96 protein-coding genes and 5 pseudogenes (1 of these 101 running past the window's edge) are annotated in these 97,390 nt (G+C 59.7%); 30 read left to right on the plus strand and 71 right to left on the minus strand.

Going from position 1 to position 97,390, the window contains the following annotated elements; translation table 11 throughout:
* The 3 genes from M2427_RS07155 to M2427_RS07165 all read left to right on the plus strand — a co-directional run.
* On the plus strand, positions 1-428 hold the final stretch of the coding sequence (locus tag M2427_RS07155; RefSeq protein ID WP_280705507.1) for a DUF6671 family protein. Its footprint begins 454 nt before the window's first position; the window shows 428 of its 882 coding nt (coding positions 455-882); its start codon lies off the left edge, out of view; its stop codon occupies positions 426-428.
* A 66-nt stretch (positions 429-494) separates the two neighbouring features.
* Positions 495-701: a hypothetical protein gene (locus tag M2427_RS07160; RefSeq protein WP_280705508.1), complete on the plus strand. Its 207-nt coding sequence runs from the start codon at positions 495-497 to the stop codon at positions 699-701.
* 54 nt (positions 702-755) lie between these two features.
* Complete coding sequence (locus tag M2427_RS07165; RefSeq protein WP_280705509.1) at positions 756-1,592, plus strand: TIGR01459 family HAD-type hydrolase; 837 nt, start codon at positions 756-758, stop codon at positions 1,590-1,592.
* Positions 1,593-2,782: 1,190 nt separating this feature from the next.
* Here M2427_RS07165 and M2427_RS07170 read toward each other — a convergent pair.
* The 4 genes from M2427_RS07170 to M2427_RS07185 form a co-directional block, all read right to left on the minus strand.
* Positions 2,783-4,933: a methyl-accepting chemotaxis protein gene (locus M2427_RS07170; RefSeq protein WP_280705510.1), complete on the minus strand. Its 2,151-nt coding sequence runs from the start codon at positions 4,931-4,933 to the stop codon at positions 2,783-2,785.
* Between the two features lie 65 nt (positions 4,934-4,998).
* Positions 4,999-5,283 (minus strand): hypothetical protein, encoded by a 285-nt coding sequence (locus tag M2427_RS07175; RefSeq protein ID WP_280705511.1) that lies wholly within the window; start codon positions 5,281-5,283, stop codon positions 4,999-5,001.
* 824 nt (positions 5,284-6,107) lie between these two features.
* A complete protein-coding gene (locus M2427_RS07180; RefSeq protein ID WP_280705512.1) occupies positions 6,108-8,168 on the minus strand; it encodes a methyl-accepting chemotaxis protein in 2,061 nt (686 codons plus the stop codon).
* 32 nt (positions 8,169-8,200) lie between these two features.
* On the minus strand, positions 8,201-8,872 hold the full coding sequence (locus tag M2427_RS07185; protein WP_280705513.1) for a carbonic anhydrase family protein: 672 nt from the start codon (positions 8,870-8,872) through the stop codon (positions 8,201-8,203).
* Between the two features lie 207 nt (positions 8,873-9,079).
* On the opposite strand from M2427_RS07185, the gene istA reads away from it, so the two are divergent.
* From istA to M2427_RS07210, 5 genes are all read left to right on the plus strand, one after another.
* Positions 9,080-10,630 (plus strand): IS21 family transposase, encoded by a 1,551-nt coding sequence (istA, locus tag M2427_RS07190; RefSeq protein WP_280705613.1) that lies wholly within the window; start codon positions 9,080-9,082, stop codon positions 10,628-10,630.
* 17 nt (positions 10,631-10,647) lie between these two features.
* Positions 10,648-11,424, plus strand: a complete 777-nt coding sequence (gene istB, locus M2427_RS07195) for an IS21-like element helper ATPase IstB (RefSeq protein ID WP_280705614.1) — start codon at positions 10,648-10,650, stop codon at positions 11,422-11,424.
* Positions 11,425-11,560: 136 nt separating this feature from the next.
* Positions 11,561-11,962, plus strand: coding sequence for a transposase (locus M2427_RS07200; RefSeq protein ID WP_280705514.1), 402 nt, complete (start codon positions 11,561-11,563; stop codon positions 11,960-11,962).
* A complete protein-coding gene (gene tnpB / locus M2427_RS07205; protein WP_280705516.1) occupies positions 11,959-12,306 on the plus strand; it encodes an IS66 family insertion sequence element accessory protein TnpB in 348 nt (115 codons plus the stop codon). The genes M2427_RS07200 and tnpB overlap by 4 nt, the downstream gene beginning before the upstream one ends.
* Before the next feature lie 45 nt (positions 12,307-12,351).
* Positions 12,352-14,004 carry an IS66 family transposase gene (locus M2427_RS07210; protein WP_280705517.1) on the plus strand — a complete coding sequence of 551 codons (1,653 nt, stop codon included), beginning with the start codon at positions 12,352-12,354 and terminating at the stop codon, positions 14,002-14,004.
* Between the two features lie 561 nt (positions 14,005-14,565).
* On the opposite strand, the gene M2427_RS07215 is transcribed toward M2427_RS07210, so the two are convergent.
* From M2427_RS07215 to M2427_RS07225, 3 genes and pseudogenes are all read right to left on the minus strand, one after another.
* On the minus strand, positions 14,566-14,949 hold the full coding sequence (locus tag M2427_RS07215) for a response regulator (protein WP_280705518.1): 384 nt from the start codon (positions 14,947-14,949) through the stop codon (positions 14,566-14,568).
* Between the two features lie 318 nt (positions 14,950-15,267).
* Positions 15,268-15,489: pseudogene (locus tag M2427_RS07220) on the minus strand (P-type conjugative transfer ATPase TrbB); the annotation flags it as partial.
* Positions 15,490-15,856: 367 nt separating this feature from the next.
* On the minus strand, positions 15,857-16,768 hold the full coding sequence (locus M2427_RS07225; RefSeq protein ID WP_280705519.1) for a dienelactone hydrolase family protein: 912 nt from the start codon (positions 16,766-16,768) through the stop codon (positions 15,857-15,859).
* A 56-nt stretch (positions 16,769-16,824) separates the two neighbouring features.
* On the opposite strand from M2427_RS07225, the pseudogene M2427_RS07230 reads away from it, so the two are divergent.
* Both M2427_RS07230 and M2427_RS07235 read left to right on the plus strand, forming a co-directional pair.
* A pseudogene (locus M2427_RS07230) lies at positions 16,825-17,007 on the plus strand (oleate hydratase); the annotation flags it as partial.
* 129 nt (positions 17,008-17,136) lie between these two features.
* Complete coding sequence (locus M2427_RS07235; protein WP_280705520.1) at positions 17,137-18,102, plus strand: CPBP family intramembrane metalloprotease; 966 nt, start codon at positions 17,137-17,139, stop codon at positions 18,100-18,102.
* 394 nt (positions 18,103-18,496) lie between these two features.
* Here the strand turns inward: M2427_RS07235 and eno are convergent, their stop codons facing one another.
* The 15 genes from eno to M2427_RS07310 all read right to left on the minus strand — a co-directional run bounded on the left by eno (position 18,497) and on the right by M2427_RS07310 (position 39,598).
* Complete coding sequence (gene eno, locus M2427_RS07240) at positions 18,497-19,807, minus strand: phosphopyruvate hydratase (RefSeq protein ID WP_280705521.1); 1,311 nt, start codon at positions 19,805-19,807, stop codon at positions 18,497-18,499.
* Between the two features lie 9 nt (positions 19,808-19,816).
* Positions 19,817-21,193, minus strand: a complete 1,377-nt coding sequence (glcF, locus tag M2427_RS07245) for a glycolate oxidase subunit GlcF (protein WP_280705522.1) — start codon at positions 21,191-21,193, stop codon at positions 19,817-19,819.
* A 21-nt stretch (positions 21,194-21,214) separates the two neighbouring features.
* Positions 21,215-22,402, minus strand: a complete 1,188-nt coding sequence (glcE, locus tag M2427_RS07250; protein ID WP_280705523.1) for a glycolate oxidase subunit GlcE — start codon at positions 22,400-22,402, stop codon at positions 21,215-21,217.
* Between the two features lie 18 nt (positions 22,403-22,420).
* A complete protein-coding gene (locus M2427_RS07255; RefSeq protein ID WP_280705524.1) occupies positions 22,421-23,857 on the minus strand; it encodes an FAD-linked oxidase C-terminal domain-containing protein in 1,437 nt (478 codons plus the stop codon).
* Positions 23,858-23,921: 64 nt separating this feature from the next.
* Entirely contained in the window at positions 23,922-25,358 is a 1,437-nt protein-coding gene (gene pyk / locus M2427_RS07260; RefSeq protein ID WP_280705615.1) for a pyruvate kinase, read from the minus strand.
* Between the two features lies 1 nt (position 25,359).
* The gene (locus tag M2427_RS07265) at positions 25,360-26,631 is read right to left on the minus strand and encodes a glycerate kinase (protein ID WP_280705525.1); all 1,272 of its coding nucleotides are present in this window, start codon (positions 26,629-26,631) and stop codon (positions 25,360-25,362) included.
* Between the two features lie 51 nt (positions 26,632-26,682).
* Positions 26,683-27,579, minus strand: coding sequence for a 2-hydroxy-3-oxopropionate reductase (locus M2427_RS07270; RefSeq protein ID WP_280705526.1), 897 nt, complete (start codon positions 27,577-27,579; stop codon positions 26,683-26,685).
* 32 nt (positions 27,580-27,611) lie between these two features.
* The gene (gene hyi, locus M2427_RS07275) at positions 27,612-28,397 is read right to left on the minus strand and encodes a hydroxypyruvate isomerase (protein ID WP_280705527.1); all 786 of its coding nucleotides are present in this window, start codon (positions 28,395-28,397) and stop codon (positions 27,612-27,614) included.
* Between the two features lie 52 nt (positions 28,398-28,449).
* Complete coding sequence (gene gcl, locus M2427_RS07280) at positions 28,450-30,264, minus strand: glyoxylate carboligase (RefSeq protein WP_280705528.1); 1,815 nt, start codon at positions 30,262-30,264, stop codon at positions 28,450-28,452.
* Between the two features lie 230 nt (positions 30,265-30,494).
* Positions 30,495-31,310, minus strand: a complete 816-nt coding sequence (locus tag M2427_RS07285) for an IclR family transcriptional regulator C-terminal domain-containing protein (protein ID WP_280705529.1) — start codon at positions 31,308-31,310, stop codon at positions 30,495-30,497.
* A gap of 41 nt (positions 31,311-31,351) precedes the next feature.
* A complete protein-coding gene (lpdA, locus tag M2427_RS07290; protein ID WP_280705530.1) occupies positions 31,352-33,097 on the minus strand; it encodes a dihydrolipoyl dehydrogenase in 1,746 nt (581 codons plus the stop codon).
* Positions 33,098-33,118: 21 nt separating this feature from the next.
* A complete protein-coding gene (locus M2427_RS07295; RefSeq protein WP_280705531.1) occupies positions 33,119-34,372 on the minus strand; it encodes a 2-oxo acid dehydrogenase subunit E2 in 1,254 nt (417 codons plus the stop codon).
* A gap of 11 nt (positions 34,373-34,383) precedes the next feature.
* A complete protein-coding gene (aceE, locus tag M2427_RS07300; protein WP_280705616.1) occupies positions 34,384-37,059 on the minus strand; it encodes a pyruvate dehydrogenase (acetyl-transferring), homodimeric type in 2,676 nt (891 codons plus the stop codon).
* A gap of 148 nt (positions 37,060-37,207) precedes the next feature.
* Positions 37,208-38,866 (minus strand): L-lactate permease, encoded by a 1,659-nt coding sequence (locus M2427_RS07305; RefSeq protein ID WP_280705532.1) that lies wholly within the window; start codon positions 38,864-38,866, stop codon positions 37,208-37,210.
* A gap of 483 nt (positions 38,867-39,349) precedes the next feature.
* Positions 39,350-39,598, minus strand: a complete 249-nt coding sequence (locus tag M2427_RS07310; RefSeq protein WP_280705617.1) for a DUF3363 domain-containing protein — start codon at positions 39,596-39,598, stop codon at positions 39,350-39,352.
* Between M2427_RS07310 and M2427_RS07315 the strand changes: the two are divergent.
* Positions 39,545-39,769 (plus strand): annotated as a pseudogene (locus tag M2427_RS07315) (alpha/beta hydrolase); the annotation flags it as partial. The gene M2427_RS07310 and the pseudogene M2427_RS07315 overlap by 54 nt on opposite strands.
* A 200-nt stretch (positions 39,770-39,969) precedes the next feature.
* Here M2427_RS07315 and M2427_RS07320 read toward each other — a convergent pair.
* From M2427_RS07320 to M2427_RS07360, 9 genes are all read right to left on the minus strand, one after another.
* Positions 39,970-40,128 carry a hypothetical protein gene (locus M2427_RS07320; RefSeq protein ID WP_280705533.1) on the minus strand — a complete coding sequence of 53 codons (159 nt, stop codon included), beginning with the start codon at positions 40,126-40,128 and terminating at the stop codon, positions 39,970-39,972.
* 159 nt (positions 40,129-40,287) lie between these two features.
* The gene (ccoS, locus tag M2427_RS07325) at positions 40,288-40,440 is read right to left on the minus strand and encodes a cbb3-type cytochrome oxidase assembly protein CcoS (RefSeq protein WP_280705619.1); all 153 of its coding nucleotides are present in this window, start codon (positions 40,438-40,440) and stop codon (positions 40,288-40,290) included.
* A 46-nt stretch (positions 40,441-40,486) separates the two neighbouring features.
* Positions 40,487-41,272: a DUF2189 domain-containing protein gene (locus M2427_RS07330; protein ID WP_280705534.1), complete on the minus strand. Its 786-nt coding sequence runs from the start codon at positions 41,270-41,272 to the stop codon at positions 40,487-40,489.
* 244 nt (positions 41,273-41,516) lie between these two features.
* A complete protein-coding gene (gene ccoP, locus M2427_RS07335) occupies positions 41,517-42,395 on the minus strand; it encodes a cytochrome-c oxidase, cbb3-type subunit III (protein ID WP_280705535.1) in 879 nt (292 codons plus the stop codon).
* Positions 42,386-42,553 (minus strand): cbb3-type cytochrome c oxidase subunit 3, encoded by a 168-nt coding sequence (locus tag M2427_RS07340; protein WP_280705537.1) that lies wholly within the window; start codon positions 42,551-42,553, stop codon positions 42,386-42,388. The genes ccoP and M2427_RS07340 overlap by 10 nt, the downstream gene beginning before the upstream one ends.
* A gap of 5 nt (positions 42,554-42,558) precedes the next feature.
* Positions 42,559-43,287 (minus strand): cytochrome-c oxidase, cbb3-type subunit II, encoded by a 729-nt coding sequence (gene ccoO / locus M2427_RS07345; protein ID WP_280705539.1) that lies wholly within the window; start codon positions 43,285-43,287, stop codon positions 42,559-42,561.
* A gap of 6 nt (positions 43,288-43,293) precedes the next feature.
* On the minus strand, positions 43,294-44,952 hold the full coding sequence (ccoN, locus tag M2427_RS07350; protein ID WP_280705540.1) for a cytochrome-c oxidase, cbb3-type subunit I: 1,659 nt from the start codon (positions 44,950-44,952) through the stop codon (positions 43,294-43,296).
* 182 nt (positions 44,953-45,134) lie between these two features.
* Positions 45,135-45,953: a class I SAM-dependent methyltransferase gene (locus tag M2427_RS07355; RefSeq protein ID WP_280705541.1), complete on the minus strand. Its 819-nt coding sequence runs from the start codon at positions 45,951-45,953 to the stop codon at positions 45,135-45,137.
* A gap of 35 nt (positions 45,954-45,988) precedes the next feature.
* The gene (locus tag M2427_RS07360) at positions 45,989-46,321 is read right to left on the minus strand and encodes a DUF6522 family protein (RefSeq protein ID WP_280705542.1); all 333 of its coding nucleotides are present in this window, start codon (positions 46,319-46,321) and stop codon (positions 45,989-45,991) included.
* A gap of 73 nt (positions 46,322-46,394) precedes the next feature.
* Here M2427_RS07360 and M2427_RS07365 point away from each other — a divergent pair, with 73 nt between their 5' ends.
* The 3 genes from M2427_RS07365 to M2427_RS07375 are packed head-to-tail and all read left to right on the plus strand — an operon-like array spanning position 46,395 to position 47,338.
* Positions 46,395-46,910, plus strand: a complete 516-nt coding sequence (locus M2427_RS07365) for a hypothetical protein (protein ID WP_280705543.1) — start codon at positions 46,395-46,397, stop codon at positions 46,908-46,910.
* Complete coding sequence (locus M2427_RS07370) at positions 46,888-47,124, plus strand: DUF2249 domain-containing protein (RefSeq protein ID WP_280705544.1); 237 nt, start codon at positions 46,888-46,890, stop codon at positions 47,122-47,124. Before M2427_RS07365 ends, M2427_RS07370 begins: the two co-directional genes overlap by 23 nt.
* On the plus strand, positions 47,117-47,338 hold the full coding sequence (locus tag M2427_RS07375; protein WP_280705545.1) for a hypothetical protein: 222 nt from the start codon (positions 47,117-47,119) through the stop codon (positions 47,336-47,338). Before M2427_RS07370 ends, M2427_RS07375 begins: the two co-directional genes overlap by 8 nt.
* Positions 47,339-47,568: 230 nt before the next feature.
* Here the strand turns inward: M2427_RS07375 and M2427_RS07380 are convergent, their stop codons facing one another.
* From M2427_RS07380 to M2427_RS07395, 4 genes are all read right to left on the minus strand, one after another.
* Positions 47,569-48,015, minus strand: coding sequence for a cytochrome c (locus tag M2427_RS07380; RefSeq protein WP_280705546.1), 447 nt, complete (start codon positions 48,013-48,015; stop codon positions 47,569-47,571).
* A gap of 40 nt (positions 48,016-48,055) precedes the next feature.
* Entirely contained in the window at positions 48,056-48,841 is a 786-nt protein-coding gene (locus tag M2427_RS07385) for a succinate dehydrogenase iron-sulfur subunit (protein WP_280705620.1), read from the minus strand.
* Positions 48,842-48,924: 83 nt separating this feature from the next.
* Positions 48,925-49,509 carry a DUF6448 family protein gene (locus M2427_RS07390; protein ID WP_280705547.1) on the minus strand — a complete coding sequence of 195 codons (585 nt, stop codon included), beginning with the start codon at positions 49,507-49,509 and terminating at the stop codon, positions 48,925-48,927.
* A 251-nt stretch (positions 49,510-49,760) separates the two neighbouring features.
* A complete protein-coding gene (locus tag M2427_RS07395) occupies positions 49,761-50,093 on the minus strand; it encodes a DUF6522 family protein (protein WP_280705548.1) in 333 nt (110 codons plus the stop codon).
* An 87-nt stretch (positions 50,094-50,180) separates the two neighbouring features.
* On the opposite strand from M2427_RS07395, the gene M2427_RS07400 reads away from it, so the two are divergent.
* The 3 genes from M2427_RS07400 to M2427_RS07410 are packed head-to-tail and all read left to right on the plus strand — an operon-like array spanning position 50,181 to position 51,193.
* Positions 50,181-50,690, plus strand: a complete 510-nt coding sequence (locus M2427_RS07400) for a hypothetical protein (protein WP_280705549.1) — start codon at positions 50,181-50,183, stop codon at positions 50,688-50,690.
* Positions 50,668-50,964 (plus strand): DUF2249 domain-containing protein, encoded by a 297-nt coding sequence (locus M2427_RS07405; RefSeq protein ID WP_280705550.1) that lies wholly within the window; start codon positions 50,668-50,670, stop codon positions 50,962-50,964. Before M2427_RS07400 ends, M2427_RS07405 begins: the two co-directional genes overlap by 23 nt.
* Complete coding sequence (locus tag M2427_RS07410; protein WP_280705551.1) at positions 50,954-51,193, plus strand: hypothetical protein; 240 nt, start codon at positions 50,954-50,956, stop codon at positions 51,191-51,193. Before M2427_RS07405 ends, M2427_RS07410 begins: the two co-directional genes overlap by 11 nt.
* 306 nt (positions 51,194-51,499) lie before the next feature.
* Here M2427_RS07410 and M2427_RS07415 read toward each other — a convergent pair whose 3' ends face one another.
* The 8 genes from M2427_RS07415 to M2427_RS07450 all read right to left on the minus strand — a co-directional run bounded on the left by M2427_RS07415 (position 51,500) and on the right by M2427_RS07450 (position 60,872).
* Positions 51,500-51,883 (minus strand): cytochrome c family protein, encoded by a 384-nt coding sequence (locus M2427_RS07415; protein ID WP_280705552.1) that lies wholly within the window; start codon positions 51,881-51,883, stop codon positions 51,500-51,502.
* A 96-nt stretch (positions 51,884-51,979) separates the two neighbouring features.
* A complete protein-coding gene (locus tag M2427_RS07420; RefSeq protein WP_280705553.1) occupies positions 51,980-52,978 on the minus strand; it encodes an FAD:protein FMN transferase in 999 nt (332 codons plus the stop codon).
* An 11-nt stretch (positions 52,979-52,989) separates the two neighbouring features.
* Complete coding sequence (locus tag M2427_RS07425; protein ID WP_280705554.1) at positions 52,990-53,526, minus strand: nitrous oxide reductase accessory protein NosL; 537 nt, start codon at positions 53,524-53,526, stop codon at positions 52,990-52,992.
* A complete protein-coding gene (locus M2427_RS07430) occupies positions 53,523-54,350 on the minus strand; it encodes an ABC transporter permease subunit (RefSeq protein WP_280705555.1) in 828 nt (275 codons plus the stop codon). The genes M2427_RS07425 and M2427_RS07430 overlap by 4 nt, the downstream gene beginning before the upstream one ends.
* Entirely contained in the window at positions 54,347-55,255 is a 909-nt protein-coding gene (locus tag M2427_RS07435) for an ABC transporter ATP-binding protein (protein ID WP_280705556.1), read from the minus strand. The genes M2427_RS07430 and M2427_RS07435 overlap by 4 nt, the downstream gene beginning before the upstream one ends.
* Complete coding sequence (locus M2427_RS07440; protein WP_280705621.1) at positions 55,252-56,595, minus strand: nitrous oxide reductase family maturation protein NosD; 1,344 nt, start codon at positions 56,593-56,595, stop codon at positions 55,252-55,254. Before M2427_RS07440 ends, M2427_RS07435 begins: the two co-directional genes overlap by 4 nt.
* Before the next feature lie 32 nt (positions 56,596-56,627).
* Entirely contained in the window at positions 56,628-58,577 is a 1,950-nt protein-coding gene (gene nosZ / locus M2427_RS07445) for a TAT-dependent nitrous-oxide reductase (protein WP_280705557.1), read from the minus strand.
* Positions 58,578-58,601: 24 nt separating this feature from the next.
* Entirely contained in the window at positions 58,602-60,872 is a 2,271-nt protein-coding gene (locus M2427_RS07450) for a NosR/NirI family protein (protein ID WP_280705558.1), read from the minus strand.
* 174 nt (positions 60,873-61,046) lie between these two features.
* On the opposite strand from M2427_RS07450, the gene M2427_RS07455 reads away from it, so the two are divergent.
* Complete coding sequence (locus tag M2427_RS07455; protein ID WP_280705559.1) at positions 61,047-61,952, plus strand: ferritin family protein; 906 nt, start codon at positions 61,047-61,049, stop codon at positions 61,950-61,952.
* A gap of 35 nt (positions 61,953-61,987) precedes the next feature.
* Here the strand turns inward: M2427_RS07455 and M2427_RS07460 are convergent, their stop codons facing one another.
* A complete protein-coding gene (locus M2427_RS07460) occupies positions 61,988-62,374 on the minus strand; it encodes a DUF2249 domain-containing protein (RefSeq protein ID WP_280705560.1) in 387 nt (128 codons plus the stop codon).
* Positions 62,375-62,565: 191 nt separating this feature from the next.
* Here M2427_RS07460 and fdxA point away from each other — a divergent pair, with 191 nt between their 5' ends.
* The 6 genes from fdxA to M2427_RS07490 all read left to right on the plus strand — a co-directional run bounded on the left by fdxA (position 62,566) and on the right by M2427_RS07490 (position 66,427).
* Entirely contained in the window at positions 62,566-62,904 is a 339-nt protein-coding gene (gene fdxA / locus M2427_RS07465) for a ferredoxin FdxA (RefSeq protein ID WP_280705561.1), read from the plus strand.
* Positions 62,905-63,007: 103 nt separating this feature from the next.
* Entirely contained in the window at positions 63,008-63,262 is a 255-nt protein-coding gene (locus M2427_RS07470; protein WP_280705562.1) for a DUF2249 domain-containing protein, read from the plus strand.
* Between the two features lie 334 nt (positions 63,263-63,596).
* A complete protein-coding gene (locus tag M2427_RS07475; protein WP_280705563.1) occupies positions 63,597-64,697 on the plus strand; it encodes a hypothetical protein in 1,101 nt (366 codons plus the stop codon).
* Between the two features lie 11 nt (positions 64,698-64,708).
* Positions 64,709-65,254 (plus strand): DUF2249 domain-containing protein, encoded by a 546-nt coding sequence (locus M2427_RS07480; RefSeq protein WP_280705564.1) that lies wholly within the window; start codon positions 64,709-64,711, stop codon positions 65,252-65,254.
* Positions 65,251-65,568 carry a metal-sulfur cluster assembly factor gene (locus M2427_RS07485; RefSeq protein WP_280705565.1) on the plus strand — a complete coding sequence of 106 codons (318 nt, stop codon included), beginning with the start codon at positions 65,251-65,253 and terminating at the stop codon, positions 65,566-65,568. Before M2427_RS07480 ends, M2427_RS07485 begins: the two co-directional genes overlap by 4 nt.
* 430 nt (positions 65,569-65,998) lie before the next feature.
* A complete protein-coding gene (locus M2427_RS07490) occupies positions 65,999-66,427 on the plus strand; it encodes an Rrf2 family transcriptional regulator (protein WP_280705566.1) in 429 nt (142 codons plus the stop codon).
* A 186-nt stretch (positions 66,428-66,613) separates the two neighbouring features.
* Here the strand turns inward: M2427_RS07490 and M2427_RS07495 are convergent, their stop codons facing one another.
* Complete coding sequence (locus tag M2427_RS07495; protein WP_280705567.1) at positions 66,614-67,072, minus strand: hypothetical protein; 459 nt, start codon at positions 67,070-67,072, stop codon at positions 66,614-66,616.
* On the opposite strand from M2427_RS07495, the gene M2427_RS42110 reads away from it, so the two are divergent.
* From M2427_RS42110 to M2427_RS07515, 4 genes and pseudogenes are all read left to right on the plus strand, one after another.
* Positions 67,049-67,291 (plus strand): hypothetical protein, encoded by a 243-nt coding sequence (locus tag M2427_RS42110; RefSeq protein WP_348521912.1) that lies wholly within the window; start codon positions 67,049-67,051, stop codon positions 67,289-67,291. The genes M2427_RS07495 and M2427_RS42110 overlap by 24 nt on opposite strands.
* Positions 67,292-67,334: 43 nt before the next feature.
* Positions 67,335-67,594 (plus strand): annotated as a pseudogene (locus tag M2427_RS07505) (helix-turn-helix domain-containing protein); the annotation flags it as partial.
* 7 nt (positions 67,595-67,601) lie between these two features.
* A pseudogene (locus M2427_RS07510) lies at positions 67,602-68,654 on the plus strand (IS3 family transposase).
* A 439-nt stretch (positions 68,655-69,093) separates the two neighbouring features.
* A complete protein-coding gene (locus M2427_RS07515) occupies positions 69,094-70,977 on the plus strand; it encodes a cytochrome c/FTR1 family iron permease (RefSeq protein WP_280705570.1) in 1,884 nt (627 codons plus the stop codon).
* 1,390 nt (positions 70,978-72,367) lie between these two features.
* Here the strand turns inward: M2427_RS07515 and M2427_RS07520 are convergent.
* The 21 genes from M2427_RS07520 to M2427_RS07620 form a co-directional block, all read right to left on the minus strand.
* A complete protein-coding gene (locus M2427_RS07520) occupies positions 72,368-72,616 on the minus strand; it encodes a DUF2274 domain-containing protein (RefSeq protein ID WP_280705622.1) in 249 nt (82 codons plus the stop codon).
* Positions 72,617-72,658: 42 nt separating this feature from the next.
* On the minus strand, positions 72,659-72,805 hold the full coding sequence (locus tag M2427_RS07525; RefSeq protein ID WP_280705571.1) for a DUF2274 domain-containing protein: 147 nt from the start codon (positions 72,803-72,805) through the stop codon (positions 72,659-72,661).
* Positions 72,806-72,809: 4 nt separating this feature from the next.
* A complete protein-coding gene (locus tag M2427_RS07530) occupies positions 72,810-74,009 on the minus strand; it encodes a TrbI/VirB10 family protein (RefSeq protein ID WP_280705572.1) in 1,200 nt (399 codons plus the stop codon).
* Positions 74,006-74,989, minus strand: coding sequence for a P-type conjugative transfer protein TrbG (gene trbG, locus M2427_RS07535; RefSeq protein WP_280705573.1), 984 nt, complete (start codon positions 74,987-74,989; stop codon positions 74,006-74,008). The genes M2427_RS07530 and trbG overlap by 4 nt, the downstream gene beginning before the upstream one ends.
* The gene (trbF, locus tag M2427_RS07540; RefSeq protein ID WP_280705574.1) at positions 74,989-75,669 is read right to left on the minus strand and encodes a conjugal transfer protein TrbF; all 681 of its coding nucleotides are present in this window, start codon (positions 75,667-75,669) and stop codon (positions 74,989-74,991) included. The genes trbG and trbF overlap by 1 nt, the downstream gene beginning before the upstream one ends.
* Complete coding sequence (gene trbL, locus M2427_RS07545; protein WP_280705575.1) at positions 75,669-76,874, minus strand: P-type conjugative transfer protein TrbL; 1,206 nt, start codon at positions 76,872-76,874, stop codon at positions 75,669-75,671. The genes trbF and trbL overlap by 1 nt, the downstream gene beginning before the upstream one ends.
* A 3-nt stretch (positions 76,875-76,877) precedes the next feature.
* Complete coding sequence (gene trbK-alt, locus M2427_RS07550) at positions 76,878-77,255, minus strand: putative entry exclusion protein TrbK-alt (RefSeq protein WP_280705576.1); 378 nt, start codon at positions 77,253-77,255, stop codon at positions 76,878-76,880.
* Entirely contained in the window at positions 77,255-77,989 is a 735-nt protein-coding gene (gene trbJ / locus M2427_RS07555; RefSeq protein ID WP_280705577.1) for a P-type conjugative transfer protein TrbJ, read from the minus strand. The genes trbK-alt and trbJ overlap by 1 nt, the downstream gene beginning before the upstream one ends.
* Entirely contained in the window at positions 77,986-80,427 is a 2,442-nt protein-coding gene (gene trbE, locus M2427_RS07560) for a conjugal transfer protein TrbE (RefSeq protein WP_280705578.1), read from the minus strand. Before trbE ends, trbJ begins: the two co-directional genes overlap by 4 nt.
* 8 nt (positions 80,428-80,435) lie before the next feature.
* A complete protein-coding gene (locus M2427_RS07565; RefSeq protein ID WP_280705579.1) occupies positions 80,436-80,699 on the minus strand; it encodes a VirB3 family type IV secretion system protein in 264 nt (87 codons plus the stop codon).
* Complete coding sequence (locus tag M2427_RS07570) at positions 80,699-81,025, minus strand: TrbC/VirB2 family protein (RefSeq protein ID WP_280705580.1); 327 nt, start codon at positions 81,023-81,025, stop codon at positions 80,699-80,701. The genes M2427_RS07565 and M2427_RS07570 overlap by 1 nt, the downstream gene beginning before the upstream one ends.
* Positions 81,022-81,990 (minus strand): P-type conjugative transfer ATPase TrbB, encoded by a 969-nt coding sequence (trbB, locus tag M2427_RS07575; protein WP_280705623.1) that lies wholly within the window; start codon positions 81,988-81,990, stop codon positions 81,022-81,024. The genes M2427_RS07570 and trbB overlap by 4 nt, the downstream gene beginning before the upstream one ends.
* A gap of 402 nt (positions 81,991-82,392) precedes the next feature.
* Complete coding sequence (locus M2427_RS07580; RefSeq protein ID WP_348521913.1) at positions 82,393-83,715, minus strand: MFS transporter; 1,323 nt, start codon at positions 83,713-83,715, stop codon at positions 82,393-82,395.
* 103 nt (positions 83,716-83,818) lie between these two features.
* Positions 83,819-84,466, minus strand: coding sequence for a hypothetical protein (locus M2427_RS07585; protein WP_280705582.1), 648 nt, complete (start codon positions 84,464-84,466; stop codon positions 83,819-83,821).
* Between the two features lie 176 nt (positions 84,467-84,642).
* Positions 84,643-85,080, minus strand: coding sequence for a CopG family transcriptional regulator (locus tag M2427_RS07590; protein WP_280705583.1), 438 nt, complete (start codon positions 85,078-85,080; stop codon positions 84,643-84,645).
* A 9-nt stretch (positions 85,081-85,089) separates the two neighbouring features.
* Positions 85,090-87,096 carry a conjugal transfer protein TraG gene (locus tag M2427_RS07595; RefSeq protein WP_280705584.1) on the minus strand — a complete coding sequence of 669 codons (2,007 nt, stop codon included), beginning with the start codon at positions 87,094-87,096 and terminating at the stop codon, positions 85,090-85,092.
* A gap of 134 nt (positions 87,097-87,230) precedes the next feature.
* A complete protein-coding gene (locus tag M2427_RS07600) occupies positions 87,231-89,003 on the minus strand; it encodes a DUF3363 domain-containing protein (protein ID WP_280705586.1) in 1,773 nt (590 codons plus the stop codon).
* A gap of 1,208 nt (positions 89,004-90,211) precedes the next feature.
* Entirely contained in the window at positions 90,212-90,721 is a 510-nt protein-coding gene (locus M2427_RS07605; RefSeq protein ID WP_280705587.1) for a S26 family signal peptidase, read from the minus strand.
* Positions 90,718-91,182, minus strand: coding sequence for a DUF2840 domain-containing protein (locus tag M2427_RS07610; RefSeq protein ID WP_280705588.1), 465 nt, complete (start codon positions 91,180-91,182; stop codon positions 90,718-90,720). Before M2427_RS07610 ends, M2427_RS07605 begins: the two co-directional genes overlap by 4 nt.
* A gap of 150 nt (positions 91,183-91,332) precedes the next feature.
* The gene (locus M2427_RS07615) at positions 91,333-91,611 is read right to left on the minus strand and encodes a helix-turn-helix domain-containing protein (protein WP_280705589.1); all 279 of its coding nucleotides are present in this window, start codon (positions 91,609-91,611) and stop codon (positions 91,333-91,335) included.
* Between the two features lie 132 nt (positions 91,612-91,743).
* Entirely contained in the window at positions 91,744-92,109 is a 366-nt protein-coding gene (locus M2427_RS07620) for a DUF2285 domain-containing protein (protein WP_280705590.1), read from the minus strand.
* A gap of 66 nt (positions 92,110-92,175) precedes the next feature.
* Here M2427_RS07620 and M2427_RS07625 point away from each other — a divergent pair, with 66 nt between their 5' ends.
* Positions 92,176-92,406 carry a hypothetical protein gene (locus tag M2427_RS07625; protein ID WP_280705591.1) on the plus strand — a complete coding sequence of 77 codons (231 nt, stop codon included), beginning with the start codon at positions 92,176-92,178 and terminating at the stop codon, positions 92,404-92,406.
* A 263-nt stretch (positions 92,407-92,669) separates the two neighbouring features.
* On the opposite strand, the gene M2427_RS07630 is transcribed toward M2427_RS07625, so the two are convergent.
* Positions 92,670-92,951 carry a DUF2285 domain-containing protein gene (locus tag M2427_RS07630; RefSeq protein ID WP_280705592.1) on the minus strand — a complete coding sequence of 94 codons (282 nt, stop codon included), beginning with the start codon at positions 92,949-92,951 and terminating at the stop codon, positions 92,670-92,672.
* A 215-nt stretch (positions 92,952-93,166) separates the two neighbouring features.
* On the opposite strand from M2427_RS07630, the gene M2427_RS07635 reads away from it, so the two are divergent.
* A complete protein-coding gene (locus M2427_RS07635; protein WP_280705593.1) occupies positions 93,167-93,424 on the plus strand; it encodes a helix-turn-helix transcriptional regulator in 258 nt (85 codons plus the stop codon).
* 248 nt (positions 93,425-93,672) lie between these two features.
* On the opposite strand, the gene M2427_RS07640 is transcribed toward M2427_RS07635, so the two are convergent.
* From M2427_RS07640 to M2427_RS07655, 4 genes are all read right to left on the minus strand, one after another.
* Positions 93,673-93,996 carry a DUF736 domain-containing protein gene (locus M2427_RS07640; RefSeq protein ID WP_280705594.1) on the minus strand — a complete coding sequence of 108 codons (324 nt, stop codon included), beginning with the start codon at positions 93,994-93,996 and terminating at the stop codon, positions 93,673-93,675.
* 532 nt (positions 93,997-94,528) lie between these two features.
* The gene (locus M2427_RS07645) at positions 94,529-95,011 is read right to left on the minus strand and encodes a hypothetical protein (protein ID WP_280705595.1); all 483 of its coding nucleotides are present in this window, start codon (positions 95,009-95,011) and stop codon (positions 94,529-94,531) included.
* A gap of 144 nt (positions 95,012-95,155) precedes the next feature.
* On the minus strand, positions 95,156-96,082 hold the full coding sequence (locus tag M2427_RS07650) for a DUF2493 domain-containing protein (RefSeq protein ID WP_280705596.1): 927 nt from the start codon (positions 96,080-96,082) through the stop codon (positions 95,156-95,158).
* Positions 96,083-96,395: 313 nt separating this feature from the next.
* Entirely contained in the window at positions 96,396-97,331 is a 936-nt protein-coding gene (locus tag M2427_RS07655; RefSeq protein WP_280705625.1) for a toprim domain-containing protein, read from the minus strand.
* Between the last annotated feature and the right edge of the window lie 59 nt (positions 97,332-97,390).

Consider the following 97,390-nt stretch of genomic DNA (forward strand, 5'->3'; position numbering starts at 1 on the left):
TTCCATCTCACGCCTTGATTGTACGTCCAAACGAAGGGAGCCCATCGCAAGGTCTCGTCAAAGGAATACTTGACGCCTCCGATCTGGGTCGAGCGATCGCAGTCGCCGCATCGCTCTCTAGCGACGGCAAGGCCCAGCTGGAAACCGACATGCGGGCGCATCTCAATCCGACCCGCATGCAAAGCCTTGCGCTATTGGCTGAAAAGTTAGCCAAGCGATTGGCAACCGCCTGTCCCGAATGCGACGCGCCCGGTTTTGGTCGTACCGAAACGCGAGAGGGATTGCTATGCGAGGCTTGCGGTGCGCCAACCCAGATGATCGCTACTGAAGTTTTCTCCTGCGCGAGCTGCAGCTACAGGGAAGATCGACCGCGCTTCGACGGCTTGAGAAAAGCGCCCCCGGGAAGTTGCCCAGAGTGTAATCCTTGAGGAAAGGTCCTCATCAAACCGTCCAAAAGATCCGGCATTAATCGATGCGTTAATCGCGAGTACGAGATGCAGACACCACAGAGCCCAGCTCTGAAGCGCGCGATGGAAGATATCGCATGGATTCTGAACAATCCCGCGACCAGCCCTTGGCTGAGAAGAGCCATTGTTGGCGCAACCCAGAACGACCCGATATCGGTGCTGAACGATCTCGAAATCTTGAAAGACGTTCTCGTTAGGTGGGCGAATGCCAACATCGAAACGACAACCGAGTAAGACGGGCCCGATCAAAAGCTAGGTTTTCCTGATCGCCATTGGAGTAAACATCCTATGACGCACTACCGTTCGGTTTCAGGAGTGTCCGCTATTGTCGATCGCTTCGATACTTTTTTGATCGATCAATTTGGGGTTATTCATGATGGAGACCGGCCCTACCCGGGCGCGCTTGACTGTCTCAGAAAGCTAAAGGCCCTTAACAAAGAGGTCGTCCTCCTCTCCAACTCCGGCAAGCGGTCTGGAGCAAATGTTGAGAGGCTACTGAGGCTCGGCTTCGCTCGTGAATGCTTCGATCACGTCGTTACTTCCGGTGATGTCGCGTGGCATTGCATTCTCAATCGAACGCTAGGTGGCCCCTTTTCACCAAGCAGCAAAATCTTTCTCGTTGGGCACGATGATTACGACTATGGCTTCGAAGCGCTCGACTTGACCAGGATTGAAGACCCTACCAACGCGGATTTCATAATAATTGCGGCAAGCCAAGCGCCACGAACATCCCTCGCAGAATATGGCGAGAGACTGCTAGCCGCCGCGGCAGCGAATATTCCGGCACTTTGCTGCAATCCAGACAGGATGATGTTAACGCAATCAGGTTTGCAACCGAGCGCCGGCGAGATTGCCCTGCTCTATGAAAGATTTGGCGGGAAAGTCGCTTATATTGGCAAGCCGTATTTGGAAATGTACCGCTACGCGAGCAAGACGGTCGCTCGGAAGACGTTGGCACGTGGTCTTGCGATCGGCGACAGCATTGAGCACGATATTGGCGGTGGTCACAAAGCAGGCCTTACTACCCTTTTAGTCCGAACCGGAATTTCGGGCAATTTGAGCAACCAAAGATTGAACGAAGAAATGCACCGACATGGTGCTTTTCCTGTGTTGCCCCAACTCTAAACTGGTAAAGTCTTCAATCAGCAGCAGAGTTTTGTCTGGCGCCCGTTCGTTTTCGCATGGCTAGACGGTCACGCCCGCGCTATACAAAAGGGCACGCTATTAGACAGGGTTTTCCTCAGCTATACGATTTCATTGCCTGCCAAGCGCAGAAATCCATTGCGATCGGGCTCTGAAACAGCAAGCTTCCACTGCAATGCAGCGGGAAACCGCTCTTCGCGGGCTCGTCGCCGGTTTCTAGTGAGAGATTTGTAGAGAGCGACAAGCTACCGCTCTTCACGCCAGCAGGTCTATGAATCTTAGGGCGACGCTAGTTTCGCATGGAGCGTTTGCGTACAAACTACGCGGCCGGTGCCGTCCTACGTCCGTGCAAAGGTTGATGTCGGTGGGAGCTCAGTTGCGGCTCCCTCGAGAAAGACCTCATTCCCGAGTGCAGCGATGGGCAGCCGCAAATTCGGCATTCAGAAACAGTTGTGACGGGTCGCCGAAATGGCAGCGCATCCGGTCAGCTCCTCCCGTAGGAATAATGTTTGGTACTGCTTCGCCCCACGCAAACGCCCGTAAATATACGGTAGTGAAAACCGTTGGCTAACCCGCATATTCTGCTGGTAGCTGAGGTGAGGATCAAGATTAGACTATTCAAGAAAGCGAGAGTCTACTCCCGCTGCGGGCGTCCGTGGAGTTGCTCTTATCACCTGTCTTCGGCAATGGTGAGCTCGTCTGAGGTTGGAAACGCGATGCTGAGAAGCTGAAAGAAATGATAAGCTTGCAGGAACGCAATTGGGAGGCCGCACTGAGGCTTTCCGTAGCATCGAGCGGGATGTAGCTCTACGCGAATTAGGTGCGTTTCAGACCACCCTGCTAACCTTGATCCGCAGGCTCGATTTAAGCATCGAGCGAGCTATTGATTGAACATCCGAATCCCAACCTAAAAGCAACGCCTAGCGTAACGGCATAGAGCGGCCAAGTCGACTCTCAGCTCAAAGCGTAGCGCCCTTGGCTTCCGCCGCCGCGATCTGCATGCGCTACTGTGGCAGCTAGACCTTGGCCGGCAAAAGGCGTCGGCTTGTAGACCAACTCCTAGCCACTCTATGCCAGTCATTGGATACGATCGACTGGCAGAACTTGCGATGACCAGCTCGCTACGGCCAAGGACGCTTTGATCGATAGGCTACGTGATGGGATTCCGCGCCTCACGCCACTCTTACTGATGCAAGAAACTTGCTTACTTCAAGTTTCAGGCGATTACTATCCCCCGATAGTGACTGGGCTGCAGAGAGGACTTGTGAAGATGCTGATCCTGTTTCGCCTGCGCCGCGCTGGACGTCAGTGATGTTGGACGAAACCTGCTGGGTACCCTGGGCTGCTTGCTGCACATTGCGGGAAATTTCTTGAGTTGCGGCGCCTTGTTCTTCCACAGCAGCAGCGATAGTTGACGAAATTTCGGAAAGGCGCTCGATCGTCGTCCCAATCTCCTTGATCGCGCCAACTGATTCCTCAGTTGCTTTCTGAATCCCCTCGATTTGGTGACCAATTTCGCCGGTAGCCTTTGCCGTCTGTTCGGCGAGCGCCTTGACCTCCGAAGCGACTACCGCGAAGCCTCGACCGGCCTCTCCGGCACGAGCAGCTTCGATTGTCGCATTTAACGCTAACAAATTGGTCTGACCGGCAATGCTGCTGATCAAGTCGACCACGTCGCCGATCCGGTTGGCGGCTTGCGATAGCGCGCTGACGCGTTCGTTGGTCTTGTTGGCCTGCACAACAGCTTCTTGAGCAACTCGAGCCGACTCCTGCACTTGGCGGCTGATTTCGGTGATTGACGAAGAAAGCTCTTCCGTTGCAGAAGCGACCGATTGAACGTTGGTCGAGGCTTCTTCTGAGGCCGACGCGACAGCGACGGAAAGCTGTTGAGTTGAATCTGCTGTATGCGTCAGCGTTCCTGCCGCCGCCTCTAGCTCAGTGGACGCGGACGCGACCGTCTCGATGATGTCTCCAACCGCTGCCTCAAAATCACCGGCGAGCTTGTGCATATCGGCTTTACGCTGCACCGCCGCGCGGGCTTCCATATCCTTCTTTGATTCGACATCAAATCCCAATTTTGCCTGAAGAGCCTGGATATTGCGGAGCGCGGTTCCGATCTCATCATCTCGTTCTACGACCACCCGACTGTCAAACCGGCCTTGGGCGATCGCTGCCAGCACCTCGTTTGCATGGGCAAGCGGCCGGTTGATCGCGCGAATAGTTAGAAGGGCGAGGAAGCCGCCTAATAGCACGGCAACGCAGATGGAGATTGCAATCGCGACGTTTGCCCAAAAATTTGCACGTTCGGTTGCCTCATATTCGCTTTTTCCACCACTCACCTGAAGCGCCACGAGTTTCTCGAGATTGACCTTGGCATCCACGAAAAGGGGAGCCATTTTCTGGGCAACATGAGAGTTCAATTGGTCGTAATTCTTTTCGGCAAGCAGGGAAAGACCCGGCTTTAGTCCCTTTTCGACGTATGCCGAGCGGGCGGCAATGAACGCATCGGCTGCCGCCTTCTCTTCGTGCGAATGAAACGCCTTCGTGTAAGACGACCACACGCGCGAAATCTGCTCGATATTTGCTGCAATCTTTGCGGCTGCGTCGGCGGGAACCTTACCTGACTTAGAGTCAGCGACTGCGCCGTATAGCGTAAGGGCGTTTTCCTTCAGCCGGTCGTTGATTTCGAAAAGCTGAGCCATGGGGACAGCGCGGTCTTCGTAGATTGTCTTCGCGTGCTGATCGATCTGCTGCATCGCGCCGTAACCGACCGCGCCCACAGCTAGAATAAATGCGACCATGACCCCGGTCATTGTCAAAAGGCGCGCTTTGAGCGTTGCCGTAAACGGGGAGAACACATCTGCAAACGAGCGCTTGCGAATCATACCAGCGTCAATCCGATATCCCTTGCCGCCGCCTCCATTGATCTCGGCGTAAACGCCTTCGGCTTCCTCGCGCTGGTCCTGGGGAAGCTTGGAACGGATCGACATATACCCAGAGATCTGACCAGCTTCATAGATTGGCGTTGCGCTGGCAAGCACCCAATAGAAATCGCCGTTCTTGCGGCGGTTCTTCACAGCGCCAGCCCATGGCTTGCCGGCCTTGATCGTGTCCCACAAATTCTCAAAAGCGGCTGGAGGCATATCCGGATGACGGACAATGTTGTGCGGCTGCCCCATCAGCTCTGCATCGTCAAAGCCCGCCGCGTCGACAAAAGCTTTATTGAAGTAAGTAAGCTTGCCCTTCAGATCGGTCTTTGAGACGATCAGCGTATCCTCACCAAGATGATATTCGTTGTGGGTGACAGGAAGATTTTTGCGCATCTCGATTCTCCGTTAGCTGGATTTGAACTTTTGAGAGATCGTGGGCCGTCCCGGTGCCGCGAAATTTACAACGCGGCGGCTTTCGACTTGGCGACCTCGAGCATTTTGTTGATGCGATCGAAGTGGCCTAACAGCTGAGTTCTGCGGTCTTCGTCTAAGATTAAATCAATGAACTGGCGCGTTCGTGCACAAGAGATATCAAGCAATTCGATTGCGCGCTGCAGCTCTTGCTTGGTTTCAAACGATGTCTCAGCCAATTGGCCGACGGCATTTGCCAGTTGTTGCAAGACAATTGATGCTTCACTCGGGCGCGGCCGACGTTGAGGCCTAAAAGAGACAATATTGGTCATTTTGGCTCTGCTCCTATCAGCAGGCAGATTTGATCCCAAGAGCAAAAGATTTTTGGAAGGGTCTACGGACGGGATTGACGGCTAAGCGAGACAAAAACCGTGTCACAGGTCCGCGCCTGTTGACTGCGAATCTAGTAATCTTCAGCTAACGACGCCTTAATCGCAGCAATTCCAACGTTCGGTAATACTACGGAGCGAGTGTTCGTGTTTGTACGACAAAACTCGATCTCAGTGGGTTCGCTTGGCACTCGACTTTCATGCTTTCGTTTACGGTGACGCAGGCCTCCTCACAACATCAGTCACACTGGCAAACCAAGTTGATTTAACGCAAATCTCGAATGACGCTTCTGCGATCAGAACTTCAATTTGCGCACCCGAACTTGAGCATCAACTGGAGATTGGCCATACTAAGACTCTAATCCGTGACCACTCACGGGTGTGCACGAAGCGCGTGTTCGCCGGCTCGCTCCACGGCCAGCTTTGCGTTGATAGGCGTCAAGATCGACGTCAACAATTTCAAGTCTGCGGATTGCAACTTGATTTTTCAGTTCCTCACGCGCTTCTTCATATTCAATCATTTCTACGACGCATGTGAGATGATTAGGCTTGCGCAAAAGACCGTGCTATCGTTTGAGGCCTCGCAAGTGCGCGTCGCCACGGCAATCGGACTTAGTTCCGCTTTGAGCAAACCTTGGAGGGTATCCATAACGTTGGATTGACCTGAAGTACTCGCTCTTCTGGGCAATCTGATCATAGTGCTCACAATTCTGCCTTTCATCTGCTACGTGAACAGGGCTGTTCTCTGGAGGCAGCCCTGTGCAATTTCAGCCTGCTCGCACGGTCGTTAGGAACTTCGTCACTTCCATTTTCAGCCGGTTGCTATCGCCCGACAGCATTTGCGCTGCAGATAGCACTTGAGACGATGCTGACCCGGTCTCGCTCGCACCGCGTTGCACATCTGTGATGCTGGAAGAGACCTGCATGGTCCCCTGTGCGGCTTGTTGCACGTTGCGGGAGATTTCCTGAGTCGCTGCTCCCTGCTCCTCCACTGCGGCCGCAATGGTCGAGGAAATTTCCGATAGCTTTTCGATGGTCCCGTGGATATCCTTAATCGAAATCACCGATTCTTGCGTAGCTGCTTGGATGCTCGAAATCTGCTGGCCAATTTCGCCAGTTGCCTTCGCCGTCTGTTCCGCCAACGCCTTCACTTCGGAGGCAACCACGGCGAATCCGCGACCAGCTTCACCCGCACGGGCCGCTTCAATGGTCGCGTTCAACGCCAGCAGATTGGTCTGACCGGCGATCGTGTTGATTAGCTCGACGACGTCACCGATACGGGTAGCGGCTTTGGACAACTCGCTGACCCGCTCAGTGGTAGAGCGAGCCTGGTCGACAGCTTCGTTCGCCATCCGTGCCGATTCCTGCACTTGCCGGCTGATCTCGGTAACAGACGACGACAATTCTTCCGTGGCTGACGCAACCGACTGCACATTAGTCGATGCTTCTTCGGACGCCGCCGCGACAGTGGTGGTGAGTTCCTGGGACCGTTCCGCTGTAGTGGTAAGCGTCTTGGCAGAGGCTTCCAGTTCTGTGGAGGCCGAAGAAACAGTCTCGACAATCTCGCCGACTGCGGCCTCGAACTGGTCGGCAAGCTTGATCATTTCGGCCTTGCGCTGCTGCGCCGCAATCTCGTCCTGACCGCGCTTTGCTTCAGCCTCCTCCCGGGCTTTTTGCTCGGCCTTGACTTTGAATGTTTCGACGGCCTGCGCCATGTCGCCGATTTCATCACCGCGGCCGAGGCCAGGCAGCACCACCGAGAAATTGCCTTCGGCGAGTTCGCGCATTCCGGCGCACAGACCGACTACTGGCTTGGAGATTGCGCGTCCTATCAGCCAAGCAAGCGCGATGCCCAAGACCAAGCTACCAATTGCGAGCATCATTACGAAGTGTTCGGTGGAGACCATTGCCTCGGTGGTCTCGTGTTCGATCTTTGCTTCGTCGGCGATTCCGGATTGCTTGATTTCCTCAGCATCAGCGCCGATCGCCTTCGCGAAAACCGCCATCTCGCCATTCACAAGAGTTTCAATCTCATGAGTGTTGTGAGCCGCCTTGCGATAGGCCTCGGCATACTTGTCGATGTTGGTATTGGCATCGGCAAAGTTCTTTCGCACGTCATCGTTGGCGATTCCTGCGCCAAGCGAGGTCATGGCGGTCTTTAATGCTGACAGGGCCTTATCGGCGCCGTCGGCCGCACTCTGCTCATGGCGGCCAAGCAGCTTGTTAACATTCAGGCGCGCCAGGAGCACTTGTTTGAGAGCCTCTCCCGCCAGTATCATGCTGTTGGAGCTCCCGGCTTTGGCGACCGCGACATTTTGCAATTCTTGGATCTCTGTCGTCGATTTGAGGCCAAGGGGATCGAGAACTTCCTTAGTCAGCTTGTTCTGCTCCTGCTTCAGTACGACAAGCTTGTCGAAGTCCTTGGCATATTGCTCAAACTGGTCCCTGATGTGCTCCAGTTTCTTGATCCGCTCGGCCACCTTGAAAGCGGCAAGGCCTCGCTTAATATGGTCGGCAACAATTTGTTGTCGCTTACGCGCCTCGGGAACCAGATTTTCGTCGCCGGAGACAGCAAACTCTCGGACAAATCGTCGAAAAGCGACGAAGTCCCGGTCGACATCTCTGGCGATGCCGACGACTGTCACGCGTAGCTTGAAGGTTTCAAACCCGTCGCCGACCTTGCCAAACCCCCGATACGATGAGACGGCTAGACCGGCCATCAGCGCCAGGATGACGGCAAAGCCGATGATAATTTTGGTGCCGATCTTGCGGTTATTAAAGATGGCAAAGATATTGGTCGATTTGGCGCTGGCAACAGATGAAGCCATGATGTAAGTCCTTTTTTGAAAACGGTAAGCGATTAGTGAGATTCAATAAGCAAGCGACGGTTGCGTTGCTGAACCGGGCGCGCATTGTTGCTGAACAGCGCGGCGAACTTCTGGATTTGCGCAGCCGAAGCTTCCATTGGTTCCTTATAGACAGTCCATGTCAGGCCTTCTGAGCAGGGTGGGGTTGTCAACGAACCCATATAGCGGAAGTAGCCGCCGGTCTTCGGCAGCATCGCCGCGATGTCTATCGTGCTCGCAGCTCGGAGCTCCGGACCGGGTTTTGCGGGCATTGAATCAAAGAAGGCTTTCATTGCCACGTTCTCGGCACCAGGTCGGATAAAGACTCCGGACACGGCGAGCGCGCCAGAATTTGAGCGGTGGACGAAGTGGCATTCCAGGTCGAAGCCCTTGCCAGCCAGAAGATGCTCGCTTGGATGGTGGAGGTGTAGTTGCATTAACTCGTAACGCGTAGCGCCGATCACGCAGGCGCTTCCGGGATCCGCGTTGACTTGCACAGTGTGGCCGTTGTTGATGATACGTAACTGCAGAGGCAGATAATGGTACTCTGCTGACGCGGCATCGCCCTTGATGCCATCTCTAAGGTCAATTGGCGTTTGCTCCAGACCGAGCTGACACACCTTGAAATCGGCTTGCAGCTCACCCCATTTCTCCGGACTACCGGCTCCTTCGTATCCCTCCGCCAAAGGCCGTCTTGCTTGAGGGACGCGAGGGTTGCAGGTCCTAGGGTGCGTGTTTCGGTAATTCCCGGACACTGATTTCGGTAATTCGCGGACAGTGATTTCAGTAATTCCGGGACAGGGATTCCGCTAAATCGCGGACAGTTACGGAGCTGGTTTTTCGGGAGCGCCGTTCAGGCAATGTTCTCTCTCAAGCTGAGTTTGAGAGGGGCGATGCCGAGACGGAAGCAAGCGAAACGAACCACCGTGAAGGACCTACGATCGATCCTGAGGCTGACATACGAGCAAGGCCTGTCCGTTCGGGCGATCTCGGAACGGCTGCAGATCAGCAAGACTTCGGTTGCCACCTACCTGCTGCGGGCGCGTGAAGCGGGCTTAAGCTGGCCGCTGCCGGCGATTTACGAGAGCGAGGCGGCGTTACAGCGGGCTTTGTTCCGGCGGGTCGGGCGCCCGCCTCAGGACTTGAGCGAACCTGAGTGGCCCCGGGTGGCGCAGGAACTCAAGCGCAAGGGCGTGACGCTGACGCTGCTGTGGCAGGAATACCGGACGGCGCATCCGGACGGCTATGGTTACACGTGGTTCTGTGAGAGGTTTGCCGCCTATCAGCGCCGGGCGAACCCGATCTTCCGCCACCGCCACGCGGCGGGTGCGGTGATGCAGACCGACTATGCCGGCCCGACGGTGGAGGTGATCGATCCGCAAAGCGGCGAGATCCGTCAGGCGCAGATATTTGTCGCGGTGCTCGGGGCCTCGTCGCTGACCTTCGCTATGGGGAGCTTCGGTCAGCGACTACCAGATTGGATTGAAGGCCAGACCCGGGCCTTGTCGTACTTCGGCGGCGTTCCCAAGGCGATCGTCTGTGACAATCTGAAGGCCGGAGTCGTCAAGGCGTTGTGGTTCGAGCCAACGCTCAACCAAACCTTTGCCGCGATGGCCGAGCACTACGACACGACGATTTTGCCGACCCGCAGCCGCAAGCCGCGCGACAAGGGCAAGGTTGAAGGCGCGGTGCTGATTGTCGAGCGCTGGATCCTGGCCCGGCTGCGCCACCGGCGGTTCTTCAACTTGGCCGATCTCAATGCCGCGATCGGCGGTTTGCTCGAGGAGTTGAACAATCGGCCGATGCGCCATATCGGCAAATCCCGCCGCCAGCTGTTCGAGGAGATCGAACGCACCGCGCTGGCACCGCTGCCGAGCGAGCCATTCGAATACGCCGAGTGGAAAACGGCCAAGGTACATCCCGATTATCACGTCGAAGTTGACAAGACTTTTTACTCGGTGCCGCACCGGCTGATTGGCCGTCGAGTGGACGTCCGGCTCACCTATCGGGCGGTCGAGATCTTCCAGGATCACACGCGTGTCGCCAGCCATGTGCGCCGCTCTCAGCGTGGTGGCCATGTCACCGTGAACGAGCACATGCCCAAGGCCCATCAGCGTTACGCCAATATGACGCCGGCGAGCTTGATCAAGATGGCGGGGCGGATCGGCGTCAACGCCGCCACCCTGGTCGAGCGGATGATGCGTGAGCGCCCGCATCCCGAGCAGGGTTATCGCTCCGCGATGGGGATCATCGCCCTGGCGAGGCGCTACGAGCGCAATCGGCTCGAAACAGCCTGCGAGAGGGCGCTCGCCATCAACGCGATCAGCTACTCGTCCGTGAGCGCCATCCTCAAATCCGGCCTCGACCGCGCGAGCCCCGCCGCCGAACCCGTCAAAGCCGCGCCCTCACACGCCAACATTCGTGGCGGAGCCTATTATCAATGAAGGAAAGGACCATCATGATGCTGACCCATCCGACCCTCGACCAGATGCAGGCACTCGGCCTTGCCGGAATGGCGGCGGCCTACCGACAATTAGCCGAACAGGACAATGCCGCCGATCTCAGCCGCGATGAGTGGCTCGGCCTGATGCTGGATCGCGAAGCCGCCATACGTGCTGACCGGCGCCTGACCAATCGCCTCGCCGCAGCCAAGCTGCGCTTCGTCGACGCATGTATCGAAGACATCGACTTCGCGTCCCGCCGCGGCCTTGACCGGCGCAACACCCTGCAGCTGGCGCAAGGCGCCTGGCTGAAAGCCCACGAGAACCTGATCCTCACTGGTCAAACCGGTACAGGCAAAACCTGGTTGGCCTGTGCCTTCGGACGCCAGGCGGCCAGGCTCGATCATTCCGTCCTCTATCTGCGTGTGCCGCGCCTGTTCGAGGACCTCGCCATGGCCCGTCTCGATGGTCGCTTCCCGCGCCTCATCGACAAGCTGGCACGTGTTCAGTTGCTCATTCTCGACGACTGGGGAACCCACACCCTCAACGATCAGCAGCGCCTCGATCTCCTGGAAATCTTCGAAGAGCGCTACAGGCGCAAATCCACCCTCATCACCGCCCAGCTGCCCGTCGCCCAATGGCATGACATGATCGGAGAACCAACCATCGCCGACGCCATCCTCGACCGGATCATCCACAACGCCCACCGTGTCGCCCTTGAAGGCGACAGCATGCGAAGGAAAAAAGTCCCGCGCCCCTTGACCGACGCCGAAAACAGCGAAACGAATACCAATTGACTTCAACAACCAGGCAACCAAAAGCCAGCGCCGCCTCGCTGTCCGCGAATTAGCGAAACTGCTGTCCCTCAGTTAGCGAAACCGCTGTCCCGTTTTTGCGAAATACGCACCTAGGGGTAATCCTAGGAGAAGCGCTATGACGATTTCGCGGGCAGAGGTTATCGCATCGGTCGAGCGGCGGCGCCGGTGGTCGCAGGGTGAGAAGGAACGGCTTGTTGCAGCATCGCTTGAGCCCGGAGCCAGTGTTTCCGAGGTGGCTCGCATGGCCGGCCTTCATGTGAGCCAGCTGTTCAGGTGGCGCAAAGAGCTTTGCAAGCATGGTGAAGCGAGTACAGCGCCGTTCGTGCCGGTCGAGATTGGGCCGTCTGCTCCGCCGCGGGAGGTGGCCGAAGTGCCATTGACGACGACGGTGGCGCGTCGGCGGAAGAGCCAGGGCATCATCGAGATTGATCTTGGTAGCGGGCACCGCATCCGGGTCGATGGCGACGTTGATGGAGACGCGCTACGTCGCGTTCTCGATGCTCTGGTACGCCGATGATCCCGGTTCCGATGGGCGCGCGAGTGTGGCTCGCGACAGGCTACACGGACATGCGCCGGGGTTTTCCGTCGTTGGCACTCCAAGTGCAGGAGGTGCTGCGCAAGGACCCGCTCAGCGGTCATCTGTTCGTGTTCCGCGGTCGCCGAAGCGATCTTGTGAAGGTGATCTGGCACGATGGCCAGGGGGCATGCCTGTTCACCAAAAGACTCGAGAGGGGAAGGTTCATCTGGCCATCGGTTGCGGGCGAAGCCGTGACGATCTCACCGGCGCAGATGAGCTATCTGTTGTCCGGAATCGATTGGCGCAACCCTCAAGAAGCGCTGCGACCAACGCGGGTCGGATAGCCGTTTTACTGTTTGAATCTGCAACGTGATCTGATTCAATGGCTCATGATATCGAAGCCGGACGACCTTCCATCGGACCTCGTGAGTGCCCTGGCGGCGCTGCAGGCCGAGCGTGAGGCGCGGCTGCAAGCCGAGGCGGTAGCTGCCAGTGCGCGGGCGGAGCTGTCGGCCAACGAGGCGCTGATCGCGCACCTCGAGCTGCGGATCGAGAAGCTCAAGCGCGAACTGTACGGGCAGCGTTCCGAGCGCACGGCGCGGCTGATCGAGCAATTGGAATTGGAGCTCGAAGAACTCGTCACCACGGCGAGCGAGGATGAGCTTGCCGCACGTACCGCCGCGGCGAAAACCCAGGCCGTGCGCGCCTTCACACGCAAGCGGCCGGTGCGCAAGCCGTGGCCGGACGACATCGAACGCGAGCGCGTCGTCATCGAGGCCCCGACGAGCTGTGCATGCTGCGGCGGATCGCGCCTGGCGAAGCTGGGCGAGGATGTGACCGAGACGCTGGAGGAGATCCCGCGCCGGTTCAAGCTGATCGAGACGGTGCGGGAGAAGTTCACCTGCCGCGATTGCGAGAAGATCAGCCAGCCGCCGGCACCGTTCCATGCCACGCCGCGCGGCTTCATCGGTCCGCAATTGCTGGCGACGATCCTGTTCGACAAGTTCGGCATGCATATCCCGCTCAACCGCCAGAGCGTGCGCTTCAAGGCTGAGATGATCGATTTGCCGCTATCGACGCTGGCCGACCAGGTCGGCCACGGGACCTTCGCCGTCATGCCGCTGTTCCAACTGATCGAGCGGCATGTGCTGTCGGCCGAGCGCCTTCATGGCGACGACACCACCATCCGCATCTTGGCCAAGGGCAAGTGCACGACCGGGCGAATCTGGACCTATGTGCGGGATGACCGGCCCTACGGTGGGCCTGCGCCGGCGGCGGCGGTCTATTACGCCTCGAGCGACCGACGAGGTGAGCATCCGCAGAAGCATCTGGCCGCCTTCACCGGCATCCTGCAAGCCGACTGCTACAATGGCTTCGAGCCGCTGTTCGACCCGCAGAAGAAGGCGAAGCCGATCACGCCGGCATTTTGCTTCGCCCATGCGCGGCGGGGCTTCTTCGAGCTGGCCGATATCGAGAAAACCGCCCGGGCCGGACAGAAAGGCAAACCGGTCTCCCCGATCGCGCTGGAGGCGGTCAGGCGTCTGGACGCCCTGTTCGAGATCGAGCGCGCCATCAATGGCCGCAGTGCCGACGAGCGGCGTGCCGTGCGCCAGGAGAGAAGCAAGCCGCTGCTCGACGACATGCATGCCTGGCTGCTCCGCGAGCGAGAAACCCTGTCGCGCTCCTCCGAGGTCCTGAAGCCCATGAATTACATGCTCAGGCGCTGGGCTGACTTTGCCCGCTTCCTCGACGATGGCAGGATCTGCCTCAGCAACAACGCCGCCGAAAGAGCGTTGCGCGGCATCGCCTTGGGAAGGCGCAACTGGACCTTCGCCGGCAGTCTGCGTGGCGCTGACCGCGCCGCCATCATGCTGACGATGATCACGACCTGTCGCCTGAACGACGTCGATCCCAAAGCCTGGCTCGCCGACGTCCTCGCCCGTATCGCCGATCTTCCAGCTTCGCGTCTGCACGAGCTGCTGCCCTGGGAATGGAAGCTCCTGCGCCAAGCCGACAAGCCCGACGATCAGCAAGCCGCCTGACCTTCACCCAACGCTGTCATACAGCTCGCCACACCCGCGCGCATGCGCCAATCAGGCGGCCTTTGTCGTATGCGTACGCTCCTTCATAGCTCCAATGCGGTGCGGCTTGGCCCTGCGCGGTTGCGTCTGAAGCGAGCGCATGTCTGGCCGCAACGCAGCAGGCGCATGCAAAGGCATTCAAAATCCATTTACGACGATCAATTGGCATGCAATCGCTCCATGACGTGCGCATACAGTTCGCAGCGGCGGGACACCGCGCGATGGTGAAGTATCAAATCGCTGGAATTTGTCGTTCGGCTCCGCCAACTGAGCGAGATGCCGTGCCTGAAATGCCGGGCCAGAGCCTGGACGAACCGCTTCGCTGGAGCGAAGGGCACCTGCGGCCAAGGCCGCAGAGCGACATTTCTATCCGCTAGGGTTCCATAGCAGAGTTAATTTTTGGCTAACACCTTATTTCGCCTTGCGTTTTCGCGTTCTGATCAGCGCCGTAACGGCTTGCTACTTCAAAATGAGCTGGCTGCCTTATCGAAAGTGTTGCAGTTTGTTCGGTAGTTCTCGCGATTAATTGTATTTGGCCCCATGTAAGAGGCGAGAGACGGCTGTCACGAGTTGAACAGGCGCAAAAGGCTTTTTGATCGTGATGCTGTTGGGTACGCAACCGATTGGTTGATCGTTTGCAGCGGTGTCCGCTATATAAATTATTGGGAAGTCTGGATCGATCTCGCGAGCGGCCTTGGCGATGTCCCAACCACTCAAACTTCCTTTTGGATTGGTTTCGGTAACGAGCGCCCAGCACTTTCCGAGCTTAACTCGCAGCAGGGTCACGGCTTCTTCGGCGGACGCCACAATTGCGGCTTCAAACCCGGCATCGCTCAACGCGTGCTCTACAATTGATTGTAGGTAAGCGTCGTCCTCAATTACGAGAACCATAGGTCTTTCGCTCACGGACGCCTCCGCATAAGGTTCATTGACAAACTAAGCTTACTCACCTTCGGTCTTTCGTTCTATCCCCAAATAAGCGAACAGGTGCCAGCTAAATACCAGAAGCAAGCGCTCATTTGGCAACCTTTGGATTCGGATTCGCTGAATTATTGATTCCGATGATCTAGGTTAGCCCATGCTACGCAGATCTAGTTAGCGTGCGCTTGCCCGTCGCCATCCTCTCGCCGATAATCAATTTTGGTTGCCATCGCGCTGCCTCTAGGCGAGAGCAACCTTCTCCAACAATTGCATGATGAAAATGTCCTGTTGGAAGCCGATCAGGACCAATCGGACGATTCGTTCCCCGTCCGACGCGGATACCATTGCACCGATATCCGCCAAGCCGCTCGACAGCCTGTTGATCCACAGCCGGCCATCCGAGTTGAGCATCACCTCAACGACATCAGGACCGTCCGGAAAGCGCGCGATCGCAGACCCCAAAGCTGTGCGCAGCATGCCAGCTCCGCGCGAGATCGTCTCCGATCGAATGGAATGGATTTCCACCGCTGCCCCAAATATCTGAGGTCGCCTGCTCGCCCTCAGCTGAGGATGAATAGAAGAAGCTGGAAACGGCTTAGTGCAACAAGCGAGGTATTTAGTTCGTGGCCTGGCGTAGGAAAAGAAAGATCAAGAAATTTCCTTGGTCCAGACAGGGCAGCGCTGCCGCACGAAAAATGGCTTGAGAGATCAGCCGAACACAGGCGAGGTCACCATTCAGTCGCCTTCTGCTGCTCTGCTCCGGCAGAAATGCGGTCGATCGGGCGCGCCGGGACGGCCTCACCGTCGATCACCGGCTGCCAAGGCATCAGGCTGATCGCCACCTCCGCTCACCAGCGCCCGCCGACTCGCAGACAACGGTGACCTTGCCGGATCACCACCGAACGCAGCGATACTGTCCCGGACCAAGACCACTCCGGTCACGCGCCGACCTCCATTCGCGCGGGTGCTGCGGTAGCGCGCCCAGATGGGTGCGGAAGAAAGCCAGGATACGGGTGCGGGCGTCGCGCGCGGAGGTTTCGTGATAGCCGGCGCCCGCGACCAGTTTCGCAATCATCTTGTCGACAGCCGACAGGTCGTTCGGGTCGTGGTTGTTGAGAAACCCTTGGCCGGCGTCCGGATACACCTTGATATCGTGGTCGATGCCGGCCGCTGTCAGCTCGCGCTCGAGGATCGCGGGCACTCTGCTCACTGCCGGCCAGCGATCATTCGCGCCGTAGCTGGCGACGATGGGGCAGGCGCGTGGCAGCGCTCGCTCGGATTTTGGCGTGAGGCCGCCGTAGTTGACGCTCGCCACGGAAAACTCATGGTCGGCGGCCAGCATCAGGGCGAGCCCGCCGCCCATGCAGAAGCCGATGACGCCGGTCTTGCCGGTGCAGTCGCCGCGCGCGGCGAGCCAGGCGCGGGCGGCATCGAGATCGGGCAGCGGGTGAGCCGGATTGCGGATGGCGGCAAACAGGCACCTCCAACGCCAACCCCAATAGAACAAGTCCGGCGCGACGGCGAGAAACCCCTCCGATGCCAGCCAGTCGGCCTGAGCATGTAAGTCCCGGGTCACGCCCTCGGCGTCATGGATGACGACCACGCCTGGCCATGGCGCGGAGCCGGGCGGAGAGCTGAGGTAGGCGGGCATGTCGCCGCGCGCGGCAGGGATGCTCACGTCCGTCATCCCTGACCTTTCATCGGCAAGCCCGCCGCATGTTGAACGCCCGTCATGGCAGTTCCCTTGTGGGCCCTCGTCGAGGTAGTTGGCGCAGGCATGTTCGCCATCGGGATAGAACTCCAAAAGGTCAGGATCGTCAGAAAGGCGATGATGCCGACACCGGGATGGGCGCGCCGGACTTCGATGGCGCCGTCTGCATTCCCTGCCGTATGCCCTACATTACCAGCATGTTCATGCCCCGCGCAGCGACGGACCGTCCGCTTCCGGTGCCGAAAAACTCGAGAAACCTGGCGTTGATCAGCCAGTTCGTCGAAATCCCTGACGATGTCGTCTTCACAGTCGAGTACTCTGTGCGCGCCGCGCTCGCGCAGCCGACGCCGCTCTCTGCACTTATTGTCTGCGGGGCCAATCTCGATGGATAGATGCTAATCCCGATCAATGATGTTGTCGCGCGATCCCATGATCTGGTCGCTGAACGTAGGGAGGCGGACATGCACGGCCAGGCGCCGATTCGTCGTCTTCGTAGCACGCTAAAGCCGCAGGACTTCTCGGCCTGGGAGGAGGATATCGTGAGGACCATCACGGCCTGTATCAAGAGCCACCCCGTGCTGAGCTACTTCATCCTGACGTTCGCCATCTCGTGGGGCGGCTTCGTCCTCGCGGTCGGTCCGGGCGAAATCCCGGCCAACCCGAAGCAGTTCAAGACGATGCCCCTGTTAGCGATACCGGCGATGCTTGCGGGTCCCAGCGTCGCGGGCGTCGTGTTGACCGGCCTCGTTCATGGAAGATTCGGTTTTCGCGACCTCTTGACCAGGATGACGAGGTGGCGGGTGGGCGCTCGATGGTACGCGGTGGCGCTCCTTACAGCCCCACTCTTGTTTGGGGCGATATTACTCCCGCTGTCGCTCGTCTCCCAGGTATTCCTCCCCGGCCTGTTCGCATCGGATGCCAAGGTGTCGTTCGTGCTGGTGGGCATCGGGGTAGGACTTATCGTCGGCATCTTCGAGGAGCTGGGCTGGACGGGGTTCGCCGTGCCGACATTGCTTGGGCAGCGCTACGGGGGCCTTATCACAGGGCTTATCGTTGGGTTGCTGTGGGGAGCGTCGCACGTCCTTGGGAACGACATTTGGGCAAGCGCCGCTACCGCCGGAGAGCTCCCCCTGGCGCTCTTCATATTCCTGAGAGGCTTGGGGCTACTTGTCGGGGGACTTCTGGCCTACCGGATCCTAATGACGTGGGTTTACGAGCGTACCGGTGGAAGCCTGCTCTTGGCGATGCTCATGCACGCGAGCCTATCAGCCTCCACGTTCGTCCTCGGGCCTCTGGCGGGCCCAGGAGCGATGTCAGGGGCGTCTCTCTTGATTTATGACTTCGTATCCGGCGCCGCGCTTTGGGCCCTCGTCGCGGCGCTCGCCTTAGCTACCCAGGGGCGGCTCTCGCGGCAATCGGGACAGTAGTAGTCCGCACCCGCGACGACGTACCCGCGAGATAGCCACGCGGAAAAAATCGGAAACACGGCAGCTTCCACTTCGCCCGAGCGTTCAAGGTCGAGAAAGGCACGACGCCGCACCGCTACCATGGACATCTCCTTTGGTTGAAGCTCGTGCTAGGAGCCTGTCCATTTAGTCGTTTTGGCCGACTTCGACGAGAATATAATTCGCCAAAGTCTGCTATTCGGAGTCGACGCTTCCATTCGAGTCGTTGAGACGAATGCAAGTGAGAATATCATTCTCTGCGATTCCGCAATTTGCGACTAAATGGACAGGCTCCCAGCGGATTGCAGCGGCTGACAAGTCAGCTCCGCCTTCCAAATGACGGGGGCTTCCAATTTCCTCCGTCATTCAGGCGGATTTACGGGGACGAAGCCGGACCGCCGTTTGCGGGCCTCCGTTTCAAAATGCCCCTTCCGGCGTATTGCGCTGTTCCACCGAGTTCAGCCTCGATCCTGATCAACTGATTGTATTTTGCGAGACGGTCCGAGCGCGACAAAGACCCGGTCTTTATCTGCCCCGCGTTAGTGGCCACGGCGAGATCCGCAATCGTCGAGTCCTCGGTTTCCCCGGACCGGTGCGAAATGACGGCGGTGTATCCGGCGCGGTGCGCCATGGAAACCGCATCCAGCGTTTCGGTCAAAGAACCGATCTGGTTCACCTTGACTAAAATCGAATTGCCTACGCCTTTGTCGATTCCCTCAGCGAGCCTCTCGACGTTGGTCACGAAAAGATCGTCGCCGACGAGCTGACATCGGGATCCGATCCTCTCGGTCAGTACCTTCCAGCCACGCCAGTCGTCCTCGGCCATCCCGTCTTCGATCGAGGCAATCGGAAAGCGCTCCACGAGATCGGAGAGATATCGAGCCATTCCTTCCGAATCCAACGTCTTCCCCTCGCCCGCCAAGCAGTACTTGCCCTGCTTGAAGAATTCGGTTGATGCGCAATCTAGTGCCAACATCACATCTAAACCGGGCCGGTATCCTGCAAGTTCAATCGCTTTCATGATGAAAGTTAACGCTTCTTCCGCCGACTTCAGATTAGGAGCAAAGCCGCCTTCATCGCCCACGTTGGTGTTGTGACCGGCCTCCTTGAGGGCCCTGCGGAGAATGTGGAAGATTTCCGCACCGATCCGAATGGCCGCGGAGCAGGATTCCGCCCCAACCGGCATGATCATGAACTCCTGGAAATCTATCGGATTATCGGCATGAGCTCCGCCATTGATAATGTTCATCATCGGCACCGGCAAAACGTGAGCTGCAGCGCCGCCAACATACCGGTGGACCGGCAGGCCCGCAGCCGCAGCGGCTGCCTTGGCGACGGCGAGCGAAACGCCAAGAATGGCGTTGGCGCCCAGTCGCTCCTTGTTCTTTGTGCCGTCCAGCGCAATGAGGGCGGCGTCAATACCCCTCTGGTCGGTAGCGTTCATTCCACGCAGCGTATCGAATATTTCGCGATTGACGAAGTCTATAGCCTTCAATACGCCCTTTCCCTGGTAACGTGAAACGTCCCCGTCGCGCAGTTCGATCGCCTCATGGGCTCCGGTTGAAGCCCCGGACGGCACCGCCGCCCGGCCCATCGATCCGCCGTCGAGCATGACGTCCACCTCTACGGTGGGATTCCCCCGACTATCAAGAATCTGGCGGCCGACAATCTTCGAAATACTGGACATGACGATTTCCTATCTTGCCCAATCCCAGTTGGGCCGTACTTCATTCGGTGGCTTCACCACCTGCGGGTCGTCCACGAATCCTGCCTTCGCAAGCCCTTCCGACATCTGTCCGCCGGTCGCCCAATCGAGCAGCTCGACGGTATGAACGATCGGCGTACGCGTACCCTTGCCAATCTGCGTGATACAACCGAGATTGCCGGTCACGATGATTTGCGCCTTGGTCTTCTCTATATTGGCAACCTTACGGGCCCGGAGCAGACCTGCGATCTCGGGTTGCAGGATGTTGTAGGTCCCGGCGGAGCCGCAACAGATGTGCCCCTCCGGAATATCTTTCACGACGAACCCCAACTGCCTCAGAAGCTGCTTAGGTTGCTCTTTGATCTTCTGCCCGTGCTGCATGGAACACGCCGAATGATATGCGACCACGTGACCGGTCTTCCGGACGGGTGCGTCGAGTTCGAGTCCGCACAGATATTCGCTAATGTCCTTGGCAAGGGCAGACACCCGCGCCGCCTTTTCGCGATAAGCCGCGTCTTGACGTAGCATGAAGCCATAATCTTTCACCGTGGTCCCGCATCCCGAGGTGGTGATGACAATGGCGTCCAGTCCGTCCCGTTCAAGCTCTCTCGTCCACGCGTCGATGTTGCGCTTCGCGTCAACAAGAGCAGCCTGCTCGCGGCCCAGGTGATGGACCAGGGCGCCACAGCAGCCTTCTCCCGCCGGTAACACAACCTCAATACCGTGGCGGGTCAGCAAATCGACCGCAGCCTCGTTGATGCCGGGGGCGATTGCCCGCTGCGCGCAGCCGGAAAGAATCGCCACTCGACCCCGCTTTTCTCCGATCGCGGGAAAGGTGGCCGGCTCGTCCACGCGCGACGGTTTGATCCGAGGCGGCGGGGCAAGGTCAATCATAGCAACAAGCTGCGTACCGCCGGGGATTTTGGCAATCACCCCCCTGAATGGACGGGCCATGATCGCCCCGAACAGCGAAAGTCTCATCCGCGCCGGATAGGGAAGTGTCCAAGCCAGGACGTTTCTCAGGATCCGGTCGACTGGTGGGCGCCGGTATGTCTGCTCGATGTACGCCCGCGCGTGATCGACCAGGTGCATATAGTTCACACCGGACGGGCAAGTGGTCATGCAGGACAGGCAGGAAAGACAGCGATCGATATGCTTTACGATCTGCTCATTGGCCGGCTTCTCGTTCTCAAGCATGTCCTTTATGAGATAGATGCGACCCCGCGGGCTGTCGAGTTCATCGCCAAGCAGCAGATAAGTCGGGCAGGTAGCAGTGCAGAAGCCGCAATGCACGCAGGTACGAATAATCTTTTCGGATTCCCGCATGTGAGCGTCAGCACGGCTCGCCGCTGTAAAGTTCGTCTGCATGGTGGTCCTCGATCGTCGGCTTCAAATACCCGCGTACATCCGGCCAGGGTTCAGAATACGATTGGGATCGAAAGTCGATTTGAGCCCCGCCGTCAGTTTCCAAAGCGACGGCGGCAATGGCTCGTAGACGTCTAACGTGGCGCGGACGATGTAAGGAGCGCGCACGAGCGTCGCATGCCCGCCGCATCCTTGCATGGCACCCCGGATCGTCGCCGCTCCGGCATCTCCAGCAGCATCAACGGCGAGCCAAACCAGCCCGCCGCCCCAATCGTAGAAATGCCGCGTGCCAATCGCCCGTCCGATGCGCGTGACGACATCAGATGCCTTGGAGGGGGCAAGCGATAATCGCCAAACGGCGGCGTCGGCGGGCGCGCCGAGCGCGCGCGCATCCCGCGCTGAGCACCAAAATTCAACCGACGCCTTCTCATCCAGAACATTCGCTGTCCCGTGCGCCTTCCAGATCTTGGCAATTTCCCGGAGGCGGTACGCGACCGAGGCAGAAAAGCCTTCGAGGCGGACTACGGTCACCGACTCGGACGCAACTTTTCCCGGAATATGCGCCGCAGCTGAGACCTCGAAGGGAGATCCAAGAGCGGCGGACAGTGCTGCAATTCCGGTGCTGTCATCAAGACCACGCAAGACGAGGGACGATGAGCATTCAGGTTTTGGCACCACCTTGAAAATCACCTCGGTAAACACGCCGAGAGTTCCCCATGATCCACAAGTCAGTTTGACGAGGTCGAGGCCGGTGACGTTCTTCATCACCCGGCCACCTGATTTCACGATTTCACCGCGGCCGTTCGCGAGACGGACGCCGATCAGGCTATCCCGGCAGGCCCCGGCCAGGATGCGCCGCGGACCAGAAATGTTTGCGGCCGCGATACCACCCAGCGTCGCTTCGTTGGTGTCTCCCAATAGCGGCCGATAATCCATCGGCTCGAAGGGAAGCATCTGACCTCTCTCGGCAAGAGTCCGCTCGACCTCCGACAATGGAGTGCCGGCCTTGGCGCCGATCACCAACTCCGTTGGCTCGTAGAGCGATATGCCGGCGATACGTTTCGTTGAGAGCGACATTGCCGCCTGGCTCGGCCGGCCAATGGCGGACTTCGAATTGCCTCCTGCAATAGCGAGGGGCGTCCTCGAAGAGGACGCCGTAGCAATCGACTGAACCAATTCCTGCTCGTCCCGCGGCTCTAAAATCGTTTTCATGCGGTAAACTCCAAACGTCTATCCGACGATGCGGCCGTCAAGCGGAAACACCTTGTCCGCATTCAGCAGCCATTTGGGATCGAACACCGCGCGTACACGCATTTGCTGAGCCAGATCGACCTCGCTGAACTGGTATCGCATCAGGTCGCGCTTCTCGATGCCGACCCCATGTTCACCGGTGAGACATCCTCCTACTTCGACACAGAGTTTGAGAATGTCGTTGCCCGCAGCCTCGGCCTTCGCCTGTTCGGCGGCATCGTTGACGTTATAGAGAATGAGCGGGTGCATGTTGCCATCGCCGGCGTGAAAAACGTTGGCGACACGCAGACCATGTCCCCTCACGATCTCTTCGGTACGCTGCAATACATAAGAGAGTTTCCCCGTCGGCACCGTTCCGTCCATGCAGATATAGTCGGCGATGCGGCCGGTCGCGCCGAAAGCCGATTTCCGGCCCTTCCAGATTGCCGCCGTCTCTGTCGCAGATTTGCTTTCACGAATCGTCTTTACGCCATTCGCCTTTGCAATCTCGATGATGCGGGCGAGCGTGGCTTCCATCTCCGCTTCCGATCCCTCGACTTCGATGATCAGCAACGCCTCCACATCCAGAGGATAGCCGGCTTTCGCAAAGGTCTCGCAAATCTGGATTGCAGGCTTGTCCATGTATTCCATAGCGACCGGAATAATTCCAGCGCCGATAATTTCGGCGACCGTGGCAGCTGCGCCGCCGTGCGTCATAAACCCGAACATCACGGGTCGCGCACCCTCGGCCGACTTCAATATCCGGACCGTCGCCTCGGTAACGACGCCGAGTTGCCCTTCCGAGCCGACCACCAGCCCAAGCAAATCGAGGCCGCCGCTATCGAGATGGTCACCACCAATATCGACGATCGTCCCATCGATAAGCACCATCCTGACGCCGAGAACATTATTGGTGGTAACGCCATGTTTGAGGCAATGCGCTCCTCCCGAGTTGTTCGCAATGTTGCCGCCCACGGTACAGGCGAGCTGGGACGACGGGTCTGGCGCATAGAAAAATCCCTCATCTGACACGGCGCCCGTTATGGAAAGATTGGTGCTGCCAGCTTCGACCCGCATCGAACGGTCAGCAAAATTGATGTCGAGTATGCGGCTCATCTTGGAAACACCGAGAACGATCGCGTCCTCCTGCGGAATCGCGCCTCCCGCAAGAGACGTTCCCGCGCCGCGCGGCACGACCTTGACACCGTTCTCGTAACAGAACTTGAGAACGGCGCTGACTTCCTGGGTAGAAGCGGGAAGCACGACAGCAAGCGGGAGCTTGCGGTAAGCCGTGAACGCATCGGTCTCGAAGGCGCGACGCTCGTCCGTGGACGTGATCAAGCAGCCCGGCGATACGAGCTTCGCAAGCCCCTCAATGATGGCGTCGCGCCGCGCAATGATGGTCTGGTCGGGTTCGGGAAACGCGATCGCACTCATTGGCTTTCTCCCATTCTTTCAAAGGCCGGCGACTCTCTTATCGCCTTGCGCATTCAATTTTCGATCAAGTCGGTCCGCCTTCGTTTGGAACGGTCGCGATTCGCAGAAGGTTGGTCGTGCCGGACACTCCGAACGGCACACCGCCCGTGACTACGATGTTGTCACCGGCCTTTGCGAAACCCTCTTCAACCGCTGCTTTGCAGGCGAGCTTCGTCATCGAAGCTTCATCCGTCGCTTCCGTCGCGACAACGACCGAGTGAACGCCCCAGACGTAGGACAACCGGCGCGCAGTAGAAATATGCGGGGTGATGCTGAGAATAGAGGCGACCGGTCTTTCGCGGGATGCGCGAATACTGGAAAAGCCGGAGTTAGTGTACGCGACGGTCGCTTTGGCACGAGTCACCTGGGCCGTGCGCCGCAGCGCACAGCAAATTGCATCAGCGTGCGTCGAGCGCGGCTCCTCGTGCTGGGCATCGATGGTAGTTCGATAGTGCGGATCGCCTTCGACACGACGAATGATCGAGTCCATCATCGCGACCGCTTCAATCGGGTAGCTGCCGCTCGCCGATTCGGCCGACAACATCACGGCGTCCGTACCTTCGTAAACGGCAGTAGCGACATCCGACGCCTCGGCCCGGGTCGGGACCGGTGACGTAGTCATCGACTCCAGCATCTGGGTTGCGACAACAACCGGCCGCCCCTCGCGGTGGCACGCGCGTATCACTTGGCGCTGGATAACGGGCACCTCCTCGGGCGGCATCTCGACACCGAGATCACCACGAGCGACCATGACGCCGTCGGAGCGCTCCACAATTTCCGCGAGCCGATCGATGGCCGCTGGCTTTTCGAGCTTTGACATTATGAAAGCTCGGTTTCCGATGATGTCGCGTGCTTCGTCGATATCTTCCGGACGCTGCACAAACGACAGGGCGACCCAGTCGCAGCCGAGATCGAGCCCAAAAGCGAGGTCGCGCCGATCTCGCTCCGTCAGCGGCGACAAGGGCAGCACTACACTCGGAACGTTAACGCCTTTACGCTCGGACAGTCGCCCCCCGACAATGACCTTCGTCCGGGCAAACTCCGGTCCACACGCCAAGACCTCCAACCGCATCTTCCCGTCATCCAGCAGCAATGCGGTTCCAGGCTTCAGCGCAGCGAAGATTTCCGGATGCGGTAACGGCGCGCGCTGTTCGTCGCCCGGAGCCGGGTCCATGTCGAGTCGAAATTCGGCATCTGGCTTCAGCTGGATGGGTCCGTCGGCGAGCGTACCGATCCTCAGCTTCGGCCCCTGCAGATCCATCAAGATGCCAATCGGGCGACCCACATCGTTTTCGAGCAGCCTGATCGCGTCGAAACGCGCCTTGTGATCGGCATGAGAGCCGTGGCTGAAATTGAGCCGGAACATGTCCGCACCGGATTCGAACAGCGCCCTGATCTTCTCCGGTGAAGAACTGGCAGGGCCGAGCGTGGCCACGATCTTGGCATTGCGCCGACGTCGCATATCAAGACCTTTCATAGACGAGGATCGCACGAAAATCGTTGACATTGGTACGGGTCGGCCCCGTCACGAGCAGATCGTCAAGTCCGGCAAAGATCGTGTAGGCATCGTTGTTGGCCAAGGAGGCATTCAGATTCAGACCAGCTTTTGCAGCCCGGCTGATCGTATCTGGTAGCAGAAAGGCGCCAGCATTGTCCTCACTACCATCGATGCCATCGGTATCGGCTGCGAGCGCAGCGATTCCGCTCTGGCCATTTAGTGCGACTGCCAGGCTCAAGAGGAACTCTGCATTTCGTCCCCCTCGTCCACTGCCGCGAACCGTGACGGTGGTTTCTCCTCCGGAGATCAAGGCACAGGGAAGTTCGATCGGCTGGCCAAAGGCGGCGACCTGCCGCGCGATTCCAGCATGGACGAGCGCGACGTCGCGCGCCTCCCCTTCGATGGCATTGCCCAGTATCAACGGACGAAACCCGGCATCATGAGCGATCCGTGCGGCCGCTTCCATCGCATCCTGTGGTCTGGCGACGCAGACGTTCGCGACGTTGGCGAAGCTGGAATTGCCGAACTTGGAAGTTTGCGCCTGCGTGGCTTCCAGGTGCCGAATGACAGATCGCGGCGCCTCGATCCTGTACTTTTCGAGAACCGCGATGGCGTCGGCGCGCGTGGTCATATCGGGCACGGTCGGGCCGGAACCGATCACAGAAAGATCGTCACCAGGAACGTCGGAAATGATCAACGAAACGACCCGGGCAGGAGCCGCTGCGACTGCCAGCTTGCCTCCCTTGATTGCGGACAAGTGCTTGCGTACGCAATTCATCTCACCGATATGAGCGCCGCTTCTCAGGAGGGAACGGTTGATCGCTTGTTTGTCTTCGAGCGCGATGCCCTCGGCCGGAAGCGCCAATAACGACGAAGCGCCCCCCGACATCAGGCACAGCACAAGATCTTCCGGCGCTAGGCCGCGCACTTTGTCCAGGATGCGCTGAGCGGCCTCAAGTCCCGAAAGATCCGGCACCGGATGTGCTGCCTCGATAACTTCGATCCGTTCGCAAGGCGCCCCGTGCCCATATCGTGTGACTACCAAGCCTTCGAGAGGGCCCTGCCAGTGCTTCTCGACCGTGGACGCCATGGCCGCTGCGGCTTTGCCGGCTCCAACCACGACGGTTCGGCCCTTCGGCGGTTTCGGCAGAAACCGCGGCAAGCATAGACTTGGAGAAGCCGCCGCCACAGCCGCCTCGAACATGTCATGGAGAACTCTGCGTGGTTCCGAGGCCATCCAGTCTTCCCTGAGAAGCCAGTTCAGTTGACCGTCCGTGGATATCGAACCTTAGCTCCTTACGTCGGCGCCGATTTCGAAATTCGCCATGATTTCGAGCGCGCGAACCATGGCCGAGTGATCCCACGTCTTGCCACCATGAGATACGCAGGCGTTGAAAAGTTCCTGCGCCATCGACGTGTTGGGCAGTGAGATGCCGAGAGCCTTGGCTCCCTGCAGGGCCAGATTGAGGTCCTTCTGATGCAATTCAATCCGGAAGCCCGGATCAAAGGTGCGCTTCACCATTCGATCGCCATGTACCTCGAGAATCTTGGACGATGCAAACCCGCCCATCAACGCCTGACGAACTCTCGCGGGATCCGCGCCGGCTTTCGCCGCGAACAGCAATGCCTCCGCGACGGCTTCGATATTCAGGGCAACGATAATCTGGTTGGCAACTTTAGTTGTCTGACCGTCGCCATTTCCGCCGATCAAGGTGATGTTCTTTCCTATCGTCTCAAACATTGACTTCAGCGAGTTGAACGCGCTCTCCGGACCACCCACCATTATGGTCAATGTGGCGGCCTTCGCTCCGACCTCGCCGCCGGAGACCGGTGCATCGAGATAATCGCAACCGTGATCATTGATCTTCTGGGCGAATACCTTGGTCTCGATTGGCGAGATCGAGCTCATATCAACCACGATCTTGCCCTTCGACAGCCCCTCCGCGACGCCGTCCGGTCCAAACAATACCGCGGAGACATGCGGCGTATCGGGCACCATGATGATGATAACCTCAGATTGGCGGGCGACTTCCTTTCCGCTTGTGCACTTGACACCGCCAGCGGCGATTAGTTCCGGCGGCACCACAGCCACGTCGTGCAGAAACAGCTTGTGCCCGGCATCTTGAAGATGCTTGGCCATGTGACGCCCCATGATTCCGAGGCCGATAAATCCGATGTTTGCCATGCGTCGCTTCCTTTGCTCTTGCAGCGTCCTGGTTATGAGCGGGCGCCCTGCCCCTCGCGCCAAGAGAGGCCTGCGCTGGTCGTTGTCAACGGCTTGTATTCGCAGCCGATCCAGCCGCCGTAGCCCAGGCGCTCCAGAAATCCAAAAAGGTATGGATAGTTGATTTCGCCAGTGCCGGGCTCGTTGCGACCGGGATTGTCGGCCAACTGGATATGGCCGATCCGCGGCAGCAAACGTTCCATCGTCCTGGCAAGTTCCCCCTCCATCCGCTGCATATGGTAGATATCGTATTGGAGTTTGAGATTATCGGAACCGACCTCGTCGAACAGGGCGACGGCTTGTGCAGATCCGTTGAGGAAAAAACCCGGTATGTCATAAGTGTTGATGGGTTCTGCGATCAGCAGAACGTCCGCAGCCTTTAGTTTGGTTGCTGCAAACCGCAGGTTTTCCACGAGCGTGCGTCGCGCAGCGGCGACATCCAGTCCATTCGGAACAATACCGGCAAGGCAATTGACCTGCTTGCAACCGAGCGCCAGTGCGTATTCGATCGCCTGTCCGACACCATCCTGAAACTCGCCGACCCGATCGGGATGGCACCCAATTCCGCGTTCACCTGCTGCCCAGTTGCCGGCAGGCAGATTGAACAGAACCTGAGTCAAGTTGTTCGAACTAAGGAGGTCAGCGATCTCTTCCTTTGGTACAGCATAAGGAAAGAGATACTCGACACCACGAAAACCTGCTTCGGCGGCTGCAGCAAAGCGTTCCTCAAAAGCCACTTCTGTAAACAACATCGAAATGTTGGCTGCGAGTTTTGGCATGCTATTCTACTCAAAGAGTGACGTTTCTGCGAGGTCGATCGGCATTCGAAGGCTATTGAACTGCTACGCCTTGCTCACCCATGCTGACCCAACCATTTTCGATGGTAAGCCCCGGATCGAGACACAGAATTTCCTCGAATTCGTTGACCCCGTTAACCTCTGTGCCCATCGCGATATTGGTGACGCGCTCAAGTATGAATTCGATGACAACCGGCACTTGATGCTCTTTCATCAATGCTTCCGCGCGCGCAAACGCGTCCTTGAATTCATTCGGGCTCTTGACACGCACCGCCTTGCAGCCGAGTCCCTCAGCAACGGCCACGTGGTCCACGCCGTAGCCGGGCACGGTGTCGCTGCCATCTTTCGCGTTGATGTTCTCGAATGCGAGGCTCACCTCGAAATCCATTTCGAAGCCACGTTGCGCCTGACGGATGAGACCAAGATAGGAGTTGTTCACGACAACATGCAGATACGGCAGTTTGTGCTGAGCACCAACGGCCAGTTCCTCGACCATGAATTGAAAGTCATAGTCACCGGACAGAGCGACAATCTTGCGATTCGGGTCTGCTGCCCTAACGCCGAGTGCTGCCGGAAGCGTCCAGCCGAGCGGCCCTGCCTGACCGCAATTGATCCAGTTGCGCGGCTTGTACACATGGAGGAACTGCGCTCCCGCAATTTGCGACAACCCGATGGTGGTGACGTAACAAGTATCGCGGTCGAAATGCCCATTCATCTCCTCGTAAACGCGTTGAGGCTTTAGAGGGACTTGATCGAAATGGGACTTGCGAAGCATGTGGCGTTTCCGGTGCTCGCACTCTTTCGCCCACGCGCTGCGGTCCTTGAGCTTTCCAGTACGCTTGCGCTCAGCGGCGATTTCGACGAACAGTTCAAGCGCCGCCCCCGCGTCAGAGACAATGCCGAAGTCTGGCGGAAATACCCGACCGATCTGCGTCGGTTCGATGTCGACGTGAACGAATTTGCGCCCCTTTGTATAGGTCTCGATGGAGCCGGTATGTCGATTGGCCCAGCGATTGCCAATGCCCAAAACAAAATCCGACCGGAGAAAGGTCGCATTACCGTAGCGATGGCTGGTCTGGAGGCCTACCATGCCGGCCATCAACGGATGATCGTCCGGAATTGAGCCCCATCCCATGAGCGTTGGCACGACGGGAACGCCGGTGATTTCGGCGAATCGCACCAGAAGATCCGTCGCCTCGGCATTGATGATTCCGCCGCCGGCGACGATCAACGGTAACTCCGCGTCGTCGAGAAAATCCAATGCCCGCTCGATTTGCCTGCGGCTTGCTTTCGGCTGGTGCAGGGGAAGCGGTTCGTATGTTTCATCATCATATTGGATTTCGGCCTGCTGTACGTCGATCGGCAAGTCGATGAGGACAGGGCCGGGCCGACCCGATCGCATGACATGAAACGCCTGCTGGAACACCATGGGCACAAGCCCCGGCTCGCGGACGGTAACGGCCCATTTAGTGACTGGCTTGGCAATCGACTCAATGTCTACGGCCTGAAAGTCTTCCTTATACAATCTCGAACGAGGAGCCTGCCCAGTGATGCAGAGAATAGGCAGAGAGTCCGCGGCGGCCGTGTAAAGGCCGGTAATCATATCGGTACCTGCGGGACCCGAGGTCCCGATACAGACGCCAACGTTTCCGTGACGCGCCCTCGTGTAACCGTCGGCCATATGAGAAGCGCCTTCGACATGGCGTGCGAGAATATGGCGGATCGATCCCCGCGCCTTCATCGCCGAATAGAATGGATTGATCGCTGCGCCTGGCACGCCGAAAGCGCATTTGATGCCTTCTTTTTCCAAAACTCGGACCGCGGCATCAACAGCACGCATCTTGGGCATCACGTCTTCTCCCACATAGTCTTCTGTATTTGCGGGAGAAGGTTACCAAAGCGGCCCTGAATCGCTACGACGTTGCAATTCTTTTTCACTGAGCGGAAAGCGCTGGGAAAGGCTTGAATTGATAATGGGTTGAGAGATTTTCAGATTGGAAAATACGTTGCCGATTTACCGTCATTTGCGCGACAGGGTAACGTCTTTGCAATCGCCCTGACGACGGCCGCCTTCGTCTCTCAGGAATTGCCAAAGCTTGACGGCCGCTTGCCGCCAAGCGCATCCGTAATTTCAGCCGCGACTTCGGCGACGATCGGGCCAAGACTGATCAGTCGCTCGTCCGTAATGCGAGCGATCGGCGCGGACACCGAGATCGAGGCCAAGGCTTCCCCGTATTCATTATACACCACAGCAGCGACGCATCTAAGTCCGATGGAGTACTCCTCATTGTCGAGTGCATATCCCTGTACCCGAATACGCTGTAGTTCCTCGCGCAACTCGCCGGCCCGTATGATCGAACTCGGCGTGACACGTCGCATACCATGCTTCTGAATTAAGGCCGAAACGTCGTCATTGGAGTAAGTCGCCATTATCGACTTGCCCAACCCGGAAGACGTCATGGGCGCGCGGCCGCCCGCACGGGTGATGGCCCTTACGATTTCCCGGCTCTCTACTTGCACGAGGACGACGATCTCGCCCTCATCTGCGACGGCAAGATTGACCGTTTCTCGCGTCTGGTCGCGCAGTCGCCGCAAGAACGGCAGCGTTTGCGCCACGAAATTTCTGCGACGCACGAACGCCGAGCCGACGGAAAAACTCTGTCTACCGACGTGCCACATTCCGTCCGACTGATCGAATTGAACGAAACGTCGCTGCTCCATCGTCGTTAGGAGGCGATGTACCGTCGAGGGCGACAGGCCAGCACGCTCAGCGAGGTCGCTGAGCCGATAACCCTCTTCGTCTTCGGCGAGCAACTCCAGCAAGTTCAACGCACGGGTCACCGATTGAACAAATCCGTCCTTTTCAGTGCCGTCCTCGCGATCAGTCTTCGACATCTGCTAAGCCCTGACGTGAACCGGATATGTTTGCGGATATGCTACCTTGCCTGCTTGCGCAACGGGGGCAAGTCAGTACAAGTACCTTCGAATACTTCCGCAGCCATGCCGATCGATTCACCTAGGGTCGGATGCGGATGGATGGTTTTTCCAATGTCGTGCGGTTCGCACCCCATTTCGATGGCAAGGCAAATTTCACTTATCAGGTCCCCGGCGTGCGTACCAACAATACCACCACCAACAATGCGATGGGTATCCTCATCGAACAGGAGTTTCGTGAAACCTTCATCGCGCCCGTTGGCGATGGCTCGGCCTGACGCCACCCAGGGAAACACTGCCTTGCGGAACTTAACGCCCTTCGCGACGGCCTGCTCTTCGGTGAGCCCCGCCCACGCGATCTCGGGATCGGTATAAGCGACAGAAGGAATCTGCCGAGCGTCGAACGAACTCTTCACGCCGGCCGCAGCTTCCGCTGCCACGTGACCTTCATGCACGGCTTTATGCGCGAGCATCGGTTGACCGACCAGATCGCCGATCGCGAAGATATGGGCGACATTGGTCCGCATCTGCCGATCGACATTTATGAATCCCCGGTCTGCGACAATGACTCCGGCGTTTTCGGCGCCTATCCAGCAGCCATTCGAGGTGCGGCCGACCGCAACCAGTACCATGTCGTACCGCTGCGCGCCGTCAGGGGCTCCCGTACCCTCGAAGCATACGTAGACCCCATCTTTTTTTGCTTCGACACTGACGGTCTCGGTTCCTAGCATGACTCGGTCAAAGCGGGGCGTGTTCTTTTTCTCCCAGACCTTCACCAGATCGCGGTCGGCGCCCGGCATCAGGCCGGTCAGCCTCTCAACGACGTCTATGCGGCTGCCGAGCGTAGAATAAACCGTCGCCATTTCAAGGCCTATAATACCGCCTCCGATCACGAGCATCTTTGCGGGGATCTGGCGCAGTTCCAGAGCTCCGGACGAGTCTACGATGCGTGGGTCATCGGGGATGAACGGCAGCTTCATCGCCTCAGACCCGGCGGCAATGATGGCCTTTTCGAAGCGGATAGTCTTGCTACCCGACCCGTCGGATAACGCGACCTCCATATGCCGATGATCGAGAAAGCGGCCCGTACCGCAAAAAACATTTACCTTCCGGGCTTTAGCCATAGCCGCGAGGCCGCCCGTCAGTCTGCCGACGACTCTGTCCTTGTGGGAACGTAGAGCGTCAAGCGCGATTCTGGGCGGCCCGAAGCTGATTCCGTGTCCGGCTAGTGCCGCCGCCTCATCGATGATAGCGGCGGTGTGCAGCAGAGCCTTCGAAGGAATACATCCAACGTTAAGGCAGACACCCCCCAGGGTCGGATTGCGCTCGACAATTACCGTGTCCAATCCGAGGTCGGCGGCACGGAAGGCTGCAGAATAGCCGCCAGGGCCGGCACCAAGCACCACGACCTGGCAGACAATATCAGCATCGCGATCAAGCGTGGCGACTTCTGGCGTCGATGACAGCGAAGCCGCCGATCGTACGGCTGCGGGGATGGGAGTATCGGCAGCTGCGTCCACCTCCATCATGGCAATCAACGCGCCTTGGCTGACCTTGTCGCCGGCTTTTATCCTGACCTCCGTGATGCGTCCGCCGTTAGGGGCCGGAACTTCCATGGTCGCCTTATCGCTTTCGAGCGTGATCAAGGGGGCTTCCGCCTCGAGAAGTTGGCCCGGTTGTACATGCACCTCGATGACGACGACATTTTCAAAGTCACCGATGTCGGGGACACGGATCTCAACGCTCATTGGCCTTCTCCTGACGGCTCGTTAAAGGATCAGCTGGCGGACATCTGCCAAAATATCGGCCAGCCGCCGCGCGAAACGAGCCGCAAGGGCACCGTCGATTACGCGATGATCGTAGGAAAGGCACAGGGGTAGCATCAGGCGCGGTTGAAACACCTGGCCGTCCCACATCGGCTTCATTGCGGCGCGTACGACACCGAGAATAGCAATCTCCGGTGCATTCACGATGGGCGTGAAACTCGTGCCGCCGATCCCTCCGAGGCTGGAGATCGAAAACGTTGCTCCCTGGATGTCGGCGGGTGCTATCTTGCCGTCACGCATCCTCTGGGACAAAGATGCTAGTTCCAGGCAAAGCTCGACAATGCCTTTATGATCAACGTCCCTGATGACCGGCACGACGAGGCCATCGGGCGTATCGACAGCGACACCGATATGATAATAGCGCTTCAGGATCAGGGTATCCTTGCTTGGTGACGGCGACGCATTGAACTCGGGGTGCTCTTTGAGAACGACGACGCAAGCTTTCAACAGAAACGCAAGAAGGGTTACGCGATAGCCCTTCTCCTTGGCGGCCGCATCGAGCATTTTCCGGTAGGCTTCGATGTCGGTGATATCGGCCTCATCCGCGTGGGTGACGTGAGGAATATTGAGCCACGCCCGGTGAAGGTGCGGTCCCGACAGCTTCTTCAGCCGAGATAACGGCTTTGTCTCAATCGAACCGAACTTGGCGAAGTCCTGCGCCGGTATCTCTGGAATACCGGCCGTCCCCGCGACCGCTGCGCTTCCACCGCTTGTGGCGCCCTTGACGTCGTCTTTAGTCACCCGGCCGTGCTCGCCACTTCCCTTGATCCGAGTCAGGTCGATGTCGAGCTCGCGCGCCAGACGACGAACCGCCGGGCTGGCGTGAACACCAGTAAAATCAAGACGCGAAAGGTTGCGTTCCGAATTGGACGCCGCGATCGTCGATGGCTCCGACTCGGACCGCTCTTGCTTACTTGCAGCGGGAGTGCTCAGGGCCGATACCACCGAACCGGAAGCTTCGGTGTTTTCCAGCAGTACGAGGGGGGCGCCTTCGCTAACCTTGTCGCCGATCTTGACCAGCACCTTCGCAACGCGGCCAGCAAACGGTGCGGGAACTTCCATGGTCGCCTTGTCGCTTTCAAGCGACACTAACGGATCGTCGAGCTTGACCTGATCTCCGACCTTCACATGGATTTCAATGACGGGAACGTCCTTGAAGTCACCGATGTCCGGTACAGTTACGGAATTGGTGGACATTGCGCAGGTCCTCAAGCTTTGGCCGGATACGGCTTTTCTGAATTGATCGCATATTTCTTGATCGCTTCCTCAACCTTGGTGGAAGCAATCTTGTTTTGATCGGCGAGAGACTTCAGCGCGGAAACCGCTACAAAGTGACGGTCCACCTCGAAATGATGGCGCAGCTTGTAGCGATAGTCTGACCGGCCGAAGCCGTCCGTGCCAAGCACGCGGTAGGGTTGGCGCACGAATGGACGGATCTGATCGGCGAACAGCTTCATATAGTCCGTGGACGCGATAACGGGGTTATCGCCTCTTTCGTCCAGTTTGGCGGTTACGTACGGCACGCGCGGCGTCTCAAGCGGATGCAGCAGGTTCCAACGCTCGGCCTCCTGCGCTTCGCGACTAAGTTCGGTAAAGCTCGTTACGCTCCAGATGTCGGCGTGGACACCGAAATCCTTTTCCAGCAGTTCGGCACCGGCCATGACCTCACGTAATATGGCGCCACAACCCATCAATTGAACACGGCGGCCCTTGGCCTTTGCATCCGCCGCCTTCAGCAAATACATGCCCTTTAGAATGCCCTCTTCGACGCCGGCTGGCATGGCCGGATGCGCGTAATTTTCATTCAGCACCGTCAGGTAATAGAAGATGTCCTCTTGATTGCTTATCATCCGACGCAACCCGTCATGGACGATCACTGCAACCTCATAGCCAAAGGTTGGGTCGTAAGAGATACAGTTGGGAATGGTTGCAGAGAGAATGTGGCTATGACCGTCCTCATGCTGCAACCCTTCACCGTTCAGCGTAGTGCGTCCCGACGTACCACCTATCAGGAAGCCCCGCGCCCGCATATCGCCGGCCGCCCAGGCGAGGTCGCCGGTGCGCTGAAAACCGAACATCGAATAGTAAATATAAAACGGAATCATCGGCTCGTTGGAGGCCGAATAGGAAGTAGCGGCAGCGATCCACGACGCCATCGCACCGGCTTCATTGATACCCTCTTCGAGCACCTGACCATGCCGATCCTCCTTGTAGTACATCAACTGGTCGGCATCTTGCGGTCGATAGAGTTGTCCAACCTGGCTAAATATCCCGAACTGACGAAACATTCCTTCCATTCCGAACGTACGGCTCTCGTCGGGCACGATCGGCACGATGCGGCGCCCAAGGCTCTTGTCGCGCATAAGCTTCGTTAACATCTGGACGAACGCCATGGTCGTCGAAATCTCGCGCTCACCCGAACCCTTGAGCTGCGCCGCGAAATCCGATAACGGCGGAACGACAAGTTCGACCGTGCTCTTCTGCTTTCGTTTCGGCAGATAGCCTCCGAGAGCCCTGCGCCGTTCGTGCAGGTATTTCATTTCCTCCGAATCTTCGGAAAACCGAATGAACGGCATGGTCTCAAGCTCGGCATCGCCGACCGGAATCTGGAATCGATCTCGAAACTGGCGCAACGAGTCGAGACCCATCTTCTTGGCTTGATGAGCGATCATCATGCCTTCGCCCGCCTCACCCATCCCGTATCCCTTGACGGTCTTGGCGAGAATGACGGTCGGTTGCCCGGTGTGCTCGACAGCGGCCTTGTATGCAGCGAACACCTTTAGGGGATCATGCCCGCCACGGGTCAACTTCCATATCTTCTCGTCGGACCAGTCGGCGACCATCTCCGCCGTTTCCGGATAACGGCTGAAGAATTTCTCGCGGATAAAGGCGCCGTCGCGCGACTTCAGCGTCTGGTACTCGCCGTCGACGCATTCTTCCATTAGCTGGCGCAGCCGGCCGTCCTTGTCCTTGGCCAGCAACTCATCCCAGCCCGATCCCCAAACCACTTTGATGACGTTCCAACCCGCTCCGCGGAAATCACCCTCAAGCTCCTGTATGATCTTGCCATTCCCGCGAACGGGACCATCTAGCCGCTGCAAGTTGCAGTTGATGACGAATATCAGGTTATCCAGTTTCTCCCGACCGGCCAGGCTAATGGCACCGAGGCTTTCGGGCTCGTCCATTTCGCCATCGCCGCAGAATACCCAGACATGGCGCCTGCCGGTTTGAGCGATCTCTCGACAGTCCAGGTATTTGAGGAAACGGGCCTGATAGATTCCCATCAACGGACCGAGTCCCATCGAAACGGTTGGGAATTGCCAAAAATCTGGCATTAGCCAGGGATGCGGATATGACGATAAACCTTTGCTATCTGCCTCCTGACGGAAATTCAGAAGCTGCCCTTCGCTGATCCGACCTTCAAGAAATGCACGTGCGTAGACGCCGGGCGACGAGTGCCCCTGAACATAGACGAGATCGCCACCGTGGCCGGGATCGTCGGCACCGTGCCAAAAATGCTGAAAGCCGGTGTCATACAACGTCGCGGCGGATTGGAACGATGCGATGTGACCGCCGAGTTCGGAGCTTTCCTTATTGGCTTTAAGAACGATCGCCACCGCATTCCAGCGAATGGCGTGACGGATCTTCCGCTCAATTTCACGATTGCCTGGATACGAGGGTTCGGCATCGGCGGCGATGGTGTTGACGTAGGCCGTGTTGGCGGCAAACGGCAGTTTGGCGCCCGACCGGCGCGCAGTCTCTACCGCCTTTCCGAGCAGTTCGTCAGCGCGCGCGCTACCATCGAATTCGATGACCGACGAGATCGCGTCGCTCCATTCCTGAAGCTCTAAAGTGGCATCAGAACGCGCATCATCTTGCTGCATAGCAATTTTTACCTGTTTTGTAGCGATGGCGCGACCGAGCGGGTGTAGCGATCGACGCTTTCGCGAGAGCATGACGCTCGGAACACCGCCTGCATGTTCATCCAGCCGGACATTGGGCGCGCCGAAAAGCGCCGCCCCCTCCCGGATATCAATGGACAAGCAGAGTGAATGGCCAAGCATATGCCTGGCAGAACACCAGCACACCGACGAGCATGGCGAGCACGAGGCTGTGCAGGAACACAAAGCGCAAAATAGACCCTTCGTGTCCGTACCATTTGGTCGCGGTCGACGCGACAACGATGCTCTGCGCATCGATCATCTTGCCCATTACACCGCCCGAGCTGTTGGCCGCCGCCATGAGCACTGGACTAATTCCGAGTTGCTCGGCGGTGATCTTTTGAAGACCGCCAAACAACACGTTGGAAGACGTATCCGACCCGGTTAGAGCCACCCCGAGCCATCCAATCAGTGTCCCGAAGAAAGGATAGAGCCAACCGGTCTGCGCAAAGGCGAGGCCGAGCGTTGCGTCCGTTCCCGAATACTTGGTCACAAAGCCCAGGCCTAACATGCAGGCGATCGTCAAAAGCGAGTAACGGACGAGATAGATCGTGCGGCCGTACATCTTTACGAGGCCGGCCGGGCTATATCCGATCAACAATCCAGAGATGATCGCCGAAAAGAGTATCCCCGTGCCAGCGGCGGACAGCAAATTCAGGTTAAATACGGCGGCTTCTTTCGTCGCCTTTGCGGCAACCGGCGGGACTTTCTCCACCAGGTTGTGCAGCCCCTCTACCGGAAGCTTTGCGACCCATAGGCCGTCAAGCAACGCTTTGACTTGCGGCGTGCCCCAGGCAAAGACGAACACTGCCAGAATGAGCCAGGGCATCCAGGCTTTGAGGACGGCCGCTGTCGACGTCTGATCGGCCGGATGTTCATGCACTTCCTCGACCTCGGGGGACGACCAATCCGGCGCTACATGGTTCATGACCTTCTTCGGTTTCCAAACCTGAAGAAATAGCGCGAGCGAGCCCATCGAGACGATTGCCGCAACAACGTCAACTAACCAAGGACCATGATAGTTCGACACGAGATACTGCGGGATCGCAAATGTGACGCCGGCGACCAGGATGGCCGGCCAGATCTCGAGCATCTTGCGGAAGCCGACAAACGCCCAGATCAGCCAGAATGGGACGATCAATGAGAAGAACGGCAGCTGCCGGCCGATCATCCCGCTGAGCTCCAGAAGGTCGAGACCGGTCACAGCAGACAACGCGATGACCGGTGTTCCCAGCGCGCCGTAAGCGACGGGCGCCGTGTTGGCAATCAACGACAAACCCGAAGCCCGGAGAGGCGAAAAGCCGAGGCCGATCAGCATCGCGGCAGTCACGGCCACCGGTGTGCCAAAACCCGCCGCGCCTTCGAAGAAAGCGCCGAGCGAGAAGGCGATAAAGAGAACCTGGATCCTACGATCGTCGCTCAGGTTGGAGATGCTGCGTTGCAGGACCTCGAACTCACCCTTTTCGTTGGTGAGTTGATACAGAAAGATGATGTTGAGCACGAGCCAGCCGATCGGCAGCAGGCCGAACGCTCCGCCATAGGCGGCCGACATGAAAGCCATCGTGGGTGGCATGCCATAGCCGATGATGGCGATGGCCAACGCCGCAACAAGCCCGATGATGGCCGCCCAGTGCGCTTTCATTTCCAAGACGCCGATCGCGCCAAGCAAAACAATAACCGGAACTGCTGCGGCTGCGGTAGATAAAAACGCATTCCCGAATGGGTCGTAGATTTGTTGCCAAATTTGCATGGGTACTTCCTCCCTGACCAAAGCAGTTGCGCGATTAATTCGCGTTCTTGCTGATGCGGTTAAATCCAACGCGGATTCACCTCCACGAAATCATGACAGCTCATGGTCGGCGAACAGAGGCAGCCGCTCAAGCACGCTGAAATTCTTTTTCATTAGGTGGAAGCGCTCATAATAGCTCTAGCTACAACAGTAGCTTAAAAGCGCTTTCTGAATGGAAACTTGGCTCAAGCGCCGGTGGGACGGGATCGGGAGTTATGCATCGCAGTATTCACCAATTGATCGCATCCGAGACTTCCCGAGACATTCGGCATATTGCCCGGCATCTGGAGAGCCGGAGCGAGACCTTAGCGGCGGTCGCGCTGGGAATATCCATCACAATATCTCCTTGGGTGGGCCTCAAAGTCACCAGGCGATGGCACGGCGCCAGCCTTGGCCGTATGCGCTGGTCCGGTTTGGTTGGGCTTGAAGCAAGCCCCTATTCGGTCACAAACCCAATCTCAGCTTGCGAACGAAGGACCAGTCGACGCCGCCCCCCCCCCCCCGCGTGACGACGCAGGAGATGTGTCGGCCGATCTGCGGTTCGAGGGCATCGCGCCACGGGACCAGACTGAAACAAAGACCGTCCTCGATCATTGGGTATGTCGAAGTCGCCGAGCGGTTCGCCGCCGCAGTTTTAGCGGTAATGTGCTGGACCTTCGTGGTCGCGGAAACTGCGAAGGTGAACGGTTCCACGTCGAGAAGTTTTCCGACGATGTCGACAACCTGCCGATTAAGAAGATCCGCGAGCCTAGCCTCCCATTACTCCTGCTCGGCCACTACGCCGGCAGCGTGATTTCATCGCTCTACGCACTGGATCGCCAGTCCGACATCGCGGGGGTCATCTCCGAATGCTTTGCTTTTTGAACTGCCGGCGCCAGGATTTGCGGTGGCCGCACTGAAAGGGTCTTAGCCACCTCGCACCACATCTCCGCGTGCTGAAGCTCAAGAACGAGCCTGTTTCACGCGATCCGAAGGTTTCGAGTCCAAGAACCAGGATCCGCTAATACTGGGCGAAAACCAGACCGCAAGAACGGTCGCCGAACTGATCCGCGCCGAAGCGCGGCTCAGGCGGCCGTTTCTTCGGCGAGACCGCGGGATCGAAAGACAAGACCCTGAAGCTCTACGACGGCGCGTATCACGATCTGCTCATGGATTTCGGCAAAGATGAGCGCATTTGCAGTCTGATCGAGGATTCTTTCAGCCAATTCTGAACGGTCTTCCATGGAGCTGCCTCGGAAGCCGCAAGCGCGGCGCAACGAAATGACCCAGGTTAAGTTTCGGAAAAACCGAAGAAAATGTTTCATAGGTCGCCGGAACGAACTTGACGCGCCTTAAGTCCTCACGTGGTGCAGCGCCAGCGAACGGAGATGGCGGATTGATCCTTAGAGGGGCGTGCCGTCCTCATCGCCAAGAATGCGATACCGCGCGCCTTCGAGATCCTGGTATTGCCCGCTTCGCAGCGACCAAATGAAGGCGCAGAGCCCTCCAGCGCCCAGCAACACGGAGATCGGGATCAGGTAAAGAAAGCTCACCACGCGCCCCTCTTGGATGATAAGGCCCAGGGACATCCTCCTCGGACTTCTAGGACCGAAACGCAAGCCAGGCGTGCCAGGTCCCGTGACCGAGAACGGGAAACACGACAATCAGCCCAACCAGACCGGTCATTACGCCAAGCAAGACAAGCGCGAGCACGATCGCGCCCCAGGTCAGCATGACGGGAAGGTTGTTCCAAACAAGGGCCAAGCTCGACGCCATCGCCGTAAGCGCATCGATGCGCTCTTCAAGCAGCATGGGAATCGAGAAGGCGCTGATGGCAAAGGAAAAGGCAGCAAACAGACCGCCGATCGCCGTCCCGACAATCAACATCGCCCAGCCAGTCGGTGTCGTGAGCAGCATGGTCGTGACGTGCCGTAAGCCAGGAAACGGCCGCAACCCGAAGAACAGGGCATAGATAATCACGGCTGTCCGCATCCACAGCAACATGAGCGTGCACAAGAGGATACCGGTGAACAGCAGTTGCCCGCCGGATGCGGGGCGAACAAAGATCATGCTGATCAAGGAGATCGGCTCGCCCGCCGCCAGGCGGCGGCTCTTCTCGTAAAGGCCGATCGCCACGATCGGCCCGACGACGACGAAGCCTGCGAGAGCGGGAAAGAGAACTGAGTCCTGACCAAAGGCAAAGAGCCCGGTGACGATGCCGGCGGAGATCAGGAAGACGAGGACGCCGTAGAAGAGGCTCGCCAACGGCCGCTCGCGGAAATCATCCCATCCAGCTGCGAGCCAGCGGAACGCGGTCGTCGGCGCGCAATGGCGCTGCCAGCCGTTGTCTCGTGGGAGGGGCGGCACGACCGCGGGAATTGGCGTCATGATCTGCCTCGCTTCTCAGAGAGTGCGGTGCTGCTTTCCGGCGAACAGGCCGACTGCGCGGCGCTAAACACAGCGCGCGCCAGTCCTTCGCCTTGCCTGACGTGCGCCACACATGGCGGTTGCGACCTCTCCGCCATATAGACGAGATGGACGTTGGCGCCGAGGATAACGACCAGAACAGCGGCTACGGCGAACCAAAGCGCAGTCCTGGTCGTTCCGGCCCGCTTTACTGACGCAATGCTGCTCACTGGCCTGCCGTCCGTCGATCGAGGAGATATAGCGTGAGGATCTTGCGCTCGACCGGCGACAATCGAGCTTCCCAGGTAGGCATGTGCCCCTGCCGGCCGTTGAACACGGTCGTCACGAGCGATTCCGGGTCGTCGCCATACAAGAAAGACCGGTCTGTCAGGTTGCGCGAGCCCATCTCGATGTTGCCCTTGCCATCCTCGCCATGACATGCGGCGCAATTGGCAGCGAACACGGCTTTTCCTGCTGAAACCGTCTGCGGCGGCGCATCGCCGCCGTCGGGATGGGAGAGCGTTCGGACATAGGCGACCACATTCTTGATGTCCTTCAGAGACAGGATCCCATCGCGGCCGAAAGCCGGCATCTGCGACGTTCGGCTGTCAGGATGCGCCGAGTTAATGCCGACCCGGATCGTCTCAGCGACCGCATCTGGTGTGCCGCCCCACAGCCACGACTTGGCCGTCAGATTGGGAAAACCCTTGTTTCCCCTGGCGTCGCGACCATGACAGGCCGCGCAATTGTCTCCGAACAGGCTGTATCCGGTCTCGCGCACGACCTGCATCAGCGCAGGATCGCTCTGGATCTGAGCGAAGCTCTGCTTTCCCATGGCGTCGGTCCATTGGGCGCGGTCGAGCGTGGCCTCCTTCAGAGACTGGCTAACAACCGCGCGCTGGTCGCTGCCGAGAAGCCCCCGGAAATAGGTTGTCCCTAACGGCCAGGACGGCATCAACACCCAGTACACCAGAGCGAACAGGGCGGTCACGATCAGAAAGAAAAGAACCACACGCGGAACGGGCGTGTTCAGCTCCGTGATGCCGTTCCATTCGTGTCCGGTCGTCAGATATCCGGTGTACGGATCGCGCTCCTCTACTGCCATGGCTCGTCCTCGTCGATGAGGATCGCTTGCGCGGCACGATCGAATGGCTCCTTGTTTGACGGCCAATAGGCATAGGCGAACGCTATCAGGGAGAGTGCGATCAGGTAGAAGAGACCGAAGGATTTTGAAAACCAGACGAGCGTGTCATGATCGGGCATGAGTCTCACTCCGCGGATGCGACAGGTTTGCGAGCAGCGTCGGTAAGACGCCCCAGGATCTGCAGATAAGCGACCAGAGCGTCCATTTCAGTTAATTTGCCGGGCCTGCCGTCGAAGGCATGGATATTGGTCGCCTCCCCGTAGCGCTTCGCGACGCCCTCGGCATAGGGCGTTTCCGGCGCGGCCTGGCCGTAGGCGTCCGATTGCGCGTTCGCGATCATCTCATTGCTGTAGGGAACGCCGACCTTGCGCAGCGCCGCAAGATGCGCGGAGAGGTCGTCGGTCCGCAGTTCGGTCTGCGAAAGGAAATCATAGGCCGGCATGATCGACTCCGGCACAACGTCGCGCGGGTCATTCAAGTGCCGCACCTGCCATTCGTCGGAATACTTGCCTCCGATCCGCGCGAGATCGGGCCCGGTGCGCTTGGAGCCCCACAGCATCGGATGGTCGTACTTGGACTCGACCGCAAGCGAATAGGGACCATAGCGCTCGACCTCGTCCCGCAGGGTGCGGATCATCTGCGAATGACAGGCGTAACACCCTTCGCGCATGTAAATATTGCGGCCCGCGATCTCGAGCGGCGTGTAGAGGCGCATATCGGGAGCCTCTTCGACCGTCCGGTGAATGGTGAAGAGAGGTGCAATCTCGACCAAGCCGCCGATGCTGGAGACGCCAACGATGGCGAGAACGAGACCGATCGCCTTCGTTTCGAGCCGATAGTGCAGTCCGAACATAACAGATCACTCCCCGGGCTGAAGAACCGGGACGCCAGCCGGCATAGCGTGAGGAAAATCGGCAGCGGCCTGATGCGCCTTCTGCGGCACCGTGCGGACCGTCATCCAGATATTGTAGCAACCGACCAGCGCGCCGACGAGGAACAGGAGTCCACCGATCGCACGGGCGACGTAGTAGGGGCGCATGGCGACGAGCGAATCGACGAAGGAGTAGGCGAGCGTACCGCTCTCATTGTAGGTGCGCCACATCAGCCCCTGGACGATACCGGAGTTCCACATCGCCATCACGTAGATGATGGTGCCCGCGACCGCGAGCCAGAAATGCACCTCCACCAACCGCGGCGAAAACATTCCATCGCGCTTCCACAGCCAGGGCACCGAAGCATAAATCGAACCGAAGGTGATCATCGCCACCCAGCCCAGCGCCCCGGCGTGGACGTGTCCAATCGTCCAGTCCGTGTAGTGTGACAACGAATTCACTGAGCGGATCGCCATGAACGATCCCTCAAACGTCGTCAGACCATAGAACACGGCTGCGACCATCATGAAGCGCAGCGTCGCGTCGTCGCGCACCTTGTGCCACGCGCCATTGAGCGTCAGTAGCGCGTTGCCAGCCGACGCCCACGAAGGAACGAGCAGCATCACCGAGAAGGTCATGCCGAGCGTCTGCACCCATTGCGGCAGGGCCGTATAGTGCAGGTGATGCGATCCCGCCCACATGTAGAAGAAGGTGATGCCCCAGAAATTGACGATCGACAGCCGGTAGGAAAAGACCGGGCGGCCGGCTCGTTTGGGCAGGTAGTAGTACAGCATGCCGAGAAAGCCGGAGGTCAGGAAGAACGCGACCGCATTGTGGCCGTACCACCATTCGGTCATGGCGTCCTGGACACCTGCAAACAGAGAATAGCTCTTCGCATGACCGAACGAGACCGGGATCGCCAGGTTGTTGACGATATGCAGCACCGCGACAACGAGGATGAAGGCGAGGTAGTACCAGTTGGCAACGTAGATATGCGGCTCCTTGCGGCGAGCGAGCGTGCGCAGGTAAATGACGAAATAGGTCACCCAGACGATGACGAGCCAGAGGTCTGCGTACCACTCGGGCTCCGCATATTCCTTCGATTGCGTGATGCCCATCATGTAGCCAGCTACGGCGAGCAGGCAGAAGAGGTTGTACCCGAACAGCACGAAAAGCGGGCTGAGCTGGTCTGGCAGCCGCGCACGCGTGGTCCGTTGCATGACGTAGAACGAGGTGGCGATCAGGGCGTTGCCGCCGAAGCCGAAGATCACGCTGGTCGTGTGAACCGGTCGGATGCGCCCGAAGCTCGACCATGCCGCGTGAAACGTGAGCTTCGGATCCACGAGCAGCCAGGCGACCCAGTCGCCGATGAACAGGCCGAACACAGCCCATCCCATGGCGAGGAGGATTCCGGCCTTGCTCGGCTCGTCGTAGTAGCGCGCGAACCGATCGTCACCGGGCTCCGGTGCGTAGTATCCGGAGATCACGCCAAATGCTCCGGCAATGGCGGCAAGCATGACCAACGCCCCCTGCCCGCCAATCGGATCATCGTTGCCGGCTGTCGCCATTGCGAGCCCGACGACGCCGAGCGCAACCAGAATGAGGAGCGCGGTTTGACGCTCGCTTCTCGTGAGCTGTCCGATCATTTTATTCGCCCTGCTCCGCTGAGATTCCCAACGATGTCCCATGCCGTGACGGCGTCAGACACGCGTCGCGACGGACGCCATTTCACCCCGGCGGATTAAACATGTATATGTTATATATCTTAATGTCGCAGCTGTTGCAAATGATTCTTGCGGTCGAGCCCTCTCGGCCACTCACGTCCCAACTAATCCTTTCGGGCGACAATATAGATCGCGCTCAAATTCCGCTGGTGGCGTTCGAATACCCGCCTCATCGCGACAACTCGTCGTCGCGCAGGACCGTCAAGGATGAGATTCTTCGCAAGCCTTAGAACCCCCAGAAATCCCTCGTCCTGAATGAGCCGCAAAGGGCGGAGAAGGTGCATGCGTGCATAACCCATGGTGACGACATGGAATCCGACCCCCTCCAGCAAGGACTTCCACTCCCGGGGAGGAAGTGGCCGAGCTCCGACATGAATTGCGGACGACAGCGTCTCGTCAATTCGGTGACGCTGCTCGCTTGGCATATTATCCGGCACAACCGCGAGTTCATGGATGCCGTAGTGACCGCCTGGGCGGAGCAGCCGGAATGCCTCTGCCGCAATGAGGCGCTTGTGCTCAGCAGTCTGCATGCTCAACATGGCTTCGCCAATGACCACGGAGGCCGACGCAGCCGGCAACGAGGTTTGATCGGCTCGGCCGACCACGACCGATATGTCAGGGTTCGACGGGAGCCGTCGGGTTGCCCATCGCGCCGCTTTTTCGTCCCGCTCGACGCCCGTGTAGTGCCGCGGCTTGCGCTGCAGGATCATACGGGCCGTACCGCCAAGGCCTGGCGCAAACTCCACCACCTGATCGGCTGGTCCGATCGCCAGCCCCTCCAAGAGAACACGCGTCAGCTTAAGGCCTCCGGGGCGCAGCACGCGTTTGCCGAGACGCGCAAGCAACCAATGTCCCGGCATTTTCGCGACATCGAGGCCGCTACCTGGCAGATCCATACCTTGGGCAGGACGGGCGTCGGTCATCTGCAATCTCCTCTATGGGGATCAAATCGTGCTGGTCAGTCGCCGGCCCGATGCAGAGCATCAGGAAAAGGCCGGTCGCCGAAATCGATGACCGACCGGCGCAAGAGACGGCCTGCCGAATCCGTGGTCAGTCGTGCACGGCGGTTGCGATAGAAGAAAGTCAGGCGGAACTCACCCTCATGCTCGTCGGCGCCGCGCTCGCAGGCGCTCGTGACCGCTCCTCCACGCATCAGAACCGGCACTTCAGACACCGGCAAGTGCAGAAGCTCGCCGATGAGCGCCGCGTCTACCACGAATGCGCCGTCGCTGAACTCGATGGCGCGTTGGGACGGTCCTGAAAGTCCTGCTTCCCGGTTGATCTCGATCATCGCAATTACCCTTGCCGAGGCCATCATAAAGATATATTCGTTATATATCTTATTGCTTGGGAGTCAACCTCCAATGACCATTCTGGCCCGACTGGAAGGCCGAGCAGACGCGCGGCCCGTCCCCGACACCATGCTTCGCCGCGCGCCCTCGCTGCAGACGGCGCCAAGCGAGCGCCGCCAGAGGCTTTCAACGGCTGAGCTCGCCTTCCGCATCTACGCGGTCTTTCGCGCTCATCCCCACATCAGCAATGTGCTTACGCATATCTCGCGCGCCAAGTGGCCCGAGGTCGAGCAAGCGCTCAACCTGATTCTCGATGCAGCGACGACGAGCGACCGCCTTTCGCCGCTCGAACAGAACGTCATCGATCTGATGTGCGCCGAGCGCGGCATCACCGGGAAAATCCTAAAGCCCTACTTTCACGGGGTTCTCTACCGGCTCCTTGAACGCAACCATGCAGAACGGCTGATTCGCCATGTCGAAGGCTTGTTTCTGGATCTCGAATGGAAGGCGCAACACCCCGCGCCGCCAGCGCCCGCGGCTCACGCAGCCCCTAAGGAGTCCGGTCATGAGCGAAGCCAGCACCCTTGAGCGCGTCATCAACGTCGTTGACATTGAGCCGCAGTACCGGCACGCGATCCTCTTCCGCTTGGTTGAGCATCTCGCGCCCGGCACCTCGCTGCAGATCATCGTGCATCATGATCCCAAGCGGCTCCGCATGCAGCTTGCTTACCTGGAACAGGGACCTGACATCTGGCGCGTCCGTCTGCTGCTCCTCAGCCAGCGGGATGGGGATCATGGCTGAATCGTTTGTCTCGAGTTCGAAGGTATCCGCCGGCAATAAGGGACGACCCGGCAAATTCAGCTGGCGCTTGGGCGATGGACGCCTCTCACGCTCGGAGAAGCTGGAAATCATCTCCTTGGTGGCGGCGATCGGGGTGAGCGAATGTTCCGCATGGCTCATCCCGATACTGGAGCGTGACAGCCGCGATTCGACGATGGAGAGATGGAGATGTTGAGCAATTCCAATCATATGTTTCCCCGGCAGACGAGCGGGAACGAGCTCACGTCGAATCGCTGATCCGCAATGACTTTGCGCGATGCCACCGCGGCGAGACGCTCGATGACATCAAGCGCCGCGCTTCTTTTTCGAAGGAAGACAGGAGGCTTCTCCGCGATTGGATGGCGATTGCCGCAACCCGCGCTAGCATTGCGGCAAAGCCCCGATACGCCCGAGAATATTGCTTCTCTAGTCGGACAGAGGCCGAAGGGTTGCACGAAACTGCTTGTGACAGCTCACACAGCTCTCCGCAAGACGGCCAAATGTCTTGGCGGCTCCGGCGATGTCCCTTGCTGCCGCTCGCTTCACTAGATCAGCCGCCGCCTCATGGCTCTGCTCATCGACCCGCTCGAAGCCATGAAAACTTCTGCCGAGCTTCTTCTTGATCGCAGCCACAACTTCGTCAGGAAGCGGATGACCTTGAATGGCTCTTGCGGAGTCCTCAAGACCCTTGAAGTCCTCGATAAGGAGCGCGTTGGTCAGCCGCAAATATTCAGCGCCAAGTTCCGACATGATGGCGCGCAGCGTCAATTTGTGTTCTTCCCTTTGCACTTGGGAATAAGTCGAGCTTGTCGAGATAAATCCGCCAGCGAGCAGGAATGCCACGAATGTTCCGATTGTCTTGCGAGCTATCATGGTAGTTCTCCAGGAGTGACCTTGGATGGTTCTTTGTGTTTCAAAACTGTCTCTCAACGAGCATCTTCTTGATGAGGGCGATATCTCTGGCAGGGTTGAGCCCCTTTGGACACGTCTTGCTGCAGTTGAGGATTGTGTGACAGCGGTAAAGCCGGAACGGATCCTCCAGCGAGTCAAGCCGTTCACCGGCGGCTTCATCGCGGCTGTCCACGAGCCAGCGATATGCTTGTAGTAGCACTGCCGGCCCCAAGTAGCGGTCGGCGTTCCACCACCAACTCGGACAGCCCCCAGTGCAGCAGAAGCATAGGATGCACTCATAATGGCCGTCGAGCGCAGCCCGTTCCCGGTGCGATTGCAACCGCTCACGCCCACCCGGCGGCGGAGATTCAGCTTTCAACCATGGTTCGATCGAAGCATATTGTGCGATCGCGTGCGTGAGATCAGGTACAAGATCCTTGATGACCAGCATGTGGTTAAGCGGATAGATTTTAACGTATCCCTTGATGTCCTCGATCGCACGTGTGCAGGCGAGCCAGTTCATCCCGTCGATATTCATCGCGCAACTGCCGCACACCCCCTCCCTGCAAGATCTCCGAAAGGTGAGTGTCGGATCGATCTGATCCTTGATCGCGATAAGGGCGTCCAGAACCATTGGGCCGCAACTATCAAGGTCGACAAAATAGGTATCCAGGCGCGGTCCGTCGTTGGCGTCGGGATCAAACCGATAGATCTTCAATTCCTTGAGGCGGTGCGCGCCAAGCGGCGCCGGCCACGTCTTTCCAGAACGGAGCCGGGAGTTTTTCGGCAGTCCAAAGCTTGAACCGATTGACAAGGATCTCACTTCCTTCTCACTGCAATCCTTCCTCATCCCCCGTCGGCTTTTCGGAACGGAAAGGCGTTCATATGCATCTATTGCTGCGCTCTGACGCTTGATCGTTCGCGTAACGGGCCATCGGCCGCAGCCTCAATTGTCCGGTAAAGCCGCTCGATGTAGTGAACGTAAGCGACGTATGCCTCGACATACTCGCGTCCTGCTGCGAGGTCGTCAGGCTCAAACCGTTTCCTTTGGGCGGCATTCTGAAATTGTTTGTGAACCCCTCCACTGAGGCGAGCCGTCAGGAACTCAACCAGCCCATTGTCGGATCCGGTTTCCAGGGCCTTGTCGGCAGCGGGAATCGCCGGCCCGAGATCGCGTCCGGCCGGCTTCAGTCCGGTGAACGGCGCTCCTTCACCGGCGCGATGCAGTCGCACCAAGGTTTCGAAGAAGTACCGATCTGCCAATTCGTGCGCTTGCTGGCCGAGCTTTCGGACAACTGACGTTTGCTCAAATGCACGACGGACCTGATCCACGTCTTCCGGGCGAACCCAGATCAAAATGGAGTTGAGATCCCCGGTTTGGAGCGCGATTCGGGCACCCATGACGACAGGGCCATCGAGTCCATCGCAATGCGCAAACGTAGGAGCGGCGTCAAGCAGAACTCCTGCTACGGCCATTACGGCGATCGTCAGGATAAGAACCGCGGGCTGCGATATCCTTCGAGCCATTATTCCGACCCTCGATCGATCTATTACCCACCAAGTGAAATCTAGCACGTTGATCTGGCTCAACTTCGACGCCGGCTCGGATCGATCGGCCACATGGGAGCTTGAAGACGCTCTTTGGTGAACTCGCCAACACGACGTTGATTGCACGGTAGCCAATCGAATCGAGGCGGCCGGCAACGGAGTGATCGCTAATCCCATCTTCAACCGCCCGGCCGGTGCAAGGCTCCCGAGACCGGACGCTCCCCGAAATCGACGATCGATCGACGAACGATGCGGCCGGTCCGGTCAGCACTGAGACGCGCGCGGCGATTGCCGTAGAAAAAGGTCAGCCGGAATCTGCCCTCATCGTCATCGACCCCTCGTTCGCAGACGCTCGTGATCGCCCCTTCGCGCATCAGGACGGGCACACGCGACGCCGGTAGGCCGAAGAGCGGGGCCAAGAGCTCCGCATCGACCACGAAAGCGCCGTCCTCCAGCTCAATCCTGCGCAGTGCGGGTTCCGAGGCCTTGGCCTCTTGGCGGTGCTCGATCATCACAATTCTCCCTTGCCTGACCGTAAAAAGATATATATAGAATATATCTTATAGCGCGAGAGGTCAAGAGATGCGAGACAACACGCATTGAAGATGCAGACTCAACGGCGCCTTGCGCCCGGCGCAACCCGCTACCACGAAGGCATGCCGGGCACGGTTAGGTCCGGCCGTCGCGAGGCGCCCGCGACGCCCTCAACTGATGCGCTTGCATTCAAGATATTCGCCGCGTTTCGCGCCCATCCCCATATCAATAATGTGCTGACGCACATCTCGCAGGCCAATTGGGCCAGAGTAGAGCAAGCGCTTAACTCCATTTTTGATTTGACAACAAAAAGCGACAGTCTTTCACAACTTGGGCAGAACATCATCGACCTCATGTGCGCCGACCGCGGTGTCACGGGTCGAATCCTGAAGCCGTATTTTCACGCCGCGCTGCACAGGCTCCTTTTGCCGGAGGTGGCCGAACGCATCATCCGGCACGTGGAGATACTGTTTCTTGAGCTCGAATGGAAAGCTCAGCAACCGAAGCCAGCGGCGCTCGCCCAGAGCGACCCGCCCTCCCAGGAGCCTCGCCATGCCGGAAGCGAGCCGCAGTGAGCGCATCATCAACGTTGGCGATATCGATCCGCGATATCGGCACACGATCCTGTTCCGATTGTTCGAACATCTCGCGCCGGATGGCTCGCTGCAGATCGTCGTCGACCATGACCCCAGGCCGCTCCGCCTACAGCTTGAGGCGCGCCATGGTGCCCGCTTGGGCTGGTCATATCTGGAGAAGGGCCCCGACACTTGGAGGGTTCGCCTGCATTTCCTGACAAACCATGGTGATCAAACTCAAACGATGGAAATGGAGAAGCCGGATGCTGAGTAACTCGTACCATCATGTGCGCCCGGCCGACGAGGCGGAACGGGCCTATCTGGAATCGCTGATCCAAGCGGATATCGTGCGATGTCACCCCGGCGAGACGCTGGAGGACATCAAGCGCCGGGCAGCCTTCTCCAAGGAGGACAAGGGGTTGCTTCGCGATTGGATGGGCGTTGCCGCAATGCGTGCCGCCATCGACCGGAAACGGATGCCATACCGGGACGCCGCCGAATAGTCACGGGCGCTCGAACGGTAGCTCTCCAGTGCCGCCGGCCGGGAACTTGCCTGATCTCTTCTTCGCGTGCCGGCGAAAAAAAGAGATGCGGTCGGACCGTGGGCGGCTGCGCCAATGCTCCAGCAGCTTCGGCGGGGCGGCCTCACGCGTGTGACTGGACCCATTCAGCGCCGGAGGTCGACGTTGCGGATGAGGCGATCTATCACACGCGCCAGCTCATGGCCAACCATTCAAAGCCACGGGATTAGCCTTGCGTAGTGAGGGGCGTCCGGCTGGAAACCGCCATGCGGTGGAGGGCCAAAGCGGCTACTTCTTCTTGCCGTCGGCGTCGAACTGCTTGAGGAAGGCGAGCAGATCACTGATCTTCTGCTCGTCCTTCAATCCAGCATAGACCATCTTCGTGCCCGGAACTTTTGCCTTCGGATCCTTTATGTATTCGCGGAACGTCGGCTCATCCCAGGTGATGCCGGAATCCTTGTTCGCGGCCGAGTAGGCGTAACCCGGCACGCTGCCGGCCTTGCGGCCGATGATCCCGTTCAGCACGGGCCCGACAACGTTCTTCGCGTTATCGCCGATCTGATGGCAGGCCTTGCAAACGACAAAGACCTTCTCCCCGGCAGCGGCATCCTGTGCCCGGACCTCGCTCGAACATGCGACCGCCAGCAGCGCCACGAACACTAATCCTCGCATTCCATTCTCCTTTTCTTTACGTCCGCCACTCCAAGGGCGGAACCTTCGCTTCGTTCAGTTGTCCAATTGGGATGGGCCCGGATCGGACGATGAGTCTCACGCGCCGTAGACACACAAATTACTATTGGCTGTGACCAGCCGAACCTGCATGCCTGGCCGGGCCGCCACTATTTCGCCAATCCGCGATGCCGGCATCAGGCTAAAAGCCGTCGAAAGCGCATCCGCCTCGGTGGCGGTTGGCGCGATGACGCTCACCGTTCGGTAGAGTGCGGGACTGCGTCCAGTCCTTGGATCGAAGAGATGTGTGAATCGGCCCGCGGGATCAAAGCGGAAGCCCGCCCCCGCACTGGTTGCGACGGCTCGATCGACGAGGCCGATGGTTTCGGTCAACCCACTGGGCTTATCGGGATCGGCAAGTCCAACAAGCCACGGCGATCCATCCGGCCTGGCGCCGATTGCACGTATCTCACCCATGTTGACGAGAGTAGTCGACAGCCCTGACCCACGCAAAATTCCCACGACGCGGTCGGTTGCGTAGCCCTGGGCGATCCCATTCAACGTGATTGCGGCACCACGCTTGGCCAGCGCCACGCGTTCATCGCTGACAAGGACGCCGCGGTAGCCCACCTTTGCCAGTGCCTCCGTCAGCTTCGCCGCCGGTGGCCCTTCGGAATCCGGCTTCTCGGAAGAGAAATGTTCGGCGTAGAGCTGCCACAAAGGCTGCACGGTGGAATCGAACGCGCCTTCGGTAAGGTCGGAGAATTGCAGCGAAGTCTTAAGCAGCGCGACCATGTCGGGCTCCGGAGCGACCAGGAAGCCGCTCCGGTTCAGGGCGCAGATGGCGGAATCCGCCTGGTACAGGCTAAACTGCCGCTCCAGTGCTCGCACCTCCGCCAGGCAAACCTGGACGATCCTTTCAGCCTCCTCCCGATCGGGATGGAAAATGTCGATCGACACCTGCGCGCCGAGCGCCGATCCGCGCCAGTGCACGCCCTCGCCCGCCCAGGCACGTCGTCCACTGCAAACGAAAGCCGAGCCTGCGGTGGCAGCTGCGATCGTGATCATGCGTCGGCGTGTGAGATTTGCTGCTGCCATCGGAGGCCTCTTCAGTTGGCACGCGCGTTGGATCGATCATGTTCGCCGGCGGCATCACTTCCCAGCACATAAGCACTCGGGATCTCGGGGAAAGTAACGATGGTCCCGCCGTTGGCCGCGACAAAGGCGTCCGCGGCAGCGCGGGTGCCAAAGGGCACGGCCTCGGCGGCACCCATTCCACCCTGCTTACGGCTCTCGATCACGAAGAATGCTTTGCGGGCATCGATCCAGTTTGTAGCTCCTGGCTCGGCCCAGCTCGGGGCTCGGGCCATGTCTGACACGTAAATCGCGCGGATATCACGAGGTTGATCTGGCATCAGGGTGAAGGCCACCGCGTCGCGAACGGACGTGAACCAGTAAGGGTCGATGCGGCTCGTCGTGATGATCTGGCCCTTGGGACCGGGGTGCTCGAGCACGTTCATGCCGCAGAATACTCCCATTGCGTCGGTCGTCAACGCGGTCGGCGGCGGCATGCCGAAATCGCCTCCGTCGCGATTGCAGCCGGCGAGGACGAGCGCAACGATCACGCATAGGACTCGGAGGGTCATAGTTCCCTCCGTGCGAAGAACGAGGCCGCAAGCCCGAGCGGCGCGACGACCCAAGCGGTTAGTCCCATCAACAGCGCGCCGACGCTGGTCGTCGCGGTGCCGGCGAGCCCGGCCATTCCGGAAAACTGGCTGACGTTGAACCCGGTGAGGTTCGTCATCCGATACAGGTCTGTAGGATTGAGGAACAGCAGCGCTTCGAGCACTGGCGCGGAGACGATCTTTCCTTGGTCGACGACAAGCACCCCGAGCAAGGCCATGTCGAACACGAGCACCATCAGCAGCCAGACGCCCACCGAGATGCCGGCAGCAGTTCCCCGGTCCCGGACCAGGCTGCTGATCAGATATCCCACGGCGACGAAAACTGCACCGAGCATGATCGAGGTTCCGAGCATGAAAGCAAAGGCATACCAGCTCTCAGCGAGCACCGAGGCACCGGTAATCGCGAGGGCAGCTGCGGCCGCGCCGTAACCGATGACAGTCGCGAACGCCAGGATCAGGACGTGGCCGCAGAACTTTCCGAGGATTACCTGGCCCCGGCCCACGGGATAACTCAGGAGAAGCGCCATGGTGCCGCGTTCCATCTCGCCGACTACGGCGTCGTGGGAGATCAGGAGCGCGATCAGCGGAAGCAGAAAGATCGTCAGACTGGACAGGCTGACGACGACGACATCGAGCGCGCCTGCGCTGACGTTGCCCGTGGGCGCGCTGCCCAGGAAGGTAAGCGACAGCGCAAGCGCGGCCAGGAGGAGCGTGGTCGCCAGAACCCAGCGGTTTCGCAGGCCTTCCTGGATTTCCTTGAATGCGATGATGACGATCGTCCTCACGCAGCGCCCTCCTGGGTATTGAGGAAGTGCGCGTAAAGCTCGTCCAGTGTCGGTGCGGCGATCTCGATGTTCCTGACGCGCGGATCGCCGGCCGCGACCCGCAGCAGATCCATCTTTTTCAATTCGTCAGGCACCAGCACGACCCTACCATTCGGCGTCGACAGCGTCTCCCCTACAATCCACGCCGGTGTCGCCTCCTTTCCGGTCGCAAGATCGATCGACACCCGGATCGGCAGCCGCGAGATCTTGCGCAATTCCGCCAGTGAGCCCTGTGCGACGAGCAAGCCGCGGTTCATGATGAGGACGTGCTCGGCGCGATCCTCGAGTTCGTTCAGCGCATGGGACGAGATCAGGACGGTCGCGCCACCGTCACGAAGGTCGCTCAGGATTTCGTAGAAGGTTTGCCGCAGCGCCGGATCCAATCCCGTCGTCGGCTCGTCAAGCAGCAGCACACGGGGCCGCCCGAGCAACGCCTGCGCCAACCCCAACCGCTGACGCATGCCCTTTGAATAGGTACCCACGCGACGGTCGACCGCGTCAGTCAGTCCGACACGGTCGAGAAGCTCCCACGCCTTCAGCGGCTTGATGCGCTTCAGCCGCGCGTAGAACGACAGCGTTTCCCGACCGGTGAGTGCGGCGTTGAAGGCGACGTTCTCCGGCAGATATCCAAGCAGCCGGCGCGCCGAAAATTCCCCGGCGGCGGGATCCTCATCGAGCACACGGATGGAGCCGCGGTCCGGACGAATCAATCCCAACATCAGCTTGATCAGTGTCGTCTTGCCCGCGCCGTTATGTCCGACGAGTGCGCTCAGGCGTCCCGGGACCAGGTCGAACGAGACATCCCGTAGCGCACAAATTGTGCGATAGTTTTTTTGGACACCGCTCACGGAGACGGTCGAGCTCATTTGCCGCCCTCCCTGCCCGTAGGCCTCGGCGGCGGGGCGATGAGCGGGTGACTGTCCACGACGCCACCGGGGTAAAGCGCCGGAAACTGGGCTTGTGCCCACCGCAAGACCTGCACCGCCGGGCTGTTGATCAGCACCTTTGCGGCAGGCGCGGTCCACAATACCCTGTCGACGAGATCGTTGGGCCGGTAAGCCGTGTCCGCAATACCGTCGCCGTCGAGATCGAAGGCCGGGTTGTCGCTCCAGTAGTTGCCGCGCCCGCCCTTGGACCAATCGAGGTGCCGCGTGCCGACGTATTTGACCTGATTTCGATTGCCGACAAAGGCGTTTCCGGTGATCTCGTTGCCTTCGGACCCGGCAGTGAAGTGAACTCCGACTGCGCAGCGTTCGAACCAGTTGTTCTGGAACCGGTTGTGGTTCGTGTTGTAGATGAAGACGCACTTTTCCGGGCCACTCCGCAGACCCTGCTCCCGCTTCGCGTCCGGGATCATGCCCCGCTCGTCGTCGGGGCGTTCTTCGCCGCTGTCTGCAATCGTGTCCAGAGGGCCGCCCGTCACCCGATTTCCATCGATATCGGCGTAGTTGGCGTAATTGAACAGAATCCCGTGATCGCGATCGCGATCCGAGATATTGTCGCGGATCACCAGTCGGTTGGAATACATGATGGCGTAGCCGACATGGTTTCCGATGGAGACGTTACCGCTGACTTCGCTGTCGTTGGTGTACATGTAATGGATCGCGAAGCGCACCTGCTCGAAATGGTTGCCGATGAAACGGTCCTTGCGGCTTGAGATCGTGAAGATGCCGTCGCGACCATAGCGGAAAGTGTTATCCGCGATCGTGACATCGGGTGCGTTCCAGAGCGAAACACCGTTGCCGGCCTCGCTGAGCCGCCCGCCGCGCAATCCTTCGATCGCGTTGCCGGCGACCCGCGAGCCCGCCGCTCCGTGAACGTAGACGCCGAACAGGTTTCCAACCAAGCGGTTGTTTTCGATCGTCGCGCGCTCGGCGGTCTTCTGGAGAAAGATGCCCGAATTCATCGCCTGCAGATCGCGGCCCGATCCTCGGACGGTTACGCCGCGGACGGTCACATCGGGCGCGGATACCGTGACGACGTTACCGGCGCCGCCGCCGTCGAGCACGGCGCCGGGGCGTCCGGCCAACACAAGAGGTCGGTCGATCCGGATCGCACCGTTGTATTCGCCCGCAGCAAGTTCAACCACGTCGCCGTCGCGTGCACGATCCAGCAACGCCTGCAGCGGCTGGCCCGGCACAGCCGTTAGCGTCTCCGCACTGGCGAAGCCGGACAATCCGGCGGCGACGAGCGCAACCGGAAGCATGCGTGACGAGAGACGCAAAGTATCGCTCCCGGTCAGACCGATTTTGGCTCAACGAACATGCGGCCCTTCATCTCCATGTGCATGGCGTGACAGAACCAGGAGCAGTAATACCAGTAAACTCCCGCCTTGTCGGCCGTGAACGAGACCGATGCTGTCGCCATCGGCGCGACCTCCATGGCGATGCCGTAGTTGACGATGCAGAAGCCGTGCGTCAGGTCCTCCACCGCGTCGATATTGGTGATGTAGACGGTGACCTCGTCACCCTGCTTGACCTGGAACTGCTCGAGGCCGAACGCGGGTGCTGTGGAGGTCATGTAGACGCGCACCTTATTTCCGTCGCGGATAAGCTTGGAGTCCGCCTCGAGATTTATCCCGTCCGCCTTGGCCTGCTTGACCGCATCCGCAAACATCGGATCGGCGCGGTCCCAGATCGAGATTGGATTGATTTTGGAACGGTGCACGATGGTGGCGTCATGCGGCTCGGCGAAGCTCGGGCCGTCGTGGACCAGCACCATCTTGTCGCCGGAGATGTCAATGAGCTGATCGTTCTCCGGCTTAAGCGGACCGACATTGAGAAAGCGATCCTTGGAGAACTTGTTCAGTGAGATCAGCCATTTCCCGTCCGCCTCCTTGGTCTGACCCATCGACGAATGGTTGTGGCCCGGCTGATAGTGGACGTCGAGCTTCTGGATGATGGGATCGACTTTCTCGCCCTTAAACGCCCGCTTGGCGAGATCGATGTTCCACTTACAGACCTGGCTGTCCAGGAACAACGTAGTGTAGGCGTTGCCCTTGCCGTCATAGGCTGTATGCAGAGGTCCAAGGCCGAGTTCGGGCTCCGCAACCACGATGTCGCGCGGCTTGATCTTGTCGTCGAACAGCTGGTCGAACAGGCGAACGTCCATGACGGTCACCGTGGGAGACAGCTTACCGGCCGCGACGATATGAATGCCGTCGGGTGCCGTGTTCATGCCGTGCGGATTATTCGAGACCGGAACGTAGCGCGTGTAGGGCGATCCCTTGCGGCCGTCGATCACAGGCACGCCGTTCATTTCCTTGAAGTCACCCTTCTTGACCGCCTCTTCGATGCGCTTGAGGTTGAAGATGACGACCCAATCCTGCTCATTGGCAGTCATCTCCGCCAAGGTCACTCCTTCTTCGGCGTTGTAGCAGGTCGAGAAGGCGTACTTGCCCTGATAGTCGGCGTCGACGTTGTCGAGATTGCCGCTGACCATCACTTGCCACGCCACCTTCATGGTGTCGCCGTCGAGCGCCGTGAAGATGGAATGGTACTCCTTCGGATTGTCGAGAATCTTGCCGTCGTTCGGCAATGGAACGCCATCTTCCCCGTTGCAGAATACGTATCCCGTGCGCGGATATTTCTGCAGCCGCAGGCCATGAACGGTGTGTTGGTTCGGGAGTTCGATGATCTTGTCGCATTTCATGACGTCGAGCCGCACTCGCGCCACGCGGCTGTTGGCCTTGTCGTTCATGAAGGCGTAGCGGCCGTCATAGGTGCCGTCCGTGAACGAGATGTGCGGATGGTGCAGGTCTCCGTTCATGAACGTGCCGCCGCGGTTCTTGAGAAATTCGCGGGTCGCAGGCTGTAATCCTTCGGTGAGAACCTTGAGGCTTTCGTTGGTCTGGCCCCATCCGGTCGCGCTACAGCGGTTAAAGACGGGAACGCGCATCAGTTCGCGCATCGACGGAAGTCCGATAATCCGCATTTCGCCGGACTGGCCGCTCGAGAAGAAGACGTAGTATTCGTCGAGCTCGCCCGGGGCGACTTCGGTTTTCTGCACTGCCGGACGCGCCGGCGGTGCTTTTGGTGCAGCCTTGGTCTGTGCATCGGCGCTGGAGATGAAGCCGCGGCCATCCTTCATCACCACGGCTCCGCCGGCAAGGCCGACGCCTGCAGCCGCGGCGGTCGTCCCCAGCAAGGTTCGACGGCTGACACCCTTGATATTCTCGCTGTCGCTCATGATTGCCTCCTCGGCTTTCGGTCTTCAGGTTGCAGGTGGCGTGATGGCCTCGGCTGATGACGCGCCGATAGGTTTTCCCCCGGCGGTGATGACGGTGGCCGGACCTTTGCCGCCTGGGCGCATCGAAGGCGACGACAACGCCTGACGTTTCTCTCGCTTCAGCCGCACCTGAATCATATGCGGGCAGCGTTGGTCGTCGAAATACAGTTCCTGGCAGTGCATGCAGTAGATGCACTCGTTCACGTTGATGTGACCTTCCGGATGGATTGACTGGACCGGACACTCGTTGGCGCAGCGCTGGCAGGGCGACCCGCATTCCGGCCAGCGCCTCAGCCACTCGAACATTCGTACCCGCCCCGGAATCGCGAGTGCCGCGCCGAGCGGGCACAGATAGCGGCAGAAGAAGCGCTCGACGACTAGCCCTGCGGCCAGCAGGGTCAGGGCGTAGACGACGAACGGCCACTCGCGCGCGAATTTGAGGATGATCGCAGTCTTAAACGGCTCGACTTCGGCGAGTTGCTCGGCAAATGCCGTCGAGTAGAGCGACATGCCGAACAGACCGAGGAAGATGATGTACTTGATCGGCCAAAGCCGTTCGTGAAGGCCCCAGGGAACGCGGTATTGCGGAACCTTGAGCGCTTGCGCGATGCTGTTGAGCAATTCCTGCAGGGCGCCGAAAGGGCAGAGCCAGCCGCAGAACGGTCCACGCCCCCAGAAAAGGAGTCCCGCCGCAATCGACGCCCAGAGAATGAAGATCAGCGGCGCCGAGAGGAAATATTCCCAACTGAAGCCGGTCAGCAGCGAGTTAGCGAAGGTCAGGACGTTGACAACGGAAAGCTGCGCGTTTGCGTACCATCCCATCCAGACCAGGATGAACAGCAGGTAACCCCGGCGGACCCACGTGTACACCGTCGGACGACGGACCAGCAAATTCTGGAAAAAGAAGATCAGTGTGAGCGCGCCCAACGCGGCAACCGTTACACCGATCTTGACCACGTTCCCGCGCCAGATTTTCATCCACAGCGGCTCTTCTTCGGCGGAAGTTGCGACGGCATCGCGCGCTCGGGCCGTCGGAGCCGCCGTACTCTGAGCTGCCGAAGTTTGAGCTGACGGCACAGTTGCCGCCTGCGGCGCTTGCGGCACCGGCTCCCGCTTTAGGTAGGATTCTGGCAGCGTGTAGGCGAGATCGAAGGTAACCCATGCCTTCTCCCGAGTGCCGATCACGCGCTGCACGAGGAGTTGCAGCACCCAGGGCTCAGTGGGATCGAACGCGAAGTCCGCCGGCACCACGAACAGCGCGATCTCGGAAAGGTCCGGCGCGCCTTCGGCCGCAAGGCTGCCCAGCCGGGTGTGATCCCGATCGCGGAAACGCATGCTGTTGGTTTCCTGAATCAGTTCGATTCGGTCGAAGATTCCTCCCCGGACGTAGGCGGCCCCTTTGAAGGAATAGCGACCGGACCCGGCGATGACGAGCGCCTGCTGACCCGGCTTCAGTCTGCCGGCCAGCCGTTCGTAGCCATCGTCGCCGAGGAGACTGCGGCCGATGGTCGGCACCGCGACATCCGCGACATAGAGGTCGATGAAGGCATCGTCCGGCGGACCTTCTTCCGGACGCGCCGCGGCGGTGGCATTGCCCGCCTTCTCGAACGCCTGGTTGATGTCGGCGACGGATAGGGTCAACCGCCGGACCGAGCCATCTCCAACGAGGGTCTGCCAATCGCGAACTTCGCTCCTTGTAGCGTCAATGGTCTTAGCAACCTGCGGCGCAGCGGCTGCCACCTGGCTCCCCTGCCCACCAAGGCGACCGCTCCTGATCAGCTTTGTGGCGGATCGAACGATGCTGTCACCGATCACCAACACCGTCACCGTAGCGCCGCTCACGATATCCACCTGCGGCGCTGGCGTGGCTCCGCGCGCCACGCTTCCTAAGTCGGCGCCAATCAACTTGTTGACGGCCTCCAGGATGCGCTTCTCGGGAATGCCCACCAACACGATGGGTTCCTTGTGCTCGACGAGCTTAAGACCCGTCAGGACTCCCTTCGGGTCAATTCCAACCAACACTTGGATTGGCTTCCCCGAGTAACCGATCGAATTTGCAAAATCCGAGGTCAGATAGACGAATCCAAGGAGTTGGTCGTTCTTGTATGCAGGCGCGATTGCAGGTTCGCCTTGCAACGGTCCGAACCTGTTGGCGTTTGGCACCAGGTCGGCCGGCTGGGCTTTGGAAAGAAAATCATTGAGACGGCCTGCGGCGCGCACATCCGCACCCCAGAATACCGTGGCGAACACGATCAAAGCTATCGCGAGCGCACCCCTTATTGCCGGAATTCGTGGTCCGACTACATTATGTCTCAAGGGTGCACTCCCAAACGAGGACGCCCTCAGCGGGGCTGCGGACATCCTTGTCGCGATATGATGTGGATATTGTGATTTCGGAGAAAGTGGGTCAACCTGCTCGGGAGGCCTGACATGCACAAAGAACAGCTTCTCACCGCTGTGCCCCCGGTTCCGGTTCGAAGTCTTCCGGAGCTGTATGCAATCGCCGTCAATTTGGCTGAGCGCGCCGCGCAGCGCTATGGCACCCTGGCCGCAAGAACCGACGAGAACTTCTGGCCGGTGCGTTGCGTCTTCGAGGTATTGACTACCCGGGAACGTGACCGAATGGAGAGCCTGGTTGCTGCATGTGCGAAGGTCTGCGGCAGGCCACCAATCGCTGGGGATCTGCGGTGGATTCCAATCGATCTGGTTCCCCCGGATGAAATGGCCGATGTTGGAGATTCGGGCTTGTCGACGCCGTACACGGCGTGGGCGCTTGCGGTTAGGCACCGACAGCGGACCTTCGTGTTCTGGACGTATGTGATTGCTGTCGCCGAAGATCCTAGCGTACGCGCCACGGCCGAGGACCTTGCGAAGGAGGCGCTCAGGGACGGCAATCTGTTGCGGCGTGAACGTCGACTGGCTTGGAGGCAGGAACGCGAGACCGCCGCCGAAATGGCAAGTAGGTCTGAGACGGAAGAACCGATGTCTGCGGCGCTGCTCGAAAGCCTGCTTTTCAAGGATATCGTCGCCTGGTCGCAGAATTTGCCGCCCGACCAGCGTGCGCAGCTTCTGGCGTTGGATCCCTTCCATCCCCCAGAGGCAGCACTTGCCGAAATCCGAGGGGCCGGAGCCACGCCTTACGAAACCACCGAGATCGGCCCGATCAGGCGCCGGGCGCTGCAGCGCGCCGAGCAGCTCTCGAACCTGTATCTTCATGACGCGGACAATGCCGCCGATCAGGCCAGCATGGAACTTGCCCAAACGCTTGCGGCACACTCGATCATGCGTCTCGCCGGCCTGCGCAATATGGATTCCGCCCACCGCCGTTCCGCATAGTTTCGTTCGATTACTCAGACTTGTAGTCAGCGCGGTCATTGCTTGCTGTCTTCAATCGCTGCGCTGCGCGACATCCAAGTTTCTTGCTCTGCTAGATCCCACACACTTCCGCTGTGGTGCCCCAATCCATCGCCGAACGAGAAATCGATCGATGAGTAAGCCGGTTCGACCTGCTCCGCTGTCCGCACGATGCGCACGCGCCACATGTGCGGCCCCCGTTCCAGATAGGTCCACTTGCACCGGCTGCCGTATCTGACATCGAACTGATAGCGCAAGGGCCTTGGATCGTGGTCAGCAACAAGTTGAAAGCCTTCCCCAACTTCGAGACGGTTGAATAGCTGGAAGATAACCGGATGACGGTGGCTCGGCGGAATACCCCTCACGTCGATCACCTGTTCTGCGAGACCTTGATCCGGCAACATGATCAATCCTTCAAAAAGACAATCTGAGTACGCCCGGTATCAGCTTTCTCTCGAGCCTCTTTGTCTTGGGTCAAAGTTGGCCGCAAAAAGATATATTTTAAATATTGCTTTTATCAACGCCTGCGATTAACATACACATGAAATCGATCTTTTTTGTATTCGCGAGGGTTACACCCGATTGGGAAAGCAGGATGACTCACGTCGTCACCGAGAACTGCATCAAATGCAAATATATGGATTGCGTCGAGGTTTGCCCCGTCGACTGCTTCTATGTCGGCGAGAACATGCTCGTCATTCACCCGGACGAGTGTATCGATTGCGGCGTTTGCGTGCCGGAGTGCCCGGCGGAGGCGATCTTCCCCGACACTGACACCGCGCTCGATTCGCACTGGCTCGAACTCAACCGCAAGTTCGCCGGACTTTGGCCGAACACCGTCGCGAAGGGCGAACCGCCCTCGGACGCCGACGCTTGGAACGGCATGCCCAACAAGTTTGCCGAGCATTTCAATCCGGAACCAGGTGAAGGCTGACACGCGTTGGGTTCCGTTCGAGCCACCCCTATTCGATCCGCCGCCGAGGTCGCCGGCGGTGGATCGGGTCAGAGCCGAAAGCGACTAGAGGAGAAGCATCGGAATGTCCAGCACGAACGGAAACGCATCCATCATCGATGTACGCAGTCTGCCGCCAGCGCAGCGCCACCAGAAGATCTTTCAGTTGGTCAATGAACTGGCCGCTGGCCACTCGTTCATCCTTGTGAACGACCACGATCCCAAGCCGCTCTACTACCAGCTCGAAGCCGAGTATCCGAGGCAGTTCTCCTGGAGCTATGTCGAGAGCGGTCCGACCGTGTGGCGGGTCGAAATCGGCAAGCTCGCCAAGGCTGCGTGAATATTCTTCGGATGGGAGTGGGGCAATATCGCGCGCTCCGTTCCCTCCGAGCCCTGAGGCGGGAGGAGCCATGGTAGGGGTGTCCCTTTCCAAGTGGACGATGAGCTATTTCGCCGCTGCGCTGCTCGCTCTTCTGGGCGCCGAGGTGCTCATGGTCACCGGCTTCGGTTTTCCCAGTCACGGCATCGCAGCGCCCGAGACGCTCGTTCTCGTACACCTCGTCGCGGTCGGCTGGCTCAGTCTGCTGATGTGCGGGGCGCTCATTCAATTCGTTCCGGTGCTGGTTGCGAAGCCGCTTGTCCATCCCGAATTACCAGCCGTCGCACTTGCGCTCTTGATCGCCGGTTTGGCCAGCCTCCTTGCCGGGTTTCTCCGGATGGCCGGCCTCCCCGTGGGGTCGCAGCCGTGGCTTCCCCTCGGCGCCATCTGCCTCACGGCAGGCTTTGTGCTCAACCTCTGGAATCTCGGCAGGACCCTGTGGACGGCGCGCCCGATCGGTCTGCCCGCACGGTTTGTCGTCGCCGGCCTTATGAGTCTGGCAGGCGTCGTCTCACTCGGGACGATCTTCTCCCTTGCGCTCGGCGGGTGGACAACCAATCCCACCCTCCTGCGTCTGACATCGGAAGGCATCCCGCTTCACGCCGCGTTGGGCCTCGGCGGCTGGCTGACCTTCACCGCGATGGGCGTGAGCTATCGCTTGCTCGCGATGTTCATGTTGGCTCCAGAAACTGAAGATCGCACCAGCCGCATTGCGCTTCTGGCCGGAGGCGCATCGATCTTGGCTCTCCTGGTTGGCGGCCCCTTGTGTCTGCTGCTTTTCGGACAGGGCGTGACGCATCCGCTCGTCATCTCGCTCGCGCTGGCCACCGTCAGCCTCGCCTTCTATGGCTACGACATCATCCGGCTCTATCGCACCCGCAATCGGCAAAGGATCGAGCTCAATGCGCGCATGGCGGCCTGGGCACTTGGCGGTCTCGGGCTGGCAACCATCCTGCTGCTGTTGGTGACGATATCAGGCGAAATCGACCGACGGATCGGCGCGGTTGTGTTTCTCTTTGCTTTCGGCTGGCTCACCGGGCTCGGCCTCGCGAAGCTCTACAAGATCGTCGCCTTCCTTACCTGGCTCGAATGCTATGGTGCGCTGCTTGGCAGGCGCCCGACCCCACGCGTGCAGGATCTTGTCGACGAGCCGCGCGCGTTGCCCTGGTTCTGGCTCTATTTCGCATGTGTCGGCGCCGCTTCGCTCGCGGCCTTCCTGGACGGATCGCTTGCCTTCCGGATCGCGGCGCTCGGAATACTCGTCGCCACCGCTTCGATATGCAGGCAACTCATCTCTATCCGCACGCTGCGATCGGTGCCGGCCTTGATGTTGCCCGACGGCGCCGGCGCGCGCCCCCGATTGCTTCTGCCCAAGCTGCAACAATCACAAAGATGAGGAGCGATGAAATGACACAAACCCCGCGTGAACTCGACCTACGTCCGACCCTGCTTGCCGGAGGCGAGCCCTTCTCCGCCATTATGCAAGCTATCAATGACCTCGGCTCCGGACAGGCTCTTCGGCTACTCGCAACATTTGAGCCCGTGCCGCTCTACGGGTTGCTCGCCAAGAAGGGCTTCGACCACGCGGCGCGCGAGATCGGCGGCGGGGATTGGGAGGTGACGTTCACGCCCGCCGTTGCAGCCGACGACGCCCGGCAAAACCGGCCGGTTCATCCAGTTCCAGACCATGCTTCGGCCCGCCAATGGCCGGAGCCGTCTCGTCATCTCGACAATCGCGATCTCGACCCGCCGGAGCCGATGGTGCGCGCACTTGCGGCCCTCGAAGAGCTCCAGCCAGGCGATGTCCTGAGCGTCCTTCTTCGTCGCGAGCCAGTCTTCCTCTTTTCTGAGCTCGGCAAGCGCGGACATGAGTGGCTGGGAGAGTTCGAAGCGGACGGCAAGACCTACCGGCTGTTGGTGCGCAAGGAAGTCGGGAAGGAGGCCGCCGCATGAGCGACACGAACAAACTCACCGGGCGCGTGCGCGAAGCGCTTCGCACGGTGATCGATCCCGAGATCGGATTCAACATCGTGGATCTCGGCCTGGTCTACGACATCGCAATCGAGGATGATGCCATCGCCAGGGTCGCGATGACCACGACAACAAGGGGTTGCCCGGCGACGGATTATCTTCGGGATGGCGCCGGAGCGGCGGCGCAATCCGTCGTCGGCGTCCATCGGGCCGACGTCACGCTTACCTACGATCCTCCCTGGACGCCGAATATGATGAGCACCGTGGCGAGGGAATATCTTGGGTTTGGAGGATGACGCGAGAGCTCGACGACCTCAGATTTGACTCCGCCGCACAGCCGCCAGCCGTCTCGCCGCAGGGCCAGGTCGTCCTGTTGCTCCTCAATGCACTGCAGAAGCTTGCCGATGCCGGCGAGGTGGATGCCTCCTGCCGCATTGCGGGGAGGGCCTGTGTCATCCTCCGCGGCGCTGCGCCAAGGGACGAACGGCGTTTCAACGCGTTGCTGCATCGGCTGACGCCCAGGCTAGCTCCGCGTGAACAGAGAGAGGGCGATATGTGATTTCTCAGAGCGTGCGTAGTCCCGTCGGGCTCTCGTCTTTCTGAGGCCGGCGGCGCGGCCGAGGCCAGAGATCATCCAGACTTGCGAAACATATATCTCACCTGTATCTTTCAGCGTCATGCGCTTCTGCCCTGCGCGCAGGATTGTTGCCAACTCCTGGACAAACGATGCGATTGACGAACTTCTCCGACTATTCCCTTCGGCTCCTGATGTACGCGGCAGCGCAGGAAGATCGACTGATCACGATCGAGGAAGCGTCCGAGGTCTATAATCTCTCGCGTGCGCATCTCATGAAGATCGCCAATACGCTTACCAGGGCCGGCTATTTGAAAGCTGTGCGCGGTCGTTCGGGCGGCCTCGCGCTGGCGAAGCCGCCGCACAAGATCAAGCTCGGGGACGTCATCCGCGCGACGGAGCCCGATTTCACGCTGGTCGAATGCTTCGGCACCGACAACGAATGCATCATCTCCCGCTGCTGCCGACTGCGCGGGATCCTGCATGAGGGGCTTGAAGCGTTCAACGCCGTCCTCGACAAGTATACGCTCGCGGACTTGATGCTCCGGCCAAAGGATTTCGGCGTGCGACCGGCAGCGTGACACGCGTGCGCGATAGTGACTGATCCGATGGGTATTCGAGGGCTATCCGATCGGCTTCGAGTCGAATCGGGGGCGATGGTCGCTCGGTTGTGAAAGAGTTCCCATCCTCTTTCGTGAATGACGCGCGGCGCTGGATATCCTTCAGGACCTCCCGCGGGACTGCCACCTCCACATTGAGCTAGGCGATCATGGGCTCGGATCTACCCAACTGGGTGGCGGGTCGTAGGCGCGGCCAACGAGGAGAACCGACGTCAGGTTGGTGCTAACAATGAAGTCACGGACCTCGAAGGCGCGGCGCTCCTGTTCGTCGGCAGCTCCGGCGCGCGCAATTGCGTAACAGCGGCTGGGATTGAGCGGAGGCACGCCCATGATGGTGGCCTCGATAGCCAATTCTTGTCGCGACAGCCGTCTCCAACGAGCGTTGCCCGATGAGATCATTTGCATACGCGCCAACAACCGAATGTCGCTGACTCGCTCACAGAGGGCCTTGATCTCGCTTGCTTCAAGACGTTTGCTTTCCAACCATCCGCTCTCGGCCAGTGCCGAGGATGCCGACACTAGAACCGCAGTCACTGTACCCAGGCAGACCGCTCGCATCATTAAAACATCGGCCAAGATGTCATGCGCAGCCTTGATCGATGTCAATCAGATGGTAAACAATCGAGAAAGCGTGATCTGACCACCTCGTCGGATGAAGCCGTTTCGTTCGAGGGTGACGATCATCTGGTGGACCGAAGGCGGGCTGACACGGAGTTGGCGTTGGATGTCGGCTTCGGCGGGCGGCTGTCCGAACATGTAGGCGTAGGTAAGGATGAAGGCCAGGTAATGCCCCTGCTTCTCGGTGAAGCGCGCGCCGGATTTTGACTCATCGCTGGATTCGTCCCTGCCTCCGACAAGGGGGCAAAGCATGAATGTACGTTGTCGGGTCGGATTGAGCCAAGCCGGGCGGGACGAACTGACGGCGATGCTCGGCGGCGGCAAGCAGGTCGCCCGCAAGCTCAAGCGGGCGCAGATTTTGTTGGCGGCCGAGATAGGGGCGGCCGCGACGAGGAGATTGCCCGGACCATGAGTGTCAGCCTCTCCACCGTCGGCCGGACCAAGCGCCGCTTCGTGGAAGGCAATTTGGAGCGGGCCTTGAGCGAGGAGGCGCGTCCGGGCGCAGAGCGCATTTGTTTTGAAGCAGGCTGAAGATGGCTCGGCAGTGGCGGAGCTCTGCCGCAAGGCCGGGATCAGCGAGGCGACGTTTTACAACCGGCGGAAGAATTATGCCGGCTTGTTGCCGTCAGAGATGAAGCGGCTGCGTCAGCTCGAGGAAGAGAACTGCAACTGAAGCGGATTGTCGCCGACCTGTCTTTGGAAAAGGCCATGCTGCAGGATGTGCTCTCAAAAAAGCTCTGAGGCCTGGCCGCAAGCGAGAGCGTGTCGACAAGGTGCGAAGCGACTGGAAGGTCTCGATCAGGCGGGCCTGCACGACCCTTCGGATCGATCGCGCACTTTACGTCTACAAGTCGAAGCGCGGTGACCAGGCCGCTCTCAAGAGTCCGGATCAAGGACATCTGCGAAACGCGGGTGAGATACGGATATCGCCGGGTCCATGTCCTGCTGCAACGTGACGGCTGGGCGATCAACGTCAAACGTGTCCATCGCCTCTATAGAGAGTTACGCCTGCAACTACGCAACAAAACGCCGAAGCGTCGCGTGAAGGCCAAGCTGCGCGAAGATCGGACGGAAGCACAACAGATCAACGAGACCTGGGCGATGAACTTCGTTCACGGCCAGCTCGCCACCGGTCGCAATATCCGCGTGCTCACGATCGTGGATACTTTCGGCCGCTTCTCGCCAGCCGTCGATCCGCGTCTTAACTATCGAGGGGAGGATGTCGTCATGACCTTGGAGCGCATCTGCAGCACCGTTGGCTATCCCAAGACGATTCGCGTCGATCTGGGATCGGAGTTTATCTCGCGCGATCTCGATATTTGGGGGTGTCGTGCTGGATTACTCGCGGCCGGGCAAACCGACGGACAACAGCTTCATCGAATCCTTCAACGGTAAGTTCAGAAGCGAGTGCCTGAACAAGCACTGGTTTCTGTGCCTTGACGACGCGCGGCAGAAAATGGAGGATTGGCGTAGAGACTACAACGAAGTCCGGCCCCACAGCGCGATCGGCAACAAGGCGCCGATATCGCCGTTGAATGGCTCATCGGCGCCTCCGCCGGCATCAGCGTAACCCCGGAAAATTCCAGCACCGGCTGGCTTAGTTTTGGGGAGCACTTCAAACCCAGAACAGACTCTCCTTGTGAACGAGGGCAAATTGGGGAGCAGGTCACTGGAAATTGCGCCGAAGACGTCCCTCACGTTCGCCATGGACGATTAGGTCGGATGGCCGCGCATAGTCATCCAGTCCGATCCGCCGATATCCTACTGCCTGCAACGCATTGCTAATCGCTCAACCACAGAGAATAGTCCGGGATGCTACTCGGATTATACCGTCACCGCCTGAAACTTTTCTCGCGTCACCATCGCCGCGAATGCTTCACCTCGAGCGAATTAGAACGCTTCAAATTGTACCAACCTGTAACCGGCGGTACGATTGTGGTCGGACCTAACCTTTGAATTGGCATCCCGTGATTCTGCTATCTCTATCGTCGCGTCTCGCAGTGCTCGCCATGCTGTTCGCTCTGGTATTCTTCGGCGCAGCGAGAGCCGAGACGAGCGATGTCGAAACCACGTGGCGACTGTTGGATTACATCGCGGTGGATTACGCCGGCGCCGTGTCGCACGGCGCGGTCTCGAGTCCTTCCGAATATGCCGAGCAGAACGAGTTCGCGGCGACCGTCGCCTTGAAGCTCGCTGCGCTCCCGCCCAAGCCGGAACGGCAAGCGCTCGCGACGGAAGCCGCTCGCCTGCAGCGCGCTATCGCAGACAAGGCCGACGCCGAGCAAGTCGCAGGTATAGCGCATGGCCTGGCGGCTGCGTTGCTTTTAGCCTACCCAGTGTCGCTGGCGCCGAACAAGGTTCCGGACTTCGCACGCGGCGCGACGTTGTTTGGTCAGAATTGCGCCGTCTGTCATGGCGCCAACGGCGACGGCCATGGGCCGAACGCCGACAAGCTCGATAAGTCGCCCATCGCGTTCACGGATGCCGATCGTGCCCGCCAACGAAGCGTGTTCGCGCTCTACCAGGTGATCACCCAGGGTGTTGATGGTACGGCGATGCCAAGCTTTGACGGTCTTCCGACCGATGACCGTTGGGCTTTGGCCCTCTACGTCGGTCATTTGGCCTTCCTCGATCCCGCTGCGGCCGAAGGCGAACGGCTGTGGAAGCAGGATGCCTCACTTCGCCGGCTCGTTCCCGATCTGAAGACCCTCATCGGCACGACGCCCGCAGCGCTCGCGAGCAAAATCGGACAGGACAAGGCGGACGCTCTCATGGCATATTTGCGTCGCCATCCCGACGCGGTCATGCAGCGGGCCGGATACCTGTCACTGGTACGTAGCCGCCTGACCGAGAGCCTTGCCGCCTATCGTGAAGGCGACCGCCAGCGTGCCGCCGAGCTGGCTTTGTCTGCCTATCTTGATGGATTCGAGCCGATCGAACCAGCGCTCGGCGCGCGCAATCGTGCGCTCATGGAGCGGATCGAGGGTGCCATGGGCGACTACCGCGCCGCCATCCAGAGCGGAGGGAATGCCGATGCACTCGCGGATCGCGTGCAGGAGCTTGCCGATCTTTTTGACGACGCGGAAGCTTCACTTTCCCCCGATGCGGAAAGCGGCCTCTCAACCTTTCTCGGGGCGGCGACGATCCTGCTACGCGAAGGACTGGAAGCGCTACTAATCGTCGTCGCGATGATCGCCTTCCTCCGCAAGGCCGAGCGGATGGAGGTGATGCCCTACGTCCACGCGGGTTGGGTGGGCGCCCTCGTCGCTGGCTTCCTAACCTGGGTCGTCGCGACCTGGGTGATCGGGATCAGCGGCGCGAGCCGAGAGCTGACCGAGGGGTTCGGGTCGATCTTCGCCGCCGTCGTCCTGCTCTTGGTCGGCATCTGGATGCACGGCAAGGCACAAGCCGACCAATGGCAACACTACATTCGCGAAAACATGGCGAGGGCGTTGTCCGGCGGTTCGGCCTGGTTACTGTTTGGACTCGCTTTCATCGTCGTCTACCGAGAGGTGTTCGAGACGATCCTTTTCTACGCGGCGCTGTGGACGCAGGGAAACGGCGGTACGATACTCGCCGGGGCGCTGAGCGCATGCGCGGTGCTGGCAGTCATCGCGTGGGCGATGCTGCGCTACTGCCGCCGGCTACCAATCGGCAAGTTCTTCACCTACAGTTCGTGGCTCATGGCGGTTCTGACGGTCGTGCTGGCCGGTAAGGGCATCGCGGCCCTGCAAGAGGCCGGCATCGTTAGCATCGCGCCGTTACGCTTGGTGCCACGCATCTCGTTGGTTGGTGTGTTCCCAACGACGCAAACGGTCGCAGCTCAGGTACTGATGATTGCGGCTCTGGCTATAGGCTTCGCCCTCAATCGCCGAAAGGTCGCACAGGATTGAGCCTCGATAGTGGGCAGTTACGAAGTCTGCGAGTGCGGGAAAAGTTATGCAACGGACGCGCCCCTCTTTTGAAGAGGGCCAATTGCGGCGCAGTCCGACGTCTGAGGAACTCTAGTTCCACAAGGTCGGCATCCTGCGGCGCCGTGGGACGGCTCGAGAAGTTGTATTGCCAGCGCGATCAGGAAGATCGGCAGAAGTCTCCCATTCGAGGCATCCTGGTCGCCTCTGTGTCCGCTGTCGGTTGCGACGCGCTCATTTAACGCGACTGATGGACACCACGCTGTGACGTTTCTTGACCGCATCGGCGGCAACGAAATGCATCAATTGCAGCGCTCGGTTGCAAATAAGGACAGCTGTTCCCCGCACCTGTCACGGGGCGTCGGCGCTTCTCGCCGATCTTGGATCCTGCTTGGAACCTAATAAGACAGCCGTGCAAAAACGAGTCCCCCCTATCAGCCAAAACTCTCGCCGCTGGAAAGGCCAGCACGACCACGATCGAACTGGTCGACGGGTACATGCCCGGTCTCCGCGTGCGCGTCTTACCCAACGGCACGCGCTCTTGGTCTCTTAATATACGTGATGCGAAGGGTGAGCGGCGACGATTTGAGGTCGGCAGCGGCCTTGGCATGGCTGAAGCCCGGAAAACGGCTGAGGATTTGAGACGCGCCGTCCGCACCGAAGCCGACCCCACCGCAGAACGTCGCGGAGTCCGCCTACGGGGCAGGGCAGCCAGGGAGAACGTCGGCACGCTGCACGGATTGCTGGATCACCATTTTGCTAAGGGCCCCGGCGCCCGGCACCGCCGCGCGACCGCTGTCAAACAGCTCATCTCAACTGTCTTTACGGAAATTCTTCGTACACCACTCTTCGATCTGGACCGCTCGACAATTCAGCTGATCGCTGATGACTGGAGGAGTGCCAGCACCGCTTCATCGACGGTACGAAGCTTGCGACCCTGCCTAAAATGAGCAGAACGGCGCAGCCTCGCGCGCCCAGGACTTGCAGACCTCGAACAAACTGTCACGACGCGCAGGCGCGACCGCGTCGTATCGCCTGCTGAGATTGCAGATATTTGGCCCCACCTTCGGGCCGCACATGGCTACGTTAAGTGGCTGCTGTTGACCGGCTGCTGGGCTCTCACGCGCGACGCTCTATCGAGCACCAGAGCTGCTCGGCAGATTTCAAGCCGTGTTGAAGCAATGCTATGCTGATTGCGCCACGGCGCTTGCAGTTCCCGACCGCATTGATGAACGCGAAGCCGAGATACCATGTTGCGCGGCCGAGAGGCTGATGAGATGCGAGAGCTCCGAGCCGCCAAGCGCAACATGGCTCAACACATTCAAACGCTCAGCCTGCTCATCCGCGAGCAGGAACAACAAATCGCAAGGCCTCAGCTTGAACATTCTGGATCGGCGCGAGTGGTGTCCCTGGCTGGACCGGCTCGACGTTGACCGCCTCGCACTCGATCCAACCGCTTTCGGCGGCTGCGCCAGCCGCGATCGGTGCGGATAAAGGCCTCCAGCATGTGCGGTATCAATGCTGTGGTTTCGATAGGTTCATAGAGCTTGCCATGCTCCGCGGCATACGCATCAAGCTCTTCCTTGAGAGGCTCGGAGAGCACGATGGTGAGCCGCACCATACCTTGCTTGGGCAGTCGACCAAGTTTCAGATCCGCCACAGCTCATTCTCCCGATAAATGTGACTGAGACGGTTGACTGTTCAGATAATCGGCATAGACGACGAGATCCTTGTGAGCGGTTGCTGGCGATTCAACGGTGACCTTGACCGGTTTATCATTTTTGGGAGCGCTCAATCTGAGCTTTGCCATCTTTTCATCCTCTATACGGTTCGAGAACGAGATCGCGATTGACGATCACCCTCACCGGAAATCCCGGACGGATAGTCAACGTTGGCTGGATGTTGAGATTGCGGCGAACGACCTGTTGACCGGTCTGATTGAGGGAATCCCCTGCTCCGCGTCGGAGCGCCTGAATGATGGCGCTGTTGGGGTTGTTGATGTCCGCTCCCGCGTTCACCTCGGTGCCGACGGCAAGCAGCGTCGAGAGCGCAGCTGCTCCGAGCAACTCCTTCCAATGGTAGTCGACCTCATCCTCAAGGCCGGAATATCCCGCGGCATCCGCGCCGGGGTGTCGTTCCAGTACAATCGAGCGCCCATTCGGCATGATGAGCCGGGTCCAAACCAGGAGCACGCGTGACTGCCCGAACGCGACGTGGCTATCATAAATCCCTATCAGGCGCGCACCCTGCGGAATAAGCTTCGCGCGGCCAGTTGGAGAATCAAAAACCACTTCTGTCACTTGCGCGGTGATTTGACCGGGAAGATCGGAGCGAATTCCCGTGATGAGCGCGGCGGGTATGATCGTTCCCGCCTGCACGACAAACGGAGACGCAGGGCGTGAAAGCCTGTCAGGCACCGTAGTCCGCCGATCGACGGGAGCATTGACGAACAGCAGTTTGCGATCCTGTCCGTTCTGCACGAAGGTTTCGTCAGAAGATGACGCGGTGTTGGTGGCCGCTTCCTGGGATGGGGCACGTGGCGGCGTGACGGGCGCTGTGGTCGGCGCAAATACCTTGCTGGTCCGAGCCGCCTCGGTCTCCTGGTTGACGCGCTGTTGTTCGGCGTCAATCCCGATCGGCGCTGATTGGCTTTCCGACGAGACGATTGGACGCCCCAGGTCTCCTGGCAAAGGTGGCCCAAGCCTGGGGATATCGCGCGGAATATCGGCATAGTCCCGCGGTAACATTGTCAGGCCATCTGCGACGTTGTGGTGATCCGTGCTGTAGAGTTCGTCCGGAGCCGGGCTGCGCGGATGGTTGCTCCTCAGCGCCCACAGCACCGCTCCAGAGATGAGCACCAACGCCAGCGCGCTGGCGCCGGCAAGCACCTTCCGGGAAAGCCGCGTGATCCTTGGACGCTCTGCACCCAGACGCAAGGCCTGCGCGCGGTCATCAGATGATGGCCCTGGGCCAGATGCAGGACCGCGGCTCTCGCTTGGGACATTGTGCGTCATGATCGCCTCCCGTCGGATCTGACAATTCGGACTTTCTGCTGATTGTCTGCGCCAAGGCGAAGCTCGGCTGCGGTGAATAGACGATCGACAATCAGGACATTCCTGTAGACGCGATAGTTGACGAGTTCGGGTTTGCCGTCCTGACCGATCACGAACAATGGCGGCATTTCGCCCTGACCGATCCCAGGCGAGAATTCGATGTAGACCTTGCGACCGTCGTCATAGGCATTCACTGGCCGCCAGGGCGGATCGTCGCCTTCGATGACGTAGCGGTACCGACGCTGATCCATCTCCGGGATGACCGGTACTGGTGGAAAAGCCTTGGAGCGGCTGGACCGGTCTTCCGGGTAATACCAAGCGACCGACGGCATATATGGCTTTTCGCGAGAGCGGAGTTCGATCAGGTAGGTTCGTCGATCGGTGTTGACGACAAGATTCGTCTCAATAGCGGGGCGCGTTGGCTTGACCATGAGGTGAACGCGCCTGGTATCACCGCTGCCGCTCTCAGTGTCGGCGACGATCCAGCGCACGGTATCGCCGGCGGCAAGCGGACCCGAACCGGTTAGCTGTTCGCCCGGCTCAAGCGCGATATCCGTAATCTGCCCTGGCGAGGCGTAGATTTGATAGAGCGCGCCGGGGCTGTAGGGAAAGACCTGGACGGCGTTGAAATAACCCGCCCGCCGCGGCTGGACACGCGCCACGTCATTGGCGATCTCGACGCGGCCGGTCGGATCCTTTGACTCTGCTTCACGCTTGTTGCCGCCACGAGTTGGAGTCCAGGCCGGAGGGACATGCAAGGGAGGCGCGCGGTCATCCGCCGGCATCGGGAGATCGGGAGACGGCGGCACCTCATTATCATAGCTGATCTGTGGCGGCTTGAAGGTCGTGCAGCCGGAGAGCGCGACCGTGAGAAGAAAGGCGAGACGTAAGGGCGCGCGATTCCAATCGGGGGGCGCGGATCGCGGGACGGGTTTTCTCACTAACCGAGCTCCTTTGACCAGTTAATGGCATTGACGTAGACGCCGAGGGGGTTCTTGCGGAGGCGATCAGCATCGCGTGGGGTTTCGATGACGATGGAGAGGATCGCGGTCCAGCGCTCGGTTGCGGCGAGTTGGCCGCTGTCATAACGGCGTTCAGTCCATGCGATCCGAAAGCTTTCCGGTGAGGCACGAATGACGCTGGAGATCTCGACCGCAACTTGTGTGTTGCCGAGCCTGGCAAACGGGTTGTTGCTACGAGCGTAGTCGTTCAGCGCCGCTGCGCCACGATCGGTCGTGAAGTCGTAGGCTCGTAGCCAGCTTTGCCGCAGCACGATGGCATCGGCCGGCAAGCCTCGGACATCTTCGATGAAGCGTGCGAGATGAAATGCGATTTGCGGATCGGTCGGCTGATAGAAAGGACTCGCCGGCGCGACCGCTTGGGCCTGACCGAAATGGTCGATCTCCACCACCCATGGCGTGACGGTGCCTTTGGTGGACTGCCAGACAAGGGCCGCCGAAAACCCTCCCGACAACAACAAACATCCGAATGCCATCAACCGCCAGTTTCTGGCCTGAACGCGCGCTGACCCGATGCGTTCATCCCAGACCTGGGCCGCTCTCTGGTAAGGCGTCACCGGCTCTGGCGTGCGGCCGTAGTGCATGGATGGTCGCTTGAACATCACTGCCCTCCCTCGGACAGATCGACGGAGGATCCGCCACCAGCACTATCGCCGCTACGGACGGCCTGGGTGGCGGCGGATACGCCCTGGTTCACGGTCTGCGCGCGCTTCATGCGACGCGCCCAGGCCGGTGGCGCATCTGTCGTCGGCGAGCTACTTGTCAGTCCGGCTGCCATGCGGCGCAGGGGGCTGACGATTGCCGAGCCGCCTGCGCTGGCGACACCACTCAATCCTCCAGCTCGGTAGGCACTTGCCGTTCCTGTCGCTATGGTAGCTGCGCCACGGGCGCCACCTACGACCGCTCCACCTGCTAGTCCTGCGCCGCCTGCCGCAAGACCTGCGCCAGCAGCAATGGCGCCGCCTGCGGCCAGGCCGGTGCCGACGGCAGCGCCGGCACCGAGCTGCGGTCCACCGGATACGATGCCGTTGGCAATACCCGGACCGAAGATACCGAGGCCAAGCAACGACAGTGCTCCGAGCACAAGCGCCATGGCATTGTTGATCGTCGGCTGGTTGCCGGCAAATCCTGCCGTGAATTGCGCAAACAGCGTCGAGCCAATGCCGACGATGACGGCGAGCACCAAAACCTTGACGCCCGAGGAGATCACGTTGCCCAGAACCCGTTCGGCGGCGAAGGCGGTCTTGCCGAACAGCCCGAACGGGATCAGCACGAAGCCAGCGAGCGTCGTCAGCTTGAACTCAATCAGGGTGATGAAGAGCTGGATAGCCAGAATGAAGAAAGCGAGCAGCACCACAATCCAGGCAAACAGCAGGACCGCAATCTGGACGAAGTTCTCGAAGAAGCTGACATAGCCCAACAAGCCTGAGACCGAATCGAGAATGGGCCGTCCGGCATCAAGGCCGACCTGGGCGATCTTTCCGGGTCTTAGGAAATCGGCTGAGGAAAGGCCGGTGCCCGAGGCCTTCAGACCCAAACCTGCAAAACTTTCGAAGATGATGCGGGCTAGGCTATTCCAATTGCCGATCAGAAAGGCGAAGACTCCGACAAAGAGTGTTTTTCTGACGAGGCGCGCCAGGATGTCCTCGTCCGCGCCCCATGCCCAAAACAGGCCGGCCAGCGTGAGATCGATGGCCGCCAGCGTCGTGGCGAGGTATCCGACCTCGCCTCCGAGCAGCCCAAAGCCGGAATCGATGTAGCGGGTAAAGGTCTCCAGGAACTGGTCGATAATGCCCGTGCCGCTCATCGCCTACTCCTTTCCAGACTGCGGGACTGAATCGTGTGGCCCGAGTCTGGGCCCGCTGTCGTGCTCAGAGGGGATGAACAATGGCGATGCGCCGTGAGAACTGGCGCTCTCCGATAACGTTGGAGGTGTCTGCCTGAGGAATTGACGGCGTTTCTCAGCCCAAGCCTTGCGGCATTCCGACAGAGCCTCTTTCTGCTCTGGGGTCACGGAGCGGCACTCCGCGAGTTTTGCGGCCAACGGATCGAACGCCTGGTCAAAGGACGTCGCTGACGCGGTTTGGTTTCCGTCGTCACGCAGACGAATTGCGCAGGCCGCGACGGTGAGGACGATGAGCACCATCGCCGCTATCGTCGGCAGCCTGTCGATTTTTGACTTCTTCATCAGTGAAACATCCGAACGGCTGTGGGTTGATATCCCTGGCCCGGGGTCAGGAAGCGGCGCAGCTGCTCCCTGCTCTGGTCCAGCGCGGCAGCACGCTGAGCAGACTCCAGGTTCTGTGCGCGTCCATGAGCCGCGACGACCGCCGTGAGGTCGGCTAGCTGCTGAGCCTGCAACGCCATGAGCTGATTGCCGGCCTGGCTCGCCTGTAGAGCCCCGGTTGCGCCCTGGCTTGAGGTGACAAGCGCAGACATCTGGGTACGGTTGGTATTGAGATTGCCAACGACAGTTGCCTGCGTCCGCATGGCGTCCTGCAGGCCCGCCATTGCGTTCTGCCAGCGGACTTGCGCGTTTGCGACCAACGCCTGATCCGAGATACCTGATGTTGCCGGCGCGTAGGTCGTCGAGAACGCGCGATCAATCTGCCCGACGTCGTAGGCGATGCGCTGGGCCTGAGCGAGAAGCTGTTGGGTCCCCTGGATCGATTGCTCCAGTTGCAACAACGACGAGAATGGCAGCGTTGCCAGGTTCTTCGCCTGGTTAACGAGCATTTGCGCCTGATTCTGCAGTGACACGATCTGGTTGTTGATCTGCTGCAGGCTGCGAGCGGCTGTCAGCACGTTTTGTGCATAGTTATGGGGATCAAAAACGACCAACTGCGCCGACGCGGGCCTCAAGCTGACGGCAACGGTGATCGCGATCATGCTGGCGGTGGCGAGACGGCAGAGGCGGTTCATTTGGAAGCCTCCAATTCGTCGAGATGCGGGATGAGGTCGGTCGCCCAGGAGATGTCGCGCGCCCTGAGCCAGCCGCGTACAAAGTCCTCACGGCCATGTTCGGCAAGGACCTGTTCGATAAGGGCCTGGTCGGCTTTGGAGGAAGCGGCCGTGAAGGCCAGGGCAACCTCGCCGAGACCGAGCTCGAACAGGCGATTGCCGCGGCGCGACTGGTAATAGTAGTCGCGCTTCGGCGTTGCGCGCGCCAGGATCTCGATCTGCCGGTCGTTAAGCCCAAAGCGTCGATAGACTGCCGTGATTTGTGGCTCGATGGCGCGGTCGTTCGGCAGCAAGATGCGTGTCGGGCAGCTCTCGATGATGACAGGCGCGATCGCGGATCCATCGACGTCAGCCAATGACTGGGTGGCGAAAATGACGGAGGCGTTCTTCTTGCGAAGGGTTTTCAGCCACTCACGCAGTTGACCGGAAAACCCTTCATCATCGAGCGCGAGCCATCCTTCATCGATGATGAGCAGAGTTGGCCGGCCATCAAGCCGTGCTTCAGTACGGTGGAACAGATAGGAAAGGACTGCTGGTGCGACTGCGGTTCCGATCAGCCCATCCGTTTCGAAGACCTGAACCGATGATTCTCCCAACCGTTCGCTTTCGGCATCGAGCAAACGATCATAGGGCCCCCCGATACAGTACGGCTGCAAGGCCCGTTTCAGGACATTGGATTGAAGGAGAACGGAAAGCCCGGTGAGGGTACGCTCCTCGACGGGGGCGGAGGCCAGCGAACTCAAGGCCGACCAAATGTGCTCCTTGAGTTCAGGCGTGACCTCGATCCGCTCACGCGTCAGGATCGAGCTGATCCAGTCGGCCGCCCAGCCGCGTTCGGCAACCTCATCGATTCTGGCAAGCGGCTGGAGAGAAACGGATTCGGACAATTCGCCGGCAACGGCACCGCCGAGATCATGCCAATCGCCGCCCATGGCGATTGCAGCCGCGCGGATCGATCCGCCGAAATCGAAGGCAAAGATTTGAGATTCGGGGTAACGGCGAAATTGCAGCGCCATCAACGCCAACAGCACCGATTTGCCGGCCCCTGTCGGCCCGACCACCATCGCATGTCCGACATCGCCGACATGAAGCGAAAAGCGAAACGGCGTTGAACCTTCCGTCTTGGCCAGGAACAGCGGTGGTGCCTTGAGATGATGGTCCCTGGCCTCCCCCGCCCATACTGCGGACAGGGGGATCATGTGTGCCAGATTCAGGGTCGAGATCGGAGGCTGCCGGACGTTGGCATAGACGTGTCCCGGCAAGCTGCCAAGCCAGGCCTCGACCGCATTGACCGTTTCGACCATGCAGGTAAAATCCCGGCCCTGGATCACCTTTTCGACGAGACGAAGCTTTTCGTCAGCGGTAGCAGGATCGGTGTCCCAGACCGTGAATGTCGCCGTGACAAAAGTTTGCCCAATTTGATCCGAGCCCAATTCCTGCAGTGCCGCATCGGCATCCAGCGCCTTGTTATGCGCATCAGTATCGAGCAGCGCGGAGGCTTCGTTGGTCATCACCTCTTTCAGAATCGCAGCCACTGACTTGCGTTTGGCGAACCATTGCCGCCTGATCCGGGTCAGAAGTTTTGTCGCGTCCCCTTTGTCGAGCATGATCGCGCGGGTCGACCAGCGATAGGCGAATGCGAGGCGGTTCAGGTCGTCGAGAATCCCGGGCGTCGTCGCTGTCGGAAACCCCACGACGGTCAAGACGCGCAGATGTGCTGAACCCAGCATCGGCTCGAGGCCACCGGTCAGCGGTTGATCGGCAAGCAGCGCGTCGAGATACATCGGGATCTCGGGCACCCTGACCCGATGCCGCTTGGTCGAAACCGTCGAGTGCAGGTAGGTCAGCGTTGCCTCGTCATCGAGCCAGGCACACTCCGGCATGAACCCCTCGATGAGCTGAAGCACGCGGCTGGTTCGGTCGATGAAGCCGCGGAGGATTTCGCGCGCATCGGCATCCACGGTGCGGTTGCTGCCTTCGTAAAGCAGCCGTTCCGCTCTGGCCGAACCCTCCGCCAGCGGGAGGTAGAGAAACGTCAAGAAGTAGGTCGACTCGTAATGGGCGCCGGCTTCTTCGAACTGCGCTCTCCGCTCCGCATCGACCAGGGCAGAAGCTACATCCGGAAAAGTGTTGGGCGGATAAGCTCCCGCGGAATGGCGCTGGGCCTCGACAAATATTGCCCAGCCGGATTCAAGCCGACGCAGCGCGTTGTTGAGACGGCCGGCAACAGCAACAAGCTCTGCCGGCACGGAGCTGTCGAGGTCGGGTCCTCGAAACCTTGCCGTGCGCTGGAACGATCCGTCCTTATTCAGGATGATCCCCTCATCGACAAGAGCTGCCCACGGTAGAAAATCGGCGAGCCGGGTATTGGAACGGCGGTATTCGGCGAGATTCATCATGGGAGGCCTCAGGTGTTGAGATGACCGGGGATGCGAAGGTGCCGGCGGACGACCTCGACAAAGTCAGGGTCGCGCTTGGCGGCCCAGACGGCGACCATGTGGCCGACGAACCAAAGCAGGAGGCCCGCGATCCAGAGGCGCAGGCCGATGCCGAGCGCCGCAGCCAGCGTGCCGTTAAAGATGGCGATGGAACGTGGAGCACCGCCCATCAGGATCGGCTCGGTCAACGCGCGATGTACCGGCGTGACGAACCCTGGGATCTCACCGTCCATCAGATCGTCACTCCGCCGCCAAACGAGAAAAACGACAGAAAGAAGCTCGACGCGGCAAAGGCGATCGACAGGCCGAACACGATCTGGATTAGCCTGCGGAAGCCACCCGACGTGTCGCCGAACGCGAGCGATAGCCCGGTGACGATGATGATGATGACAGCGATGATCTTGGCGACCGGTCCTTCGACCGATTGAAGGATCTGGTTGAGTGGCTGCTCCCATGGCATGTTGGAGCCGGCGGCCTGGGCCGTGCTGACCGTCATGAGGGCCGTTGCGAATATCACGGTAGCGACGAAATCTCGCCCGCGAGGCAGAGTCATACTCATGATTTGTCCCCTATTGCTGTCAGGCTGTAGTCGCCGGCAGTTCCGAGTCCTGTGACGCTAGTGAGTTCGGCCAGACGGCGCTCGGCGCCGCGTCCGGAAAGGACGGCAATGACATTGATGGTTTCCGCGATCAGGACACGCGGCACGGTGACAACAGCTTCCTGGATGAGCTGCTCGAGCCGGCGCAGCGCGCCAAGCGCCGTGCCGGCGTGGATGGTGCCGATGCCGCCGGGATGGCCGGTCCCCCAGGCTTTGAGCAGATCGAGCGCCTCCGCTCCGCGCACCTCTCCGATCGGGATGCGGTCGGGCCGGAGGCGAAGTGATGAACGCACAAGGTCTGATAGCGTGATCACGCCGTCCTTTGTCCGTAGCGCCACGAGGTTGGGCGCCTTGCACTGAAGTTCTCGCGTATCCTCGATCAGAACGACACGATCCGAGGTCTTGGCAACTTCCGCCAGGAGTGCGTTGGTCAGCGTCGTCTTGCCGCTGGAGGTACCGCCTGCCACAAGGATATTCTTGCGTGCTTCGACCGCGCCTTTCAAAGCGCTGGCCTGGCCCGAAGTCATGATTCCGGCGGCGACGTAGTCGTCCAGCGTGAACACGGCAACGGCCGGCTTGCGGATAGCGAAGGCCGGCGCCGCAACCACCGGCGGCAACAGTCCCTCAAAGCGCTCCCCCGTCTCGGGCAACTCGGCCGATATACGCGGGCTGACTGCGTGGACTTCGGCACCCACATGGTGGGCGACCAATCGAATGATCCGCTCTCCGTCCGAGGCAGACACCATTTCTCCGGTATCCGCCAAACCACTCGACAGCCGGTCGATCCACAACCGCCCATCAGGGTTGAGCATGACCTCAACGACACCAGGATCTTCGAGGAAGCGCGCGATCGCAGGACCAAACGCTGTGCGCAGCATGCGCGCGCCGCGTGAAATCGCCTCCGATTGAATGGAATGGATTGCCACCGCCGTCCCCAACAACGAGGCCGTCCCGATCGGCCTCAGATGGGGATGAATAGAAAAGGCAGGAAGTGGCTCAGCACAACAAGGCAGTTGTCGGATTAGTAGCTTGGCGTAGGAAAGGAGAGATAAAGGGGTCTCCGGAGTCTTTGCTCAGCAACGACGGCGGCATAAACAAGGTCAGCCCCTCGCTCGTTAAACTGCCGTTTCGCTTTAGGTCGTGTATCCAAGCGCATCGCGTCTATCCTCAGAATTGCGATCTCGATGGGTACAAACTCGATTCTGCAGCAAGGAACAACATCGGTCATTGGGCTGGGCTTTCGCCGAGCGGCGTGCGCCCAACTCAATCCTTTAGTGGCTGTGTTCGATAGAGCGCGACGTTTTTGCGAGATTGCTCTTGCGCCTGGCTTACCAATCCACTCCGTCACACGCCTCGAAAATGGGCCGCTCGAAGGGTGGTCGTCCGACTCCGACCGAGGCTGCGCCGACTTTGGGAGGCCGGGCGAACGGACGGCAGAGACTCTTGCCGAACGTACTTATCCACGGCATCGCAAACCACGCCAACGCGGCCGTTTGAAGGGCAACGCAGAGACCGAATGCGGCCTGATACGCGGCCACCGGATAGTGCCCGTCCTGAGACGGCCATTGTCCGACCACGAGCCCAATGCCGTATTGAACCAAGAACGCCCAGCCGAAGTGCAAGAGGTTGAGAGCGCCGTTGGCGCGCGCGGCAAATTGCTTGGGGAAATACTCGGCGATGGCCGCGAAGCTTAGCACGGTTGCGGCGCCGGCGATCGACACCATGGACCAAGGCAGAAGTGACGGCAGCGGGAGGCGCAAAATCAGCGCAAGTTCGCCCACCGCGAACAGTCCTCCCACGCCCGCCAACAGGATTTCCGTTCTTATGTTGTGTTTGCGTAGACGATCGGCCGTGGCACCGACAAACAAGGCTCCAAAGCTAAGTACAACAGCCATAAGGAACATTTGATGGACGCGGCTCTGTTGGTCGAATCCTTCTACATCGGTAAGCCAGGCTGCGGCCCACAATGACTGCAACGCCCAGGACGAGCCGATGCAGGCCGCCGACAGCGGTGCAACTCTGAGGAATCGCGGATCTGAATAGACCGACCACAACGTCAGTGGCTTTTGAGCTGATGTAACGATCTCTGAATCCTCGGCCCTTTTCGGAACGACCATATAGATGAGTCCAGCGACCGCGACCGTCCCAATGGTCAGGACTTCGAACAGGCTTCGCCAGCCAATCCAATTCAGCAACCAATCGGTCGGCGCGGTGGCCGTAACCGCTCCCAGAGACCCCAACATGATCATCCAGCCGTTCATGAGCGCGACGCGCTCCTTCGGAAACCAGGTGACGATGGCCTTGAGTCCGGCCATCAACGAGCCGGCAACGCCGAGTCCAATCATGGCGCGCGCCACAAGAAGCTCTGGAAAGCTCGACGCCGTACCGAACAGCGTAGCGCCGCCGGCCGCGATGACCAGCAGCACGCCCTGGACTCGGCGCGGCCCAAATCGATCCAGAAATACCCCTATTGGGATCTGGGCCAGCCCGAAGACCAGGAAATAGACCGACGCGAGCAGCCCGACCTCTGCAGCTTCAATCCCGAAGTCGGAGGCCAATGCCGGCGAGATCGCGGCATTAATGGTTCGAAAGAGGTAGGCAAGATAGTAGCCAGCAGCGAAGGGCAGGAAAACAGAGAGGATCAGGCGCAATATTGAAGGCGAGGATTTCTGCGAGACATCCGAGTCCCTCGTCGACTCCGACTCGGAATCAATAGCCCTCCGCTGCGGAGTAGGCTTTCCATGTTCGACGGCATCAAGCCGGCCCGCAGAACGAGCTTGAACGGTCGCGAAAGTACAAATTGCCGCCGCCCTCCCCGGCGGCAGCGAACGATCCGGGCTTGATTTCAACCTCTTCCGTAGCAGATCCTCGATCTCTGTGTTGCTGATTTGGGCGGTGCGATATGTCGTTGGCTTCGCAGTCGCTGGAATCGAGGCGGTCGATCGTCTCCTGCATCAAGGGCCGGCCCTGCCGAACGCGTCGGTCGACCTGCTCGGCCAAAACCTTGAAGCGCTCGTCGCCGAGGTGAGCGGCTTCCTGCTGCCGCGCTTGCGGGAGCGGTGGCATGACTGCAAGGTGATACCGGGCGTGCAGCGCGACGGTTTCGGCCATGACCCGCATGTTGCGCTCAAGGCGGTCGAGCTTATCGTCGATGTCGTCAAACCGGTCCCTTACGGTATCTTCAATCGAGGGAGCTACGCTCAGAAAGCGTTCAAGGGCGGCTTCCACGACCATGCTCTTGCCGACACCGGGACGTTCAGTTGCAGCGGAAAATCGATTGTACAGATCCTCGGTAAGCCTGACGGTCACCTTGCGGCTCCGCTTAGGTCTACGCTTGGAAGCCGACAGGGCATTGGCGTGAGCATCGCTAGCCTGCATATCGACTTCGCTGTGGAGCTGCATGACCGTTCTTCCTTTTCGCCAAGGACACACTGACCATTTGCACCGGGCCGACCGGCACGAGATCAGGTGATCAATCCTGAACGAAGTGAGAGAAGAACCTCATCGGCGTTGCTTTCAAGCCAACGAAGATTTCGATCGTAGTCTGGCGCAGCAAAAGATGGGAATGGCGAGGTCAATCAAGCCGAACCAGGCTCGCTCGATTGCTTACCGAGCGGCTCGGCATCCACGGATATTTCCTGTGCCAGGCTCTGGCCCTTGGCCAGCCTTCGTGCCAACGCTTCGACAAACCGTTCGTAACGTTCGCGTCCCTTGGCTTGCGCGGCAGGAAGTGCTGCCTCAGGGACAGGCGACGTTGCGGTCAGCCAGAACCGCACGAATAGAGCGACCGCTTCATTGGAGATCGTGACATGACGTTCGAGCCGCTCGACCTGTCGCGTCAACCGGTCCAGCCGTTTCCCAAGTGCGGCTTCCATTCTTTCGGAATTGTCCGGCGACAGAAACGAGGCCAATGCCGTCTCGACGACAAACGCCTGATGTACGCGCTTTCGACCGGCATAGTCGGCGAGTTGCCGTGCAAGGTCGGGCGGCAGACGAAATGTGTGTTTGGTCCTCATCTCAGAGTCTCATAGGCCGAGGCCGTCGCCGGGATCCATCGCCGCCTGGCGGGCGATATCCGACCCCTGCTTTCGTAAGGTGGCTGCGCGCTGGACCTCGTCATCCGCCTCTTCGTCAGCAAAATCGAATTCGGCCTTCGCTGGACCGGGTTCCGCTATGACTTCCTCATGTTGGGGAAGCTCCGGCTCCCGCCGAAGGCCTCCGTTAGCTGGATCATTGCTTGTTTCGGCGGTCTCGGGCTGAACTATTGGCTCGGCTCCAGCGATATCCGCGATGGGCCGGCGCAGGCCGCTCCATTCATCATCGCGCATCTCGCGAGGCTCCAGCTCTCCGCCAAGCTTGACGGGAGGAATGACGCGCTCGCGGAAACGCTCGTCTTCGAAATAGCGCGCTTTCTTGGCGCGGATCGGCGAACATCCGGAAACCAGGACCAATTCGTCGTCAGGCGGCAATTGCATCACCTCGCCCGGCGTCAGCAAGGGACGCGCGGTTTCTTGCCGCGATACCATCAGGTGTCCCAACCATGGACTGAGCCTGTGACCAGCATAGTTCTTCATGGCGCGCAGCTCGGTGGCCATTCCCAGTGCATCCGAGATGCGCCGTGCAGTCCGCTCGTCGTTGCTCGCGAAGCAGACGCGGACGTGGCAATTGTCGAGAATTGAGTTGTTCGAACCGTATGCCTTTTCGATCTGGTTGAGCGACTGGGCAATAAGGAAGCTCTTCAGCCCATAACCCGCCATGAACGCCAACGCCGATTCGAAGAAGTCGAGTCTGCCTAGGGCGGGAAACTCATCCAGCATCAGCAGCAGCCGATGCCTACGCCTTTGAGCATCCAGATCCTCCGTCAATCTCCGGCCGATTTGATTGAGGATCAGGCGTATCAGCGGCTTGGTCCGACTGATGTCGGACGGCGGTACGACAAGGTATAACGAGGCAGGTCGCCTGGCCTCGACGAGATCGCTGATTCGCCAATCACTCGATCGCGTCACCTGCGCTATGACGGGGTCGCGATAGAGACCGAGGAACGACATTGCCGTCGATAGGACACCAGAGCGCTCGTTCTCGCTCTTGTTCAGGAGCTCGCGTGCGGCTGAGGCAATAACAGGATGTGGACCGGATCTACCAAGATGCGCTGTCGTCATCATGGCATTCAACGTCACCTCGATTGGCCGCCGCGGATCGGACAGGAAATTGGCGACCCCAGCAAGTGTCTTGTCTTTTCCCGTATAAAGCACATGCAGGATGGCGCCTACCAGAAGCGAGTGGCTTGTCTTCTCCCAGTGGTTGCGCTTATCCAACGCCCCTTCGGGATCCACGAGCACATCCGCGATGTTCTGGACATCGCGCACCTCCCACTCTCCGCGGCGCACCTCCAGAAGTGGATTATAGGCGGAAGATCTTCGGTTGGTCGGATCGAACAGCAGGACTCGGCCATGCCTGGCGCGGAAACCTGAAGTCAGATTCCAGTTCTCTCCTTTGATATCGTGAACCACACAACTGCCCGGCCAGGTCAGCAGGGTCGGAATGACAAGGCCGACGCCCTTGCCGCTCCGTGTCGGCGCGAAACACAGGACGTGCTCTGGTCCATTATGCCGAAGGTAATGGCGGCCGAATCGGCCGAGCACGACACCATCCTGGCCCATGAGCTGCGCGGACCGCAGTTCTGAAGCCGCCGCCCAACGCGCCGAGCCATAGGTTGCGGCCGTCTTTGCCTCGCGCGCTCGCCAAATCGACATGGCAAAGGCAACGACTATCGAGATGATGCCGCCTGATGCCGCGATGCAGGCGCCCTGCAGAAATATTCTTGGTGCGTAGGCGTCATAAGCGTACCACCACCAGAAAAACGCCGGCGGATAATAGATAGGCAACCCATCAACCAGCTCAAACCATGGTCCGCCCAACCGCGGCTGAAAGCCCAGCTTCCAGGCAACCCATTGTGTCGCCGCCCACATCGTGAGGAGGACGATGCCTAGCACGATGCAGGTTTGGCCCCAAAGCACCTTGGTCGAAGACATGAGTGCAAGGTGCACGATGTTCGCGACCGTTCAAGATCAATTCGCCTGCAGGCGTACGCCTTCGGATCGGAGCGTAAAAATCGGATCAAGCTCAGTTTGGCAACCGCCACCGCTCGCAAATGAGTGCAGCCCGGTTACAATCCCAATCCACGCCTCCTTCCAAACTCCCATTCGATGCCGCCGGACTCGCGTTGAATGCCTGTGATAAATTGACCGATGCGCTTTTCGAGAACGGGCTGCCAAGGTACCAACCGGAAGCCCAGTCCGTCCTCGATCATAGCGAAGCGTCCGCTTGCGAGAGAGGCAGCGCCAGTGAGGCGGCCGCTGACATATTCGCCTGCTTTGCTAGGCGTGAAGGTCAGGCCTCGCTCGGCAGCCATCTGACGACCCATACGCTCCACCTCGCGCTGCTCAAGATTTGCGATAGCCTGCGCCGGGATCTGGATGGCACCTTGTCTTAACGTGGCATGACCCATTTGGACGAGGCGCTCGGCGCGGCGATGGAGGGCGGCCCTGACATCGCGGCCAAAGCCGCCGTCAGCGATGACCAGAGGCTCTCCAGCCATTAGCTCCCGATCGAGCCAGGTAGCGGTGTCACTGGCAATCTGCCGGTCGAGGTTTTGCGGTGAGAGGGTCTTGATCCTCGGGCTGTCACCACTTCTGACGCGATCGTAGGCTTGGCCGCGCTCGATGATGTCGCTGGGAATCTTCCAGCGATCGTCGTCGAGACGTTCGACATGCCCTCCCCGGCGCAAAGCCTCCAGCCTTCGGACATGCGAGCGGACGAAGGATTCGGGATCCTTGCCCTCTCGTTCGAATTGCTCGCGGATGCGCGCCAGGTGCTGGCTTGGGCGGTAGATTTGATCCCTCTCGCCGATGTTCAGGGCGATGTTGCGATCAGCGGCTCGCGGTCCAATAATGGCCGGCGCCACCTCCACGATCATGTCGCGCCCGATGTCCTTCAGATGAGAAGCGTCGGGAAATTCCATGTGGTGGACGCGGCCGTCTATCCCATCGACTATCAGATAGACCCGCTCGTCCATCTCATCGCCAGCCAACCCTTTGGCCAGGACGCGACCTGTGACTCTCTCGCTCGGCCGCGCACCGTGACGGACGTATTGATCGACGCCGCGTTCTTCATCAAGCCCGTGAGTTGCGAGGGCTCGGTGCATGGTCTTGATGATATCGTTGCGATCGGAAAGCTCCTTCAAGGTGACCTCGGCGCGGTCAGAAATAGCCCACTGCCCGGTCTCGATCTCACTCGCTAGTCCATAGCGCTCAAGGTACTTGACCCGTGCGATCATGAGCCCGCGGTTCTCACGAAACGCATTGGTCATTCCTCCTCCTGGCCTCAGGTCAACAATTCGCCTCTCGCGCTGCTCGGTGGCGAGCATCTTGTCGAGCCGGGTCCACCGCTCCGCCTCAACCTCTGTCTTCAATTTGGACTGAAGTTCGATCTCGCTCTGGTGTCCGAGTTCCAGCGTCACCAATTCGGAAGCCCGATGACGAATGCCGTGGGCGATATAGTCTCCGGCGATATTGAGGATACCCCCTCCCTCCAGGACACCGCGGACGATGATGTGGGTATGCGGATGGCCGGTGTTGTAATGATCGATCGCGATCCAATCGAGGCGCGTCTCGAGGTCCTTCTCCATCTGTCGCACGAGGTCGCGCGTGAAACTTCTTAAGTCGGCCATTTCATTCGAATCTTCCGGTGCCACAATGAAGCGGAACTGATGTCGATCCTCGCGTCCTCGCTCGACGAATGCCTTGCCATCAGCGTCGTCCTCAGAGGCCGAATAGGCCTTCCCTTTCTCGCCATCGCGATTGACCCCGTCCCGTTCGAGGTAGCGAAGATGGGCATCGACAGCTTTGCTTGCCGCCTTGGCCCTTTCGGGACCATGCAATCCCCGCTTCCGTCCCTGGGCGTTGAGTTTGACAATCCTTGCCTTAACGGCGACTCGACGCGAGCGGAGGCGCCCGCTCGAATCCCGTTGCCAACCACCGTTCTGACCATCGCGGAGCAATAAGGGAACGATCTTCGCGCCACGACCTCGTGCATTGAACCGACCGGTTCTTGTCCCTCCGTGCCCTTCGCCGCCAGCCGGTCCGCGTCCAATCCTGTTAGGATCCCCTCCAGCCCTCCTGACAGCCACCTGAACCTGCTTCAGGAACGGTTGGGACCGCAAACTTCCGCGCGAATTGACACGGGTCCCCCGACTACCCACACGTCCGGGCCGTACACGAAAATCGTCGCTTTGATCTGCCGCCATGAACTGACGATCCTCGTCGAATCCGCCCCGCGCAAGAGCTGTGATACGTCGATCGTAGAAAATTGCAGTGACGCGCAAGAGATCGAATGAAAGGCGGAGATCTTCAACTTGAAGTCCGCGAGCGCCATCGCTTGGCGCATTGAAATTCCTCGTCAAGCTCTAAGGGCGCCATCCGGCCTCGATGGAATGTCGTTAACCGCCAGCCGTGGCGATTCTAAAAACCAATGTGCAGACAAAGGTTTCTCGACCGCTGTCCGACGACGAGTTTGCGAGCGCCAGCTCGCTTTATCTTGCCCTCCTCGGTCGCTGGTTCCGAGGGCCCAACTTCCCAGCCAACAGACTCTCGGTACTCGCGGCGATTTGCGACAAAATGCTGTACGGGTCATTGCGGTGGATCATTCAATAGCGCCTGCCCGAACACGTCGGCTGGTGGCAGATTCATTGCGAAAGAGCCGCCGCGACTTTGGCAGTTGACTTGCGAAGCCCCCCACTGTTTGCGAGCGAAGCGAGCGTTTGCGATAGCGATCGTTACCCGGAGGGCCGAGACACCCGCAGGGTGGCTCGGTGAGGAGCGAAGCGACGAGTAGAGCGCGGGCCGAAGGCATCGCCCGTACGCCATCAGCACGTTCATATCGCACTCCTCCGCGGACGAGCTTCGGACAAATCAACATGCTGTTGACGGCATCGACCAGGGCAATTGGTCGACCGCGGTAATTCGCTGAAATGGCCCTGGGACTGCAAACTCGCGTGTTGTCTTCGGTTGAAGAACGGACCGGGAAGGAAGGATCGGCGGCCGTCCGGAGGTGGCGAAGCGAACGAGCGGTCGCGAATATCGCGCGCGATTATTCCTCGTCGGTCCACACCGGAAGAGCCCGACCAATAACTGCGGATGCAGGCAGCGGTCCGAAATATCGGCTGTCGAGGGAGTCGGTGGACTGCCAGTTCATGACAAATATCTCGTCTTCGCCAATGATGTGGCACCCTTGCCAGGCCGGCAGCGGGCGGTTGCGACCGTCGCGCTCGCGTGCTTGTCCCATCTCAAGGCCATCGACGGTGATGGTGAGCCCGGTTCGGCACACGACCTGTCCTGGCAGCGCCACGATCCGCTTCAGCATCGGAACGCCATAGGGAAGGTAATCATTCAGATCAAGGAAGGCTGCTAGCGGATCGGGCGGCTGAACGGCGACAAGCTCGGTGACGGTGAACTTGCGGGCCGGCGCGACGCGATAAAGGCCGATCGGAACGCTGTTCGATGCGTTCCAGATGTACCAGGGCGTCGTTCCTCCGATCGTGGAGACGAGAGCAGCGACGGCCGCGAGTGCCGTGAGGATTGTGCCGAAACGACCATTCATGATGCAATTCGTCGGCGACGGTGCCAGGCCTGATGGCGCGACCGGGTATAAGGTCGGGGCGTTTCATTGACCGACAAGCGGTTGTGCACGTGGTGCCAATAATCGGGCGCCGCGTCGGCTGGATTGATGCCGAGTGTTTCGATCGCATCGATCGTTTGCAGCACGCGCTCGACTTTCGGCCAGCTTGATAGCCGCAGCAGGCTCTCGCCGCCGGGACTGATCCAGGGTACCGTCGAATAGGGCCGCCCGGGCGTCGCGGCGCGCAGGATGTCAACGCGGGACAGGACGGTACCGAAATCATTGGACGTCCAACGAACGAAAGCGAAGATGCTGCCGGGTGTGAAGGATAGGACGCGGCGGTTTCCGCTCAGGATCCGTTCCGACACCGGATTGCCGAACCGAATCCGGTTCTCTATGCACTTTTCAAGCCATAAGAGCTCTACTGTCGTGAGATCGCTCATGATGACGACTTCCTTACTGTTGAATCGCTGCTCGATTCGAAGTGAAGACGGGGCCGGGGTTTTCAGATCAGCTGGCCACGCCCGCGGAATTGCGCGTTGCCGGCGTCGCGGTCGACGATCCGCACAGCAACTCTTGTCTTCGGGCATGCTTCAGCGACGCTCCTTGCCCGCATACGGGATGGGAGCGTGCCGTTTCGCAGGTAGAACCACGCCGGACCCCGGATCGCTGGTTGACGTTCTGGCGCCGAGGTCGGCCCACGCGCTCAGATCAGCGACGGCGTAAACGACGCGTCCGCCGATCTTCCGGTAGGCGGGACCGGTGCCATAGATCCGGTGCTTTTCCAGAGTGCGGGGAGAAAGGCTGAGAAAGCGCGCTGCTTCGGCTGTCCGCAAGTATCGGTGCGGCAATCCGGTGTTCGGATCCGACATATGAAGGGCTCCGTGATGGTTAAGGAACGCCAGCGAGGTCGCCGGCGCGTCAACGGACACAATGGCGGAATGGAGCCTCAAAGGGGGATGCCGAAGATGAGGGGGTGTGTTTTCGGCACCCCGGAGTCGCAGCTATTTCTTCCTGGATGTGGGGCGCAGCAACGCACGGTAGCCGCCGCGCATCAGAGCGATGCCGCTTTGGACCAGGCGGATGGTCAGGCTGCGAAGATCATGATCTTTCCAGGAGCGGGCAAGAACGCGCTCTTTGCCGAACAAGCCCTCTGCGATTTCACGATAACTATGTCCCGCCAGCCATGCATCGAGGGCCCGCATGATTAATAGGAAGCGCCGCCGGCGCTGGTACGAGAGCGCCAGAGGTGGCGTACCAAGACGGCGGCCTTCGATGGCAGACCAAAATCGGTGTGCCGCCTGCAGTCGTATGTCGAAATTGGCGTCGAGTGGCAATGCGACGGAAAGCGGCGAACCTCTGGCGGGCATTGCCGGCAGGTAGAGCCGGTGAATGGCGCCTGCCAGCGGTACAATGGCATGCCACCCATCCAGCCCATGGCGAAGTTCGCCACCGGCGAGCGTGGTCCAAACGAGATCATAGTGCCCGATATCGCTGCACGCGTCCGCTTCGCGGAGCGACAGGACGGTCGAGAGCGCCTCGGGGGCCCAGAATATCGCTTGTCGGTCGAAAGCTTTTTCCGGATCAGCCGCGAAAAGACAGCCCCCATTTATTGCGGAATTGATGTGTCATTCCGCTCGATCGCTCAGCGGCTGTCAGATTTCTGAGCTCTTGCTGGTATTCGCTGTCGCGGCGGAGCCATTCCCAGGCAATGTCGGCTGTCTCTGCCGTTCCGAAGTTTGCGTAATCTTGCTCTGATCTCCAATCAACGCCCGACATGACTACTTCCCCGCTGCACTGCACCAACGATGGGGAATTGCAACACGACAAATGTGACCATTTCTAGTTGCAGGCGCTCGCTCGAACAAATGAGAAGATTTGTATTTTCGATCAACCGTCAACAAGACGTCACGTTTGTTCCAAACGTCCTTCATGATTCGCCGTTCGGCCATCCTCGCGCGAGGAGATCACGATAACCGTGGCGGGCAACCCATTTCGCGCGAGCCAGGTGGCTTTCGTAAGCGCGGCGAGCACGATCGGGCTCCGAGATCGGGTCGATGCAAAGAACAATACGCGCGACTTCTTGCCAGTCAGCGCTGGCTTTTTCGGCATCAAGAAGACGCACGTAGGTGACGGCGTGTTGCTGGTCATACGGCGTCAGCACCTGCTCATCGGGAGCTGTATCTGCAACTTTAGGATCAAGGGGCGGCACGCATGAAACTCCTATCGCTCGAGAAGCTTCGATCTGGCGAACCCTAGCTGCACTTGAGCCATTGTCGTACCGACCAGCCCGAGTGGTCTACAGGATTTCGCGCACTTCAGAGATGAAAGAATAGTGGGATTGCGGTTCCGTTAAGCGGGCTCAGACGTCGAATTGTAGAGGATACTCCGTGGTGAAATACTCTTCAAGGCGCTGCTCTCTCGATCATGGATATTCGAGAGATATTGGCGCTGAATTTGAGAAGGCTGCGGCGCGCGCGGCGCTTCTCGCAGGAGGAGCTGGCGCACCGCGCGAAGATCGACCGCACTTATGTCAGTTCGCTGGAACGACGAATTTACTCGGCTACGATCGACATCGTCGACAAGCTGGCCCGAGTTCTTGGTGTCGAAGCCTCGGATCTCCTGAAACGGCCGTCGACCGACAGTACCGAGCGAAAAAGAGTGCGCCCCTCGTCGAACAGTTGAAGTATAGGGGGTTGTTTACCTCAGAATCCGACCATCTTCGTCATCTGTCGAGCCGGCCAGCTCTATCTATCGCGAGGGTCACTAATACCCATATCGCCAAGAGCCAGGGCATCGCGCGTTGAACAGCGACGAGACAGGCAAGATCAATGAGGAACCGTCACCACTGCGATGTCTTCGCGGTGGCCGATCTTTGAGCGGCAACAAGGACCCCGCCCGATTTCCTCGGGCGGGGTCTGGTGGAGTAAGGCTTACTCGCCGTTCTTCCGCGGCCGCGACCAGAGCAGGGTGTAGCCTTCGCCGCCCTCATCCTCGAACAGGTTCGCGTAGATCGCCGCGTTGAAGGAGGGATCGTCGAACTTGAGCGAGAGATAGTCGCGGCCCTCCTCGGAGCGCTTCGACCAGGCGGCGCCGATCTCGACGTCGCGGCCCACGAACACGCGGTGGCTCGGAGCTTTGTCGTTGGAGAGGTTGGATTCCGCGACGATGCGGACGCCTTTGGCCTTCAGGCTGAGGGTGGCGATTTCGCCGTGGAAATCGTTGCCGACCTTCTTGAACGAACCGATGGTAGCCATTTGTCTTCTCCTATTGTGTTTCGAGCCCGCGACCACCGCGGCCTCGATGGCGATCTGCAGGCCGAGGACGATCGGCGACGCACCCGAAGGGCCGCAGCGCAGCGGAGGACGTTGTCGCAGCGACTTTCTTGCCTCGCGAGGAATGGGCGAAGCCCAGGGGAAGAAAGTCGCTGCGACAACGTTGCGGCTCAGGCGATCGAGGCGCAGCCGGTCTTCGGCCAGATCGAGCCATCACGGAGGCCCGGTGCGTCGCGTGCTGAAATGCAACCTCGGGAGAAGAGGTGGCTAATCTCGGTTGCGCTGTTCAAGGGGTTGGAACGATTGGGCGTAGAGAAAGAAGCAGAATGCGGGAAATAGCGGCATCGCTACCCAAAGACCTCCGAGAAAAGCGATCTTCCACGGTTATGCAGACGGGGACTAACGTTCAGCCGGTCGAGGTGCTCCGGGAAGACAATAACGTCCTTTCGCTTAGCTCCCGCACACCTCGCGCGCTGATCTACGCGAAGCTGTTCGACGACGAGGTTGAGAAAGATCATCCCTCGCGAGTGGTGGCCGTGAGAACTGGGTGAGAACTGTTGCTGACCGCCCTGCCCGGTTCCGTCGATTGGGGCTCCGTGAATACGGTCAAACGCGTCCACGCTGTGCCGCCGATGAAGATCGCGCCGAAGCAAGCGAAGGCTTCCTGCCAAGCAACCGAAGGCACTCCTATTTGCGCCATCGCAAGAACGACGTGATAGCCAGCAAATGTCGCCGGCAAAGCGAACACGGCGGCAATGACGGCACGCACGAACAGCGACTGTGTTGCGGCGAAGGCGATTTGGGCGAGCGCAAGCGTCATGCCGCCGGCAGCGACGGCAACGAGCGGCGTGCCAAGCACGCCGGCGCCACTGTGGTAGGTCCAAATGCCGGCATTGATCGCCACGAAAAACGGCAAGGCGTACACTGCCAGCACGAAGACCAGCCAGCAGAAGATACCGATGCCAGCGATGTTGAGAAGAAGTCCGAGGGCGAGCATGGTGGTGGCTCCATGTTGCATAGGTGTAACGGTCGCGCCTTCTCCACCACCACCACGGCGCAATTCCGAATATGGTAGCGAAACGGGGCGGAGTTGCGGCGATGCAACTCCACCTCGGTGGCGTGAAGAGCGGTAGGACGGCGCTTACGCGCCGTCGCCGAACGTCCAGACGGGGATGCCGAGCTTCCTGGCCTTGTCGCTCAAGTTATGCTGGATGCCGGTGCCTGGAAGGAAGACCATGACGCCGATCGGCAGTAGCTCAAGCATCGCATCGTTGCGTTTGAAGGGAGCGGCCCTCGTATGCTTCGTCCAGTCCGGCTTGAACGCGACCTGAGGCACCTTGCGGGTGGTCGCCCATTTGGAGGCGATCAGCTCCGCGCCCTTTGGCGAGCCGCCATGGATCAGCACCATGTCGGGATGCTTGGCGTGAACCTTGTCGAGGCGATCCCAGATCAGACGATGATCGTTGAAGTCGAGACCACCCGTGAGTGCGATCTTCGGTCCTACCGGCAACATGACCTCAGTCTCTGCCCGGCGCTTGGCTGCAATGAAGTCGCGGGAGTCGATCATTGCCGCGGTGAGCGTGCGATGGTTGACGAGTGACCCCGATCGAGCACGCCAGGATGAACCCGTGTAGAGCTCAAAGCGTTCGATCGCTTGGTCGCGGAAGAGTTCAAGGCAGTTACGGCGCTCGATCAGTGTGATGCCTTCGGCCGTCAGGCGTTCGAGTTCGACCGATTTCACTTCCGAGCCGTTCTGTTCGCGCTGGCTCTTGCGTTGGGCCTGCTCATTGTCGTCGAGCTGCCGGACGATGCGATCTGTGGCACGATGGAAGAGGTTGACCGTCGACCACAGCAGATCCGGAAGGTCGGGCTCGAGCCGCGTGTCGGTGAGGGTAGCGACCAGGGCGTCGAAAATATCGGCGACGGCACCGGCGATCATCTTGCCTTCTGGCAGGGGTCTCGGATCGGGCTGGTCGTCGAATGGACGGTAGCCAAAGAGCTGCAATTCGTTGAGGACGAGGTCGGTCGGAGATGGCGTGTGCTGTTCGGTGTCGTCATGGTCGCTCATCGGGAGAGGTCCTTTTGCCGGATTGGCCGCGCCCATCGCGGCCTTCGTGGCGATCACTCAGACGGCGAGCGGAACGGGCCAGAACCCGAAAGCGCAGCGGAGGGCCGAAGCGCCAGCGGAGGATGGCGGAGGCCGGCTATTTTGCTTCGCGATGCAAAGGCCCGCAGGGCCGGCGGAAAATAGCCGGACGCAGCCATTGGCGGCCAGGGCCGCTTGCCGTCCGATCGCCCTCTAGAAGGCCGTGGTCGCGACCTCTCCGGCATTGGGCCGCCCCGCGACCGAGCTGTCGACGTTGATCGGAGCTAAGCGCCGCCTAAACGACAGCGGCCGGCAAGAGCAGGAAGCGGGAGACGTCCTCCGGTGCAAGCTGAATCCGCAGCGCTGCTCGGAGGGTATCGAGGCCAAAGACGTGCAGATCCTCGTTGAAATCGCCCAGCCGAGGTAACAAGGGGATTGCTTCGATGCCGGCCGCTTGTGCGCGGTTCAACAGAGTGGCTTGCACCATGTCTCCAGCGGCGTCAGCGTCCCGCGCGATATAGAGCCGACGCAAGCTTGACGACAGCAGCATGGCTGCGAGGTGATTGGCCGACAGCGCTGCGGCCATCGGCAATGTTGGCAGCGCACAACGCAGCGAGAGCATGGTTTCGATGCCTTCGCCGGCCACAAGCACGTCGTCGTCCGGCGCACCGAAGCGAACCGCATTCCCGAGCAGATCGCCCATGGCGCGTCGCGGCGTGTCGATCGGCGCCTTGCCGAGTCGAATGCGATCAAAGCCGTCTGGATCGAGCCACGTGCGATGCACACCAGTGATTCTGCCATCGATATCTGTGACGCATGCGATCATCGCCGGCCAGGTCTCGGTCGGCAGGTGTTCGTCAGGCCGATAGTAGCAGTGCGGATGGAAGCGAAGGCTGCCACCATGGTGCACGCGAGCTATTCCGCGACGTCGCAGATAAGTCTCCACCGTGGTGCCTTCGATCGGACCTGAGATCGCAAACAGCCGCCTTGCGGCCTCTTGAGATCCCGTCGGGACGCAGCGCACTGGGGGCAGTCGTGGTACGGGTTCCGATTCAGTGCGGGGCAGCTTGAGAAACCGCCTCGCCTCTTCGGCAACTTCGCGGAAGTCACGGAGCCCAAGGCTATGCCGAATGATGTCCAGGAGATCGCCATGCTCACCGGTCGCGGCGTCGGTCTTATGTTCAACTGCACATAAGACCGAATATGTTGCGCCGAAGGTTATGTTGCGCATTTGCACTTGGGTGCTGTCTCGCAGACGATTGACAGCTTCTACGCAACATAATGTCAGCG

The organism is Bradyrhizobium sp. BR13661, assembly GCF_029892425.1.
Lineage (GTDB): Bacteria > Pseudomonadota > Alphaproteobacteria > Rhizobiales > Xanthobacteraceae > Bradyrhizobium.

What these genes read in the sequence shown, in the direction of transcription:
- M2427_RS07160 (WP_280705508.1), top strand. Translation starts at nt 495, where the DNA reads ATGCAGACACCACAGAGCCCAGCTCTGAAGCGCGCGATGGAAGATATC.
- M2427_RS07165 (WP_280705509.1), top strand. Translation starts at nt 756, where the DNA reads ATGACGCACTACCGTTCGGTTTCAGGAGTGTCCGCTATTGTCGATCGC.
- M2427_RS07170 (WP_280705510.1), bottom strand. Translation starts at nt 4,933, where the DNA reads ATGCGCAAAAATCTTCCTGTCACCCACAACGAATATCATCTTGGTGAG.
- M2427_RS07175 (WP_280705511.1), bottom strand. Translation starts at nt 5,283, where the DNA reads ATGACCAATATTGTCTCTTTTAGGCCTCAACGTCGGCCGCGCCCGAGT.
- M2427_RS07180 (WP_280705512.1), bottom strand. Translation starts at nt 8,168, where the DNA reads ATGGCTTCATCTGTTGCCAGCGCCAAATCGACCAATATCTTTGCCATC.
- istA (WP_280705613.1), top strand. Translation starts at nt 9,080, where the DNA reads ATGCCGAGACGGAAGCAAGCGAAACGAACCACCGTGAAGGACCTACGA.
- istB (WP_280705614.1), top strand. Translation starts at nt 10,648, where the DNA reads ATGCTGACCCATCCGACCCTCGACCAGATGCAGGCACTCGGCCTTGCC.
- M2427_RS07200 (WP_280705514.1), top strand. Translation starts at nt 11,561, where the DNA reads ATGACGATTTCGCGGGCAGAGGTTATCGCATCGGTCGAGCGGCGGCGC.
- tnpB (WP_280705516.1), top strand. Translation starts at nt 11,959, where the DNA reads ATGATCCCGGTTCCGATGGGCGCGCGAGTGTGGCTCGCGACAGGCTAC.
- M2427_RS07210 (WP_280705517.1), top strand. Translation starts at nt 12,352, where the DNA reads ATGATATCGAAGCCGGACGACCTTCCATCGGACCTCGTGAGTGCCCTG.
- M2427_RS07235 (WP_280705520.1), top strand. Translation starts at nt 17,137, where the DNA reads ATGCACGGCCAGGCGCCGATTCGTCGTCTTCGTAGCACGCTAAAGCCG.
- eno (WP_280705521.1), bottom strand. Translation starts at nt 19,807, where the DNA reads ATGTCCAGTATTTCGAAGATTGTCGGCCGCCAGATTCTTGATAGTCGG.
- glcF (WP_280705522.1), bottom strand. Translation starts at nt 21,193, where the DNA reads ATGCAGACGAACTTTACAGCGGCGAGCCGTGCTGACGCTCACATGCGG.
- glcE (WP_280705523.1), bottom strand. Translation starts at nt 22,402, where the DNA reads ATGAAAACGATTTTAGAGCCGCGGGACGAGCAGGAATTGGTTCAGTCG.
- M2427_RS07255 (WP_280705524.1), bottom strand. Translation starts at nt 23,857, where the DNA reads ATGAGTGCGATCGCGTTTCCCGAACCCGACCAGACCATCATTGCGCGG.
- pyk (WP_280705615.1), bottom strand. Translation starts at nt 25,358, where the DNA reads ATGCGACGTCGGCGCAATGCCAAGATCGTGGCCACGCTCGGCCCTGCC.
- M2427_RS07265 (WP_280705525.1), bottom strand. Translation starts at nt 26,631, where the DNA reads ATGGCCTCGGAACCACGCAGAGTTCTCCATGACATGTTCGAGGCGGCT.
- M2427_RS07270 (WP_280705526.1), bottom strand. Translation starts at nt 27,579, where the DNA reads ATGGCAAACATCGGATTTATCGGCCTCGGAATCATGGGGCGTCACATG.
- hyi (WP_280705527.1), bottom strand. Translation starts at nt 28,397, where the DNA reads ATGCCAAAACTCGCAGCCAACATTTCGATGTTGTTTACAGAAGTGGCT.
- gcl (WP_280705528.1), bottom strand. Translation starts at nt 30,264, where the DNA reads ATGCCCAAGATGCGTGCTGTTGATGCCGCGGTCCGAGTTTTGGAAAAA.
- M2427_RS07285 (WP_280705529.1), bottom strand. Translation starts at nt 31,310, where the DNA reads ATGTCGAAGACTGATCGCGAGGACGGCACTGAAAAGGACGGATTTGTT.
- lpdA (WP_280705530.1), bottom strand. Translation starts at nt 33,097, where the DNA reads ATGAGCGTTGAGATCCGTGTCCCCGACATCGGTGACTTTGAAAATGTC.
- M2427_RS07295 (WP_280705531.1), bottom strand. Translation starts at nt 34,372, where the DNA reads ATGTCCACCAATTCCGTAACTGTACCGGACATCGGTGACTTCAAGGAC.
- aceE (WP_280705616.1), bottom strand. Translation starts at nt 37,059, where the DNA reads ATGCAGCAAGATGATGCGCGTTCTGATGCCACTTTAGAGCTTCAGGAA.
- M2427_RS07305 (WP_280705532.1), bottom strand. Translation starts at nt 38,866, where the DNA reads ATGCAAATTTGGCAACAAATCTACGACCCATTCGGGAATGCGTTTTTA.
- M2427_RS07320 (WP_280705533.1), bottom strand. Translation starts at nt 40,128, where the DNA reads ATGGAAGACCGTTCAGAATTGGCTGAAAGAATCCTCGATCAGACTGCA.
- M2427_RS07330 (WP_280705534.1), bottom strand. Translation starts at nt 41,272, where the DNA reads ATGACGCCAATTCCCGCGGTCGTGCCGCCCCTCCCACGAGACAACGGC.
- ccoP (WP_280705535.1), bottom strand. Translation starts at nt 42,395, where the DNA reads ATGGCAGTAGAGGAGCGCGATCCGTACACCGGATATCTGACGACCGGA.
- M2427_RS07340 (WP_280705537.1), bottom strand. Translation starts at nt 42,553, where the DNA reads ATGCCCGATCATGACACGCTCGTCTGGTTTTCAAAATCCTTCGGTCTC.
- ccoO (WP_280705539.1), bottom strand. Translation starts at nt 43,287, where the DNA reads ATGTTCGGACTGCACTATCGGCTCGAAACGAAGGCGATCGGTCTCGTT.
- ccoN (WP_280705540.1), bottom strand. Translation starts at nt 44,952, where the DNA reads ATGATCGGACAGCTCACGAGAAGCGAGCGTCAAACCGCGCTCCTCATT.
- M2427_RS07355 (WP_280705541.1), bottom strand. Translation starts at nt 45,953, where the DNA reads ATGACCGACGCCCGTCCTGCCCAAGGTATGGATCTGCCAGGTAGCGGC.
- M2427_RS07360 (WP_280705542.1), bottom strand. Translation starts at nt 46,321, where the DNA reads ATGATCGAGATCAACCGGGAAGCAGGACTTTCAGGACCGTCCCAACGC.
- M2427_RS07365 (WP_280705543.1), top strand. Translation starts at nt 46,395, where the DNA reads ATGACCATTCTGGCCCGACTGGAAGGCCGAGCAGACGCGCGGCCCGTC.
- M2427_RS07370 (WP_280705544.1), top strand. Translation starts at nt 46,888, where the DNA reads ATGAGCGAAGCCAGCACCCTTGAGCGCGTCATCAACGTCGTTGACATT.
- M2427_RS07375 (WP_280705545.1), top strand. Translation starts at nt 47,117, where the DNA reads ATGGCTGAATCGTTTGTCTCGAGTTCGAAGGTATCCGCCGGCAATAAG.
- M2427_RS07380 (WP_280705546.1), bottom strand. Translation starts at nt 48,015, where the DNA reads ATGATAGCTCGCAAGACAATCGGAACATTCGTGGCATTCCTGCTCGCT.
- M2427_RS07390 (WP_280705547.1), bottom strand. Translation starts at nt 49,509, where the DNA reads ATGGCCGTAGCAGGAGTTCTGCTTGACGCCGCTCCTACGTTTGCGCAT.
- M2427_RS07395 (WP_280705548.1), bottom strand. Translation starts at nt 50,093, where the DNA reads ATGATCGAGCACCGCCAAGAGGCCAAGGCCTCGGAACCCGCACTGCGC.
- M2427_RS07405 (WP_280705550.1), top strand. Translation starts at nt 50,668, where the DNA reads ATGCCGGAAGCGAGCCGCAGTGAGCGCATCATCAACGTTGGCGATATC.
- M2427_RS07410 (WP_280705551.1), top strand. Translation starts at nt 50,954, where the DNA reads ATGCTGAGTAACTCGTACCATCATGTGCGCCCGGCCGACGAGGCGGAA.
- M2427_RS07415 (WP_280705552.1), bottom strand. Translation starts at nt 51,883, where the DNA reads ATGCGAGGATTAGTGTTCGTGGCGCTGCTGGCGGTCGCATGTTCGAGC.
- M2427_RS07420 (WP_280705553.1), bottom strand. Translation starts at nt 52,978, where the DNA reads ATGGCAGCAGCAAATCTCACACGCCGACGCATGATCACGATCGCAGCT.
- M2427_RS07425 (WP_280705554.1), bottom strand. Translation starts at nt 53,526, where the DNA reads ATGACCCTCCGAGTCCTATGCGTGATCGTTGCGCTCGTCCTCGCCGGC.
- M2427_RS07435 (WP_280705556.1), bottom strand. Translation starts at nt 55,255, where the DNA reads ATGAGCTCGACCGTCTCCGTGAGCGGTGTCCAAAAAAACTATCGCACA.
- M2427_RS07440 (WP_280705621.1), bottom strand. Translation starts at nt 56,595, where the DNA reads ATGCTTCCGGTTGCGCTCGTCGCCGCCGGATTGTCCGGCTTCGCCAGT.
- nosZ (WP_280705557.1), bottom strand. Translation starts at nt 58,577, where the DNA reads ATGAGCGACAGCGAGAATATCAAGGGTGTCAGCCGTCGAACCTTGCTG.
- M2427_RS07455 (WP_280705559.1), top strand. Translation starts at nt 61,047, where the DNA reads ATGCACAAAGAACAGCTTCTCACCGCTGTGCCCCCGGTTCCGGTTCGA.
- M2427_RS07460 (WP_280705560.1), bottom strand. Translation starts at nt 62,374, where the DNA reads ATGTTGCCGGATCAAGGTCTCGCAGAACAGGTGATCGACGTGAGGGGT.
- fdxA (WP_280705561.1), top strand. Translation starts at nt 62,566, where the DNA reads ATGACTCACGTCGTCACCGAGAACTGCATCAAATGCAAATATATGGAT.
- M2427_RS07470 (WP_280705562.1), top strand. Translation starts at nt 63,008, where the DNA reads ATGTCCAGCACGAACGGAAACGCATCCATCATCGATGTACGCAGTCTG.
- M2427_RS07480 (WP_280705564.1), top strand. Translation starts at nt 64,709, where the DNA reads ATGACACAAACCCCGCGTGAACTCGACCTACGTCCGACCCTGCTTGCC.
- M2427_RS07485 (WP_280705565.1), top strand. Translation starts at nt 65,251, where the DNA reads ATGAGCGACACGAACAAACTCACCGGGCGCGTGCGCGAAGCGCTTCGC.
- M2427_RS07490 (WP_280705566.1), top strand. Translation starts at nt 65,999, where the DNA reads ATGCGATTGACGAACTTCTCCGACTATTCCCTTCGGCTCCTGATGTAC.
- M2427_RS42110 (WP_348521912.1), top strand. Translation starts at nt 67,049, where the DNA reads ATGCGCAGCCTTGATCGATGTCAATCAGATGGTAAACAATCGAGAAAG.
- M2427_RS07515 (WP_280705570.1), top strand. Translation starts at nt 69,094, where the DNA reads ATGCTGTTCGCTCTGGTATTCTTCGGCGCAGCGAGAGCCGAGACGAGC.
- M2427_RS07520 (WP_280705622.1), bottom strand. Translation starts at nt 72,616, where the DNA reads ATGGTGCGGCTCACCATCGTGCTCTCCGAGCCTCTCAAGGAAGAGCTT.
- M2427_RS07525 (WP_280705571.1), bottom strand. Translation starts at nt 72,805, where the DNA reads ATGGCAAAGCTCAGATTGAGCGCTCCCAAAAATGATAAACCGGTCAAG.
- M2427_RS07530 (WP_280705572.1), bottom strand. Translation starts at nt 74,009, where the DNA reads ATGACGCACAATGTCCCAAGCGAGAGCCGCGGTCCTGCATCTGGCCCA.
- trbF (WP_280705574.1), bottom strand. Translation starts at nt 75,669, where the DNA reads ATGTTCAAGCGACCATCCATGCACTACGGCCGCACGCCAGAGCCGGTG.
- trbL (WP_280705575.1), bottom strand. Translation starts at nt 76,874, where the DNA reads ATGAGCGGCACGGGCATTATCGACCAGTTCCTGGAGACCTTTACCCGC.
- trbK-alt (WP_280705576.1), bottom strand. Translation starts at nt 77,255, where the DNA reads ATGAAGAAGTCAAAAATCGACAGGCTGCCGACGATAGCGGCGATGGTG.
- trbJ (WP_280705577.1), bottom strand. Translation starts at nt 77,989, where the DNA reads ATGAACCGCCTCTGCCGTCTCGCCACCGCCAGCATGATCGCGATCACC.
- trbE (WP_280705578.1), bottom strand. Translation starts at nt 80,427, where the DNA reads ATGATGAATCTCGCCGAATACCGCCGTTCCAATACCCGGCTCGCCGAT.
- M2427_RS07565 (WP_280705579.1), bottom strand. Translation starts at nt 80,699, where the DNA reads ATGGACGGTGAGATCCCAGGGTTCGTCACGCCGGTACATCGCGCGTTG.
- M2427_RS07570 (WP_280705580.1), bottom strand. Translation starts at nt 81,025, where the DNA reads ATGAGTATGACTCTGCCTCGCGGGCGAGATTTCGTCGCTACCGTGATA.
- M2427_RS07585 (WP_280705582.1), bottom strand. Translation starts at nt 84,466, where the DNA reads ATGCAGCTCCACAGCGAAGTCGATATGCAGGCTAGCGATGCTCACGCC.
- M2427_RS07590 (WP_280705583.1), bottom strand. Translation starts at nt 85,080, where the DNA reads ATGAGGACCAAACACACATTTCGTCTGCCGCCCGACCTTGCACGGCAA.
- M2427_RS07595 (WP_280705584.1), bottom strand. Translation starts at nt 87,096, where the DNA reads ATGTCTTCGACCAAGGTGCTTTGGGGCCAAACCTGCATCGTGCTAGGC.
- M2427_RS07605 (WP_280705587.1), bottom strand. Translation starts at nt 90,721, where the DNA reads ATGAATGGTCGTTTCGGCACAATCCTCACGGCACTCGCGGCCGTCGCT.
- M2427_RS07610 (WP_280705588.1), bottom strand. Translation starts at nt 91,182, where the DNA reads ATGAGCGATCTCACGACAGTAGAGCTCTTATGGCTTGAAAAGTGCATA.
- M2427_RS07615 (WP_280705589.1), bottom strand. Translation starts at nt 91,611, where the DNA reads ATGTCGGATCCGAACACCGGATTGCCGCACCGATACTTGCGGACAGCC.
- M2427_RS07620 (WP_280705590.1), bottom strand. Translation starts at nt 92,109, where the DNA reads ATGCCCGCCAGAGGTTCGCCGCTTTCCGTCGCATTGCCACTCGACGCC.
- M2427_RS07625 (WP_280705591.1), top strand. Translation starts at nt 92,176, where the DNA reads ATGGCGAAGTTCGCCACCGGCGAGCGTGGTCCAAACGAGATCATAGTG.
- M2427_RS07635 (WP_280705593.1), top strand. Translation starts at nt 93,167, where the DNA reads ATGGATATTCGAGAGATATTGGCGCTGAATTTGAGAAGGCTGCGGCGC.
- M2427_RS07640 (WP_280705594.1), bottom strand. Translation starts at nt 93,996, where the DNA reads ATGGCTACCATCGGTTCGTTCAAGAAGGTCGGCAACGATTTCCACGGC.
- M2427_RS07645 (WP_280705595.1), bottom strand. Translation starts at nt 95,011, where the DNA reads ATGCTCGCCCTCGGACTTCTTCTCAACATCGCTGGCATCGGTATCTTC.
- M2427_RS07650 (WP_280705596.1), bottom strand. Translation starts at nt 96,082, where the DNA reads ATGAGCGACCATGACGACACCGAACAGCACACGCCATCTCCGACCGAC.
- M2427_RS07655 (WP_280705625.1), bottom strand. Translation starts at nt 97,331, where the DNA reads ATGCGCAACATAACCTTCGGCGCAACATATTCGGTCTTATGTGCAGTT.